At 37.9% G+C, this 115,343-nt stretch carries 118 protein-coding genes and 2 riboswitches; of the genes, 45 read left to right on the top strand and 73 right to left on the bottom strand.

Annotated features, from left to right (window positions below):
• Nucleotides 1-238 precede the first annotated feature (238 nt).
• Entirely contained in the window at nucleotides 239-670 is a 432-nt protein-coding gene (locus NIZ91_02650; GenBank protein USY55604.1) for a YfmQ family protein, read from the top strand.
• Nucleotides 671-741: 71 nt separating this feature from the next.
• Here NIZ91_02650 and NIZ91_02645 read toward each other — a convergent pair whose 3' ends face one another.
• The 3 genes from NIZ91_02645 to NIZ91_02635 form a co-directional block, all read right to left on the bottom strand.
• Nucleotides 742-1,365: a LysE family translocator gene (locus NIZ91_02645; protein USY55603.1), complete on the bottom strand. Its 624-nt coding sequence runs from the start codon at nucleotides 1,363-1,365 to the stop codon at nucleotides 742-744.
• A gap of 304 nt (nucleotides 1,366-1,669) precedes the next feature.
• Nucleotides 1,670-2,341, bottom strand: coding sequence for an NAD(P)H-dependent oxidoreductase (locus NIZ91_02640; protein ID USY55602.1), 672 nt, complete (start codon nucleotides 2,339-2,341; stop codon nucleotides 1,670-1,672).
• Nucleotides 2,342-2,476: 135 nt separating this feature from the next.
• Nucleotides 2,477-3,025: a TetR/AcrR family transcriptional regulator gene (locus NIZ91_02635; protein ID USY55601.1), complete on the bottom strand. Its 549-nt coding sequence runs from the start codon at nucleotides 3,023-3,025 to the stop codon at nucleotides 2,477-2,479.
• Nucleotides 3,026-3,116: 91 nt separating this feature from the next.
• Between NIZ91_02635 and NIZ91_02630 the strand changes: the two genes are divergently transcribed.
• From NIZ91_02630 to NIZ91_02605, 6 genes are all read left to right on the top strand, one after another.
• Complete coding sequence (locus NIZ91_02630; GenBank protein ID USY55600.1) at nucleotides 3,117-3,551, top strand: hypothetical protein; 435 nt, start codon at nucleotides 3,117-3,119, stop codon at nucleotides 3,549-3,551.
• A 729-nt stretch (nucleotides 3,552-4,280) separates the two neighbouring features.
• Nucleotides 4,281-4,961, top strand: coding sequence for a response regulator transcription factor (locus tag NIZ91_02625; protein ID USY55599.1), 681 nt, complete (start codon nucleotides 4,281-4,283; stop codon nucleotides 4,959-4,961).
• Nucleotides 4,958-6,337 (top strand): HAMP domain-containing histidine kinase, encoded by a 1,380-nt coding sequence (locus NIZ91_02620; GenBank protein ID USY55598.1) that lies wholly within the window; start codon nucleotides 4,958-4,960, stop codon nucleotides 6,335-6,337. The genes NIZ91_02625 and NIZ91_02620 overlap by 4 nt, the downstream gene beginning before the upstream one ends.
• A gap of 109 nt (nucleotides 6,338-6,446) precedes the next feature.
• Nucleotides 6,447-7,481 (top strand): ABC transporter permease, encoded by a 1,035-nt coding sequence (locus tag NIZ91_02615; GenBank protein ID USY55597.1) that lies wholly within the window; start codon nucleotides 6,447-6,449, stop codon nucleotides 7,479-7,481.
• Between the two features lies 1 nt (nucleotide 7,482).
• Nucleotides 7,483-8,163 carry an ABC transporter ATP-binding protein gene (locus tag NIZ91_02610; GenBank protein USY55596.1) on the top strand — a complete coding sequence of 227 codons (681 nt, stop codon included), beginning with the start codon at nucleotides 7,483-7,485 and terminating at the stop codon, nucleotides 8,161-8,163.
• 205 nt (nucleotides 8,164-8,368) lie between these two features.
• Complete coding sequence (locus tag NIZ91_02605; GenBank protein USY55595.1) at nucleotides 8,369-9,736, top strand: amino acid permease; 1,368 nt, start codon at nucleotides 8,369-8,371, stop codon at nucleotides 9,734-9,736.
• A gap of 64 nt (nucleotides 9,737-9,800) precedes the next feature.
• Here the strand turns inward: NIZ91_02605 and NIZ91_02600 are convergent, their stop codons facing one another.
• Nucleotides 9,801-10,472 carry a zinc ribbon domain-containing protein gene (locus tag NIZ91_02600; GenBank protein USY55594.1) on the bottom strand — a complete coding sequence of 224 codons (672 nt, stop codon included), beginning with the start codon at nucleotides 10,470-10,472 and terminating at the stop codon, nucleotides 9,801-9,803.
• Nucleotides 10,473-10,745: 273 nt separating this feature from the next.
• Nucleotides 10,746-10,922 carry a hypothetical protein gene (locus tag NIZ91_02595; protein USY55593.1) on the bottom strand — a complete coding sequence of 59 codons (177 nt, stop codon included), beginning with the start codon at nucleotides 10,920-10,922 and terminating at the stop codon, nucleotides 10,746-10,748.
• Nucleotides 10,923-11,104: 182 nt separating this feature from the next.
• Here NIZ91_02595 and NIZ91_02590 point away from each other — a divergent pair, with 182 nt between their 5' ends.
• From NIZ91_02590 to NIZ91_02565, 6 genes are read left to right on the top strand one after another with little or no spacing between them, the layout of a single operon-like run.
• Nucleotides 11,105-11,368 (top strand): hypothetical protein, encoded by a 264-nt coding sequence (locus NIZ91_02590; protein ID USY55592.1) that lies wholly within the window; start codon nucleotides 11,105-11,107, stop codon nucleotides 11,366-11,368.
• Between the two features lie 49 nt (nucleotides 11,369-11,417).
• Entirely contained in the window at nucleotides 11,418-11,705 is a 288-nt protein-coding gene (locus NIZ91_02585; GenBank protein ID USY55591.1) for a hypothetical protein, read from the top strand.
• A gap of 60 nt (nucleotides 11,706-11,765) precedes the next feature.
• The gene (locus NIZ91_02580; GenBank protein ID USY55590.1) at nucleotides 11,766-12,245 is read left to right on the top strand and encodes a hypothetical protein; all 480 of its coding nucleotides are present in this window, start codon (nucleotides 11,766-11,768) and stop codon (nucleotides 12,243-12,245) included.
• 44 nt (nucleotides 12,246-12,289) lie between these two features.
• The gene (locus NIZ91_02575) at nucleotides 12,290-12,610 is read left to right on the top strand and encodes a metalloregulator ArsR/SmtB family transcription factor (GenBank protein USY55589.1); all 321 of its coding nucleotides are present in this window, start codon (nucleotides 12,290-12,292) and stop codon (nucleotides 12,608-12,610) included.
• Between the two features lie 54 nt (nucleotides 12,611-12,664).
• Nucleotides 12,665-13,093: a DMT family transporter gene (locus NIZ91_02570; protein ID USY55588.1), complete on the top strand. Its 429-nt coding sequence runs from the start codon at nucleotides 12,665-12,667 to the stop codon at nucleotides 13,091-13,093.
• Between the two features lie 21 nt (nucleotides 13,094-13,114).
• Nucleotides 13,115-13,588 carry a DMT family transporter gene (locus tag NIZ91_02565; protein USY55587.1) on the top strand — a complete coding sequence of 158 codons (474 nt, stop codon included), beginning with the start codon at nucleotides 13,115-13,117 and terminating at the stop codon, nucleotides 13,586-13,588.
• A 38-nt stretch (nucleotides 13,589-13,626) separates the two neighbouring features.
• Here NIZ91_02565 and kynB read toward each other — a convergent pair whose 3' ends face one another.
• The 4 genes from kynB to kynU all read right to left on the bottom strand — a co-directional run bounded on the left by kynB (nucleotide 13,627) and on the right by kynU (nucleotide 17,920).
• Nucleotides 13,627-14,250 (bottom strand): arylformamidase, encoded by a 624-nt coding sequence (gene kynB, locus NIZ91_02560; protein USY55586.1) that lies wholly within the window; start codon nucleotides 14,248-14,250, stop codon nucleotides 13,627-13,629.
• A 25-nt stretch (nucleotides 14,251-14,275) separates the two neighbouring features.
• Nucleotides 14,276-15,130, bottom strand: a complete 855-nt coding sequence (kynA, locus tag NIZ91_02555) for a tryptophan 2,3-dioxygenase (GenBank protein ID USY55585.1) — start codon at nucleotides 15,128-15,130, stop codon at nucleotides 14,276-14,278.
• A gap of 12 nt (nucleotides 15,131-15,142) precedes the next feature.
• The gene (locus tag NIZ91_02550) at nucleotides 15,143-16,573 is read right to left on the bottom strand and encodes an amino acid permease (GenBank protein USY55584.1); all 1,431 of its coding nucleotides are present in this window, start codon (nucleotides 16,571-16,573) and stop codon (nucleotides 15,143-15,145) included.
• Between the two features lie 72 nt (nucleotides 16,574-16,645).
• The gene (kynU, locus tag NIZ91_02545; protein USY55583.1) at nucleotides 16,646-17,920 is read right to left on the bottom strand and encodes a kynureninase; all 1,275 of its coding nucleotides are present in this window, start codon (nucleotides 17,918-17,920) and stop codon (nucleotides 16,646-16,648) included.
• Between the two features lie 180 nt (nucleotides 17,921-18,100).
• Between kynU and NIZ91_02540 the strand changes: the two genes are divergently transcribed.
• Nucleotides 18,101-18,715: a TetR/AcrR family transcriptional regulator gene (locus NIZ91_02540; protein ID USY55582.1), complete on the top strand. Its 615-nt coding sequence runs from the start codon at nucleotides 18,101-18,103 to the stop codon at nucleotides 18,713-18,715.
• 25 nt (nucleotides 18,716-18,740) lie between these two features.
• Here the strand turns inward: NIZ91_02540 and NIZ91_02535 are convergent, their stop codons facing one another.
• The 6 genes from NIZ91_02535 to NIZ91_02510 form a co-directional block, all read right to left on the bottom strand.
• Nucleotides 18,741-19,481: an amino acid ABC transporter ATP-binding protein gene (locus tag NIZ91_02535; protein ID USY55581.1), complete on the bottom strand. Its 741-nt coding sequence runs from the start codon at nucleotides 19,479-19,481 to the stop codon at nucleotides 18,741-18,743.
• Between the two features lie 24 nt (nucleotides 19,482-19,505).
• Entirely contained in the window at nucleotides 19,506-20,234 is a 729-nt protein-coding gene (locus NIZ91_02530; protein ID USY55580.1) for an amino acid ABC transporter permease, read from the bottom strand.
• Between the two features lie 63 nt (nucleotides 20,235-20,297).
• On the bottom strand, nucleotides 20,298-21,134 hold the full coding sequence (locus NIZ91_02525) for a transporter substrate-binding domain-containing protein (protein USY55579.1): 837 nt from the start codon (nucleotides 21,132-21,134) through the stop codon (nucleotides 20,298-20,300).
• Nucleotides 21,135-21,242: 108 nt separating this feature from the next.
• A riboswitch (Lysine riboswitch) is annotated at nucleotides 21,243-21,427 on the bottom strand.
• Between the two features lie 143 nt (nucleotides 21,428-21,570).
• Complete coding sequence (locus tag NIZ91_02520) at nucleotides 21,571-22,446, bottom strand: YitT family protein (protein ID USY55578.1); 876 nt, start codon at nucleotides 22,444-22,446, stop codon at nucleotides 21,571-21,573.
• 192 nt (nucleotides 22,447-22,638) lie between these two features.
• Entirely contained in the window at nucleotides 22,639-22,770 is a 132-nt protein-coding gene (locus tag NIZ91_02515; GenBank protein USY55577.1) for a cyclic lactone autoinducer peptide, read from the bottom strand.
• Nucleotides 22,751-23,386, bottom strand: coding sequence for an accessory gene regulator B family protein (locus NIZ91_02510; GenBank protein ID USY55576.1), 636 nt, complete (start codon nucleotides 23,384-23,386; stop codon nucleotides 22,751-22,753). The genes NIZ91_02515 and NIZ91_02510 overlap by 20 nt, the downstream gene beginning before the upstream one ends.
• 248 nt (nucleotides 23,387-23,634) lie before the next feature.
• Between NIZ91_02510 and NIZ91_02505 the strand changes: the two genes are divergently transcribed.
• Together NIZ91_02505 and NIZ91_02500 are read left to right on the top strand one after the other, a co-directional pair.
• Nucleotides 23,635-23,970, top strand: a complete 336-nt coding sequence (locus NIZ91_02505; GenBank protein USY57073.1) for a PadR family transcriptional regulator — start codon at nucleotides 23,635-23,637, stop codon at nucleotides 23,968-23,970.
• Nucleotides 23,967-24,479 carry a DUF1129 domain-containing protein gene (locus NIZ91_02500; GenBank protein USY55575.1) on the top strand — a complete coding sequence of 171 codons (513 nt, stop codon included), beginning with the start codon at nucleotides 23,967-23,969 and terminating at the stop codon, nucleotides 24,477-24,479. Before NIZ91_02505 ends, NIZ91_02500 begins: the two co-directional genes overlap by 4 nt.
• Nucleotides 24,480-24,662: 183 nt before the next feature.
• Here NIZ91_02500 and NIZ91_02495 read toward each other — a convergent pair whose 3' ends face one another.
• From NIZ91_02495 to NIZ91_02460, 8 genes are all read right to left on the bottom strand, one after another.
• Complete coding sequence (locus tag NIZ91_02495; protein USY55574.1) at nucleotides 24,663-25,178, bottom strand: stage II sporulation protein M; 516 nt, start codon at nucleotides 25,176-25,178, stop codon at nucleotides 24,663-24,665.
• Between the two features lie 108 nt (nucleotides 25,179-25,286).
• Complete coding sequence (locus NIZ91_02490) at nucleotides 25,287-25,487, bottom strand: circular bacteriocin, circularin A/uberolysin family (protein ID USY55573.1); 201 nt, start codon at nucleotides 25,485-25,487, stop codon at nucleotides 25,287-25,289.
• Nucleotides 25,488-25,519: 32 nt separating this feature from the next.
• Nucleotides 25,520-25,720, bottom strand: coding sequence for a circular bacteriocin, circularin A/uberolysin family (locus NIZ91_02485; protein USY55572.1), 201 nt, complete (start codon nucleotides 25,718-25,720; stop codon nucleotides 25,520-25,522).
• A gap of 32 nt (nucleotides 25,721-25,752) precedes the next feature.
• Nucleotides 25,753-25,953: a circular bacteriocin, circularin A/uberolysin family gene (locus NIZ91_02480; protein ID USY55571.1), complete on the bottom strand. Its 201-nt coding sequence runs from the start codon at nucleotides 25,951-25,953 to the stop codon at nucleotides 25,753-25,755.
• Nucleotides 25,954-25,992: 39 nt separating this feature from the next.
• Nucleotides 25,993-26,193, bottom strand: coding sequence for an uberolysin/carnocyclin family circular bacteriocin (locus NIZ91_02475; GenBank protein ID USY55570.1), 201 nt, complete (start codon nucleotides 26,191-26,193; stop codon nucleotides 25,993-25,995).
• 31 nt (nucleotides 26,194-26,224) lie between these two features.
• Nucleotides 26,225-26,920, bottom strand: a complete 696-nt coding sequence (locus NIZ91_02470; protein USY55569.1) for a YIP1 family protein — start codon at nucleotides 26,918-26,920, stop codon at nucleotides 26,225-26,227.
• Between the two features lie 346 nt (nucleotides 26,921-27,266).
• Nucleotides 27,267-27,992 carry an ABC transporter ATP-binding protein gene (locus NIZ91_02465; GenBank protein USY55568.1) on the bottom strand — a complete coding sequence of 242 codons (726 nt, stop codon included), beginning with the start codon at nucleotides 27,990-27,992 and terminating at the stop codon, nucleotides 27,267-27,269.
• A gap of 14 nt (nucleotides 27,993-28,006) precedes the next feature.
• Nucleotides 28,007-29,794, bottom strand: a complete 1,788-nt coding sequence (locus tag NIZ91_02460) for a hypothetical protein (GenBank protein USY55567.1) — start codon at nucleotides 29,792-29,794, stop codon at nucleotides 28,007-28,009.
• Nucleotides 29,795-30,080: 286 nt separating this feature from the next.
• Here NIZ91_02460 and NIZ91_02455 point away from each other — a divergent pair, with 286 nt between their 5' ends.
• Both NIZ91_02455 and NIZ91_02450 read left to right on the top strand, forming a co-directional pair.
• Nucleotides 30,081-31,418 (top strand): GHKL domain-containing protein, encoded by a 1,338-nt coding sequence (locus NIZ91_02455; GenBank protein ID USY55566.1) that lies wholly within the window; start codon nucleotides 30,081-30,083, stop codon nucleotides 31,416-31,418.
• Nucleotides 31,419-31,431: 13 nt separating this feature from the next.
• On the top strand, nucleotides 31,432-32,193 hold the full coding sequence (locus tag NIZ91_02450) for a LytTR family DNA-binding domain-containing protein (protein ID USY55565.1): 762 nt from the start codon (nucleotides 31,432-31,434) through the stop codon (nucleotides 32,191-32,193).
• A gap of 75 nt (nucleotides 32,194-32,268) precedes the next feature.
• On the opposite strand, the gene lepB is transcribed toward NIZ91_02450, so the two are convergent.
• From lepB to NIZ91_02420, 6 genes are all read right to left on the bottom strand, one after another.
• Nucleotides 32,269-32,817 carry a signal peptidase I gene (lepB, locus tag NIZ91_02445; protein USY55564.1) on the bottom strand — a complete coding sequence of 183 codons (549 nt, stop codon included), beginning with the start codon at nucleotides 32,815-32,817 and terminating at the stop codon, nucleotides 32,269-32,271.
• Nucleotides 32,818-33,204: 387 nt separating this feature from the next.
• The gene (locus NIZ91_02440) at nucleotides 33,205-33,762 is read right to left on the bottom strand and encodes a L,D-transpeptidase (protein ID USY55563.1); all 558 of its coding nucleotides are present in this window, start codon (nucleotides 33,760-33,762) and stop codon (nucleotides 33,205-33,207) included.
• 330 nt (nucleotides 33,763-34,092) lie between these two features.
• Nucleotides 34,093-35,007, bottom strand: a complete 915-nt coding sequence (gene prpB / locus NIZ91_02435; protein USY55562.1) for a methylisocitrate lyase — start codon at nucleotides 35,005-35,007, stop codon at nucleotides 34,093-34,095.
• 16 nt (nucleotides 35,008-35,023) lie between these two features.
• Nucleotides 35,024-36,460 carry a bifunctional 2-methylcitrate dehydratase/aconitate hydratase gene (locus tag NIZ91_02430; GenBank protein ID USY55561.1) on the bottom strand — a complete coding sequence of 479 codons (1,437 nt, stop codon included), beginning with the start codon at nucleotides 36,458-36,460 and terminating at the stop codon, nucleotides 35,024-35,026.
• A gap of 95 nt (nucleotides 36,461-36,555) precedes the next feature.
• The gene (mmgD, locus tag NIZ91_02425; protein USY55560.1) at nucleotides 36,556-37,665 is read right to left on the bottom strand and encodes a citrate synthase; all 1,110 of its coding nucleotides are present in this window, start codon (nucleotides 37,663-37,665) and stop codon (nucleotides 36,556-36,558) included.
• Nucleotides 37,655-37,888 (bottom strand): hypothetical protein, encoded by a 234-nt coding sequence (locus NIZ91_02420; GenBank protein USY55559.1) that lies wholly within the window; start codon nucleotides 37,886-37,888, stop codon nucleotides 37,655-37,657. The genes mmgD and NIZ91_02420 overlap by 11 nt, the downstream gene beginning before the upstream one ends.
• A 163-nt stretch (nucleotides 37,889-38,051) precedes the next feature.
• Nucleotides 38,052-38,252, bottom strand: a riboswitch (cobalamin riboswitch).
• Between the two features lie 251 nt (nucleotides 38,253-38,503).
• Between NIZ91_02420 and NIZ91_02415 the strand changes: the two genes are divergently transcribed.
• Together NIZ91_02415 and NIZ91_02410 are read left to right on the top strand one after the other, a co-directional pair.
• Entirely contained in the window at nucleotides 38,504-38,725 is a 222-nt protein-coding gene (locus NIZ91_02415; protein USY55558.1) for a DUF3923 family protein, read from the top strand.
• 82 nt (nucleotides 38,726-38,807) lie between these two features.
• On the top strand, nucleotides 38,808-39,203 hold the full coding sequence (locus tag NIZ91_02410; GenBank protein ID USY55557.1) for a (deoxy)nucleoside triphosphate pyrophosphohydrolase: 396 nt from the start codon (nucleotides 38,808-38,810) through the stop codon (nucleotides 39,201-39,203).
• 19 nt (nucleotides 39,204-39,222) lie between these two features.
• Here NIZ91_02410 and NIZ91_02405 read toward each other — a convergent pair whose 3' ends face one another.
• Nucleotides 39,223-42,027 carry a DEAD/DEAH box helicase gene (locus NIZ91_02405; GenBank protein ID USY55556.1) on the bottom strand — a complete coding sequence of 935 codons (2,805 nt, stop codon included), beginning with the start codon at nucleotides 42,025-42,027 and terminating at the stop codon, nucleotides 39,223-39,225.
• A gap of 225 nt (nucleotides 42,028-42,252) precedes the next feature.
• On the opposite strand from NIZ91_02405, the gene NIZ91_02400 reads away from it, so the two are divergent.
• Nucleotides 42,253-43,062, top strand: a complete 810-nt coding sequence (locus NIZ91_02400) for a hypothetical protein (GenBank protein ID USY55555.1) — start codon at nucleotides 42,253-42,255, stop codon at nucleotides 43,060-43,062.
• A 42-nt stretch (nucleotides 43,063-43,104) separates the two neighbouring features.
• Here NIZ91_02400 and NIZ91_02395 read toward each other — a convergent pair whose 3' ends face one another.
• The gene (locus tag NIZ91_02395; GenBank protein ID USY55554.1) at nucleotides 43,105-43,587 is read right to left on the bottom strand and encodes a glutathione peroxidase; all 483 of its coding nucleotides are present in this window, start codon (nucleotides 43,585-43,587) and stop codon (nucleotides 43,105-43,107) included.
• Between the two features lie 274 nt (nucleotides 43,588-43,861).
• Between NIZ91_02395 and NIZ91_02390 the strand changes: the two genes are divergently transcribed.
• Complete coding sequence (locus NIZ91_02390) at nucleotides 43,862-44,860, top strand: tRNA-dihydrouridine synthase (protein ID USY55553.1); 999 nt, start codon at nucleotides 43,862-43,864, stop codon at nucleotides 44,858-44,860.
• 83 nt (nucleotides 44,861-44,943) lie between these two features.
• Here NIZ91_02390 and NIZ91_02385 read toward each other — a convergent pair whose 3' ends face one another.
• Complete coding sequence (locus NIZ91_02385) at nucleotides 44,944-45,831, bottom strand: hypothetical protein (GenBank protein USY55552.1); 888 nt, start codon at nucleotides 45,829-45,831, stop codon at nucleotides 44,944-44,946.
• A gap of 219 nt (nucleotides 45,832-46,050) precedes the next feature.
• On the opposite strand from NIZ91_02385, the gene NIZ91_02380 reads away from it, so the two are divergent.
• On the top strand, nucleotides 46,051-46,941 hold the full coding sequence (locus tag NIZ91_02380) for a DUF2202 domain-containing protein (GenBank protein ID USY55551.1): 891 nt from the start codon (nucleotides 46,051-46,053) through the stop codon (nucleotides 46,939-46,941).
• A 90-nt stretch (nucleotides 46,942-47,031) separates the two neighbouring features.
• Here NIZ91_02380 and NIZ91_02375 read toward each other — a convergent pair whose 3' ends face one another.
• Complete coding sequence (locus NIZ91_02375; GenBank protein ID USY55550.1) at nucleotides 47,032-47,649, bottom strand: TetR/AcrR family transcriptional regulator; 618 nt, start codon at nucleotides 47,647-47,649, stop codon at nucleotides 47,032-47,034.
• 171 nt (nucleotides 47,650-47,820) lie between these two features.
• Between NIZ91_02375 and NIZ91_02370 the strand changes: the two genes are divergently transcribed.
• Complete coding sequence (locus tag NIZ91_02370; GenBank protein USY55549.1) at nucleotides 47,821-49,005, top strand: DUF3533 domain-containing protein; 1,185 nt, start codon at nucleotides 47,821-47,823, stop codon at nucleotides 49,003-49,005.
• 52 nt (nucleotides 49,006-49,057) lie between these two features.
• Here the strand turns inward: NIZ91_02370 and NIZ91_02365 are convergent, their stop codons facing one another.
• The 3 genes from NIZ91_02365 to NIZ91_02355 all read right to left on the bottom strand — a co-directional run bounded on the left by NIZ91_02365 (nucleotide 49,058) and on the right by NIZ91_02355 (nucleotide 51,036).
• Nucleotides 49,058-49,843 carry a tyrosine-protein phosphatase gene (locus NIZ91_02365; protein ID USY55548.1) on the bottom strand — a complete coding sequence of 262 codons (786 nt, stop codon included), beginning with the start codon at nucleotides 49,841-49,843 and terminating at the stop codon, nucleotides 49,058-49,060.
• A gap of 157 nt (nucleotides 49,844-50,000) precedes the next feature.
• Nucleotides 50,001-50,327, bottom strand: coding sequence for a branched-chain amino acid transporter permease (locus NIZ91_02360; protein USY55547.1), 327 nt, complete (start codon nucleotides 50,325-50,327; stop codon nucleotides 50,001-50,003).
• 1 nt (nucleotide 50,328) lies between these two features.
• Entirely contained in the window at nucleotides 50,329-51,036 is a 708-nt protein-coding gene (locus NIZ91_02355) for an AzlC family ABC transporter permease (GenBank protein USY55546.1), read from the bottom strand.
• Nucleotides 51,037-51,193: 157 nt separating this feature from the next.
• Between NIZ91_02355 and NIZ91_02350 the strand changes: the two genes are divergently transcribed.
• The gene (locus NIZ91_02350; GenBank protein USY55545.1) at nucleotides 51,194-52,597 is read left to right on the top strand and encodes a PLP-dependent aminotransferase family protein; all 1,404 of its coding nucleotides are present in this window, start codon (nucleotides 51,194-51,196) and stop codon (nucleotides 52,595-52,597) included.
• Nucleotides 52,598-52,651: 54 nt separating this feature from the next.
• Here NIZ91_02350 and NIZ91_02345 read toward each other — a convergent pair whose 3' ends face one another.
• A complete protein-coding gene (locus NIZ91_02345; GenBank protein ID USY55544.1) occupies nucleotides 52,652-53,002 on the bottom strand; it encodes a hypothetical protein in 351 nt (116 codons plus the stop codon).
• A gap of 707 nt (nucleotides 53,003-53,709) precedes the next feature.
• Here NIZ91_02345 and NIZ91_02340 point away from each other — a divergent pair.
• From NIZ91_02340 to NIZ91_02330, 3 genes are all read left to right on the top strand, one after another.
• Nucleotides 53,710-53,985 (top strand): hypothetical protein, encoded by a 276-nt coding sequence (locus NIZ91_02340; protein USY55543.1) that lies wholly within the window; start codon nucleotides 53,710-53,712, stop codon nucleotides 53,983-53,985.
• Nucleotides 53,986-54,266: 281 nt separating this feature from the next.
• Nucleotides 54,267-54,518, top strand: coding sequence for a DNA-binding protein (locus NIZ91_02335; protein ID USY55542.1), 252 nt, complete (start codon nucleotides 54,267-54,269; stop codon nucleotides 54,516-54,518).
• Between the two features lie 60 nt (nucleotides 54,519-54,578).
• Nucleotides 54,579-54,974 (top strand): DUF2283 domain-containing protein, encoded by a 396-nt coding sequence (locus NIZ91_02330; GenBank protein ID USY55541.1) that lies wholly within the window; start codon nucleotides 54,579-54,581, stop codon nucleotides 54,972-54,974.
• A 47-nt stretch (nucleotides 54,975-55,021) separates the two neighbouring features.
• On the opposite strand, the gene csaA is transcribed toward NIZ91_02330, so the two are convergent.
• From csaA to NIZ91_02300, 6 genes are all read right to left on the bottom strand, one after another.
• Nucleotides 55,022-55,354, bottom strand: a complete 333-nt coding sequence (gene csaA, locus NIZ91_02325; GenBank protein USY55540.1) for a chaperone CsaA — start codon at nucleotides 55,352-55,354, stop codon at nucleotides 55,022-55,024.
• 21 nt (nucleotides 55,355-55,375) lie between these two features.
• Complete coding sequence (locus tag NIZ91_02320) at nucleotides 55,376-56,266, bottom strand: EamA family transporter (GenBank protein USY55539.1); 891 nt, start codon at nucleotides 56,264-56,266, stop codon at nucleotides 55,376-55,378.
• Nucleotides 56,267-56,359: 93 nt separating this feature from the next.
• Nucleotides 56,360-57,061, bottom strand: a complete 702-nt coding sequence (locus NIZ91_02315; protein ID USY55538.1) for an AraC family transcriptional regulator — start codon at nucleotides 57,059-57,061, stop codon at nucleotides 56,360-56,362.
• A 230-nt stretch (nucleotides 57,062-57,291) separates the two neighbouring features.
• Nucleotides 57,292-58,524: an amidohydrolase gene (locus NIZ91_02310; protein USY55537.1), complete on the bottom strand. Its 1,233-nt coding sequence runs from the start codon at nucleotides 58,522-58,524 to the stop codon at nucleotides 57,292-57,294.
• A 15-nt stretch (nucleotides 58,525-58,539) separates the two neighbouring features.
• Nucleotides 58,540-59,784: an amidohydrolase family protein gene (locus NIZ91_02305; GenBank protein ID USY55536.1), complete on the bottom strand. Its 1,245-nt coding sequence runs from the start codon at nucleotides 59,782-59,784 to the stop codon at nucleotides 58,540-58,542.
• A gap of 45 nt (nucleotides 59,785-59,829) precedes the next feature.
• Nucleotides 59,830-61,374, bottom strand: coding sequence for a glutathione ABC transporter substrate-binding protein (locus NIZ91_02300; protein USY57072.1), 1,545 nt, complete (start codon nucleotides 61,372-61,374; stop codon nucleotides 59,830-59,832).
• A gap of 222 nt (nucleotides 61,375-61,596) precedes the next feature.
• Here NIZ91_02300 and NIZ91_02295 point away from each other — a divergent pair, with 222 nt between their 5' ends.
• From NIZ91_02295 to NIZ91_02265, 7 genes are all read left to right on the top strand, one after another.
• Complete coding sequence (locus tag NIZ91_02295; protein USY55535.1) at nucleotides 61,597-62,502, top strand: ABC transporter permease subunit; 906 nt, start codon at nucleotides 61,597-61,599, stop codon at nucleotides 62,500-62,502.
• 12 nt (nucleotides 62,503-62,514) lie between these two features.
• Nucleotides 62,515-63,435 (top strand): ABC transporter permease, encoded by a 921-nt coding sequence (locus tag NIZ91_02290; protein USY55534.1) that lies wholly within the window; start codon nucleotides 62,515-62,517, stop codon nucleotides 63,433-63,435.
• Nucleotides 63,436-63,446: 11 nt separating this feature from the next.
• Entirely contained in the window at nucleotides 63,447-64,451 is a 1,005-nt protein-coding gene (locus NIZ91_02285) for an ABC transporter ATP-binding protein (protein USY55533.1), read from the top strand.
• Nucleotides 64,448-65,431, top strand: coding sequence for a dipeptide ABC transporter ATP-binding protein (locus NIZ91_02280; protein ID USY55532.1), 984 nt, complete (start codon nucleotides 64,448-64,450; stop codon nucleotides 65,429-65,431). The genes NIZ91_02285 and NIZ91_02280 overlap by 4 nt, the downstream gene beginning before the upstream one ends.
• Nucleotides 65,432-65,495: 64 nt before the next feature.
• Entirely contained in the window at nucleotides 65,496-66,254 is a 759-nt protein-coding gene (locus NIZ91_02275; GenBank protein ID USY55531.1) for a histidine kinase, read from the top strand.
• A gap of 13 nt (nucleotides 66,255-66,267) precedes the next feature.
• Nucleotides 66,268-66,966: a response regulator gene (locus tag NIZ91_02270; protein ID USY55530.1), complete on the top strand. Its 699-nt coding sequence runs from the start codon at nucleotides 66,268-66,270 to the stop codon at nucleotides 66,964-66,966.
• Nucleotides 66,963-68,267: a hypothetical protein gene (locus NIZ91_02265; protein ID USY55529.1), complete on the top strand. Its 1,305-nt coding sequence runs from the start codon at nucleotides 66,963-66,965 to the stop codon at nucleotides 68,265-68,267. The genes NIZ91_02270 and NIZ91_02265 overlap by 4 nt, the downstream gene beginning before the upstream one ends.
• Before the next feature lie 7 nt (nucleotides 68,268-68,274).
• Here NIZ91_02265 and NIZ91_02260 read toward each other — a convergent pair whose 3' ends face one another.
• The 6 genes from NIZ91_02260 to NIZ91_02235 all read right to left on the bottom strand — a co-directional run bounded on the left by NIZ91_02260 (nucleotide 68,275) and on the right by NIZ91_02235 (nucleotide 76,910).
• Nucleotides 68,275-69,414 carry a glycerate kinase gene (locus tag NIZ91_02260; GenBank protein USY55528.1) on the bottom strand — a complete coding sequence of 380 codons (1,140 nt, stop codon included), beginning with the start codon at nucleotides 69,412-69,414 and terminating at the stop codon, nucleotides 68,275-68,277.
• A gap of 25 nt (nucleotides 69,415-69,439) precedes the next feature.
• Nucleotides 69,440-70,714 carry a GntP family permease gene (locus tag NIZ91_02255; GenBank protein ID USY55527.1) on the bottom strand — a complete coding sequence of 425 codons (1,275 nt, stop codon included), beginning with the start codon at nucleotides 70,712-70,714 and terminating at the stop codon, nucleotides 69,440-69,442.
• A 119-nt stretch (nucleotides 70,715-70,833) separates the two neighbouring features.
• Nucleotides 70,834-71,937 (bottom strand): helix-turn-helix domain-containing protein, encoded by a 1,104-nt coding sequence (locus NIZ91_02250; protein USY55526.1) that lies wholly within the window; start codon nucleotides 71,935-71,937, stop codon nucleotides 70,834-70,836.
• A gap of 118 nt (nucleotides 71,938-72,055) precedes the next feature.
• Nucleotides 72,056-73,996, bottom strand: a complete 1,941-nt coding sequence (locus NIZ91_02245) for a family 16 glycosylhydrolase (protein USY55525.1) — start codon at nucleotides 73,994-73,996, stop codon at nucleotides 72,056-72,058.
• 528 nt (nucleotides 73,997-74,524) lie between these two features.
• Nucleotides 74,525-75,727, bottom strand: coding sequence for a hypothetical protein (locus NIZ91_02240; GenBank protein ID USY55524.1), 1,203 nt, complete (start codon nucleotides 75,725-75,727; stop codon nucleotides 74,525-74,527).
• Nucleotides 75,728-75,995: 268 nt separating this feature from the next.
• On the bottom strand, nucleotides 75,996-76,910 hold the full coding sequence (locus NIZ91_02235) for a LysR family transcriptional regulator (protein USY55523.1): 915 nt from the start codon (nucleotides 76,908-76,910) through the stop codon (nucleotides 75,996-75,998).
• A gap of 257 nt (nucleotides 76,911-77,167) precedes the next feature.
• On the opposite strand from NIZ91_02235, the gene NIZ91_02230 reads away from it, so the two are divergent.
• Entirely contained in the window at nucleotides 77,168-78,529 is a 1,362-nt protein-coding gene (locus NIZ91_02230; GenBank protein USY55522.1) for an aromatic acid/H+ symport family MFS transporter, read from the top strand.
• A gap of 147 nt (nucleotides 78,530-78,676) precedes the next feature.
• On the opposite strand, the gene NIZ91_02225 is transcribed toward NIZ91_02230, so the two are convergent.
• From NIZ91_02225 to NIZ91_02210, 4 genes are all read right to left on the bottom strand, one after another.
• Complete coding sequence (locus NIZ91_02225) at nucleotides 78,677-79,918, bottom strand: MFS transporter (GenBank protein USY55521.1); 1,242 nt, start codon at nucleotides 79,916-79,918, stop codon at nucleotides 78,677-78,679.
• A gap of 434 nt (nucleotides 79,919-80,352) precedes the next feature.
• Nucleotides 80,353-80,577, bottom strand: a complete 225-nt coding sequence (locus NIZ91_02220) for a helix-turn-helix transcriptional regulator (GenBank protein ID USY55520.1) — start codon at nucleotides 80,575-80,577, stop codon at nucleotides 80,353-80,355.
• A 10-nt stretch (nucleotides 80,578-80,587) separates the two neighbouring features.
• Nucleotides 80,588-81,073, bottom strand: a complete 486-nt coding sequence (locus NIZ91_02215) for a DUF2975 domain-containing protein (GenBank protein ID USY55519.1) — start codon at nucleotides 81,071-81,073, stop codon at nucleotides 80,588-80,590.
• A gap of 213 nt (nucleotides 81,074-81,286) precedes the next feature.
• Entirely contained in the window at nucleotides 81,287-82,606 is a 1,320-nt protein-coding gene (locus NIZ91_02210; GenBank protein ID USY55518.1) for a hemolysin family protein, read from the bottom strand.
• A 121-nt stretch (nucleotides 82,607-82,727) separates the two neighbouring features.
• Between NIZ91_02210 and NIZ91_02205 the strand changes: the two genes are divergently transcribed.
• A complete protein-coding gene (locus NIZ91_02205; GenBank protein USY55517.1) occupies nucleotides 82,728-83,030 on the top strand; it encodes a hypothetical protein in 303 nt (100 codons plus the stop codon).
• 15 nt (nucleotides 83,031-83,045) lie between these two features.
• On the opposite strand, the gene NIZ91_02200 is transcribed toward NIZ91_02205, so the two are convergent.
• The 8 genes from NIZ91_02200 to NIZ91_02165 all read right to left on the bottom strand — a co-directional run bounded on the left by NIZ91_02200 (nucleotide 83,046) and on the right by NIZ91_02165 (nucleotide 91,213).
• The gene (locus NIZ91_02200) at nucleotides 83,046-84,749 is read right to left on the bottom strand and encodes a YndJ family protein (protein ID USY55516.1); all 1,704 of its coding nucleotides are present in this window, start codon (nucleotides 84,747-84,749) and stop codon (nucleotides 83,046-83,048) included.
• Nucleotides 84,750-84,764: 15 nt separating this feature from the next.
• Entirely contained in the window at nucleotides 84,765-85,442 is a 678-nt protein-coding gene (locus tag NIZ91_02195; protein USY55515.1) for a DUF4166 domain-containing protein, read from the bottom strand.
• Entirely contained in the window at nucleotides 85,439-86,359 is a 921-nt protein-coding gene (locus tag NIZ91_02190) for a DoxX-like family protein (protein USY55514.1), read from the bottom strand. The genes NIZ91_02195 and NIZ91_02190 overlap by 4 nt, the downstream gene beginning before the upstream one ends.
• 154 nt (nucleotides 86,360-86,513) lie before the next feature.
• The gene (locus tag NIZ91_02185; GenBank protein ID USY55513.1) at nucleotides 86,514-87,044 is read right to left on the bottom strand and encodes a WGR domain-containing protein; all 531 of its coding nucleotides are present in this window, start codon (nucleotides 87,042-87,044) and stop codon (nucleotides 86,514-86,516) included.
• A 135-nt stretch (nucleotides 87,045-87,179) separates the two neighbouring features.
• Nucleotides 87,180-87,512 (bottom strand): YolD-like family protein, encoded by a 333-nt coding sequence (locus NIZ91_02180; GenBank protein USY55512.1) that lies wholly within the window; start codon nucleotides 87,510-87,512, stop codon nucleotides 87,180-87,182.
• 18 nt (nucleotides 87,513-87,530) lie between these two features.
• A complete protein-coding gene (locus NIZ91_02175; GenBank protein ID USY55511.1) occupies nucleotides 87,531-88,793 on the bottom strand; it encodes a Y-family DNA polymerase in 1,263 nt (420 codons plus the stop codon).
• A gap of 445 nt (nucleotides 88,794-89,238) precedes the next feature.
• A complete protein-coding gene (locus tag NIZ91_02170; protein USY55510.1) occupies nucleotides 89,239-89,805 on the bottom strand; it encodes a DUF4256 domain-containing protein in 567 nt (188 codons plus the stop codon).
• A 136-nt stretch (nucleotides 89,806-89,941) separates the two neighbouring features.
• A complete protein-coding gene (locus NIZ91_02165) occupies nucleotides 89,942-91,213 on the bottom strand; it encodes an MFS transporter (protein USY55509.1) in 1,272 nt (423 codons plus the stop codon).
• Nucleotides 91,214-91,348: 135 nt separating this feature from the next.
• Here NIZ91_02165 and NIZ91_02160 point away from each other — a divergent pair, with 135 nt between their 5' ends.
• A complete protein-coding gene (locus NIZ91_02160; GenBank protein USY55508.1) occupies nucleotides 91,349-91,561 on the top strand; it encodes a hypothetical protein in 213 nt (70 codons plus the stop codon).
• Nucleotides 91,562-91,622: 61 nt separating this feature from the next.
• Here NIZ91_02160 and rlmD read toward each other — a convergent pair whose 3' ends face one another.
• From rlmD to NIZ91_02135, 5 genes are all read right to left on the bottom strand, one after another.
• A complete protein-coding gene (rlmD, locus tag NIZ91_02155; protein ID USY55507.1) occupies nucleotides 91,623-93,017 on the bottom strand; it encodes a 23S rRNA (uracil(1939)-C(5))-methyltransferase RlmD in 1,395 nt (464 codons plus the stop codon).
• Between the two features lie 144 nt (nucleotides 93,018-93,161).
• Nucleotides 93,162-93,989, bottom strand: coding sequence for a delta-lactam-biosynthetic de-N-acetylase (gene pdaA, locus NIZ91_02150; GenBank protein USY55506.1), 828 nt, complete (start codon nucleotides 93,987-93,989; stop codon nucleotides 93,162-93,164).
• 78 nt (nucleotides 93,990-94,067) lie between these two features.
• A complete protein-coding gene (locus NIZ91_02145) occupies nucleotides 94,068-95,606 on the bottom strand; it encodes a fumarate hydratase (GenBank protein ID USY57071.1) in 1,539 nt (512 codons plus the stop codon).
• A 143-nt stretch (nucleotides 95,607-95,749) separates the two neighbouring features.
• Nucleotides 95,750-96,268, bottom strand: coding sequence for a bacillithiol transferase BstA (gene bstA, locus NIZ91_02140; GenBank protein ID USY55505.1), 519 nt, complete (start codon nucleotides 96,266-96,268; stop codon nucleotides 95,750-95,752).
• 250 nt (nucleotides 96,269-96,518) lie between these two features.
• On the bottom strand, nucleotides 96,519-96,710 hold the full coding sequence (locus NIZ91_02135) for an SE1561 family protein (protein ID USY55504.1): 192 nt from the start codon (nucleotides 96,708-96,710) through the stop codon (nucleotides 96,519-96,521).
• Between the two features lie 181 nt (nucleotides 96,711-96,891).
• Between NIZ91_02135 and yfkAB the strand changes: the two genes are divergently transcribed.
• Nucleotides 96,892-98,010 (top strand): radical SAM/CxCxxxxC motif protein YfkAB, encoded by a 1,119-nt coding sequence (yfkAB, locus tag NIZ91_02130; protein USY55503.1) that lies wholly within the window; start codon nucleotides 96,892-96,894, stop codon nucleotides 98,008-98,010.
• Between the two features lie 40 nt (nucleotides 98,011-98,050).
• Here the strand turns inward: yfkAB and NIZ91_02125 are convergent, their stop codons facing one another.
• Together NIZ91_02125 and cax are read right to left on the bottom strand one after the other, a co-directional pair.
• Nucleotides 98,051-98,863 (bottom strand): YfkD family protein, encoded by an 813-nt coding sequence (locus tag NIZ91_02125; GenBank protein ID USY55502.1) that lies wholly within the window; start codon nucleotides 98,861-98,863, stop codon nucleotides 98,051-98,053.
• 129 nt (nucleotides 98,864-98,992) lie between these two features.
• Nucleotides 98,993-100,045 (bottom strand): calcium/proton exchanger, encoded by a 1,053-nt coding sequence (gene cax / locus NIZ91_02120; GenBank protein USY55501.1) that lies wholly within the window; start codon nucleotides 100,043-100,045, stop codon nucleotides 98,993-98,995.
• A 202-nt stretch (nucleotides 100,046-100,247) separates the two neighbouring features.
• Here cax and NIZ91_02115 point away from each other — a divergent pair, with 202 nt between their 5' ends.
• Together NIZ91_02115 and amyS are read left to right on the top strand one after the other, a co-directional pair.
• Complete coding sequence (locus NIZ91_02115; GenBank protein USY55500.1) at nucleotides 100,248-100,658, top strand: pyridoxamine 5'-phosphate oxidase family protein; 411 nt, start codon at nucleotides 100,248-100,250, stop codon at nucleotides 100,656-100,658.
• A gap of 258 nt (nucleotides 100,659-100,916) precedes the next feature.
• Entirely contained in the window at nucleotides 100,917-102,419 is a 1,503-nt protein-coding gene (gene amyS, locus NIZ91_02110; protein ID USY57070.1) for an alpha-amylase, read from the top strand.
• A 46-nt stretch (nucleotides 102,420-102,465) separates the two neighbouring features.
• On the opposite strand, the gene NIZ91_02105 is transcribed toward amyS, so the two are convergent.
• Nucleotides 102,466-103,518 carry a galactose mutarotase gene (locus NIZ91_02105; GenBank protein USY55499.1) on the bottom strand — a complete coding sequence of 351 codons (1,053 nt, stop codon included), beginning with the start codon at nucleotides 103,516-103,518 and terminating at the stop codon, nucleotides 102,466-102,468.
• A gap of 160 nt (nucleotides 103,519-103,678) precedes the next feature.
• On the opposite strand from NIZ91_02105, the gene NIZ91_02100 reads away from it, so the two are divergent.
• From NIZ91_02100 to NIZ91_02085, 4 genes are all read left to right on the top strand, one after another.
• The gene (locus NIZ91_02100; protein ID USY55498.1) at nucleotides 103,679-104,275 is read left to right on the top strand and encodes a class I SAM-dependent methyltransferase; all 597 of its coding nucleotides are present in this window, start codon (nucleotides 103,679-103,681) and stop codon (nucleotides 104,273-104,275) included.
• Nucleotides 104,276-104,385: 110 nt separating this feature from the next.
• Nucleotides 104,386-105,795, top strand: coding sequence for a sigma 54-interacting transcriptional regulator (locus NIZ91_02095; GenBank protein ID USY57069.1), 1,410 nt, complete (start codon nucleotides 104,386-104,388; stop codon nucleotides 105,793-105,795).
• A gap of 157 nt (nucleotides 105,796-105,952) precedes the next feature.
• On the top strand, nucleotides 105,953-106,930 hold the full coding sequence (gene speB / locus NIZ91_02090; GenBank protein USY55497.1) for an agmatinase: 978 nt from the start codon (nucleotides 105,953-105,955) through the stop codon (nucleotides 106,928-106,930).
• Nucleotides 106,931-106,989: 59 nt separating this feature from the next.
• Nucleotides 106,990-108,402 (top strand): sodium:solute symporter, encoded by a 1,413-nt coding sequence (locus tag NIZ91_02085; GenBank protein USY55496.1) that lies wholly within the window; start codon nucleotides 106,990-106,992, stop codon nucleotides 108,400-108,402.
• Between the two features lie 99 nt (nucleotides 108,403-108,501).
• On the opposite strand, the gene NIZ91_02080 is transcribed toward NIZ91_02085, so the two are convergent.
• From NIZ91_02080 to NIZ91_02065, 4 genes are all read right to left on the bottom strand, one after another.
• Nucleotides 108,502-109,749 carry a helix-turn-helix transcriptional regulator gene (locus tag NIZ91_02080; GenBank protein ID USY55495.1) on the bottom strand — a complete coding sequence of 416 codons (1,248 nt, stop codon included), beginning with the start codon at nucleotides 109,747-109,749 and terminating at the stop codon, nucleotides 108,502-108,504.
• A gap of 90 nt (nucleotides 109,750-109,839) precedes the next feature.
• The gene (locus NIZ91_02075; protein ID USY55494.1) at nucleotides 109,840-114,006 is read right to left on the bottom strand and encodes a S8 family serine peptidase; all 4,167 of its coding nucleotides are present in this window, start codon (nucleotides 114,004-114,006) and stop codon (nucleotides 109,840-109,842) included.
• Nucleotides 114,007-114,374: 368 nt separating this feature from the next.
• Nucleotides 114,375-114,854 (bottom strand): hypothetical protein, encoded by a 480-nt coding sequence (locus tag NIZ91_02070; GenBank protein USY55493.1) that lies wholly within the window; start codon nucleotides 114,852-114,854, stop codon nucleotides 114,375-114,377.
• Complete coding sequence (locus NIZ91_02065) at nucleotides 114,854-115,231, bottom strand: phage shock protein B (protein ID USY55492.1); 378 nt, start codon at nucleotides 115,229-115,231, stop codon at nucleotides 114,854-114,856. The genes NIZ91_02070 and NIZ91_02065 overlap by 1 nt, the downstream gene beginning before the upstream one ends.
• Nucleotides 115,232-115,343 lie beyond the last annotated feature (112 nt).

Here is a 115,343-nt window from a genome sequence, read left to right as displayed (position 1 = left end):
AAATCTCTCCTCTTATGGTTATTTTTATATAAGTGCTTACTTAAAGTTATCTACTTTTATTAATGCAACTTTTACTACCTTACTCTCATTTTCTCGTTTTGTAAAATAATTAGCCTCTCGAAATAAATTAAAAATATTTTCTGATAAAAACCTTCACATAATAGACTAAATTTGTGCATTTATTCCGTGGTAAAATAAAGGATGCATTCTTACTTTTAATTATTGGAGATGACATAAGATGTTCTGGACAGTTATTGTTATTGTTGTTGTCAGCGCTCTTAAACTTTTAATTACATGCCTTCCTACCCCAGTCGTAGAGTGGCTTCACGGTAAATTTAAGCTACACCCTACCTTATCGATAGATTCAGCTGTTGTGAAGAGAAATGGCAGCACAATTGAAGGTGAAGAGAAAACACAAATTATTGAAGCCTTTAACAAAGCGACGTTTCTAGATCAGTACTACGTACACGATGGGAATCGAACTCACTATCTCAACCTTGAGCAAAATGAAACTCCCGTTATTATTCACAGTGTACACGGCAAGCATACCTTTGAACTGTTTATATACAGCTACAGCGATCATGTGGATGTAGTGAAAAAATTTAAAAAGAAAGTACTCGCTTATCGCATGCTTTCAGACGAATTTCAAACAAACATGTATGTATCATAAAAAACACCAAGGTGTATGTTCACCTTGGTGTTTTTGGTAGTAAAGAATAAATCAAATAGCGCGTAGTACATTCACTTTTCGCTCAGCGCAATCTTTAATCCAATCAGTGCAAATAGCGAGCCTTCAATCCAGTTAACGTTTCGTGAAACAGCTGGCCGTTTACGTAAGACTGTTCCTACTTTTCCAGCAAATAAACTGATTAATACAAAGACAAAAAGCGCTTGAACTAAAAACGTAATGCCATATACGAGCATTTGAAATGCTGCACTTCCATGGCTATCAGTAACAAACTGTGGTAAAAATGCCAGAAAAAACAGGGATACCTTTGGGTTCAAGATATTCATGATAATTCCTTTTTTGTAGAGTGCACCATAGCTTACTTGTTGAGTCTTCTCTACCTCTAAAGGAGAACTTTTTGCTGTAAATGCTTTATAAGCTAAATACAGTAAATAAGCGGCACCTGCATATTTAATGATAGAAAATGCAATAGACGATTGATATAAAAGTGCGCTTACGCCTAAAATCGTCGCTGAAATATGAACAATTAGACCTGTACATAAACCAAACGACGTCGCAATACCCGCATTTTTCCCATTAGAAATACTCTGAGCAAGCACAAATAAATTGTCTGGCCCTGGCATAATTGTAAGCAATAGAGCTGCTCCTAAAAAAGATAGCCAAATTAAGAAATCCATTGTCAAAACTCCTATGTATTATTTGCATTCAAACGACAATACTGCATTGAGCGTTCCTAGCTCAACATTGGGCATTCCACCACTATCAAAACAAGAGTTCGTTAGCGTACGCAGCTCTTTATTATTAAAGTAGGACTCTGAAAACACAAGTGATGCTCCTACGACAAGTACGACAGAAGAAATAACAGATAGCCTTTGAAGATTTGTTATTTTTTTAATAGTCCATCACCCTTTTTCTATATTTTAACATATATTCAAACAAAAAAAGCAGCATCTTATAATAGAAGCTGCTTTTTACTATGACTTATTTTACCCACTGCACTACATCGTCAAATTCTCTTCTTGTTTTCTCACGCTGTGGATTTTCAAGACGGTAACCAAATGCAACCATAACAGAGATATCGTATTGGCCATTCTCAAGAAGTCCTTGCTCTTTTAAAAGCTCATGCGTTTTTTCATAATTAAAGCCTTCAATTGGACAAGAATCAACACCAATTTGCGCTGCTGCTGTCATCATGTTTCCAAGTGCGATATACGTTTGCTTACTTGCCCAGTCAAACAGCGAACGGTCACTTTCAAATAAACGAGCGTCTTCTTCTTGGAACGCTCTGAATCGTGGTAAAACCGACTCTAACACATCTTCTGGCATCTCTTTAACCTTTTTTTGATGATTCATTGCGTATTCTGAGTCATAGCGTGCATCCGTACGCGCTAGAATGATAACAAAATGACTTGCTGTTGGCAGTTGTCCTTGCGCGCCCCATGAAACTTCTTTCAAGCGACGTTTTAGGTCTTCGTTCTCAATCACTAAAAACTTCCATGCCTCATAACCTAATGAACTTGGAGATAAACGCCCTGTTTCCATAATGAAACGAAAGTCTTCATCTGACACTTTCTTTGTCGAATCAAACTCTTTCGTTGCGTGACGAAAATGAAACGCATCTAGAATTTCTTGTTTCTTTGCTTCGTTGCTCATGATACATCCACCTTTCTTCTCTAATCAATTTCTATGTGTCATGGTAATGAATTTGATTACAGAATACAACTATTTAGCTTTTAATAATTGTCACTTCACCGACTTTACGATGAAGCTTAAACGAATTATTTATTTTTAACCCTTTATGAGTCGACCAATACCTTTAATTGATTTGTCAATCTGTTCATGGTAATCAAGCGCATCTAAAAAAACAAACCCTTCAATCATCACTAGCGTAAGAGCAGATAGCTCGTCTCGCTCCTCTTCACTATCCACCTTAATTTCTCGTGTAATACAGTCCAAAAATGTAGCACACATTTGATTTCCAACTGAGTAAAAAGGTTCTTCTTTTTTTGCTGCAATAGCAGCAAGCTCTAAGCATAGCTTAATGTAGGGTTTAATGCCCGGGTGTTTCATCATTTCGCGTAGATAAGGTAGTAAATCAACAAAATTTTTTTGCTCTGTGCGTGCACTATCCAATATTGTAATGAACTCATCAGTAATAGAATTTAAAGCTACTGTTAGTAGTTCTTCCTTATCCCTAAAATAGTGCATGAGCATGCGATCACTCGTGCTTGCAGCTTCTGCTAAATTTCGTAAAGTAGCTGTTTGCACCCCATTTTCAAGAATATATATTGATATATCTTGAACGATCTGATTTTTTCTTTTTTCTCCTTTTTTCATGCGATCAGTTCCTTCTTGTGTTTTTATGTAGTATATGCTACATTTTAATTATGTAGCAAACACTACATAATTATACTTGGAGGTTATGTACATGAGTCAGCCTGTTAAAAGCGTTACTTTTTCAAGAGATAAGCCGTATCTATTAACCCAAAAGCAAATATTTTTACTAACAGCTGTAGGTGTTATTTTTTGGTTTGTCGGTGCAATGTGTGTTAAGTTTGGTTCTGCTTTTGGTTTTTTCGGACCAACTGCTAGCATTTTCTCATTTGGAGCTGGAATTCTTATTTCTTGGCTATCTGTTAGGTTCATGGTTAAACTAGTTGGCTTATCCGCTCCACAAATTGTGCCCGGTGTTAGCTTTGGTCTAGCAGTTGCCACTTTTTTTGACGGGATTTTTATCACATGGGGGCCAACTTTGTACGGTTCTTCCTACGATGAAATTACACTTGGAGCTGCTTGGATTCTATGGGGAGCGTGCACGTTTCTTACAGCTGCTTTTGTTGAGGCTTGGCGCAGAGATATATAAATTCTTATAAAAAAAACCGTGTAGAAGTAATTCCAACTAAACTTTTACACGGTGTTCTTTAGTTTTCAGTGACAGGAATTCAACTTTCACTGCCAAACGTTGATGAATTAGTATTATTGCTTTCATTCTACGATAGCTCTGGATCTTACAAGAAGTTGCTTTATTCATGGCTACTAATACATTCAATTTGTTTTCCTTCCTTACATCTACAAAAACACCTAACATTCTGTGCACTTTTTTGTTGGAGAGAATAATTCTTACGTATCTCTCATCTCAACCTTTCAAATCTTATCTTTTGTTCCCTTGTTACATAGTGTTACCACAAAACAGAAGATTCTTGTAAAGGAGAATAACATATGCAGACAGAGTCGTCCTTAAAAAGGTTAAATCTATTTTATAGAGGAACATTTCAGTAGCTTAAGATTCTACTTCTACTTTCTCCTATGTTCACCCGCCTCTTTCAAGAGTACGTCGTTTCTTATCTAATCATTATGTTGTGTATCACATGCGGTAACCTCGTTATTGAATTGATTGCTACTTTAGAATTTGGTGACGAGCCAAAGCGATATTTTCCTCTTTTCTTAGCATTGAGCCTACCAGTTAACATTGGACTTCTTGTCATTTGGGGCATACGCTCTAAGTTATAGCCCTTCTTCTGCAGTTGAAAATTCCTTCCTCAAACGATATGTTTAAGACACAAGATTTTTCAAAAGAAAACGAGGAACTACTATGAAAAAAATTCTACTTGTCGATGATGATTTACATATTCTTAAGCTTGTAACTATTCACCTATCACAAGCTGGTTATGATGTGTTACAAGCGAAGCATGGAAGCGAAGCGCTAGAAAGGTTACAGAAGGAAAACGTTAATTTAGCAGTCGTTGATGTAATGATGCCTTTTGTAGATGGCTATACCCTGACGAGAGAAATTCGTCGCTTATACGATATTCCCGTTATTTTGCTCACTGCAAAGAGCCAGATTGAAGATAAAGAACAAGGCTTTTCAGCTGGAACAGATGATTATCTCGTAAAGCCGTTTGAACCAAAAGAGCTACTGTTTAGGATTCAAGCGCTCTTACGAAGATATGACAAGGAAGAAGATGCTTTCGTTATTAAGTTAGGACAGACAAGCATTAATAAGAAGAGCTACGAAGTCAAGGTGAGAACAAAAACACTGCTTTTACCCCTGCGAGAATTTGAGCTACTTGCTTTTCTCGCCACTAATTCGATGCGCGTTTTTTCCAGAGAAAATTTAATTGAACATGTATGGGGCCTTGATTATGAAGGAGACTCGAGAACTGTAGATGTTCACATTAAGCGTCTGCGGGAGCGCTTTGCCGGTTTGACAGACGACTTTCATATCAAAACGGTCCGTGGAGTTGGCTATTCGTTGGAGACAAAACAATCATGAAATCTCTTTATAGTAAATTTGTTGTTGTTACCGCTAGCATTATGGTGCTTAGCAGTGTATTAGCTTTTTTAGGTTCAAACCTTTACTACCAGCAAAAGCTAAAGCCATCAAACGATGCTAAGAATACAGAGATTGCTCTCGATATTGCTGAGTTCATCAATGAAAACCCAAATATTCAATTGACGAATTACCTTGAGAATATCGCTGAAGTAGGCTATCAAATTTATCTTGTTGATACAGATGAACGCGATCATTTTTTCGGAGCAGCATTCCGAGATACAGCATTAAAAAATGAAGTGAAAGCAAAGGTTTTAAATGGTGATATCTATCATGGAATGCGCCAGTTCCCCAAGCAAACGTTTGTAACAGGCTTTTTTGCAAATGAACTTACCAATACAATCGGTGTTCCAATTACGCATGACAGTAAGTCGTATGCCCTCTTTTTACGACCAGACATCAAGCTTTTGTTCAATGAAATGCATCTATTGCTAGCATGGCTATTGGCACTTACTATTTTACTTAGTATTATTCTTGTTTTATTTAGTACGAACTATTTGGTAAAACCGATTTCGAGCCTAACAGCAGCCACAAAAGTATTAGCGGCTGGAAACTTCCAGCCTAAGCTTCAAATGAAGCGAAACGATGAGCTTGGTGAACTCTCAAAAAGCTTTTTACAAATGGCTCAAAAGTTAGAACAGCTTGATGAGATGCGAAAAGAATTTATTTCAAATATCTCTCATGACATTCAATCTCCACTGTCCACTATTAAAGGGTATACCGGCCTTTTGGAACAAGAAAACTTAACAAACGATGAAAAAAGGCAATATATCTCCGTTATTAATAGTGAAATTACTCGATTATCGATTTTAACCCAACAGCTGTTGCTTCTTGCTTCCCTTGATCGAAACGAAGATATTATGAAGCCTCAACGCTTTCATATCGGAAAGCAAATTGAAGATTTAATTCAAACGCACCAATGGGCAATTCGTGAACGAGAATTGATGATTACTTATTCTCTTCCAGACATTACGATTGTAGGAGACCCTTCGCTGCTAAGCACGGTGTGGGATAACCTATTAACAAATGCGATGAAATATAATAAACCAGGTGGAACGATTGATGTTTCAATGAAAGTTGCTGATGATTATTTGATAGTCTCGTTCCAAGATACAGGAATTGGTTTAAGCACTTCACAGGAAAAGCGTATCTTTGATCGCTTTTATCGTGCTGATACCGCTCGTTCACAAACCGTAGAAGGAACTGGGCTTGGGCTTTCAATTGTTTCAACAATTGTGAAGCTTCATAACGGAGAAATTACGGTAGACAGTCAAGAAGGAAAAGGCACGTTATTTCAAATTGAACTTCCCATCTCCTGAAGCTACATCCCACTGGATGTGGCTTTTTTCATTTGTAACCTTCCGTTCATGGTCCATTCATAAAAGGCTTATACACTAAAAGTACGAAATCAAATTGGAGGAGATTTTGATGAACATCGCATGGAAAGAAATCAAAAAAAACAAAGCAAAATTTCTTATACTAGGTTCCATTATCTTTCTTGTAAGCTTTTTAACTTTTATTATTTCAGGCCTTGCAAATGGTCTATCGCAGGATAACGCAGCACTCATTAAAAATTTGCCTGACGGACAGTTCTACATGACGGAAGAAGCAGAAGAAACGTATAACCTCTCGTCAATTGACCGTTCTGTTCAGGAGAGTGTTCTAAAAGATTATAAAGGTGCTGTAGCTTTTTCAATTGGAATGGGTTTTGTAAATGATGAACGAGATAAACAACGTAGTGTTTCCTTTGTCACATCAACGGATTCAAAGCTATTTCCAAATCTAAATCAAGGTGAAGTTGTACTAGACGCTTCTTTGAAAAAAGAAGGAATCAAAGTTGGCGACACCCTTACTCACGACCAATATGATGGGACGTTTATGGTGAAAGGCTTTGTCGATGAAGCCAAATATAATCATACACCCGTTGCTTACATTAATGAGAGAGACTATCAAAGAATGTTTGCCACAAAAGAGATGCAGCTAATTTTCTTACCAAACATAGATGAAGCTCCATCTTTTAATGGTCTTCAATCTTTTTCAAACAAAGAATTTTTAAGTACCATCCCAAGCTACAGTGCTGAACAAATGTCATTGAATATGATCATTTGGTTTTTAATTATTATTAGCGGTATGCTGTTTGCCATTTTCTTTTATATGATGAACGTTCAAAAAATTGGACTGTACGGAATTCTAAAAGCAATTGGAATGAAAACGAGCAGGCTGTTTACCATCATGTGGACGCAAATGCTGATTATCACTGCTGCTTCTATTGTATTAGCCATTACATGTAGTCAGCTATTCAACCTAATAGCACCTGAAGGAATGCCGTTTAGCTTACCTGTTCTAACTACTCTTCAGCTTGCTGGTGTGTTTTTGACTATTGGCTTTATCGGCTCGACGTTATCTGGTATACAAATTAAAAAGATTGAACCTTTAAAAGCAATTCAGCAAGGAGAGATGTAAAATGACGACTTTTACAATAAAAGATGTAAAAAAATCGTTTCTAAGCGGCGAACAAACGGAAGATATTTTAAAAGGAATTAAGCTTTCATTAAAAGAAGGTGAAATTACGGCTCTTGTTGGTGCATCAGGTTCTGGAAAAAGCACGCTTCTCACAATTGCAGCTGGACTACAGTCCGCATCGAGCGGACACATTATATTTGAAGGAAATGACTTGGTAACCATGAAACCTGAACAAATACGGAAACTGCGTGCAAGCAAGTTTGGGTTTGTGTTTCAATTTGCTCACCTTGTGCCATTTTTGACGGTTGAAGAACAGCTTCTCTTAATGTTAGACGTAGCCGAAGTATCAATGTCAAAACGAGAAAAGAAGCAAGAAGTACAGCATATCTTAAAACTTGTAGAAATGGAGCATCGAAAGAGCGCATACCCTCCTTCTTTATCAGGAGGAGAAAAACAGCGCGTCGCAATTGCTCGAGCCATCATCCACAAACCAAAAGTATTATTTGCTGATGAACCAACGGCAAGCCTTGATTCAAAGCGTTCAAAAGACATCATGGTCCTTTTACAAAAGTTAACAGAGTCCCTAAAAATCACCACGCTCATCGTTACGCATGATGAAGAAATGCTTACCTATACAAATCGGGTGATTCGTATGAGCGATGGCATTATTATAAATAATTAAAAAAACAACCTTTTCACACCTAACACGGTGAAAAGGTTGTTTTTTTATTTTTTAGATGGTCTACCGATATACTCCATGATAAAAAATCTTTAAAATGCTAACCCTACATCCTATAGTGTTATTTTTTCAAAGTATGATACATAGTGTCCCATATTCAGTTACTGACTTGTTACGTTATACCAACTAGAAAGCGACGAAAGAAGGAATGCTTATGCCAGAGCAAGAATTAGCAAGAGGTTTAAAAAATAGACATGTCCAATTAATTGCTATTGGAGGTGCCATTGGTACGGGACTATTTCTGGGATCAGGAAAGTCCATTAACTTAGCGGGACCTTCTATTTTGTTTGCCTATATGATTACAGGACTAATTGGTTTTCTCATTATGCGCTCACTAGGTGAATTACTCTTAAGCAACCTTAATTATCACTCTTTTGTCGATTTTGTTCGTGATTATTTAGGAGACATGCTTGGGTTTATTACAGGTTGGACCTATTGGTTTTGCTGGATCTGTATCGCTATGGCTGATTTAACAGCTATTGGACTTTACACTCAATATTGGTTTCCATCCGTATCGCAGTGGATACCAGGCCTCATTGCGCTTGTGATTTTACTCATCATGAACCTAGCAACGGTCAAGCTATTTGGTGAAATGGAATTTTGGTTTGCATTAATTAAAATCATTGCCATACTCGCTTTAATTATTATAGGTACTTTTATGATTATTAAAGGTGCGTCCACACCAAATGGAACAGCTAGAGTGAGTAACTTATGGATTCACGGAGGCATGTTTCCAAATGGCATGAACGGTTTTATTCTCTCATTCCAAATGGTTGTATTTGCTTTTGTAGGAATTGAGCTTGTAGGATTAACGGCAGGAGAAACAGAGAATCCTGAGCGCAATATCCCACTTGCTATTAACAATATCCCTATTCGAATTTTACTTTTCTACATCGGTTCCCTTTTCGTCATCATGAGCATCTACCCTTGGAATGATGTAGACCCCTCTCAAAGCCCATTTGTGCAAGTGTTCGCTGCAATTGGCATCATTTCCGCTGCTACGATTGTTAACTTTGTCGTCTTAACATCAGCTGCTTCGGCAGGAAATAGTGCTGTATTCAGTACAAGCCGCATGGTTTATTCCCTGGCTAAAGACCAAGATGCACCAAGTTCTCTAGCAAAAATCAATGCGCGACAAGTGCCTGCAAACGGACTCTTTTTCTCAGCTGTGATCATTTTAATTGGAGTTATTTTAAATTACACCATGCCAGAAGGTGTATTTACTTTAATCACGAGTATTTCAACCGTATCATTCATTTATATATGGGGGATTATCGTTATTTGTCATATGAAATACAAAAAAGAACGTCCTGATTTAGCAAAAGAAAATCCGTTCAAAATGCCACTTTACCCCTATACTAACTATTTAGTTTTAATATTTTTAGCATTTATTTTAGTGGTATTAACTCTCGCTTCAGATACGCGTGTTGCACTATTTGTCACGCCTTTTTGGTTTATTTTGCTCGTTGTTCTCTATAAAGTTAAAAAAACAAAACAAGATTCTTTGAATGATTGACATAATGAACAAAAAGCACCTTCACCAAGAATGTAGAAAGTGAAGGTGCTTTACTTTATAAAACTTATTCGATGCCTAGCTTCTCAATTCGCTTGATTAATCGTTCTTTATATATACCAGAAGAAAAAGATGTTTGAGCTAAATAATCTTCTGCTTCGCTTTGGTATTCTTCTGCGTTTTCAAGTTCTTCCTCATTTCCGTTTTTAAAATACTCACCTGCTCCAATCATCAGTTCACTATGAATATGAAACGCCTTCAATAGTAGTTGGTGGTCATGTTCAAACATTTCTGGTGGCTTTACGCCTTTTAATTCTTTATAAATGTCTTCAAACTCACCTTGTGCTCTTTCAGCAGGCTTTGTTAACTGTTTAAACTCTGAATCCCATTCCGTGTTTGTGTCAATGGAGCTATTTTCAATTGAACGCGAAAACTGTTCTTGTATCGCTACATCCTTCACTAATAAATCGAGAGCGAGCTGCTCATATTCTGCTTCCGTGAGCTTTTTTGGAATCATTATGTAAATGATGACACCGATAATTAAAATAAGACCAGCAATAGTAAGTTGTTTATTATTCTTTCCCATACGTACCACTTCTTCTACACGCAGCGCTGACGTGTTCTGCTTTTTTTGTACAGGTTCACTCATCTTTTCACTTCGATCAATTACTGCACCGCACCCGCTACAAAACTGATCTTCTCTTCCCAGTGAACTTCCACAGTTTGTGCAAAATTTCATCCCTGCCCCTCCTACCTATTTTTTTATAACAAACTAGTAAAATTATACTATAAAATAAATAAAATTAGATAGACTAATTAACCTATACAATACGTTATTATGCTTTACTCTCCAATATTCCAACCTACTGTATACATCAACTCAATCTTTGTTTGATTGCAGCAAATGATTATCTTTAGGTTTTTTCTTTTATGTACTGCGTTTATATGGTGGTATTTTTGATTCATTTACATAGAAAAAGGTTGAGGAATTCCCTCAACCCTTTTTGTATTCTTATCCTGTAAAAAAGCTAATAACCCCTATCAGTACTAGGAATATTAAAATAATAGAAATAACCTGCACAATTCTAAGAACAAATCGCGAGCTAGAGTTATTGTTCCTTTGATCTAGCTTATTATTTAAATCATCTAACTTTCTTTCTATTTCACTTAGACGATCTTCTGTATTCATTTAACCCCTCCTCTACACACCAAACCCATTTACTATTATAGTATAAAATAGAATTTTTTAGTAATTCTATCTATAATAATTATCTATAAAAGACACCCTTCCAACAAATCCTATATTATGTTAAATTGGAATTAATATCCTTATTTACACATAGAGCTTTACTAATAGAAAAGGAGGATATTATGCTAAATTCATATACCTTTATCATTATGACTACTTTAGTGATTCTTATTTTTTCTTACCTTATTGGACGAAAGAAGGAATCGTTGCGATATGTCATTCCCCTTGCTGTAGCAGTGCTTAGCCTAGCAGGATTTATAATTAGCTTACTAGTTGGAGGATGGGAAGGGCTTGGTTATGGAGCGTTGAGCATCATGGTTTTTATAGCTGCTGTACTGTCTTTACTCATCATGACAATTGCTCAAGTGATGAAGCGTAGAAAATAGCTGTTCCACATGGAACTATTTTACTTTCTTTAAGGGGGAACGCTGTGCTATGGATATCGTTTTGGACTTTATTCTTGAAAACCTCTTTATGTTTATCATGATTTTATTTCTAGCATTCTTCATTAGTATTCTGATTAAGAAAAGAGTGCTGGTTCTCACTTTTTCAATTTTCACGCTTATAAGTATTCCGTTCATTTTCATTGCTTGCGGAGTTTTGTACTACCTTTCACATTGGCCTCTTCTCGTGTACTTTGGGTTTGTTGGTTTAATTAGCTTAATCTTTCTTGTTCAAGTTCTTTATAACTATAAAATGTGGAAAAAAGAAGAACAGAGTTAATTTTAAAATAGATTATTTAGGCAACACTAGAGATACCCTTACATAAAGAGGTGTCTCAACGTGAACTCATGGATGCAAAATATAGATTTATCAGCAAAAGGCGTTTGGTTTCCTATTGTAATAAGCGGCGCTTTGTTTCTTTATTCACTCATTATGCCTAAACGCGAAATTAACTGGGTTGATTATTATGTGACGTTCAGCTTTATCGGTTATATCGCATGGGTCATCAATTCTTTAGTTGGTCGAATGTTTGACTTAGTTGATTTAGGGGACAAAAACGTCACAGGAATTGGAGAATTTGTTAGCTATTCCATCATCCCTTCTGCTCTTGCCGTCATCTACGTTAATTATGCTACAGCCAAGAATCGCTGGTCGCTAGTAATACTTTTCACGGTCATTTCCACATTAATTGAGTGGGGAATGATTGCAGTGGATTACTTACATATCAAAAACTGGAGCTTTTTTGCTTTTTCAGTTATTTTATATTTTATTGTGTTTGCCTTTGTATTACCTTGGCATATGCGGTTTATAAAAAGATAAACTTAAAACTTTACATATCGAGAACTATCGATTAGTATAAGGCCATGGAAAATAAACTTGTAGATATTTTTAAGGTTTTGGGCAATGAAACTCGTTTAGAAATGTTGAAGTGGTTAAAAGATCCAATGGAGTATTTTGATAAGCCTACTGCGCACCTTTCAAAAACTATTAGTGAAAAGGGTGGTGTTTGTGTGGGAGATATTCAAGAACGCGCAAACTTATCACAATCCACTACTTCGCATTATCTCTCAATGCTTCAGCGCATTGGATTATTGGAATCAGAAAGACATGGAAAATGGACTTACTACCGCAGAAACGAAAAAAAGATTGCGGAGATTGCTGAAATCATAAAAAAAGAGCTGTAAGTTCTTTTTTTTGCTTTAACATATCTATAAATCTCGATATAAGGATGTGAAATCATGAAATTTTGGATTTATATTGTGGCTGTGTTAGCTGGAATGTCTCTTAGTATTGAAGGTGCCATTTACGGTGTGCTAGGTCAATCCGTTGGTAAACTAGAAAGCAGCTTTTATAACTTCGCAGTTGGTTCTGTAATCTTAGGAATCGTTGTGCTGTTTTTAGGAAAAGGATCACTTTCCTATACGGTAAAAGCACCGAAATGGCAGCTTACAGGCGGCGTATTTGGCGTTATTTATTTAACAATTTTAGTTATTGGCGTCCCGCTTCTCGGCGTTGGCTTAACAATGATTAGCGTAATTGTCGGACAAATGGCAATGAGTATGATTATTGAACATAAAGGCTGGTTAGGTAGTAGTAAAACACCTATTACAAAAGAAAAAGTAATGGCCGTTGCGTTGATGGCCATCGCTTTACTACTCGTTTTTTAATTAATTAAAGGAGGTTTTACGATGAGTTTTATCTTGCTCATTGCAGCTGTTATCGGTGGAGTATTACTTAGTGCTCAGTCTTCCGTAAACGGGGCGCTCAGTAGAAAAGCCGGTACGTATGAAAGCGCGTTTCTTACCTTTGCAACAGGTGCACTTGTTTTATTTTTACTCATTTTATTTTTTGGCAAAGGTGATGTATTAGCTCTTTTAGATGCGCCAAAATGGCAGCTAAGTGCGGTTTGGTTTGGGGTTGGCTATTTATTCTTAACTGTTTTAGCCGTTCCGAAAATTGGTGTTATTGCAGCCAATATTTCTACGGTTATTGGCCAACTAAGCGCAGGAATTATTATTGATCACTTTGGATTCTTTGGCGGTACACAAATTTCATTAGACTGGAAACGTGGGCTCGCTATTGTGCTAATGTTAATTGCTTTAAGATTAATCTATGTTGGAAACAAAAAGTCTGTTGAAAAAACAACTTCAAAAGTCGCATAGACGATAAAAGCCACTCTAAACGAGTGGCTTTTGTTAGATTATTTCTTTCTCAACACCGCGCGTACTGGGCTTCCGTCTGCTTCCGCTAGTGAAAGTGGTAAAGCGGCTAACTCATAGTCTCCTTCCTCAATAGTATCAAGCACAAGTCCTTCTAAAATATGAACGCTATGTGCCGCCAGTTCATGATGTGCAGCTAGCTCTTTGCTATCAAGCGGGTCCACTGAGGGTAGGTCGAGACCAAGCAAACGAACGCCTTGTTCTTCCAGATATTCGGCTACCCCTTTATCTACAGGTGGAATAGACGTTGGAAAGGTCTCGCGATTCGTCCACGCACCGGTCTTAATAAGCAGTCGCGTTACCCCAGCTAAGTCGATTTTTTTTAGATCTTCAACGCTTATGCTGGAAGGATTGTGAAGGTGCACAACTTTCGATTCTCCAATATAAAGGTTCACGTCTAAGTCCTTTACTTTTTTCCCTTCACTATCAAAATGAAAAGGAGCATCAATATGAGTACCTGTATGTACACTCATTGTAATTTCACCTACATTGACTGAACCAGACTCCTCTTTACTCCAGCTCACCCTGTAGGAAAACGGCGTATCGCCTGGCCAACACGCCACCTTGTTATTAAGCGGTTGTGAAACATCGATCCATTTATTCATTATCTAGCACCCTTTCTATCTATCCTTATAGCTTTGTACGTAGACTCCATAATTCCGGGAAGAAATGCTTATCAAGCGCACGTTTTAAATAGTTTACCCCTGAAGAACCTCCTGTTCCCGGCTTATTGCCGATAATTCGTTCAACGGTACTCATATGGCTAAAGCGCCATGTTTGCTGCTGATTACCAATATCAACAAGCTTTTCAGCTAATTCGTACAGGTCCCAATACTGATCAACATTTCGATATACCGTTAGCCATGCTTCTTCTACGCTTTCATTTGGTTCATATGGCTGTGACCAGTCACGCTGCAATGCTTCCTCATCTACTTTTAATCCTCTCTTTACAAGCGCTCGAATAGAAGCATCATAAATGCTAGGTTCATAAAGAGCCTGAGTCATCTTTTCGTAGAGTGCTTCGTCGTGTTTGTACACCGAAAGCGCATGAATGTTCTTATTACCAAGTGCAAATTCAATTAAACGATTTTGATACGACTGAAATCCTGATGATTGTCCAAGCTTATCGCGAAATTCCATGTATTCAGCTGGCGTCAACGTAGAAAGCACGCTCCATGACTGAATGAGCTGCTGCTGAATTCGTGACACGCGAGAAAGCATTTTAAACGAAGGTTCTAGATTGTTTTCACGAATGCAGGCAATCGCAGCCGAGAGCTCATGCAGAATAAGCTTCATCCACAGCTCGCTTGCTTGGTGAATAACAATAAACAGCATTTCATCATGGTGATCGGAGAGGCGATGCTGACTTGATAGTATGGAATCAAGCTGTAAGTAATCTCCGTATGACATTGCTTTTTCAAAGTTCGTCTGTAGGTTTTGTTCTAATTCTATCGCCGTTCTCTTCTTTTCGTTTGGCGTATTCATGTTATGTCCCCCTTATTGCATCTCTTTAAATTCATCTTTTACTATATTTCTAGGTGCACCTACGTCTACCTTCTTACGCTTTGCAATAAAATATGCAATTGTTAAAAATATAAGCCATGGAATACCAAATTGAAGCATAATCTTAAAGTCTGTGAACCATGTTGTAATCATAAGGATAAGTAGCAAAATAGCTCCTAAAATGGTTAAGTACGGAAAGCCCATCATTCGCACAGGGAGCACGCGCCCACCTGATTTCTCCCATTTTTTACGAAAAAACAGATGAGATATAAAAATCATAAACCAGGTAAACATCGCGCCAAACATGGAAATACCCATCATAAAGGCATAGGAAGACCCAGGAATAAAAGCGTTGACAGCCGCAGCTAAAAAGATGCCACCAGTTGAAATACCTAATGCCCAAACTGGTACGCTTTTCTTGCTGAGCTTCCCTAAAAATGCCGGAGCATTATTTGTTTTTGACAAAGAAAACAGCATGCGTGTCGACGCATACAGCTGGCTATTCATCGCAGAAAGAGCCGCTGTTAAAATAATAAAGTTCATAATGCCAGATGCCGCTGGAATATTTAAAATCTCCATCACTTTGACAAACGGGCTTTTGTCAACCTGGGCTTGTTGCCACGGGACAATCATCAGCATAATACCAATTGTTAAAACGTAAAACGTTGTTAAGCGAAATACTGTTGCTTTGAGTGCTTTTGGAACGGCCACATCAGGATCTTTTGCTTCTCCAGAAGTAACGGCAATCATTTCTGTTCCTAGAAAGCTAAAAAGCGAAATAAAAACGGCCACCCACATACCCCAAAAGCCGAACGGTAGAAAGCCTCCATCGTTGACAAGATTTTTCGTACCGATGGCTGAACTTGGCTCTGCACCAAATAATATGTATGAACCTAAGAGGATAAAGCCTACGATAGCGCTAATTTTAATCATTGAAAACCAATATTCAAACGTTGCAAACGTGTTTACGCTCGTTGCGTTAATATAAATTAAAACTCCAGCGAATATCACAATCCACACTACCCCTGGAACGGTTGGAAACCAATACTTCATGTATAATGCAATGGCGCTCACCTCTACTCCTACTGCCAGTACGTTAGCAATCCAATACGAATAGCGAACTAAAAAGCCTGCGAGCGGATGAACATACTTTTCAGAAATGGTACCAAACGATCCTGCTGTCGGGTGAGCAACGGTCATTTCTGCTAAGCATCCCATTAAAAGTAGTACAACAAATGCTCCTAACGCATAGCTAGCCAATACGCTTGGCCCAGCTGTTTGAATTGCAAGTCCACTTCCTAAAAATAAACCTGTACCAATTGCACAGCCCATTGAAATCATCGTCAGCTGGCTCGTTTTTAACTTTCGCTTCAACCCTTTATCTTGATTTTCATTCGTATGCAGGTGAGATTGATTGGTTTTCATAGGTCATCTCCTCTTAGATTGAACTTTTACCTATAGAAACTGCTTACTTCGTTCAAGTAAGCAGCTGTTAATTTACGCGACGACTTCGCGCTCGTTTTTAAATTGTTCGTAAAGCTTCTCACTCATGATTTTTTTCAATGCTTGAACTACTTCCCACACCTCGCTATAGGACGTATATAAAGCTACAGGTGCTAAGCGAATAATATTTGGCGCACGAAAGTCAGGAATAATTCCTTCTTTCTTTAACGCTTTACAAATACGTGCTGCTTCTTTATGTTCAAGACTCACGTGGCCACCTCGGCGTTTGTCATCCGTATGGCTGCCAAGAGTAAACCCGTATTCTTTTAACTCTGCGTTTAGTAAATCCATTAAGTACCGGTTAATACGAAGTGATTTTGTTCGAATGCGTTCAATGCCTGCTTCCTTAAACAGCTCAAGTGATCCGATTAGCGGTGCCAGACTGAGCACATGTGGCGTACCAATCTGATAAGCACCTGCTGTATGAGCCGGTGTTAGCGTATGCTCCATATCAAACTGCTTTTCTTTCGTTGAGCTGAACCAACCTGCTAAGCCTGGAAGAGTCCCAAAATGCTTTTTATTCACGTATAAACCACCAACAGCTCCTGGCCCACCGTTTAAATGTTTATAGTTGCACCAGTAAGCAAAATCAACGCCCCAGTCGCTAAACTGATGAGGAATTGCTCCAATGGAATGGCAGCCGTCAAATCCAATAATGATTCCGCGCTTATGAGCTTCCGTAGTCAAGCGTTCCATATCTAATACTTGACCGCTTCGATACAAGACAGTTGGCAAGACAATTAACGCTACCTCATCTGTCATCGCTTCAATGATATCCTCTTCCTCTAAAAAGCGACCATCGCGGCTTTTTACGCAAACTAAATGTTCATCGGGATCGTAGCCACGCGTACGCAGCTGACTTTGAAGCGCATAGATATCGGATGGAAACGTCAGCTCATCCGCTAAAATTTTCGTACGTGTTCCGCTTGGTTCGTAAAACGTTGAAACGAGTTGATGAAGGTTTACCGTTGTTGAACCTGTTACAATAACCTCTTCAGGAGAACCTCCTACAAGCGGCGCCATCATTTCACCAAGTTGTTCAGATAGTGAAAACCAAGGATATTTCCCTTGTGTCCAGCCGTCAATTCCCTGCTCTTTCCAATCTGTGATAACTTCCATCAGCGTTGTTTCAGCTCGCTTCGATAGAAGCCCTAGCGAATTTCCATCCATATAAATACTGCCTGGCTTGAGGTAAAATTCTTCTCGAAAAGCCGCTAATTTATCCTGCGCATCCAGCTTCTCTGCGCATTCTTTTGTTGAGTCAAACATCGTATTCTCCCCCTTTTAGCATTTGTAATCGCTATCTTAACAAAAGATTATCAAACAATATGACACAGTGTCAATATTATATTTCTGAAAATTATAAACATTTTCAGAAACTACCTCTTTTCCTTTTATCAGATTTTCTATATGCTAGAAATTAAAGAAAGCTGGGAGGGATCGTCCATCATGACAGAACATAACATAGAAGATAAGCGACATTTGCGTTCGATTAAAACGCGCCAAAAACTATTACACGCAGCCAAAGAAGTGTTTATGGAAGAAGGGTTTCAAAAAACAACCATTAAACAGGTTATTGAAAAAGCTGAAGTTGGCTACGGAACAGCGTACGTTCATTTTAAAGGAAAAGAAGAGCTATTAATCGTTCTCATGGACAGCGTCATGGCGGAATTCTATAAGATTGCAGAAACCTCCTTTTTTCCACAAACAAAAGAGGAAGCAACGGATATCATTCATAAACAAACAAATGCTTTTTTACATATGGCCGAGCATGAACGCAGCATGATGCAGGTATTCGAACAAGCAATTGGAATTGCTCCTGTCGTGTCCGAAAGCTGGAAAAACATTCGAAAGAAATTTATTCAGCGCATCTCACAAGATATCGCTTATGCTCAAAAGAAGGGGCTTGCTAGAGATGAATTAAATCATGAGTTAGTAGCAAGAGGCTGGTTTTTCACTAATGAAATGTATCTATGGGATATCGTTCGGCATGAATATGAAAGCTCCATTGAAGAAATTGCGCGGAACATTGCATCTGTTTACATTCGAGGGCTATATAAATAAGAAAAAGCCCCTACAAGGGCTTTTCTTATTTATCTTTTAACGTACGTTTTAAGAACTCACGCGTACGTTCTTGTGTTGGATTATTAAAGATTTGCTCAGGAGTACCTTCTTCTGCAATGACACCTTTATCCATAAAGACAATGCGATCTGATACCTCTTTAGCAAATTCCATTTCATGCGTTACAATAAGCATTGTTAGACCTGACTCGGCAAGTTCCTTCATAACCTTTAATACTTCTCCTACCATCTCAGGGTCTAAAGCTGATGTTGGTTCATCAAACAAAAGGACATCAGGCTTCATGGACAAAGCACGAGCAATGGCCACACGCTGCTTTTGACCACCTGAAAGCTGTCTTGGCTTTGCATTAATATATTGATCCATTCCAACGACCTTTAAATAGCCCAACGCTACCTTTTCAGCTTCTTCTTTTGAACGCTTTAATACTTTGACTTGTCCTACCACGCAGTTATTTAAAACATTATGGTTATCAAATAGGTTGAACTGTTGAAAAACCATTCCTAGGTTTTTGCGGTAATCAAAAAGATTATGACGGTCATCTAAAATGTTTTCGCCTTTGTAAATAATCTGTCCACCGTTTGGCTGTTCTAATAAATTGATACAGCGAAGAAGCGTTGACTTCCCTGATCCTGAAGAACCAATAATCGTCACGACTTCTCCTTTGTTAACAGAGAAATTAATATCCTTTAATACTTCATGACTTCCATAAGCTTTGTTTAAATGCTGAATATCAATTACTTGTTCCATTTTCTTATACCTCCTTACCCTTCATTATCGATTTTGGTCCGTTTTAATCATCGTGTAGCTATCGGGTCCGTCTAATTTACGCTCAAAGTAACGCAGAATCTGTGATACGGCAAACGTCATGACGAAGTAAATCATACAAGCAACAAAGAATGATTCAAAATATCTAAAGTTGTTTCCTGCGACTGATTTCGTAACAAAGTATAGCTCAGACACAGAAATAACGTTCAATACTGACGTATCTTTAATATTAATCACAAACTGGTTACCCGTTGCTGGTAAGATGTTACGAATAACTTGAGGCAAAACAACATTCATCATTGTTTGATAATGATTCATCCCAATGGCTTTAGCTGCCTCGAACTGTCCCTTATCAACTGAAATAATACCCCCTCGTACAATCTCAGCCATATATGCTCCCGTATTAATTGATACAACAATCACCGCTGCTAACATCACGTTCATATCAAACCCAAATGCAAGCGCTGAACCATAGTAAATAACCATTGCTTGCACGATCATTGGCGTACCTCGGAAAAATTCAATGTATACAGATAAAACGAAATTCGTTACCTTCAACCCTGCTTTTTTCAGCCCGCTCTTTGGCGTTGGAACAGTGCGGACAATACCGGCAACCAACCCAATAATCGCTCCAATAACGGTACCTGTTAGCGCAATTAGCAGCGTCATCCCAGCTCCGCGTAGGAACATTGGCCAGTTTTCTGAGATGATTGTGATAATCCATTCAAAACTCATCGTTCTTCCTCCTTTACCTCATTACAAAACCGACTGCAGTATACAGCCGGTTTTATGTCATCATTATTTTGCTGCTGGTTGATTTTTGATTGCCGTATCCATAATGCTAGTGCGCTCGTCTTCTGAAATGCCTTTTAAGGCTTTATTAATTTCTTCTTTTAGTTCACTGTCTTTTTTAAGACCTACCGCTACAGCTGTATCATCAGCTGATGTTTTAAAGCCATCTTTGAACTCAACCATTGCAAAATTATCGTTTGCTGCTGAAGCACTTACTGCTTCAGGTCGCTCTGATACATAACCATCAATAACTCCTGACTCTAACGCTACGCGCATTGCTGGGAAATTATCCATTGCTGTTTCTTTTGATACACCTTTAATTTGATCAATTACTGAATAGTGGAACGTGTTTAATTGAGCCGTAACTTTTGCACCTTTGAAATCTGCAATTTTTGTAGCTCCCTCATACTTACCACCTTTTTTCACAACCATTACTAAGTTTGAATTATAGTAGTTATCAGAGAAATCGATTGTTTCTTTTCGCTCTGAGGTTGGTGACATTCCTGCAACAATCGCATCAATCTTACCTGATGTTAAGGCTGGTACAAGTCCATCCCACTCAGTTTTTACAATTACTAGCTCTTTGCCTAATCCATCAGCAATTTTCTTGGCCATTTCAACATCGTAGCCGCCTGCATACTGTGAGCTGCCTTTAATTTTAACCGCGCCATTTGAATCGTCGTTCTGAGTCCAGTTAAATGGTGGATAGCCCGCTTCTAAACCTACCGTAAACGTATCAGCATCTCCTGAACCTGATGCTGACTCACTGCTTTGCCCACAGCCTGCTAATAAAACGACTGCTGAAAGCAATAATGTTAAGAAAAACCCTGCTTTTCTTTTCATAATTTGTTTCCCCCTTATATCTTTTTAAGCTTTGAAGACAATAAAAAAACGACCCGAGATATACTCAGGTCGTTTCGTTCATCGTTCCCTAAAGTCCTCTCTTTTAAAAGATGAGATAGCACAACTCAATAAGCTGGTAAACTTATCGAGACAGTCCTGCAGTTCTTCACTACAGACCCAGCAAGCAATCGTTGAGAACAATTTACTCACTTCGGCGATATTTCCTTCTCCCTAGCTTCAACGTCTCTCAAACTCTACTAAAGACTGTTAAATACCGCGCCTCTACCTCACTTGACTAAAAGTGAGGTCTTATTAAATTTGTTTCAAGTCTACATCTTTCTTCCTAATCTGTCAATCTGGTTTTTATTGGATAGGTTGTTGGATAATCCTTCCACCTCTAGATAATACCAATTTTATACAGAATAAAAAGATTAATTTAATGAATGTTGGTTTTTCTAAAGTTTCCACCCTTTACTTCGGCAACGTCATATACGCGCACAAATGCGTTCGGATCAATCTCGTTGATAATTTCCTTCATCTTACTTTCCTCTAAACGGTTAATGACGCACGTAATTTCTTTGAACTTCTCATGAGAATATCCGCCGTATACTTCTTTATATGTAGCGCTTCGACCAAGTCGATCACGAATCGTTTTAACCATTAAGACAGGCTCACTTGTAATAATTTCAAACGCTTTTGAACCGCTTAGTCCTACTTCAACGACATGAATGACCTTTGAAGCAATGAAGTAAGCAATTGCAGAAAGGATAGCTCCTTGTAAGCCAAACACAAAAGAAACCACGATAAAAACAAACATATTTAAAAATAAAATAAGGTCACTTGTTCCAAACGGGGACTTTCGTGAAAGGAGAACAGCAAGCATATCAATACCGTCCAATGCGCCTCCGTTACGCAGTGCTAAACCCATTCCAAAACCAAGGATTACACCACCTACAACGGTTACTAAAAGCGTATCTCCTTCGATAATTGCTGGAGTATGATGCATAAGAGTTGTACTAATTGCTAGAGAAGCAATACCGATGATTGAAAAGATAGCGAAGCTTTTTCCAATTTGTTTATATCCTAACCAAATGAACGGAAGGTTGATAATAGCGATTAACACACCTAGTGGAACTCCAAAAAGCTGTGAACCAACGATGCTAAGTCCCGTTACGCCCCCATCAGATACGCTATTTGGAATTAATACTGTTTCTAACCCATAACCTGCGATAATGCCACCAATGATGACTAAAAGGCCTCGAAACAGCAGCTTTTTTTTACTCGATTTTCGATGCTGTTTTAACGCATTCATGTAATTCCTCACTTCTAATGTTTTTTGACACACATAATTTTATCATAAAATCATCTTCATTTATAAGATTAAGGTATCTCTAACAGATAATACGCATAACAAACGTAAATAGCCAGTTATCGGTTTAGTACCGAAAACTGGCTATTTAACTACTTTAAAAATGGAAATAATTTTAAAAAAATCATTGTAAACTTATTGTAGTTCTTCGTCTTCATCTTCAGGAAGTTCAGGTTCATACAATCCTAGAAAACAACTTGTTGTAAAGGTAGCTTGTGTCATAAATAAACCTGTAGCAGCAACAAAATTATAAAGATACTTTTTCATTTAAATCAATCTCCTTCTTTATTAAAATTTTATCTATTGAGTGTATGATAAATACTCCAATAGGTGTAATCGTAAATGTTTGATAAACCAGTACTTGCATGATGACAATTGCATATGCCTTGGGAATAAATAAACTTATAATCATCAGAAATAGTGCAATTAAAATAGAGGTCCATTTATTTTTTTGTTTCTGCGAATTACTAAAAGCTGCTTCTTTCTTAAATAAAATGGGTGCATATCGCCAAACAAAGAAAATGACTATTGGATAAGCAATGATCTGCCAATAAATAATATCAAGCATAGGTGAGAGATACTTAGAAGTAAAAGAAATGGTGAAGATAAGCATAACGCTTGCAATTAAACAGTGATGAAATTTAGAGAAATGTGCTCCTCCGGAAAACATTCGAAACATGGATAGAGACAGTAAGCAAAGTAATGTGAGAAAAAATAGATCAAATAGAGAGCCCAATAGTAAAACAATGAAAACCTGATAAAGTAAAATAATCATCATTTCTAAACCATAGCGAATTTTTCCGCTTACTTTTCTAAAGCTACTTTCGTGAGCAATAACTTCATTGGTTATTGCTTGAGCTAAGTCTTTTGGTCCCCAATTCACACTTACTCCTCCAAACAAACTATAATTTACAATCGTTATATTAGCACAAAAATACTATTAAGTTAAATTAATACAGTTAAATTAAAACGCAAAAACTCCCCTAAAAATTCTTATTTTGGAATTTATAGTACATTTTTAAACCTTTATACGTCATGCTAGTATTTTAGATTTAGTATTTATAAGATAATTTTTATAACCCATCTATATTGCTCAACTATAGTTCAGAAAGGCTGGTGAAAGTACTGTCTATTTATAGTCAGATGATTAAAGGCTTATTAGAAGGTAGTATTCTATCTCTTATTAAGCAAAATGAAATATATGGATATGAATTAATTGAGAAGTTGAGAAAAGGTGGATTTAACAAAGTAAGTGAAGGAACCATTTATCCTCTATTGCTGAGATTACAGAAAGAAAAGCTTATTTCTGCCTACTTTATTGAATCCAAAACAGGACCAAGGCGAAAGTATTACAAAATAACACCAGAAGGTCTAGAATTTTTACAAGGCTTTGAAGATGAATGGGTAAAATTAGAAAAATCAGTAAATTATTTTCTAAAACATAGAGAGGAGCACTCACGAGTATGACTTATCAAGAGGTTGAAAGATTAAAGCTTAGATTAACTAAGTACAATAAGCAACAGTTTGAAGAGTTTTGTCTATATTTATCTAGCAGCGATTTAGACACGAAAAAACGTAACGAAATTAGAGATGAAATACTTGATCACCTTTTAGAGGGAGAGAAACAAGGAAAAGACTTTCACGACTTATTTGGTCAAAACCCCAGAGAATATACACAAAAAATTGTAGAACAGCTACCAAAAAGCTCTTTAAAAGAAAAAATAACCTTTGGGCTTAGTATTCTACTCATATCAACTATTATTATCTTTAGCCGTTCACATAACGATTCATCTTTATTTGTTGATTTAACTTTATTTTCCATATTAAGTAGCGTTGTCATCCTAGGTTTTTTTAAATTGAATAAGCGTTTTGCCTTTACAAGCTCTATCATGAGCATTCTAATTTTAACTCTCATTATTCAGGTTGCAGGTGTATTATATTACTTTTTAAAAATCCTTTTTATCAACATTAGCTAAAACAGTCTCGATGGTAGTAGCATTCATTTTATTCTGTTTTAGAGACTACATAACAATGGCTAAGCAACAACACAAGAGCCATATTAACCTACAGAAGAAATTCCTAATACTAGTAACAGATGATTGGTTATCTTCTCTTCACTTTTTAAAGGACTTCTTAATGAAACCACTAAGTCACGCCTATTAAATATACTTAGGCGTGACAAATCCTTCAATAAGGCCTGCTATTAAAAGTAACACAACAATAATACCTACTGTTGATAGATTCCTTTTCCAGTTCTTTTTTTGAAAATAAAATTTAAAACCAACGAATCCTATGTAACCGGCTAATAATAAAGCTGGAATCTCAAAAATTCCATGTGGCAATATGCTTATACATAATTCCCAGACGCTTGTGCCATTTAAATACTGACTCGCTATTACACCCCCAAGCCAAAATCCATTGATTACTAATACTAAAAAAGTAGAAAGCCCAAAACAAAGAATTCCGGAAAGTAACATAAGCACCACTTTAAAATTTTGAATAAAAAAGAATGTTGCTCCTGAAATCCCTTCTCGTTTCGCATAATAATTATTGTTGTTACTAATAGCTTCGTTCACATCTGCACTTAAAACCAAACCTAGTCCAAAAATTAAGCTTAAGAAAAAACATCCAACAGAAAATAGAAATAAATATCTATCTTTTAATAATTTTTCCATTTTTACCACCTTAAGATTTTTTTTATGTAAGAATTTTGATATAATAAATTAAGGGAAACGACCGACATCGTTCCCCTCCCTACAATTTAATTTGTAGTTGCAATTGTATTAGTAGGCAACTGCAGTTTTCTTAGCGCCTTTTTTCAATAATGATTTAGCTGTTAAGATTAGTGCTGATGTTAATCCAAAGCTAGCAAACATTGAGATTAAAGCTAGAACTGTGCTGCCTGCTTCAATTGCTGTTACAATTACGTTTGCCCAGTATTCAGAAATTCCTAATGCTCCTGCGATATATGCTACTACTTCCATGTTTTCCACCTCATTTTAAGATTTTTAATTTATTAGTAAGCTACTGCTGTTTTCTTAGCGCCTTTTTTCAATAATGATTTAGCTGTTAAGATTAGTGCTGATGTTAATCCAAAGCTAGCAAACATTGAGATCAAAGCTAGAACTGTGCTGCCTGCTTCAATTGCTGTTACGATTACGTTTGCCCAGTATTCAGAAATTCCTAATGCTCCTGCGATATATGCTACTACTTCCATGTTTTCCACCTCATTTTAAGATTTTTAATTTATTAGTAAGCTACTGCTGTTTTCTTAGCGCCTTTTTTCAATAATGATTTAGCTGTTAAGATTAGTGCTGATGTTAATCCAAAGCTAGCAAACATTGAGATCAAAGCTAGAACTGTGCTGCCTGCTTCAATTGCTGTTACGATTACGTTTGCCCAGTATTCAGAAATTCCTAATGCTCCTGCGATATATGCTACTACTTCCATGTTTTTCACCTCCTTTAAATAAAATTCATTCTTTTCTTATTAGTAAGCAATTGTTTTTTGCTTACCAATTTGTTTGATTAACTTTCTCAATGTACTAATTAAGGTTCCAGTTAATCCAAAGCTTCCAAATGCAGCCAATAACTGTGTTACTGTATCTCCAGCCATGATGGCATTCACAATCAAAGTAGCCCAATACTCGGAGATTCCTAATGCTCCGACTAAATTAGCGATTACGTCCACCCTCTCACCTCCTTCAATCAGTGCATTTTTCTTAATTTAAAAAGCTCAATAGCATAGAAGAAATGGTAAGAAATACTAGCCACGTAGAGAACACAAGGGTCATGCTTTTTTTCTTACTAAACCCAATACATACGCTAGCACCTAAGGCAATGATGAAATAACTCCAAATGCTGAATATTTCAAGACTAGAGAAGAAATTAAGGATAAAAACCGAATCAGTCAAAGATTGTATCGTAAAACCTAAGCTTGTAATTGGCATTTCCATAGTGTTTTCATTAATAAATAATAGGTTAATTGCTTTCCCAATAATAAGGGGGATTTGCGCAACCATCACGATATGAAAAAGCCCTTTAAACGTTACTCGAACCTGTGCAAATGATAAGATAATTTTATAAATTAAAGTAGAAATTAAGACGGTAAACAAAAATTGAAATATTCCTACTAAAGTGGTTCCAATTACCATAATCATTTGACTTTTTCCATTTTGCAGTTCTTTTGGCAACATGGATCCAATTTCATTATTCGTTAATAAGTGTTGAGAAAGTAAATATGTAATAATTCCATATAAAACTAAAATAATGAAGATATTAACCCCCAGTTTTCTTTGCACTTTTAGCTGACTAAAGAATTTAACTGGGCTAAATAGTGCGCTAACTAGACTAATGGGGTTGTTAGTCGAGAGTGATACAGATTGTTTATTTTCCATTACTTCAGATTGATTCACCATGGTACTTTCTCATCCTCCTGTTTGTTGGTTGCTTCCTGAATAAATAGTACAATAAAAACCTAAACAATAAACATTTTTTGGATATTATGGTCGTTTTTTGTATTTTCAGGGGTTATTTTGCTAATATTAGTGACTAAAATAAAAAGACTAAATCCCTAGTTTTTTAAGGACTTAGTCTTTTTTTCATTTTTTTCTTCTAACAAATTCATATGTTGTAATCGAAAAAACAATAATTATAATCAAGGAGATAACCATAATGTCCTTTACCTCTCCTTGATAAATAGCTAATATAAGTGGCGGTGAAGCGAATAGTAAAAACACGATAGTAGCCAGTATAAAGAATTTTTTAGTCATGCGAAGTGCCTCCTGACGTACTTAACATTGAAATAAAGTAGTCTTCTAAGCTTTCATTTTTTGTGAAAACACTTGATATATCTCTTTCTATTTTTAAGATCTTTCCTTCGTTAATGAAGACCAAAGAGTCACAAAATGTTTGTGCCACTTCTAGCTGATGGGTAGAGAGCAAAATAGAGTTACCTATTGATGCATAATCTTTTAAAATGGATTTTATTTTTTTCATATTAATTGGATCAATCCCAGATATGAATTCATCTAACAGTAAGACGCTAGGCTTATTCAGCAGGCTGCCCATCAAAGCTAACTTTTTTTTATTACCTAATGATAAATTTTTAATTTTCTTATCGATTTCTTTCTCTAGATGATAGTAAACAATTTGTTTCTCTACTTCCTCTTTTGATAGATTTAAATCAGTTAATTCCATAATAAACTTTATATATTCTCGACCTGTTAATTCGTCGTATAAATACGGATGATCAGGTATAAAAGTGACTTCTTTCTTCATTTTCTCTATGCTTTCACTATGCAAAAGCACCTTTCCCTCATCCGGTGTGAGAAGTCCCATTGCAATTTTTAACGTTGTGGTTTTACCCGCTCCATTCTGCCCAAGAAATGCCGTTATTTTCCCTTTTTCAATATCAAATGAGATATGGTCTAATATGCGTTTGGTTTCAAACGATTTACTGACGTTTTGAAAGCGTAAAGAGTAGTTCATACAATCACTTCTCTCTATAAGTTTATTTGTTCAAAGCTTGATTTTTTAACTAATAGTTTGGAAACGAGCCACAGCGCTGTTCCAACAAATAAAAGAAGAATTATTCCAATCATGCCCCACTGAATGACAAGATAGCTTGAAGTCCCAATACTATCCACTAGAAACAAAGCCGTAGGAAGCATCAATAATGGAACCATTAACCCAACGGTCCCAAAGCGGATGACATCGGCGACAATTTTCTTATCTGGATAATCGTCTAACTGTTCGATATTTTCGTAATTAAAATGCGGTCTAAGTACTCCAGGCAAGAACATTAATAAAGCAAAGAAGAAAAAGCTAATAATATGCAATAACAAAGTCATGATACTTAATATGAGCGACATTTGATTAACAAAAAAGAATACGATATCTGCGATGATAAACAAAGGTAAACTTGTCAAAGCGAATAGATGAAACCGATATTTAAACACATCCCATAATGATTTTCCATTTAACAAATAAGTAATGACTTGCTTCCCTTCTCCGTCCACAGAAAACATACCATTTAACTCGGAGAAAATTGAATATACGTAGAAATAAGTTAAGAAAAACAAATAAAATGACATGATTAAAAAGTAAATCTCTTCACTTGGATTAAGGCTTTGCAGGAGGCCTGTAATCACTCCCCAAATTACCCAAAATAAAAATGATCCTAAAACAATCGGAAACCGATAGCGCAAATAATTCGTTCGATAATGATGCTTGGCTAAAATAGTTGTATAAGATGTGCCAGGAATAACTTTAGCTAAAAAAGTATTGAAAGCCTCTATTCTTTTAAACGGATAATATGGAGTTCTTCTATGATGATTCATTTTTGATAAAATGAATAAAAGAACAATCAATGCTACAAAGAACATTGCTAGCTTCATTAAGGCATGGAGTTGAAGACCATTAAACAAAATGTCTGAAAACACGTTATAAGGCATATAAGGATGTAAGAAGATTTTTGATAGCGGTGCTAAAATAGAAAAAATAACGTCTACTCCATCATTAATCCATTCATTGTAAAGTGCATAATTGACATTATTGCTCGTTAAAGGAAATTTCTTAATCCACGGAGAGGTCACTTTTCCAACAAAAAAAGCTGTATATACAATCAAAAGGCGAACAGTTAGATTCGTTAACAATCTCAAAAAGAAATTCCATTTATAGTGCTGTAGTTTAATATAATTGTTATGCAATATTGAAACAAGCAAAGTCAGCAGCAAATAGCTACCTAACGTTAAAATTAGTAAGCTAGCAAGATAAACTTTATTTACACCTGTAACAACGCCTAAAGCTACTAAAATTGGAATATAGTTAAAGATAAAATCCTTCGTGTCCCATACAATTGATTCTAAATAGATATAGATGTTTGCTTTTCTTTGCTTGATCTTTAACGTAATCATTAACCATTCTTGATCTTTCGATTGTATTTGCCATTTAGAAGAACTTACTCCCGAAATAAAGGCAAAAATCATAATTAGACAAAATAAAATTGACCAAAGAATCTCCCCATTTTGTTGTATGGAAGACAACATCTTTAAAATTAAATTAAGCACTAGACTTTGCTTCGCTTCACCAGTCGTTAACTGTTCGTTAAGAACTATGTATTTTAAAAGAAAATACGTTCCGAAAAAAATGAAGCATGAATGAATTATATTTTGAATAAAAAATAAGACCCAGAGGCTTCTTCCAACTGATAAATCTCTAAAGATTTTAATATAGTTCCATTGATTCTTCCATCGAATAAAAAGCTTCCATTTCAGCCATTTGCTTATCATTTTTTTCACCCCTCCACTATATTGCATTACAATATAGTAACTCAGAAAACTTCTTACAATAATTTAAAATAAACATACATATATGTCTACATCTTCTGCTTATCTAGGCACTTTTTCGTCTTAACAGGGTCAAAACACGGTCTGTTAAAATTATCAAATTAACCAAGTATTGTTATTTTTAGAAATAATTATTGTAATTAACATATTAAAAAAATGCAATATATGCTATTTTATATATCGTAAAGGGTTGTTAGCATAATAAAAATAGGAGGTAAAAAGAATTAAAATGAACTTCTTCGTTGAACTAGCAGGCACCTTTTTAGAAGTTTTTTCATTAATGTTTTTCTTAATTGCCTTTTTAGGTATTAAATTTTCCAAGGTAAGAGCACAGTTCATAGCAGCCAACTCAATCGGAGTAGCATCAATTATGCTATTGAAGTTAACGACCAACTTTTCACACGCCATTACTTTTTTATGCAGCTTTCTCATTTTATTCATCTTAGGAAGCTTAATTTTCAAGATTAGCTTTTCTGCTGCGTTTATTTCAGTAGTACTCGGTTTATGTATTTTATTATTAGGAGAATTGATAGCACTCCTTTTTTTAGGAAATACCTTTGATGTCATAAGCTTATTGGAAACTCAGTCCTTTAAGAAAATGTTCATTGCGTTACCTCATATTCTATTAATTAATTTCATTAGCTTTCTATTTATTAAATACAAATTATCTTTCATTCCTTTAACTATTATTTACAAAGATCAGAATGAATTCTTTTATAAGCAACATGGGCCAAGGTATATCATCTTAACTTGCTTCACTATGGTACTTATCATTGTTGTAGCATTTACGATTTCGTATAATTTATTTTATTTACAACAAACGAATTCATCTATTTTATTCATTACGGTTGTATCTATCATTTATCTGCTATTCTTTTCACAAATTGTGCTTAAGCATGAATCTGAACGATTAGAGAAACTGTTAGAAAAGCAGCATGAGGTGGAAATTAAGCGATACTTTCAAGTTATTAAATCTCAGCGGCATGATTTTATTCATCACCTTCATACACTATATGGATTAATTGCCCAGCAAAAGTTTCAGGATACTGAAGCATATATAGAGGAAGTCATTGAAGATGTGAGAAAAGTAAATGAAGTCATTCCTATTCATCACCCAGCCGTTTCGGCTTTACTATTAACTTTAAAGCAGCAAGCACATACCAAAAATATTCAGATGTCCGTAATCGCAAAAGATAATTTAGCCCACATTCCCTGCAAAGTAACCGATATTAATCGCATACTAGGAAATTTAATTTCAAATGCGATGGATGCACTAACGCATAATAAAAAACAAAACAGATGGATTGAGGTTTTAATTGAGGCTGAACATTCATCCAACGAATACATATTTACAGTAACAAACAGTGGAGAAATAGACCCTAATGTTGCTTCAAAGTTATTTAACAATCAATTTACAACTAAGTCAAATGATCATGAAGGTATTGGCTTAATTGCTACTAAGCGGATTATCGAGAAATATGAAGGCATGATTTACCTAGAAACAACTAGTAATACTACGGCTTTTATTGCTAGACTTCCAGCTATGAAAAAGAACAAAGCGATTTAAAGGAGAGAGACAGATGGATAAATATAATGTTTTAACCGTAGATGATCAGATCCATTGCACGGATATGTTAAAAAATTTATTAACACAATATCCATTTATCGAAAACATTTATAGTTATTCAGATCCCAGAGACGCACTAGCATTTCTACAAACATCAGCGGTTGATTTAGTTTTCTTAGATATCGACATGCCTCACATCAATGGTTTAAAGTTAGCGGAAACCATTAAACAGCAATTTCCTAATATTTTATTGATTTTTGTAACAGGTCACTCTGACTATGCTCTACATGGGTACGAATTATATCCTATCGACTTTTTATTAAAGCCTGTAAGCCCGTTACGACTTGAAAAAGCCTTGGTTCAGTTTCGTAACCAGCGCTCAAACAGAACGGTTTCTCAAGAACTTAATCTTGATAGTACACAAGAGCAAGCGACAAAGAAAATCACGGTAAGAGACAAAAGCTCCATTCACTTTATTACAATCAATGAAATTAATTTTGTTGAAAAACGAGGCCGAAAATGTATTATTAGCGTAAAGGATAACAAAGAGATTGAATGCAGCAATACACTGAACGAACTGGAAAAAATGTTAAGCAAACATCATTTTTTCAGACCACACCAATCATTCTTAATTCCTTTATCAAAGGTCGCTGAAATTAAGCCTGATGAATACATGCGCTCTTATTTAATCGAGCTTGAAAATGTCAATGCAGAAATTCGAGTTAGCAAAAACAAGTATAGTGAATTGCGACATGCCATTAATTCATATCTATAAGCGTGCTATATATCTTAGTGAAACAAAAATATCCCTTTTTATAAGGGATATTTTTGTTAGTTAAACAATCGTTTTCTACTCTTTTGAATCAGAACCGATAACCTCTAGCTTCTCTAAAGGCCAGTATGCAAGCTCTGCTTTTCCAACCACCTGATCGTACGGAACCGTGCCAAGCATCGGCGACCTGCTGTCTAGGCTGTTGCGGCGGTTATCCCCCATCACAAATAGCTGTCCGTTTGGTACAACTGTCTCACCTGTATACTCTTCAAGCTTAAAGTCTTCTGTAAGAGGTTGTCCCAATAAACCTTTCTTATATTCGTCCAAATAAGGCTCTTCGTATGCTTTTCCGTTAATATAAAGCGTATCATCTTTATATTCAATATGATCACCAGGCAGTCCAATGACGCGCTTTATGTAATCTTTATTCTTTGTCACGTGAAACACAACAATATCAAACCGATCAACACCTCCTAGCTTATTGACAATCATGCGTTCTTCGCTTTCTAGCGTTGGCATCATCGACGCGCCGTCTACAATGATTGGAACAAACACAAAGTTTCGTACCAAAAAGACAATGGCAACTGCAATTAGAATGGATTTACCCCAAGCTACTATTTCTTTCACTCGCTACACCTCTATTCAACATTTCCTTTTCCTACTTCTAGTTTGTTCACCATTTTATCCATTTAGACCTCTTTTACACTCTATCTTATTTTATTATACTTGATGTAAACGCCATATTTTGTTTATGTAAAATAAGTAAATAGCGATTAGAAAATGTGTTTATGAAGGGATATTGGGTGCTAACTACTGTCATGTATCTATTATTTATAATCAGTTCGGGCTTTTTCTATCTATATTCATTTAATAAAAGCGGATTTACTTACTTTGCCATCAGCACTTTTATTCTGATGATGTTGAGCATAATTAATTATAAAGTCAATTATAAACAAAGAAGAAAACCGCCTGTGCACTAAGAGACTGGCGGTTTTCTTTAAATCATTTCATTTATCACTTGGTGCTGTAGCCTTTAAAATCATATCCGTACACAGCCGTTAATTCTTCAAAGCTTTTATACGAATACGTAATGGCCACTGGCGTACCTACTTTTACTTTATCAAAAAGTTTGGTTACATCCGCATTATGCATACGAACGCAGCCTAAGCTCACGTATTTTCCGATGCTGCTTGGATTGTTATTTCCATGAATTGCATATGTATCTCCGTACGTTCCGTTGGCATTTAAGCCAATCCATCTATTCCCTAATGGATTACGAGGATCTCCACCAGGAATTTTCCCTTTATAATAAGGGCGATTTTTTATTTTATTTACTACCTTAAAAAAACCAACCGGAGTATTTTCCCACGACTTTCCGGTCGCAACAGATTTCACCATCTCTAAACTTCCATCTTGATAATAAGCTAGCTTATTATAGTATTTGTTGATAATAATTAAATCTTGATTTGCTGTGCTTTTACTAGCAGCTTCTGCTTTATTTGTTGGAAGTCCACTTAATAAAACCACGAGTAATGCTAAAACAGTAATCCCCTTTGTTAACACTTTTTTCATTGTAACTGCTCCCCTTTTTTCTGTTTATAGGCAAGTAGCAAACAGACCTTTTTCTCTATAATTTACTATATTTTTAATATATAACAATAAAGGTAAAAAATATAGATTAATACATAATTAACCATTAAAATTTTGTCAAAAAATCATTAAAAAAGTCGAGAAGTTGCTCAATTTATGGGCAACTCCTCGACCTTTTTTACTATTTATATACAAATTTTCTGTTTTATTTCTTATCTAAATGATTTAACTGCTATATCTGGTCTACTAGAATAAGAACAGTAATTAGTTCAGGTTGCAGCAAGCTCACACTATTCTAACTTCCTTATCCGCTTACGACTTATGCTTTTCTGTAAGAATGGTTTGAGCTAAGTTCTTGTCCAAATGTTCAAAATCATAGTACGAGATAATATCATATAGCTCGCTTCTTGTCTGCATATCTCTTGTTGCTTCTTTTTGAGTACCCGTCGCCTTGATTAGCTCAAATATCCTCTCGTACGCTTTTGCTGCTACGCGAAGTGACGAGACTGGGTAAATGACCATTTGAAAACCCATATTACTAAATTCTGTTGCTGTATAGTACGGTGTTTTCCCAAACTCTGTCATGTTAGCTAAAAGAGGAGCTTGAATTTGCTTTTTGAACGCTCGAAATTCTTCTTCGGAACCCAGTGCTTCAGGGAAAATAGCATCAGCTCCTGCTTCCACATATGCAGCTGCTCGTTTGATAGCTTCCTCCAAACCTTCGCTACTGCGAGCATCCGTCCGAGCTACAATAATTAAAGACGGAGCAACTTCTTTAATTGCTCTAATCTTTTGCACCATTTCTTCTATTGTTACAAGCTGTTTTCCATTGAGATGACCGCATTTTTTGGGAAGCTGCTGATCTTCAATTTGAACGGCAGCTACGTTTGCTTCAACCATTTCTCTAGCGGTACGGGCAGCATTTAAAACGCCACCAAAGCCTGTATCAATATCAACTAGCACAGGCAAGTTTGTAGCTCTTATCAAATCCTTCGCTCGGTCGGCTAACTCAGTAGATGTCACGATTCCTAAGTCGGGCAGCCCCCGACTTGCAGTGTAGGCCGCGCCTGATAGATAAAGTGCTGAAAAACCCGCTTGCTTAGCCACAAGTGCGGCCATAGCATCGTGCGCACCCGGAAGTTGAAGGATTTCTGGTGCATCCATAAGCCGTTGAAACGTAGCAGCTAGCTCCTTCTGAGATAACGGCTGATTGACAATCCACGTCATGTAAGCCCCTCCTTATTTAGATTAAAAACAATTGAACAAACTCGTTTACGCTCATGTTTTCAAGCTCCTCTTGGTTATAGCAAACTCCTTCGATTCGCTTTTGCTGCTTAAGAGGAAAACGCGTTTTGATGTTAGTCGAGAATTTTTCTTTAACCTTTGGAATGGCTTCATCTCTTCTAAAACGGTGGCCTAGCGGATACTCACACTCTACTTCTTCTGTTTGGGTACCATCTTTAAAATGAATCTGTACGGCATTTGCAATCGATCTCTTTTTAGGATCCAAGTAGTCTTCGCTATACTGTTTATTTTCAACAACCTTCATCTTGCTGCGCAGCTCGTCAATTCGCGGATCAGCTGCAACTTCGTTTTCATAATCTTCGGCAGCAATTGTTCCTTTAAGAAGACCAATTGCCGTAATATACTGCAAGCAATGATCTCGGTCCGCTGGATTATGAAGCGGCCCTTCTTTATCAATAATGCGAATCGCAGACTCATGCGTTGTAATTGTAATCGACGCAATATCGTTTAATCGATTCACGACTTCTCCGTGCAGTTTAACTGCGCACTCCGCGGCCGTTTGAGCGTGAAACTCTGCCGGGTAAGACACTTTAAACAGCACGTGCTCCATGACATAGGAATCAAGCGGGCGGCCAAGCGTTACCTGTTTCTTATTAAATAATACGTCTTGGAAACCCCAATTAGGTGCAGAAAGCGCAGTCGGATAGCCCATTTCTCCTTTTACTGCCATCATAGCCAGCTGTACGCCTCTGCTCGTGGCGTCTCCCGCAGCCCACGACTTTCTCGAACCGGTATTCGGCGCATGTCTGTAGGTACGTAAGCTCACCGTATCAATCCACGCGTTGGACAAAGCATTAATAATTTCTTCACGCGTTCCTCCAAGCATTTTAGTAACAACTGCAGTCGTAGCAATCTTCACAAACATCACGTGATCTAACCCAACTCGGTTTAAGCTGTTCTCTAACGCCAGTACGCCTTGAATTTCGTGTGCTTTAATCATCATTTCAAGTACATCACGAACAACCAGCGGCTCTTTCCCTTCTGCTATACGTACGCGGCTAATGTAGTCAGCCGTCGCTAAAATACCTCCAAGATTATCAGAAGGATGTCCCCATTCTGCCGCTAGCCACGTATCGTTATAATCCAGCCAGCGGATGATGCAGCCAATGTTGAACGCAGCTCGAATTGGATCTAACTCAAATGACGTGCCCGGCACCCGGCTGCCATTTGGAACAACCGTCCCTGGAACAACTGGGCCGAGAAGCTTTGTGCACTCTGGATAACTAAGCGCCAGCATCCCGCACCCAAGCGTATCAAGCAACACATAACGAGCGGTTTGGAACGCTTCTAAACTCTTAATCTCTTTATGAAGAACATAATCTGCAATTTCCTCTAACAAAACATCCGCTTTGACTTGCTCATTCGTTTTCAACATGTGCATCTTTCCTTTCTACTCAAATTTATTTATGATAGAAATGGGTATTCGCCAAAATATCCATTCGGTGAGCGGCCGTGAACAACCCCAAATTGTTAAAAGCGGCGCTCGCCCACATACTGTACGCGCGGTCTAAAAAGTCGATTATGTTCATGTTGCTCAATAACGTGCGCACACAATCCGACCGTTCTAGCACTAAAAAAGATTGGTGTATAAAGTGAAATAGGAATACCAAGCATCCAATAAACAGGTGCTGCGTAGTAATCTAAGTTTGGATAAAGACCTTTTTCACGCTTCATAAGTTCCTCGCCCGCCTCGCACATGCGATAAAGACGATCATCTCTTTGCAGGTCGCATAGCTGTTTGAGAGACTCTTTCATCATTAAAGCGCGCGGATCAATCTTGTTCATATACACGCGATGTCCAAATCCCATGATACGCTCTTTTTTATAAAGCTTAGCGGCCAGCAGCTCTTCAAATTTATCCACAGTACCAGCTTCTAAAAGCATTTCCATTACCGCTTCATTAGCTCCTCCATGCAGGTTTCCTTTTAAAGAAGCAACCGCTCCTGTCAACGCTCCGTATAAATCAGACTGAGTAGAAGAAATGACTCTCGCCGTAAACGTTGAGTTTGGCATCTCATGCTCACTGTATAAAACAAGTGAACGATCAAAGATTTGCTCTTCCAGAGACGATGGCTTCTTTCCGGTGATCATATAAAAGAAATTTGCGCTATACGATAACTCTTTAAGGGGACGAATAGGTTCTTTCTTCTCAATTAACCGGTAGCTGTTGGCCACAATCGCAGGCACTTTACCTAACAACTTGTAAGCACGGCTTTTATTTACTGATAGCGAGCGGTCATCAAGCCTCGTATCAAAGCCAGAAAGAAACGAAATTCCTGTTCGCAATCCATCCATTGGATGCGTGCCGTTAGGGAGTAAGCGGAAGACATCCAACAGTTCATCTGGAATGTCATACGTTCCTTTTAAAAATTCTTCCACTAATTTCTTCTCGTTATTATTGGGGAGCCTTTCTTCTAGTAAAAGATAGATCATATCAAGATAGCTCTTTGATTTTGATAGCTCAATCAAGTCATATCCTTGAATAATAATTTTCCCTTGCTGGGTATCGAGAAATGAAATTTTTGTTTCAGTAGCTACAACCCCTTCAAGTCCTGGAAAAAACCTCGCTTCAGTCTCCATATCTCTTTTCCTCCATTCCAAATATCTCTTCACCTACTATTTTGTAAGCCTTTTCAATATTGTGTAAAAAAAGAGCCTTCTTTTCAGCATCCCCCCTCTCGTCTACCACGCAATCTCTTAACTCCTGATAATAGTCTGAAAGTGTACAAGGGTTCTCTGCCACTACGTTATTCATAATGCTCGCTTTAAAGTAATTCACAAAATACTCAACTGATCCATCCACAGCTGCTCACCTCCATCACGCGTACCCTGTAAAAAAACAATAAAAAAACAACTTCTCAAAGAAGTTGTTAAGCTGCGAGACAATACTCAAATAAACATGTATTTAAATCATTTTTAAAACATGTTTGTCACTTCGCACTTAACACCCCCTATCCGCGTAGGTATTGATGCATGCTAAAACAGGCAGGTCTCCTGGCTTATGATCATCACTCTTCGAACCTTCCCATCTTCATTTCCATGAAAACAGTGGCGTTTTTCGAATCGCTCCCAAATACAGTTGCGGGACAGCGCCGGACTCCAACCGAACTTCCCTTTTAAGCAGATAAAAGATACCTTTCACCTACACCTGTTTCTACACCGATATTAAATTCACTTTAAACATATCAAATTTTATAAATTTTTACAATTTTTATTTTCATTTCACTTAGCTAACACTGTACAACACTTCATTTTTCAAAGCACTTATCTTATAAATCCATTTATAACCTCTCTGGCAAAAGCATAAATAAAATATAGAAAGATTGTTTTTGTTAATTATTGGATAATAAATCCTGTATAATAAAGGAAAAACTTAAAAGTAAATTTGCTTTATGCCAAAGATGAAAGGAGCGATTTCATGAAAAAACGATGGATTTCCTGGTGGATTACAAACTGTTTTTGGGCCATGCTATTTGTTTTAGGCACTATTATGGTATGGACGCGAAAAGTGGACGGAGCGGGTGCCATTCAAACCCCTGAGATTAAACTATTATCCTTTATTGTGTTAGTGCTTGCCTTTGTCATTCCGCTTGTGATTCAAGTTGTATGGCTTGTTGTTAATGTAAGAACGAGTAAATGAAACCTACCTATCAATTCCGATCTTATAATCTCCTACTCTCCTATGTTATGATGAAACAAAACAGCTGTAAGGAGAATGAACCGTGAAGAAAAAAATAAAGGTCGTTGCGGCCGTTATTGAAAATGATCAAAATGAAGTGCTATGTGCTCTTCGCTCAAACGACATGTCTCTACCGAACATGTGGGAATTTCCTGGTGGAAAAGTAGAAGAAGGCGAAGACATCTACTCTGCGATTGTGAGAGAAATTGAAGAAGAGCTGCACTGTAAAATCAAAGCAACCGAATTACATAACGAGCATACGCATGAATACGATACGTTTATCATTGAGCTTATTGCCATTAAAGCTGAAATTGCTGAAGGTACACCGCAGCCTACTGAGCATGCGAAGCTTGTTTGGTTAAACAAAGAAAATCTTCATTCACTTGTCTGGGCACCAGCTGATGTTCCGGCGGTTGAATTGTTAGTAGAAAAGAAATAGCCTTCTCATGATGAGAAGGCTATACTCTTTCCGTAAACTCTGTATACAAAAGTGCTGGAATTTCATTTTCTAATTCTAAAATGACCGTAATTGGCTTTTCTCCGTGGTACTCAACCGTATTTCCTTTTCCGATATAAATAAACGGCTCAGTTTTTTCATCAATTTTACGATACTTTCGTACAAACAGATGCAGATGAATACCTCTATCTTTGTTAAAAATGATATTCTTTCCTCGCTCAGATTTTTGGGTCGTACTGTTTGGCGTTTGCCAGTGGAACGTGCGCTTGTCGATAAACTTATCCTGATAGTTAATGCTTTCTTTAATGTCTTCTTCCTTATGAAGATCAATAAACAAGAAGAATTCTTTCTCACTTGTTAATAAGCCAGAACCACGAAACGAGCTGTGCGTTTTCCGATAGTTTGATAGTAAAGCTGGGTCCATCATCGTGTACTGTTCATACAGCTTTAAGTGCGGTACGCCGTAATCTCGTTTACCAAACTCTTTTTCGTAGCGAAAAATACCATAATCAATCGCATCTTTAATAAACGGCTTAAACTGATCGTTATGTAAAACATTCACAAAGCGCTCCGTTTTCACCGCTTCTTCTCCGTTGAAATCAAGTAGCTTCAACTTAGAACGAAGCTGACCACTATCATAGTACGCTTGATTTAACACTTCAAACGCATGCCTTACCGTATCTTCCTCCACGTTCTCTACGTATTTCAAGATTTCCTTATTAGCTTGCTTCAGTGAAACTTTGTCATGACCTAGTAAATATTTCAAAATCACAAACTCGTATACCCGCTTGATTGGTAGCTTACTAGACAATTCCTTAAGGGCACTTTCAAAGTCTTCGTGAAGCAACAAAGTTTTCAGCTGGTCGTCTTTTTCGGTTTTTGCTACAAACTGAAGATATGATTTTTCTTTATTAATAAATTTCACTGGGTCAGGCGCTCCGTCGAACTTTAAATAGTCCATGAGATAATACGGAATCATGCCTTGATTTAATTTTTTGAACTCGTTGTACTCTTCTCTCAGGTACTTCAGCGAATTGAAGTTTTCACGGTCAATTTGCGCTAAAATTCTGTCTCGTGAAATCTCATCCATTTGAATATGCGTAGCACCTGGAATACTTGGGAATCCCGTTGCTATAGCTACCTTTAAGCTTTCCTTATCGTAATAGCGGCTGCCGTTTAAGGAAAGGGCAATTAAAAAGACCTTGCTGTGATTTCCGATAAAATCAAGCACTGTTAGGAATGATTTGCTTTCGTGCTTGCGCAAACCACGTCCCAGCTGCTGGATGAAGACAATTGGTGAATTTGTTGGACGAAGCATTAATACAGAGTTCACCGATGGAATGTCCACACCTTCATTGAAAATATCTACTGAAAAGATGACTTCTAATTCATCTCTATCATCTTCTAATCGTTTAATACACGCTTGACGCTGAAGGATGGAATGGCCGCCATGTAACACTTCACTTTTGTAGCCACGCTTATTAAACTGTGCTGCCATATACTCAGCGTGCTCAATACTAGCGCAAAAGCCAAGCGTTTTACGAGTTAAACCGTCGTGACCATAAAACTCCATGTTTTCAATAATAAAATCAACGCGCTCATTTACTTTTAACCGTTTGGTTACCTCGGCTATATCATCAATGTCAATACCACTTAAATCAACATCTTCAATATCCGTAATACCAAAATAGTGAAACGGTACGACTAACTGATCTTCTAGCGCTTCGTGAAGACGAACTTCAATACCTACGTTGTTATCAAACAAATCAAATACGCTCATGCTGTCGCTTCGCTCTGGCGTTGCCGTCATGCCTAGCGTAAATGCTGGCGTAAAATAGTCCATTACTCGCTGATAAGAAGGACTTGTCGCATGGTGCGCTTCATCATAGATAATATAATCAAACGAATCTCGTTCAAACGTACTATAGTGCTTCGTTAACGTTTGAATCGTCGCAAACAAGTAGTCTGCTTCTTGATTTTTCGAGCTTCCTGTCAAAAAGCCAAACGTCACTCCCTCGTTCACAAGCAGCGTTTCAAACGTTTCTTTTGCTTTTTGGAGTATCTCTTCTCGGTGTACAATAAACAAAAGGCGCTTTGGCTTCACTTTTTGCACGTCGAATGCTGACATATACGTCTTACCTGTACCCGTTGCCGCAATGACTAAAGCTTTCGTTTCACCAAAGCTGCGCAAGCGCTCTAAATTTCCCATCGCGCGCTGTTGCATCTTATTTGGCTTGATGTATTCACTCTGTTCAAAAATCATCTGAGGCTTGTACGCTGCTTCCTTTAGCGCAGCCAAAAACTTTCCGTACTCCTCGAGAAATTCGCTCGTGGCGTCGTTGCTAATGTCCCACAAATGCTCGTATTCCTTTAGTACATCTTGAATGAAAGGCGTTTTGCTCTTTGATACAACCTCTACATTCCACTCAATATTGCTTTTCAGCGCGCTTTGCGTTATATTTGCAGATCCAATAATCACCTTGTAGTCGCTCTCATACTCAAAAATATAAACCTTCGTATGAAACCCTTTTTCTTCTACCGAGCTAAATACCTTAAGATCAATATTATCAAAGCTTTTAATCTTCTCTAACGCCTTCACTTCCGTAAAATTCAAATACGTCGACGTAATAATACGCCCTTCTACACCACGATTAGCCGTTTCCTTCAAAGGGTCTAAAAGCAGCTGCAGCCCGCTAAAATTAATAAAAGCTACGCTAAAATAAAAGCTCTTACACTCTTTCAAAGAAGTCACAAGCTCATGTAGAAGATTCGTGTTTTTTGAGTTTACTAGTAATCGATTGTTCATGTAGTCCACCGCTCCACCTTTTTCCATTAAACTGTTACTTTTAGTTTAGGGGTTTGGACGGGGTGGATCAAGGGGTTTTTGGTAAACAGTAAGAGTTAAAGTATCTATCTTATAAACTATCATCAACCTCTTTACCCTCAAACAACTTCCCACAATTTGTTAATCCTATGCTAAAATCATTCTAAATGTTTTAATGCATTTCATACATGGAAACGAGGAAACAAAATGATAAAAGCGAAATGGCTACTGATTTTTCTGTTCGTAATGGACTTAGGACTAACATCTATGCATCTATCAGGCTATTTTTTGCTCTTTTTAAAACCCACAGGTTATCTCATTCCTTTAGTCATCAATATCATCGTGCTGTTTTTTGTTAACAAAAAGCTGTGGGTTGGTTTAGGACTAATCGTTGGAATTCCGGCCTTATTTATACATGGGTTTATGGTCTTGTTCATGGATTATGACTATACAAAGATTGATTCTCCCAGTCACAAACAATCTCTTGTAATTGAGTATCGTCACGTTACTCTAGGTGAGACAACGTATTTTTATCACTTTTATAAAACACGATTTGGAGTAATTGGTAAGCTTCTCGACAATCAATCGGTGGAATTTATGGTGAGAGGACCCGAATATCCTGTTGAAGAAGGAGCTAAGGCAGCATTAGGAGCCCATAATCCAACATGGGTTTCCAAAGATATTGTCCGGTTTAACTCATGGAAAGGAGCAAAAGATGTGTATTTAGCCTCTTCTTCATCGTCAGTCAGTACAAAAGAAATAGAGAATTTCATACTGAAAGCAAAAAGCAACAGTGACGGAGAGACAATAACCATTAACGGGATGGATTTCATCACCCGGTATGATAAAAAAGCCGGTCAGCGTTGGATTGATGTTGTAAGCGATGGTGACGAAGGGCCAATACCCAGACAGCAGTGCTCCCGGATTGTACGCAACGAAGAACGCGGATATTATATGTTAGAGGAATGTACGCATCAGTGGGAGTATGAGCTATATCCTCTTACGGACGGACAGTAATATTTTAGGAGCTTAGATACCTAAGCTCCTTTTAATCTTTCTCTACAGCGCTAACTGCTTCACAATTTCTTTCTCAATCTTTTTCGGCTCCACAGTTGGCGCATAGCGCTCTAAGACACGGCCTTTCTTATCAACAAGAAACTTTGTAAAGTTCCACTTGATGTTTTTAGATAGGAGACCCTTTTTTTGATTCTTTAAAAACGTAAACAGCGGGTCTTCATTCTCTCCGTTCACATCAACCTTCGCAAACATCGGGAAAGTTACGCCGTAATTCAGCTGGCAGAACTGCGTTGTTTCATTAATATTATCGAACTCTTGGTTGTTAAATTGACCGCATGGAAAACCTAAGATTTCTAAGCCTTGTTCGTTGTATTTGTCATATAGCTCTTGTAGTTCTTTAAACTGACCTGCCAAACCGCAGTGACTAGCCGTGTTCACAATGAGCACTACTTTGCCTTCATACTTCTTTAATGCTTGTTCTTCGCCATTTGTCTTTTTTACCGTCAAGTCGTACAAAGTCTCCACATTCGCTTCCCCCTTTATAAAAATTGTGCGCTATTTAATTTTATAAAATATTTATAGGGAATTCAATCATTTTCCTTTTCATCAGAACCACAAAACGATTTAAATAACAATTTCCAGCACAACAAGATACCCCGTTCCCTTGCACTTTTTATTTAATACTATTAAAGTATATAGTGTTGAATTTCTTCTATAGTAGAAATCAGCTCTCTAACAATCATTTCACTTTTTAATTTCGGGAACACGTTTCCCTTTAAGGAAAGGGTTTAGATATAAAATGAAAGATAATTTTTGGCATGAGCTGCCTCGTCCGTTCTTTATTTTGGCGCCAATGGAAGCCGTAACGGACGTTGTTTTCCGTCACGTGGTGACAGAAGCAGCTCGACCTGATGTGTTTTTTACAGAGTTTACGAATACGGAAAGCTACTGCCATCCGAAAGGAAAAGATAGCGTAAAAGGACGTCTAACGTTCACTGAAGATGAGCAGCCAATCGTTGCGCATATTTGGGGAGACAAGCCTGAATACTTCCGTCAAATGAGTATCGGCATGGCTGAAATGGGCTTCCGCGGCATCGATATTAATATGGGCTGTCCTGTACAAAACGTTGCAGGAAACGGAAAAGGATCTGGCTTAATTCGTCGTCCAGACGTTGCGGCAGAGATTATCCAAGCGGCTAAAGCTGGCGGACTTCCTGTCAGCGTAAAAACGCGCCTTGGCTATACAAAAGTCGACGAGTGGTACGACTGGTTAAAGCATATTTTAGAACAAGATATCGTTAACCTATCTATCCACCTTCGTACGAAAAAAGAAATGAGTGACGTGGACGCACACTGGGAGCTGATCCCAGAAATCAAAAAACTTCGTGATGAAATTGCGCCTCATACGCTTCTTACGATTAACGGTGACATTGCTGACCGTCAACAAGGCTTGGAGCTTGCGGAGAAGTACGGTATTGATGGAGTTATGATTGGACGCGGAATCTTCCATAATCCATTCGCGTTCGAAAAAGAAAAGAAAGAGCATACAAGCGAAGAGCTATTAGACCTTCTTCGTTTGCAGCTAGATCTTCACGATAAATATTCGAAAGAATTAGAGCCACGTCCATTTAAACCGCTTCGTCGCTTCTTCAAAATCTACGTTCGTGGATTCCGAGGTGCAAGTGAGTTACGAAACTTACTGATGAGCACAGAAACAACTGATGAAGTACGCGATCTGCTTGATGAGTTCAAAGATCGAACTGGCATGAAAGAAGACGAAGGTTTTTCCATTAAGTAATCTTTGCTTTACTTAAAAAGTGTCAACACAAAAAGCTGAGCCTACATGAGGTTCAGCTTTTGTTTTTGATAAATCAAATTTGCTTATTCACCAAAGCCGTCTTCCGTTAACGCATAGTTAATGCGCGCGAATAAATTGTTCGTTTCTTGTCTAGCTTGAGCATATACCTTTTCAAATTCCGCTTTATTTTCAGCAGGATTCTCAAATTTACCTACCTGTCCCCACATTGCTTGAACCATTTTCATGTTTTCAAAAAGCTCATAGTCTAGCGGAGTTTGCGGAGCCGGTACAAAAACAAGCGGTGCACCTAATTTTTCTAGCTCTTCTTGTCCTACTACAAACGCCGGGTGATCATATAAGTCACGGTCCATCGTAGTTTTAATATCATTCATTGTCGGTCCGACTAAATAAAGCATCTGCATCATGCCTCGCTCTAAGTTCGTCGCTTGTTCCCATGACCTATATTCAGAAGGATCCGTGCCTTTAAGCTGCGTTGGCTGATTGGCTAAAATTAATTTATAGATTTGATCCCTTTCGGCTTGATTTTGAAGCTGATATGCTTGTTGGCTTTCTGGATTAATAAACACATCACTGTAGTTTGTGATGTTTGAAATCTTTGAAGATGACGTACTGCTGACAATTGTTCGGATTGGCTCTTCCGTTAAGCTAAAGTAAATCCTTCCCGTCTCGTCCATATAGTTTTCAACTAGTTCTTGTTCTGTAAGATCTTTTTCGTAATATGGTGAATCAATTGAAACCGTTGGGATTCGAAGCTGGTCCATCTCTTCTTGGGATAGTTCCACTTTTGAGGTTTCTTCTTTTGAATTTTCCTTTTCAGCTTCTTTTTCTATTTTTTCTTCATTCTTTTGCTCTTCCGCAGCCGCTGTTTCTTTCGCTTGTTCTGCACTCTCGTCTTTACCGCAAGCTGCTAGTAGTAAGCTTGCAGCTGTTACAAGTAACCATTTCTTCATCTTGTTCGCCTCACTCGTCCGTTTTTTCTTAACTTAAAAAGTATATCATTCATAAATTGAAAATTATGGATGATATGTAAAAACAGGAAAAAGGCATTAAGCATTAGAAAAAAACATCATACGAATTAACTAATCATTACGTCTTAGAACATAGTCATGCACACTAGCCCGCTTTACATACATAAAATGTATGAATTGCAAATACAAGGAGGACAATCTATGTATTCATACTTTCATGATTTTTATCGAAACACCTCAGATACAAAGCTTTTAAGCGATATTCAAAAAGCTATCAATGCAGAGTATAGTGCTATTTCGTGCTACGAAAAGTTAGCTAACCTAGCACCGACAAAAGAAGAGCGCAACAAAATACGTGAAATTCAAAAAGATGAAAAACGACACCTTGAAGAGTTCACCAGAATTTATATAGCGTTAGCTGGAAGACAGCCCTCTTATCAAATCACTGAACAATGTCCCAACAATTATAAAGATGGCATTGAGTTTGCGTTTAAAGACGAGCAAGAAGCTGTGGATTCTTACTTAGATATTTCAGACAAAGCGCAAGACCTTACGATAAAAGATCGTTTTCGACGAGCAGCCTCAGATGAGCAGAATCACGCCGTATGGTTCTTATATTTTATGAAAAACCCAAAGCCCTCTTCGTCTCAAAGGCAGCTTGATAATTACGGTGCTAAAGGGGCATTAAATGCACCATCGCTATCGTTATCAGAAATGCTGACATATGCACTTCAAGACGAGTACCTAGCTCAGTCTAGATATAATAACGTTATTCAAACGTTTGGGCCCGTACGAACATTCGTTCAAATCAAGGAAGCGGAACTACGCCATATTGATGCACTACTGCCACTATTTGATCGCTACCAAGCACCGATTCCTGATGATACTTCTCAAGACCTTGTCAAAACTCCAGCAAACCTCAAAGCTGCATATTCAGCAGGTGTTCAAGCAGAGATTGATAATATTAAGATGTACGAACGCTTTTTAACATACGATATTCCAAGTGATGCACGAACGGTCTTTTCACAGCTACGAAACGCATCTGTCAATCATTTAGCTGCTTTTGAAAGAGGGGTTGCATCTTTCGGCTAACCGATTAAACATCTTTTAAAAAAAGGCTAAACTAACAGCAGTTTAGCTTTTTTGAGATGAAGATCCTTCTTAGATAGACCTTCTGGCACCTTATTTTTTCAAACCAGCAGCAAAAAAAGGACCGTTAAAAGTAATGATTGAAAAGATTTTAGCCATTTCTTCTGGCGATTCTTTTCGGCCGCTATTAAGCCACTGTTGGATTACTCCAATATGCGCAGAAGCTATGTAAGAAGCCAAGTAGTCTCCTGGAACAAGAAAATTTTCTTTCCGAACAAAGTCAAAGGCTTCATTTTCAAAGATTTCTTTCCACATAAACTTTTTTAACCTCGTCTGAAAAGATAAATCTCCGTTTGGACCTAATAACGCTCTCATGAAACTACTGTTTTTGTTTAGATATTCAAAGATTACGATTGCAATGGTAGACGGAACTGCTATTGGTGAATCTTTCTCTAGAGAAGCAACAACGCTTGGGAAGTTCTCTTTTACAATAGTTGAAAGCTCTAGCATTACTTCATCTTCACATTTCTTCATTAAATCAAATTTATCCTCATAATGCGCATAGAATGTGCCTCGATTGATGTTGGCTCTCGTTGTGATATCTTTCACTGAAATAGCGTCGAACCCTTTTTCCTCAATCAATTCAATGAATGCATTTTTGATAGATTCTCTTGTCCGAACAATTCGTAAGTCCAAATGCTGATTTTTCATCGTATGTCCCCCTTTATTTTATCCAACAGATTGCTAAGTAGTGTCCCGTAACCAACACATCCTTGAATTTTGATTATTGATGACGCCTCATACAAAGTATAGAATTCGAATAGAATCATAATAAACAACAGGTTGTTCATTATTTTATCAAAAGTGTAAGGAGGAAGAAACATGTTTAAGAACAAACTGCTCTTATTTTCACCTCTTATTGTGTTTGGCATTATCTTTATTTTTTTACAAACATTATATCCATCCGTTCAGCCTGAACTTAAGAACTTACCGATCGCGATTGTGAACGCAGATGAAGGAATTCAGCTCCCTAATCAACCCGAGGTAAATATGGGACAGAAAGTTGTAGACATGGTGATAAAAAGCTCAAAAGCTACAGCTGAAAGTGAACCGGCTGTGAAGTGGATTGTTGAAGAAAATGAAAATGATATGCAAAAAGGATTGGAAAATCGAGACTATTACGCAGCACTCGTCATTCCTAAAGACTTCAGCGCAAAGCAAGCTTCTTTCAAGACACCTGCCCCGGAAACAGCTAAATTAGAGGTTTTTATTAATCAAGGGATGAACACGATGGCATCCACAGCTGCAGGACAAATAGTAAACAATGTAGTTGATCAGATAAACACAACTGTACGCACTCAGCTCATTACTGAATTAGAAAAACAAGGGGCAACGTTAACGCCAAAGCAAGTTGAACTGTTCGCGAACCCGATTGGTAAAACGATGAAAAATGTTCACGAAACCGGCAAAAATAGCGCAAACGGCAATTCTCCAATCTCTTTGTTTCAACCCTTATGGATTGCTTGCCTAGCAAGTGCCGCTATTCTTTTCATCGCAACTCGTAAATTAAAGGCTAGAAACCGTAAAGATGTTGTAAAAGCTAAATTAATCCAACTATTCATGGGCGCTTTCATAGCACTTGTAATTGGATTTAGCTTAACCTGGTTAGCTGCTCACATGGTTGGTTTCCATATTCCACAGTTTACAGACGCAGCCTTATTCTTAACGATTACGTCCTTTAGTTTCATTTTAATGATTTCGGCCGTTCTTTCACTAGTAGGCATAAAAGGAATACCCTTATTTGCCCTAATGCTTTTCTTTGGAGCACCTTTGCTTTCACTGCCTCCAGAAATGATGTCTTCTTTTTACAGAGACTGGATTTATTCATGGTTGCCAATGCGATTCATGATTGAAGGGTTACGAGATCTCTTCTTTTTTGGAAAGAGCATCACGTGGGATGGTCCACTATCCATACTTGTATGGATTGGAATCATCAGCGGAATTGTGATCCTAATTTCTGCGTTTAAGCCACAAGCCGTCAACGAAAAAGTAGAGCTTGAACAGTAATAGAAATCACAAGAAGCCGAACTCAAATGGAGTTCGGCTTCTTTTTGCTTTGTTATTGGCCTTCGCTGGATGAAAGAAACTTTCTTTTCAGCTCTTCTAAACAACTTCTCGGAATATCGCACCCTTCTTTTAAATACGTTTCAATATCTCCGTACTGCTTCATGATTTTTTGATAAACATCTTCCAAGTACTCACGACGCACTTCCAGAACGGGCCTGATTTGCTCAGGGGAAATTCGAAATAAGCTCATCCATCGAATAAACGACTCAGTTCTTTTCATTTTTTCTGCAATTAACTCATTTGACTTTAAGTATTCAGCTATTACTGTTTCATATGAAACGCCCAAATATAGTTGAATAATAGCCGCAATAAACCCGGTTCGATCCTTACCACCCGTACAATGAATAAGAGCAGGTATCCGACTTGTATGAGATAAGAAGCAAATAATTTCTTTTATTTCGTCATGACAGCCAAAAGCCATGTGCTCATACATATCTCTCATGATTTTTTCGAAATCAACGCTAGTCGACTTGCTCACAAGAAACTTAAAAAACTCAAGATGGGTAAACTCTTGGCTCTTGTCATGGATAGATACCGATAATAGCTCCATACCAGGGCCTGGTCCCACTCGACTAACCTTTGATTTTTGTTCAGATGGCATTCTTAAATCACAAAGTGCTTTAATATTCAGCTGACGAAAGGTCTCAATATCTTGTTTCGTTAGCTTTGATAGATCTTCTGAGCGAAACAAAACTCCTTCTTTAAGCTTTTCGCCATTCTCTGTCATCACTCCGCCAACATCTCGAAAGTTAAATAGCTTTTCAAATTTATGGTTCATATTCTTTCTCCATTGTTTGTAATAGTTGCTTTTCTCTATTCTACGACAGCGCACAAAAATGCTGAACTATTAATTAATTTATCTTTTTATTTATCTCTACCATAATGAACAAAAAGTGGAGCCTCATATCAAAAAAATGACACAAAACTGGCGCCTTTCAAAACACCAGCTGAATCAATCCCATATATAAAAGCGTTCCTCCTCCAATCGAAAGCAGCATGCTTCCTCTCCATGCATGAAGCAGTACCACAAAGCCAACTGCTAGCATTTCAGGTAACCCATGACTTCCTGAAATAAAGCTGATATCCTTTAACGAATACACAACCAACAATCCGATGACCGCTGCCGGTAGAACAACTCCGAGATACTGAACATACTTAGGGGTTGGCTTATTGGCTGGAAAAAGTAAAAATGGTAAAAAGCGCGTAATCATCGTTCCGAGAACAACCATTATAATCATGATAACTTGCTGGGTAATAGTCATATTACATTGTCACCTCTGCTTTTTGAACAGGCTTGCGAATGAGCGTTAATACCGCTAGTATCAAAATCATAGCTGGAATAATAAAGCTATTTGGGCCAAAAACAAACAGGCTTACGCTCGAAAAACCAATTCCGATCAGTGCGCTGTGGTACTGCTTGCCTTTTTTCCATTGCTCCATAAAAATGACGACAAACAGCGCGGTCATGACGAATTCAATTCCTTCCGTGCTGAACGTAATAAACGAGCCAAAGATACTGCCAAGTGCTGAGCCGAGTACCCAGTAGCAGTGATTCAACAGCGTAATAAAAAAGAAAAACCAGCCTTTATCAATTCCTTTAGGTACATCCGTTGCCTGACTGATGGAGAATGATTCGTCGCAAAGACCATAGATTAAGTAGCCTTTCTTTCTCCCAACGCCGCTGTATTTTTCTAATAGAGAAAGCCCATAAAATAAGTGTCTAGCATTAACCATAAGCGTAAGTACTAATGCACTGACTGGATTAAACGTCGCCAGCAACAGCCCCCCTGCAACAAACTCCATTGATCCTGCGAAGATAAATAAACTCATGAGAATTGGATATATGGGATGAAACCCTAGGGAGTTCATATAGATGCCGTACGCCCCTCCTAAAAACAAAAAGCCTGCAAAAATCGGCAGAGTGTGCGGGAATGCTGCGCGAAGTGCGCGTATTTTTTCTTGATGGCTCATTGATTTCACATCCTTGCTTGAGTAACTTATTTTAGTTTTAACACACCCAATCCATACAAAAAATAAAAGAATTGTATGGATTACAATTCTCTCCGGCACGATGGTTTGGGCTATACTAAAATAAGAATTACCAAACGTCTGAACTGGAGGTGGCGTCATGCCTGTAAACTCATTTGAACATTATCCCATGTCATGGAAGCCTGATCGCTCGTCGTTAAAGCGTCCTTACTACCAATCCTTAGCTCACTTACTCGAAGAAGATATCACCAACGGCTTTTTAGCTCCAGGAACAAAGCTACCTCCACAGCGTGAGCTAGCTGATTTTCTTGATCTAAACTTCACAACGATTACAAGAGCTTATAAAATTTGTGAAATGAAAGGCCTGATTTATGCCGTAACGGGAAGCGGTACGTTCATTTCTCCAAACGCCACTCGCTCTATTACGATTTCAGCAGATAGGCTCACGTGCAACATTGATCTTGGATTTGTAGCTTCATTTGAACGAACGAGCCCTTATTTAAAGGAAGTGCTCTCAACCGTAATGGAAAAGCGCTACTTCGACCAGCTTTTAAACTACAACGATCCTACTGGAATTCCCCATCAGAAGATGGCCGCCGTGAACTGGATGGAAAACCTCGGCGTGAACGCTTCCCCCGAACAGGTTTCCATCGTATCTGGCGCTCAAAATGCGCTGGCCATCAGCTTAACCGCCTTGTTTGAGCCTGGTCAAAAAATAGCTACGGATTTATATACGTACTCAAACTTTATTGAAATTGCCAAGATGTATCATATTCAGCTTGTTCCTATTGCTGGTGATGAATGCGGAATGTCTCCAGCAGAACTTGAAAAACAATGTAGCCACACCTCTATTCACGGCGTATTTCTCATGCCTTCGTGCTGTAACCCAACGACCGTGATGATGACAGACCATCGTAAAAAAGCACTGGCATCCGTTATCAAAAAACATGATTTAATTATCATTGAAGATGATATCTACGCTTTTTTCACAGCAGGAGTAGTCACCGATTATAAACAGCCCATGTTTAACTTACTTCCTGAACAAACCGTGTACATCTGCAGCACTTCAAAAGCGCTTTACTCAGGCCTTCGCGTTGCTTATATGGTATACGGTGAGCGTTTTAAAGAGAAGATTTTGCGCGCTATTTTTAATATCAACGTCAAAACGTCATCCTTAAACGCTGAAATCGTGACGGAGCTTATCTTATCTGGAAAAGCTCATGACATTATCTCGAAGAAAAAACAGCTTGTTCAAGAAGCCAACGATCTTTATTTTGAATACTTTCCAGCTCGCAAACACTACGAGCATCCGCTGAGCTTTTTCCGCTGGCTGTCAATTAACCCTTATCATAATGCACTTCAGCTTGAAGCAGATCTTCACGAGCGTGGAATTCGTATTTATCACTCCGATCGTTTCTTAAGTGGACAGACTACGCCTAATAAATACCTGCGCGTCGCTCTTTCTTCCACTAATTCGCTGGAAGAGCTGCAAGTTGGACTTCGCGTATTGAAAGAATATCTAGAGGAAAAAGAGCTTTTATAGCAATAAAAAAAGAGTTGAAATGAACCTCAACTCTTTTTTCTCTTACTCTGCGTTTTAAAAGGCATACTGAAACAATCCGTAGTAAAGCGGACCTATCGTGATAATTCCTGTTCCAATAAATAGTGCTGCTTGTACAGGAGTGGATAACTCTTCAAGTTCCTCGTGCTTTATACCTTTAACGAAGGTAAACGTAATGTCCCAAGTCAACCCTCCAACGAAAACCATCTTCCAAATAAGAGGCGTGAATAAATCAGTTCCTGTGACATATCCAAACAGCCCAAGCCATGTCACAATTGAAATAAGAAAATCGGTTACGTACGCAACAGTCTTTTTTCCTTGAATTAAAAAGCCAACTAGCGCAGTTCCTAAAATCCCTAAATAAATATACCAAAATATCTCAATCATCGTTTCGTTCCTTTTTAATTTACTATTTTCTTAGCTATTATATATGTTTTAATACGTTTGAAAAGTCATTTTTTAAAAGCTTCTCCTTTATGTATGACCTTTCTATAAATCGTTTTTAGCCAAATATAAAGAACTAACTCACTGACAATAAAAACTACGATACTGATAAAGGTAGTAAAGAAGAATTCAAAAATCAGCAAGCTATAAAAAGCATGTGGAAACCACCAGGCTCCCACGTTCATTAAAAACAATAAAAAATGGCTAAATAAAGACACTCCCTGAGCTTCTCCTATTGTTCGATTTGTTCTTAAGATTATATATCTGCCTATTAAAAAACTAATAATAAATGAAAAAGCCATGAACATAAAATAGATGGAACTAGAAAGCAAAGCTTCTTGTGGTGAATACATCATTCTTCCTCCTTTTCACGAAAATAATATTACCATATTTTAATATAAAAGGTATTTAATGTTATAATAGTGTTGTATTAAAGATATGTAAAGGTGGTCTTATACGTGTTCAGTCGTAAAATAACTTACCAATTGCTTATTGCTTTTACAGGCATAATCTATATATTGTATAACATTTTTTTACAGCCTATCATCAGTGCAGTAGTTGATTCATATATAATTTTCCCTACTACTCTGTGTTTATTTTTATTCTTTGCCTATATGTATTTTAAGGTCGAGAAAAGGTAGGAGAAACATATGAAAGAGAGTCATGTACCTAAACGAAAAGAAACATATAAAATTAAGAGAACGTCGCCTTACCTCCGAGACGTGTTTGGTTTAGGGATTGGCTGGATTAGTTTTAATCTGCTCCCTGACCAATGGAAAATAAATTGGGTCTACCTCACAGGAGTCCTCATGATTTATTACATTGCCGTGAAGTTTGAAAACGTAAAACTTCCGCTAAGCGTAAAATGGCTAATTAGCGGTTGTTTATACACCATTGGACTACTTCTATTGATAAAAGATTTTTAATAATGATAGCTGAGAGGATGAGAAAATGAACTGGAAGAAGTATGCTATCCTTGTACCCACCTTTTTACTAATTGGAGCTCTTCTATTATTTTATTTGCCATTGAGTCAACTTCAGTATGTTATGCTCGTTCCCCTCTTATTTTGGATACTATACCACTTGTGGACTTACAAAGAAAAAGGTAGATAGAAAAAAGAAACATACAAAAAGAGGCCGTTTATATTAAACTGGATTATATTCAGAGTACAGAAAGTGTCGATAAATTTTTAGGAGGTTAAAAATCATGGATATCAGCTTTTTTTGGTTTGCAATAGGACTAGCTGCTCTTGGTTACTTTATTGGAGATGGTTTGAAAAATTTTGGTAAACCAAAAGAGAAAACAACCTACCTTTATTTAATTAAGGAGCGTGATCTTCACTATCACTTTAGCTTAACGGAAGAAGAAATGCAGGAGCTACTAAATAAATACCCAGATGCTCCTAAAATTGAGCTGAAAGGCAAGACGTATTATCCATATCATCAATTTGTTGAGTGAGTTTCATCAGCCGATCTTTATACCAATAATAAACACAGAGAATAGATGGGAGAAATAGACATGGACGCTAGAATTACATATGATACTGACGCAAAGTTAGCTTACCTTTATCTCTTCCCCGCTTCGGCTTCTTATCAAATTCAAGAAACGGAAGAATTAGAAGTAAATCCTAGTTTACTGCTTGATATTGATAGTGAGGGCCGAATTGTTGGCATTGAGCTTTTTGGAATGCTTGCAGAGAAGATAGCGCCACTTTCTGGTGCTGAGCATATCTATACAATGCATGATGAGATGTTCTCATTTTGCCTATCATCTCAAGAGGTTCATGCAACATTTGTTTTTAACGGAATTAAATTTTGCTTTGCAGACGCTGATTATCAAGACTTCGTCGGCTTTGACATAATTGATTCAAATCTATATGAGCGACCGCTATTGATGCAGCTCGTTAAGCCATAAAAGAAAGCTGTAAAAAGACAAGCTACCTTCAGCTTGTCTTTTCTTATTCATGAAATCTTCGTTCCATTTGGCAACTTTTCATCCGGCTGTAGCAGCACCACGTCTCCTTCTCCTGGAACGCCACCTAAAACGAGCACTTCTGATTTAAATCCTGCAATTCGCATTGGCGGAAAGTTTACAACCGCGACGACCTGACGATTCAGAAGCTCAGTTGGCTTATAGCGATGCGTAATTTGCGCAGATGACTGCTTCACTCCGATCTCTTCTCCAAAATCAACTTCAAGCTTAATCGCCGGCTTTTTGGCCTCTGGAAACGGTTTGGCGTCAAGAATTGTACCAACGCGTAAATCTAATTTTAAAAAGTCTTCAATGTTTGCCATTTAGCTTGAACCACCTTTTTATTATTTTTCGATTGTGACCATTTCAGATTTTCTGCTTACATCACGTGTTGACCAAATCAGGATGCCAATTCCTATTAACAACAAGCTAATTCCGCTCCAAGACGCCATCGTCAGCTTTTCTCCTACAACTAAAACGCCAAGCATCGTTGCAGTTAGCGGCTCTGCTAACGCTAGAGTAACTGCGGTTGAAGATGAAACGTGTGCAAGCCCTTTGGCAAATAGAAAATAAGCAATCCCTGTGGCCATAACGCCAAGCTGGAGGCTTACACCAATACCTCTCAAGCTTACAAACCACGACATATCAAATAAAAATAGGAGCGGTGATAAAAAAAGCGCGCTTAAAATAAAGACAACCGCAACGGCTGATAGTGACGAATACTTTTCCACTAACCCTCTGCTTGCAAGGGTGTAGCAAGCAAAGGATAGGCCTGCTCCAAGCGCCATGAAAATTCCCGTTATATTTAGGCTTGCCGATTCTTTGTTCAGAAATAACAGCACGCAGCCTAAGATAGATAAAAACGTAGAGCACCACCAGATGATGCTTGGCCGCTTGTTTGAATAAAACCATTCAATAAGCCCAGATAAAACAGGTGCACTCCCGATGGCCACGACCGTGCCAATCGCAACGCCTGTAATTGAAACTGCTGAAAAGAATAGCGGTTGATAGCACGCCATACTAAGAGCCGCTACAAGAGTAGCTTTTAGTGGCCATCCTTTAAAACGTAAGTCTTTTCTCATTAGCAGAAGAAGTAATAGAAACCCACCTCCTACCGCAAGCCTTGTTGCGCCAATAGCAATTGGATGTGCTGAGTCCGGGGCTAGCGCCTGAGTAGTACCAGTTGTACCCCATAGAATACCGGCTAGTAAAATAAAAAAAGGAGCTGCTTTCACATTGGCTCACCTCAATAAAAAAGATAAAAAGAACGATTACTCTTATAATAAAGAATCCACTATCCATTTTCTTTACCAAGTTTAATCTTCTTTTTATCTATTATTAAGAATTCGATATTTTTGTGGCGACATGCTTTCATGGCTGACAAACCATCTTGTAAAGGAAGAAGAGTTCGCAAAGCCGATCTCTTCGCTAATTTGGGACATCGACCGTGTCGTTGATATCAGCAGGCGCTTTGCTTCATTCAAACGAAGCTCCGATAAATAATCCTTTACGCTCTTTCCCGTTTGCTTTTTAAACCATGTCGAATAATAAACGGGATGATAATGCTCGATTGCCGCGAGGGTTTCTAGCTTGATTGGATCCTTAAAGTGCTGATGAATATAGTCAATTGAAGGGGGATTAGACGTTTGGAGCTTTTTAGTTACATATCTCGTTAAATCAACTAAAGCAGACTGATCAACAGGATATTTCGCTTCTTCTAACAATAAATACCGAATAGCTGACCATTGACTGTCAAGCGTCATATACATGCTGCTTGTACCCCTTGGCAGATACTGAGTTGGAATATCTAAGATTAAAAATTCGTTTCGATCTCTAGAGCGATAATTATGATTCACTCCCGGAGGTAGGTAAAAGCATTGATTAGGGCTAAGCGTTACTTCTTGAAACGCCATTTCCATATCAAGAGAGCCTTGAAGTGGAAAAAGAAACTGTCCAAAATCATGCTGATGGAGCGTGAATTCTTTCGAGTATGATCTTTTTTCACACGTTAACTCGTTTACTTTATCCATACGGCTCTCTCCTTTACGTTAAGTTGAGTCTATTATAAGCTTAAATTTATATTTAAAAAAGAACTAACTACCAACAAAATTACTGCTCTTTAGTATTCTCCTATGGGTTTTAATCTCCATTAAAAAGAACACATCCATATGTTCTACACGGATGAACATGTGGATGTGCCTTCACTAAAATCCTTTTATCCTAGCAAGTTTTGAATTAGAGAACTATTGTCCATTGGTAATTAAACATGTAAAACTGCTTTTTCCAACTCTCCAAATACAAACTCACCTCTACTCATAACTGCAAGACGTTGCTTTCTTCTAGCAACTACTTCAGCCGAAGAAGTAGCGTTTACAAAAATAAAACTAGCATCATCTTGCTTTTTAGGCCATTGATACGTTCCGTCCTTGGCTAAAGGCGTTATCCCTCCGGTAACCCACTTTAAGCTATCTCTCAACGATACTTCATCAATTCTTTTGGTAATTTGACAATACTTTTGTACTTTTTCAATCAAATCTCCATGTCCTAAAGGACTCCATGAGTCATAAAAACCATCACAACCAAAATGAACTGATACACCACGCTCGTCTAATAATTCAATTGGCGGCAGGGATTTTGTTAGTGGAATAGTAGACATAATTGCCACATTGTTTTTCATTAAGCGATTTGCTAAATTTTGTTGTTGTAATGTAGGAATTTCTCCTATACAAAATGCATGACTGATAGCAGATGCCCTCTTCCATTTTGTTTCTTCAACAATATCTAACCATTTGTTAATTGTATAAACTCCCACATCACCTCCATCATGAAGATGAATATCCACCTCAGCATCAAATTCCGCTGCAATAGCCATGGTTTCATATAATGATTTTTCAATATTTTGGTCAATGCCAGATGGATCCAATCCGCCTACGACTGTGGCCCCACTTCTCATTGCTTCTCTCATTAATGCTGGTACAGAACCATTAAATAATCCATGTTGTGGAAAAGCAACAATATCTGCAGTAACAGCACCTTTGTATTCCTCTAGCGCAGCGACTACTCCCTCTAAATTTTTAAGGCCTATATAAGGATCAATATTGACGTGAGTTCGAATATGTGTGGCCCCATGTGACAAAATTTCTTCAATCATTGCTGTTGCTCTTTGTTTAGTAGTAGGTGCAAGATCCTTTAATTCTTCTGCTTCATATTGAAGTCTTTCCTTTAGATTTTTAACAGGTTTAGATGCTTTCCATTCTAACGAAAGATATGTCTTATCTAAGTGATTATGCATTTCCTTAAACGTTGGAATAGCTAGATATTCTTTAGCATCGTATACTTCTTCAGCAGTTTCAGGGATAGGCATAGTATGATGAAGGTGTTCTGCAATCTTTCCATCTTTTATCCCTATATGATAAAAACCTGTTTTTGTCTCAATACGTTCACCATCAATTATGTTACCGATTTCTAATTTCACATTTTTTATCCACTTCATACTATCATTCCTCTCTTATTTAGTTGTTGCAACTTCAAATTGGTGAGTATTTATTTCTCTACCACTTTTATAAACAGAATGAATTTTTGTACGACGAGCAATTGCTTCTGCTGAACAGCTTGCTTCTGTGAATAAAAAGTCTGCTTTATCTCCTACTTTAGGCCAAACTTGGTTTCCTTCATCGTCTAAGGGAGTGATTCCTCCAGATGCATACTTCCATACTCGATTAATAGAATATTCGTCAATTAACCTAAATCTCTCTGCTAAAATATTAAGTTTTTCTAAAGTATCCCCTGTTCCAAAAGGTGACCAATGATCGGTTAAACTATCATGACCTACCGATACTTTTATACCGAATTTATCTAATGTTGGAATAGGAATTGTAGGACGATTAATTGGAACTGTTGTTGTTATATCAATCTCATTCTTTCTTAACAATGTCATAATCTCTGTTAAACTGTCTCCCTCTAAATCCCCAAGACCAATTGCATGACTCATTGTTACTTTCCCTTGCATATTTGCTTCTTCTGTAAGCTTAGCAAGCTTCTCAAATGTAAAGGCTCCTAATGTATTTGGATCATGAAGGTGAATGTCAATTCCAGCATTATTTTCTACAGCTATATCCATTGTCGTCCACAATGATTTATCGAGGTCTCTATCCACAGTGGCAGGATCAACCCCACCAACAATCGTAGCTCCATTTCTCATTGCTTCCTTTACTAATTCCACTGAATTACTTTTTAACAGCCCGTGCTGTGGAAAAGCAACAATATCGTATGTTAAATAATCTTTATACTTTTCTAAGGCTTTAATTGTAATCTCTAAGTGTTTTAATTTTGAAGTGGGTTCAATGTTACAATGTGTACGTATATGCGTGTGACCATTGCTCAGCAATAATTCAATCATCTTTTCTGCCCTTTCTTGCGCGAACGGCAGCTGCTGTGGAAGTAACTGCTTTTCTTCTTCAATTCTTGTAAAAATTCCTTTTGTAATTGGTGTACAAGCTTTCCAAGGGCCACCATAATAAGTCTTATCAATATGGATATGCATTTCACGGAACGAAGGCATTAACAATTTACCTTTCATATCAGTGACTGTATAGGAAGTTGAGTTAAGTTCTGTGTCATCTTCTGTAATATGAACAATCGAATCCCCTTCAACCTTTACATGTACAAGCTTAGTTTCTGTCCCTACTACTGTCCCTCTATCTTTTTTAAAGCCGCTTTCAACTCTTACATTTCTCAGCCAAAAATTTCTCATTAAATTTCCCCCATCCATATTTTCAATTTAAAAATATTAATACACTTATTCAATTATTGCTTGATTAACCATTAAATAGTTTACTGGGCTCAACCAAAAGTCTTTTACTTGGTTACTGTAGACTGCTAAATGTTCATAGTTTCGAATTGGAACATAAACAGCATCTTTAATTTCAATAGAAGCAACTTCTTCATATAGCTGTTTTCTTGTTTCTGAGTTAGGTTCTTTACGTGCTTTAACAATTAGTTCATCTACTTTTTTATTGTCATAGTAGAAGTGATTACCCGGAGATCCATGAGAATTAGAATGAAATAGATTGTATTGATTGTAGTCACCATCACCCGTAGCATTTCCCCATCCACCTACAAAAAGATCATGGTCTCCTTTGTTAATAGCGTTGATATATGTTCCATATTCCATAACTTGAATATTAACTTTTACTCCTATTCCCTTTAGCTGTGATTGAACGACTTCAGCTAAATTTACACGTTCTTTCTTATCATTTGTAATTAAGGTAAGTTCCAGCTTATTATCCAAATCTTCTTCTTCGAGCAGTTTTTTAGCTTTAGCTGGATTATAGCTATATGGCTTCGTAGCTTGACTATAGCCAAACACTTTAGGACTCATCGATGAGTTAGCTAACGTTCCAACCCCGTTATATACACCGTCAATGATGGCTTCTCTCTTTATTGCCATTGAGAGAGCTTTTCTTACTTTTGCATTATCAAAAGGCTCTTTAGCCGTGTTAAAGCCAATGTATTCTACTGCTAATCCGTCTGTACGATAGAGGTTTAACGCATCCGAACTTTCTATACGTTCAATTTCTGTAACAGGCACTTGGTCATTAATATGAGCTTCACCAGTTTCGACCATAGCAAGACGTGTAGAATCTTCAGGGACAACTAAAAACTCGATACCATCAATAATTGGTTTTTCTCCAGAATAGCTATCATTTTTTACAAGTTTAATTGATTGTCCAGATTTCCAAGACTCAAACTTAAATGGACCTGTTCCTATTGGTGTAGTTGTTAAGCTTTTCGGGTTTTCATCAATCACCTTTGGACTTATGATACTTCCTTCATTGCTAGCTAATATTGACAATAAAGGCGCATAGGGGGCATCTAAAACGAATTGGATTTTGTAATCATCTATAACTTTAATTTCCTTAATCATACCTAACTTTTCTCGCTGGGGAGACTTTGTATCAGGATCTAGCAATCTATCAAATGTCTTTTTTACAGCTTCTGCGTTAAAGGTAGTTCCATCATGAAATGTAACGTTTTTCTTTAAATTAAATTCCCAGGTTACATTGTCAACCTGCTTCCAACTCTCAGCTAATCCTGGAATGATTTTCATATCTTTATCAAATCCCACAAGCGTTTCGTAAACTTTTTGATAAATAATATTAGCAGAAGAGATATCCGTAATGAAATGAGGGTCAAGATTTGTAGCATCGGTAGCTCTTACTACTTTTAATGTACCCCCTTCTCTTCCTTCAGTGGTTTGAGTCGATGGTTGACTTTCAGTAGTTCCAGTAGAACAAGCTTGTAATAATAACACTGCAAATATAAAGCTTAAAACAATAAACATTTGTTTCCTTATGCTTTTTTTCACTCCTTATCTCCCACCTTTTCGAAATTATAATTTCAACTGTCTATTTGCATTATAAAAAAGAACTAAGAGAATTTTTTATAATATCTTTACCTATTTTTTAATTATTTTGACTTTTTTAACAAATTGTCTTTTTTTCCTTATGTACTTCCTCTATCTTTGAACTAATCAATTGAATTTGTTTTAAAAGGAGGAAATAAAATGAGCTCACCGCTAAAGATGCAAGAAAACGTTTCTATAATCAAACCCACTAAGCCTAAGCTTTTTTGGTCAAAATCCCTTGAATTTTGGGGAGATTTTTCTAAAAACAAAGGAGCTGTTATAGGTGGAATTATTATTTTATTTTATCTTTTAATGGCACTACTAGCTCCCATCTTATCTATACATGATCCTTATCAAATCGATTTAAGTAAAAAATTGCAAGGCCCTAGCCTAGAACATTGGATGGGAACTGATGATAAAGGGAGAGATATTTTAGCTCGTATTCTTTACGGCTCTCGACTCTCAATGGGGGTTGGTTTTGCAGCGGTAGCTTTTGGCGCATTCTTTGGTATTATCATGGGTTTATTAGCAGGATACTTTGGCGGTTGGCTTGATACTTTAATTAGTAGAATACTTGACATCATGCTTGCTTTCCCTGGCATTCTACTAGCTTTAGCTATTATTAGCGCCCTGGGTCCAAGCCTTATTAATGTAACGTTTGCTGTTGGAATTTTTTCTATCCCCTTATTTGCAAGGATTGTCAGAGGATCTACTTTAGAAACAAAAGAACTTGAGTATATTGATGCTATTCGATGCTTAGGTGCTAGCGACCGTACAATTATTTTCAAGCATATCTTGCCAAATATATTATCACCAATTATTATCCAAGGAAGCTTGCGCTTAGCAACAGCTATTTTATCTGCAGCTGGCTTATCTTTTTTAGGCTTAGGAGCTCAGCCCCCCTCACCAGAATGGGGCACAATGCTTTCTAGCGGCAGGGATTTTCTTTTTAGCGCTCCCTATATTGCTATATTTCCAGGGCTAGCTATATCAACATTAGTTCTTGGCTTTAATCTGTTTGGTGATGGCTTAAGAGATGCGTTAGACCCTAAATTAAAATCTTAAGGAGGACGTTACATGATTTTCTATATTTTCCGGAGACTCATAGAAGTTATACCTGTTATCTTTGGTGTAACCTTAGTCGTATTTTTAATTATGCAAATGGTCCCTGGTGACCCAGCCGTTATTTTAGCAGGAGAAGGAGCTTCCAAAGAAACAGTAGCGCAGCTGAGAACCGACCTTGGATTAGATAAACCACTTTATGTACAATACAGCGACTATATTCTCAGCTTGCTTCAAGGAGATATGGGCAATTCCTTAAAGAATAATCAACCTGTTCTTCAAGAGATTATGACAAGGCTTCCAATTACAATTGAATTAGCTTTCTATAGCATTGTAATTACAATTGTTTTAGGAATGACTGCAGGTATTATCTCGGCTATCAAGCCTTATTCTTTAACTGATATTGGAGTTATGGTAATTGCTTTATTAGGAATTTCTTTACCTAGCTTTTGGTTAGGTTTGCTATTAATTTATGTATTCTCCATTAAACTTCAATTGCTACCAGTTTCAGGGTGGGATAGCATTTTGCATATCCTACTACCAGCTTTAACACTGGGATTAGGTGGAGCAGCAATTGTAGCTAGAATGACCAGGTCTAGCATGTTAGAAGTCATACGCCAAGATTATATAAGAACCGCTCGCGCTAAAGGGTTAAGAGGGTCCGTTATTATTTATAAGCATGCTTTACGTAATGCTCTCATTCCCGTAATCACCGTAGTCGGACTACAATTTGGAGCTTTGTTGGGAGGGACAGTTTTAGTTGAGTCGGTATTTGCTATTAATGGGCTTGGTCGAATGATCGTAGATGCAATAAGAACCCGAGACCTACCTGTAGTACAAGGTGGCGTTCTTGTAGCTTCTTTAGTATTCGTATTTGTAAACCTGTTAGTCGATATCTCGTATCGCTTCTTTAATAAGCGAATCGATTTGAAATAGGAGTGAGCTAAATGACACAGAACGTTATCTTAGAAATTAAAAACCTGCATACACATTTCTTTTCCAAAAAAGGTATTACAAAAGCCGTCGATGGGATAGACCTTACTCTACATGAAGGAGAAACATTAGGTATAGTTGGGGAATCAGGGTGTGGAAAAAGCATGACCTCCCTTTCCATTTTACGCCTCGTACCTACACCACCGGGAAAAATTGTTGAAGGTTCTATTAAGCTTAAAGGGAAAGATATTTTAACAATGTCTGAAGAAGAACTTCGCCATGTTCGTGGCAATCAAATCTCAATGATCTTTCAAGAACCTATGACTTCTCTTAACCCGGTAATTCCTGTCGGAGAACAAATAGCTGAGTCATTACGTCTACATCAACGGCTTGGAAGAAAAGAAGCCTGGAAAAAAGCAATTGAAATGCTTGAACTAGTAGGAATTCCCTCACCTATTGAACGGGCAAAACAAGAGCCTTTTCAATTAAGCGGTGGGATGCGTCAACGTGTAATGATTGCAATGGCTTTGTCATGCAGCCCTGAAATTCTAATTGCGGACGAGCCAACTACAGCTTTAGATGTAACTATTCAGGCTCAAATCTTAGAATTGATGAAAAAACTCCAAAAAGATTTAAAGATGGGAATTATCTTTATTACGCATGACCTTGGTGTAGTAGCAGAGCTGTGTGACAAGGTAGCTGTGATGTATGCAGGAAAAGTCGTTGAGTATAGTAATACGGAGCAGTTATTTTCCAATCCAAAACATCCTTATACTAAAGGACTTATTGCCTCTTTGCCTAAACTTGAAGAAGAACAAGTAGAGCTTGAAACAATGCCTGGAACTGTTCCTTCACCTTATAACTTGCCAAAAGGTTGCAGCTTTGCACCTCGCTGCTATTTCGCAACACAAGAGTGTCAAAACCAGAAACCTCCGCTATACACTTTAGAAGATAATAGCCAAATTAGATGTTTCTTATTTCAAGATAGTGTAAAGAAAAGTGAGGTAGATATCAAATGAATGTATCATCTCCTATCAAAAAGCAAGCAATATTAGAAGTAACCGGGTTAAAACAGTATTTTACACTAAAAAACGGATTGCCATTTAAGCCTCCTCAACAAATTAAAGCTGTTGATGATATTAGTTTTTCATTATTTGAAGGGGAAACATTGAGTATTGTAGGAGAGTCAGGATGTGGAAAATCTACAACCGGGAGAGCTATCCTTCAACTTGATAAACCGACAGCTGGAAGCATTAACTATAAAGGGCTTGATCTAAGCACATTATCAAAGAAAGAACTTCGAAAAATTCGCGGGGAACTTCAAATTATTTTCCAAGATCCCTTTGCATCTTTAAACCCTAGGCAAACAGTAAGAAAAATTTTGACAGAAGCTATGATAATTCAAAAAGTTGTACCATTCGAACAACACGAAAAAAGACTAAAAGAACTATTAGATTACGTTGGGCTTCCATTAACCTCTCTAGATCGTCTGCCACATGAGTTTAGCGGTGGTCAAAGACAGAGGATTGGCATTGCGCGCGCATTAGCTGTAAATCCTAAAGTAATTATTTGTGACGAAGCCGTTTCAGCTTTAGATGTTTCTATTCAAGCTCAAATTCTAAATTTATTAAAAAGTTTACAAAAAGAGCTCAAACTTACTTATTTATTTATTTCTCATGATTTAAGCGTAGTTAAACACATATCCGATCGCGTGATTGTTATGTATTTAGGAGAGATTGTTGAGATAGCTACAAAAGCTGAGCTGTTTGATAACCCGTCTCACCCCTATACTAAAGCGTTACTTTCCGCTATACCAAGTGCTAATGCTCAAAAACGGGCACAACGAATTTTATTAAAAGGAGATATCCCTTCACCATTACATCCTCCTGAAGGATGTAAATTTCATACTAGGTGTCCAGCTGCAACGGATCAATGTAAATTAGTTGCCCCTCCTATGATTGGTGGAGAGAATCATTTAACAAAATGTCATTATGTATAAACCTATTTTCATAATAATCATTTTCTATTAAAATAAAGATATCTCTTCTTACAGGAGCCTATACATGTTTACATTAGAATCATTTTCTTTCTATATTATGCTATCAGTACTAGCCCCTATTATCGGGGCTTTTAGTTTACTATTTTTATTTATTTTTGAAAAAAGGCTAGATCAATTACAGAAAGAAAAGAAAGAGCTACTATTAAAGCAAGAGCTTCAGCTTGCAAAGTATAACCAATTGAACCAGCAGATTCAACCCCATTTCTTTTTTAATACGCTCAATGTGATTCTTAGTCTTGCGCGTTTAAACAAGAAAGAGGAACTTATTACTTCTATTGAAATACTCTCTAAATATTTCAAGCTTAAATACACAACTGTTGATCCTCTAATTTCACTAGAACAAGAAATTACATATACTCAGTACTATTTATCAATTCAACACTTACGTTTTAGAAATCGAGTAGAATATGTTTGGAATATTGAAGAGAATTGTTTACCTTTTCAAATTCCGCCTTTCTTATTACAAACACTTGTTGAAAACGCTTTTAAACATGGTATTGAAAAGAATCCTGGCCCAGGAAAGCTAATTATTACACTGAAAGAAGAAAGAGACCAAGTTTTTTTAAAAGTATGGAATAGTGTAGCTACTTCAAGCACAAATTCTGAGTCAAAAGAAGGGTTAGGCTTAGAAAACATTGAGAAAAGATTACAAATGTTATTTCCTCTTGATACCGTCTTTATACATTTATATGCTGAAAATCAAGGTGTTAGTGTTCAAGTCCTATGGCCGAAAGTAAAAGATAGACACCATTTTACACTATGAGGGAGGAGTTTCAATGCACATATTATTAGTTGATGACGAGCCACTTGAACTAGAGCAATTAGAATATATCATCAATGAAAATTTTTCATACTGGAATATTCATAAAGCCGCAGATGCTTCTCAAGCTATGAAAATTTTAAAGTACTACCCTGTTAATCTCGTCTTGCTAGATATTCAACTGCCTGGAAAATCTGGCATTGAACTTGGTAGAGAAATTAAGACACAGTATAAGCTCGATATTATTATGGTAACCGCTTTTCAATCTTTTGATTATGCAAAGGATTCGCTGAGATTAGGTGCAAAAGATTATATTACAAAACCAATCATAGAGGAAGAACTTATTAAAGTATTAAACCCTTACAGGTATTCAACTATTCAATCACATATTATTCATCAAACATTAGCCATTATTCATAATCAATATGCTACAAAACTTTCATTGTCTAGTGTTGCTCAACAAATTCATGTCAATAGTACATATCTTAGTCGGAAATTCCATGATGAAATGAATATTGGTTTTTCCGAATACTTAAATAACTTCAGAATCAAACAAGCAGAAATATTGCTTATACAAGACGATGAAAAATCTATTTTATGTATAGCAGAAGAATGTGGGTTTAGCAGTCAACATTACTTCAGTTCGTTATTTAAAAAGCAGCTTGGCTGTACTCCAACAGAATATAGAGCAAAGTTGAAGGTTAAAATGCAATGAATACTTCAAGTTATTCCGTTTATATACAAGGTATTGTTAAATTCGGACTTGCTTATGGAGTCGTATCCTTGCTATCTAGATGGATTAACAGCAATACGATTTTATCAGCACCCGAAACTCTTGTGAAATATGGATTACTAGGAGGGATAGGTTATGCCGTTATGGGAGCAATCGCTTTATTTCTATTCGGACTCATTGCTCCTTCTATACAAAAGCGCTTCCCAAACGCATTGACCATTGGGGATATTCTTTATGAAAGATTAGATAGAAGGTCATACTGGTTTGCGATGCTAGTTTTAGTTATTACCAGCTTTGATTATCTTCTTATTCAAGTTTTGAGTATTGGAATCATAGTACATTTACTGCTAAAGATCCCATCATATATAGGTTTGCTTATATTTTTACTATATTGTTATGTATTATTTGGATTAGGTGGTATGAAGCGAATACATAAATTCAAGGCGATTCACATTTCGATTGTTTTCGCTGCTATTATTTTAATACCTGTTTATTTCTTTATTAAAGAAGGTATTTACCCAGTTTATGATGGCCTGACTCTTTATCATCCATACTTATTATATTTTAAAGATACTTATATCTTGTTATTTGTACTAACTGGACTCATTGTATCAATTGGACAATTACTAATAGACCGATCAACTTGGCAAAGAATTTACGTTATTGAACCTTCCAAGATTAGGTCTTCCTTCTTTATGACAGGAATCATTTGGTCTGCTATTCCATTAGCATTCACATCAATTACTCTTATTACCATACATAATCAAGGTTTTGAAGGTGTCAACTCTATTCTTAACCAATTAGTCGAGAAAGTGGACTCTGCCTTTCTTATTATATTATTTATCGGGTGCTGCTTTAGCATTATTGCTTCTACTACTGGTGCAGAATTGCATGCCACATCTATTATGATTGTCCGAAACATACTTGCTGTTTATTTTAACTGGGACAGTAAACAACAGCTAAAGAAAACTTACTTAGCAGCAGGAGCACTTTGTCTAGCTTTATTTTTCACTTCAATTGCGTTATCTCCTACTCTAGTATCAATTATCTTCTTTTTCGGTAAAATATATGCTGCTGCAATTCCGACAATGCTGGTGGTTATCTTTTATAAAAAAACAGTTCCTAAATACCTTCCCTATTGTTCACTAGCTGGTGGATTATTTAGCAATATTCCTATTTACGGTGTTTCTAATTTGACGGCTATTTGGATTAGCTTTGGCCTTTCTAGTTTTTTTATAGTATGCTATTTGGCAATAAATCAAATAGGCAAAAAACCTGAATGATTAAAATTCAGGTTTTTTTATTAATTATAAAAACAGCTGCCACGTTCTTTGCGGCTCTTTCCACATACTCGCTGGCATTCGCAAAAGCATTTTCCAGCGTTGTTACTCCTGGCACAATGCTAAATAATGCATCGATACCATGTTCATAAACAACCTGGCTGTCAGCTCCAACGTTGCCAGCAATTCCAATGACAGGAACGCCATATTTTTTGGCCGCTTTGGCAACGCCAATGGGAGTTTTGCCGTAAATGGTTTGCCCATCAATTTTTCCTTCTCCCGTGATGACTACATCAGCATCACGCACGGCTTCTAGTAAACTTGTTGCCTCAATGACGATGTCGACGCCCCTTTTTAATTCCGCTTGTAAGAAAGCAAGCAGCCCTGCGCCTAATCCCCCTGCTGCACCAGCTCCTGGTACGTCATCAATCTTTTGACCAAGATCTCGTTCAAGAACGGCTGCGTAATGTCTTAAATTTTGATCTAACAGCGCAACCATCTCTGGTGTTGCTCCTTTTTGTGGACCGAAGATGGCAGATGCTCCTCGCTCTCCGGTAAGAGGATTATCAACATCACACGCTACTTCAATTTTGACGTGCTGAAGACGCGAATCTAACGTTGCTAGATTAATAAAAGCTAAGTTTCCGAGTGCTCCTCCACCATCTAGAATTTCGTTTCCTTCTGCATCTAGTAACTGTGCACCAAGCGCTTTGGCCATTCCAGCGCCTCCATCGTTTGTGGCACTTCCACCAATCCCGATAATAATATGGTTTACGCCGTAATCTAGCGCTGCTGAAATGAGCTCACCTGTACCTTTTGTTGTTGTCATAAGCGGATTTCGATTAGCTGGGGGTACGAGATGCAGTCCTGATGCGGCTGCCATTTCAATGACGGCCGTCTTCTTCGTTCCCAAAATGCCAAAGAAAGCTTCAACCGGTTCGCCTAAAGGACCCGTAACCTTTTTTAAAATAATTTCTCCATCCGTTGCGTCAACCAGTGACTGAACCGTTCCTTCTCCTCCATCAGCCATCGGTATTTTCACATAATTTGCTTGTGGCAATACTTGTTTAAAACCTTTTTCAACTGCTTCAGCCACTTCTAAAGCTGATAAGCTTTCTTTAAATGAATCCGGAGCAATGACAATCTTCATTACACTCTCTCCCTACACTTTAATATTAGCTAAATAGCTTGAACACACCGTAAATGAGCGTTGATAAAATGGCTAGCGTTAAACCAACTGCTGATTCGTATGGAATAAGCTTAAGGCGTTCTTTAATTTCCATATGAACGCTTCCCCCCGTCGCGTGGAAAAAGCTACCGTGCGGTAAGTGATCTAAAACCGTCGCACCTGCGTGTACCATAGCTGCTCCGGCAAGCGCTGAAACGCCCATCTCTAAAATTGTGGAGCTAAACACCTGGCTGGCCACAGCTGTGCCTGCAGTTGTTGAAGCCGTTGCAGCAGACATGAAAATTCCTGATGCTGGCGCCAGCACGTAGCCTGGTAAACCAAGCGCACTTAATCCTTCAATCAATACATCTTTCAAACCTGAGTTAGCGATGATTCCAGCAAGCGTACCCGTTCCTAGAAGCATAATGGCCACACCCGTCATTTTCCCTAATCCTGAAACAGCATAGTCATTTAGCTTTTTGCCTCTTCCCATCACAAGCGCACCGACAATTCCTCCAGCCGGCAACGCAATCATTGGATCAATACTAATGTCAAACAGCGGTCGCAGTGATAGTAAAACAATCGTCACAAGCGGCGCTATAATAGCTGGTAAAAACGCTGGTAGCTTATCTGCATTGTTTACTTCTATTTCGGTAAGCTGTACAGGAGACCCTTTTTTCACAAGCTTTTTGGCAATGATATATGTCACAAAAATTCCAAAAGCTGCTGGGATAATGCCCGCTGCCATAATGGATGTGAGCGGCACATTAAAAGCATCTGAAGCTGCGATAGCATTGGGATTTGGCGACATAATGTTCCCAGCTTTCCCGCCTCCAATCATTGCTAATAAAATCGCTGGTTTTGACAGCTTGGCTTTTTGAGCAATTGCAAGTGCAATTGGTGCCACCGTAATAACCGCTACGTCAACAAATACACCAACCGTAGTTAAAATCATTGTTGCAAGCGCCAGCGCAAGCAAAGCTCTCGCTTCCCCTAGTTTTTTTACAATTGTTTCTGCAATAACAGCAGCTGCTCCTGATTCGATGAGCACACCTGCTAATATACCTGCAGCTAATATTCTCAGTACTGCTGGAATAATTCCTTGCGCTCCTTCCATCATGAGCGCCACGGTATTCGTTATATCCACTCCTCCTACTAGACCACCAATTAAAGCACCGGCAATCATTCCATAGGCAGGAGATACTTTCTTTAAGATCAATACAATTGCAACAACAAGCGCAACCACTGCGCCTAACGCGCTTACTTCAATAGTAGCATCCATTTCCCGTTCCCCCTTGAATGTTATACACTAATTGTAAGCGTTTTCTAAACTGACTACATTGTTCATGAAACCAAAAAAAGGCCTGTCTTTCGCAAGCCTTTTTGTGCATCGGAACAACTTTATTGAATTTTATACTGTAGGATTGCTACGTACAGCTCAACCAAGTCACTGAGTTTGCGGGGATCTTTATTTGTTAGCTCCGAAATGCGTTCCAATCGGTACCGCAGCGTATTCCGGTGGATAAAAAGCCTGCTTGCTGCTTTGTTTACATCACCATTTTCTTCAACATATACGCTTAAAGTTTCTAACAAATCGCCTTTTTCGTCATAGTCTTTTAACACTTCAAGTGATTGACTTAGCTCGCCTTTTACTCCAAATTCTTTCGCTTTAGCTAAAAAAACAGCTAGTTTATAATGTTCATAGCGATAAAGTGATTGATCAGGGTGTAATTTTTCACCTACTTCTAACGTATAGAGCGCTTCTTGATAAGATGTAGCGATTCCTTCCACTGAAGGCAAGAACCTTCCAATTGCCATCTTGCCTTCTAGCTGATTACGTTGAATCCAGCTCTTGATTTTGTTAAAAGCACCGTCTTCTTGTTCCTTCGTTATATCAATTCTTTTCAGCACTACAATATGAGTTGGTTGAACAACATACAAGTCATCGTTTTCGAGCTTTCCTCGCAGCCACTTATAGCCATTTGAATGATTTTCCGCTTTTAAGATTATTGCTATACGTGGGAGGTCCAACTGAATCCCTAAACGCTCTACTCGTTCAAAGTAAAAGGAATCTAACGTTTCCGTGCCGTGAAGCAATTGACTCGTTAATTCCTCTTTCAGTCGCTCGTCCCATTGAATTTCATCTATTAATACTGCCTGCTGTAGAATCATTTCAGCAGCCATTTTCACAAGCTCACCGTAGTTCCTCACTTCCTCTGGTTCACCTGTAATACCAATCACACCAACAACCCTATCATGAAAGGTAATGGGCAAATTAATTCCTGCTTTTACTCCTTGAAAATGCGTTAAATCAGAACTCGTAATTTCAAAGCCTTTTTGTGTTTCGATTACTCGCACAGCACCTTCATGAATAGAATCAATTCGATGATGATCCCCTGAGCCGATAATTACGCCTTTTTCATTCATCACGTTGATGTTGCGATGAATAATATTCTTCGTTCGATTTACAATTTCTTGAGCTAAAGAATGATTTAAAAACCTCATGCACTCCACCTCTTCATTCTCATGAATGCCTTTTCAATCTATCGTTAACTATAGCATCATTAAATAAAAAAAAGAAAGCCTGCTTATACCTAGGCTTTCTTTTAATTGAAGAGTCCTCTTAACGTAAATGAATGTTGTCAATTGTTATACTCTTTTTTACATCTCCTAAGTAAAAGACAAGCTGAGCATTTTTATCGTCATGAGGTAGCTGTAAATTTTTAAAAGCGAAGTGATATTTCTGTATTCTGGAAGATACTTTTACTTTCTGCTTCTCATACACGTTTCCATCTTCGTCTGTCAGCGCAACAAACATATCACCTTTTGGTTGAATACTTGCATCAAAGCTTAATTCATACCCTTGTCCTGCATTCAGGAAAATACCTTTTTGAAGTAACTTCAAATCATCTGCATATTTGCTGCTTGTTTTCACATCAATATGAAGCTGGCGTTCATTAGGGTCAACGGTTGCTAAAGCATTTATTTTTCTCGCTTGTACAACGTGCCAATAGCTCATTCCATCTGCTTCTCCCACGCTAAATGTACCGTTGTATACTCGATTTCCATCACTTAAAGGAACCTTTGGAATATCGTCATTAAACGGAATTCCTTCAACCTCTACAAGCTTTGCGTTTCCAATCCATACAGGCTGGTCGTTTGTTCCAAGATTAAACTCAACGCGCGCTGCATTATCGGATTCTTTTTTCATTTGGAACAAAACTTCATAGCTTTGTACTTGGTTTGTCAGCTGAGCATTTAAAGCTGGTGAATATCCTGCGTATCCAACTGATGCTCCTCCTGTTACTTGTACCTTCATGCTTCTAGCTACTTCCGTTTTAGCATCAAACGTTAGCTTATAAAAGCGGCCTTTCGCTAGTGACACAATAGACTGAGGCTGCACCGAGTAAAGCTGACCTCCAGGACGAAGTATATTTACCTTTAAAAAGCGGCTATTGTTTAATTCTTCTACTGATAAAACTGCATCTCCATCCGGCTCTTTATGAAGGGACCAGTTAGCAGTACCTTCAATTCCCATGCCAGGGTCACCTGCTTTTGTTTCTGTAAACTGATTGTTATAAACTAAGTTTCCGTCTGCTTGAGGAAGCTTAGCACCTGACAAATATTCTTCTTTTGGAATGACTGGAGGAGTTGGCTCACGGTACTCTCTGCCCGTTAACTCATAGACTCTTACATAGTCAATTTTCATTTCTTTTGGGAACTGGGTCTCTGCCGTTGGATTCCCATCAAAATTCCCACCAACTGCTAGATTCATAATGAGATGAAATTCTTCGTCAAACGGCGCTGGATAAGCATTGGTATCTGGCTGTCCATCACTTTGACTGTACCAATCGTTTTGCACGCTATAGAGCTCACCGTCCACGTACCATCGGATTTCACCAGGCTCCCATTCAACGGCATATGTGTGGAAATCTTCAATTGTGCTTCCATCTTTAAATGTGTATTCTTCACCGCTATACGTATTGTTTGGCCACTGCTGACCATAGTGAATGGTGCCCGCAATAGTATTTGGCCTGCTACCCCAGCCTTCCATAATATCAATTTCACCCGAAGCTGCCCAGCCTCCGTAACGATTATGCTCCGGAAGCATCCAAACGGCAGGCCAATAGCCTTTACCTGTTGGGGCGCTAGCACGGATTTCAAACTTCCCGTATTTCTTGCTGAACAACCCTTTCGTCTTTACACGAGCAGATGTGTAGTCAAAGCCTTGGTAGCTTTCTTTATGAGCTTGAATGACAAGATTACCACCTTCTTCTCGAACATTTTTTGAACGATTGGTGTAATACTGGAGCTCATTGTTCCCCCACCCAGGTATGCCCACAGAAGCACCGTTTGTTAAATCAAACGTCCATTTCGTAGGATCAATCTTTCCATCGTCAAACTCGTCTCCCCACACTTGAGTCCACATTGGCTTATTTTTTTCTTTTTGCCCTTTAGCTTGTTCTTCCTCTTCGGCATGACCAACCGGGGTAAACAAATAACTAATTAACGCTGCTGATAATATGGAGCCGAAAACCTTTCGTTTTAAAGAAGGACTTTCCATTTATGATTTCCTCTCTTCTATTAAAATATAGTAATCGCTTACATTTTAATTAACATTTCTATTACCTATAAAGTTCTACGTATGTGGTCCCTACTCTCTGGTTAATCTTAGTGATTGAGATAAAATAAGCTTATATTTTTCTAAAAATTCAGATATAAAATAGTATAAAAAATCGCTATGTCCATGGATTTCTTACATTAGACATGCTTGTCTCCACTTTATCGAAAGCGCTTTCGATAAAGTCATTATAGCCTAGTCCATTTTGGTACGCAACAGCAAAATGATAAGAAAATTGTATTGTTTTAACCGAAACGATGCTAGATAGCATAGAGAAAAATAAAAAATGGGAATTTAATATAAGTAGTTTGAGAGGATAAAAATGTGGTTCATTTAGATAGATGTAATCTTGCCTTCTATTTTCGTGTGATAGTTAGCTACCACACGAAAATAGAATTAACCGTAAAGAATATATGATCTATTACTATAGGCAAATGCTAACGCATTCTTCTAGTTATACAAATAGACATTTTACAATGGACTGATGCTTTCAATCATTGTTCCTTGCGAGGTTTTTACTCCTGTCAGTAACACTTTTGTACCAGGAGCAAATTTCTCTTTATGATGTGCCAAATAGTCTGATAGCTTGAACGTTGTTGGCTGATTGTTTACGTAAACTTGAACCGTATTCCAATTCACCATTTCAAAATAATCAGCTTCAATAGATACTGTTTGATCGCCCGTATCAGGACTTACAACTTCTACAATATCACGAATTTGATTTTGTCCATTTGGACTTGCTACATAACGAACAACCAGTGCTGTTCCTGCTTCATACTGGCGAATCTCGTTTTGTAAATCGATGTCGCTTTTAACATGAAACGCTTTCATCTGTCCTTGAACGTCAAGTTCAATACAATGAGCATCGACTAAACCAGTTACAACTCCAAGAACTTCTAAAATTTGCTCCTGCCTTACGTTATTTTCAACAGGTATTGACGAATTACTTTGTTCTTGCTGCACAGGCGCCACTTTTTCTTCTTGTAAGGATTCTTGCTCTTCCTGAATTGGAGCACTTTGATCCTCTTCTAAAGCTTCTTCTTCTTTAGACTCCACTTTTTGAACAGGTGCTGGCTCTTTCTCTACTTGTAAAGCAGCTTCCTCTTGAATTGGTGGCTCTTCAACTGGCACTATACTCTCTTCAAATTCTGTTTGTAGCTCTTCTGTTGGTAACTCTTGTACGGGTGTTTGTACGTTCATTTCTTCTTCTACGGGCGAAGGTACAGGCTCTTGTTCCTGATAGCTTAACGGTACTGGTACTACTTTTACTGCAGGCTCCACTGGATCTTGCTTAATTGTGACTTCTTTCACTGTATCTTGTTCTTTTGCACTAGACGCGGCAGTGATTTCTTGTGCTAGCACCTGCTCGTCCGGCTTAGGAGAATGGACTACCCTTTGCTCTAGTGGTTGGTTTGCTTGATTATAAGAAAATGGTATCTCCTTTTCTGGCAGGTTTACTACCTTTTTAGGGTTCATGCTAGGCTTCTGATCTTGAGCACTTTTTTGTACTTGTGCGACTGTTGCCTCTGTCTGTTCGCTGTTTAACGCGTTTGAGACGCTGCATCCAGTAATTGTTGTTACAATGGCTAACCCTGTTCCACCAATTTTGATAAGCTTCTTTCTCTCTTTTGCTTTTTGCTTAGAAAATTTTTCAACTCTTGTAATTCTATCCATTTAATTACAACCTTTCATTAATTTTCTGCTTTTTTAATTTATATTAGATTGAGAATTATGAATAGAGCGAAAGAGAAATACAGTTCTAAGGATTTAATGTTTTTCTAAAGATTAGTTATTAATCCCCAAAAACCGACAAAGTTCTACAAGTATCATTGAACTATAAAAAGGGAATTTATGAGAAACTAAGAACAAACGCGGTTACCCTAGCTGAACTTTCCTCTTACAAGAAAACAAACAAAAAAACTAGAAGCCAATCGCTTCTAGTTCATTTTTGGTGATACTTTTCAATTACTTTATGAAGCTCTTCTAAATAAATTCGAGCCATGCGACTAAGTTGAGTTTTGTTGTGAACAACCCATCCTACTCTAATGAACTCACCTTCATCAAGCGGTACCGATACAATATTTGATCCATTTAAATCTTCACTTACAATACCTGTTGAAATGGTGTAGCCGTTTAAGCCAATAAGCAAATTAAATAACGTTGCTCGGTCACTGACTTGAATGCTTTGTTTACTTGGAATCGTGCTGAAAATTTCTTCAGCATAGTAAAACGAGTTAAATTCTCCTTGCTCAAAGCTCAACCGTGGGTATTCTTCTAAATCTTTAAGCGTCACGGATTTCTTTTTAGCAAGCTGATTTTGGACACTCACAAAGATATGAGGAGTAGCTTGAAACAGCTCATGAAACTCCAACCCTTGTTCTTTCAAAAGCTGCAGCATTACTTTTTCATTAAACGAGCTAACGTATAAAATGCCAATTTCGCTTTTTAAGCTCTTTACGTCTTCAATGATTTCATAGGTTCTCGTTTCTCTCATCGTAAACTGGTATTTGTCTTGCCCGTACTTTTTAATCATATCCACAAACGCATTGACGGCAAACGCATAGTGCTGAGTGGAAATGGAAAGCAGCTGTGGAGAAGGCGCTGCATTTAAGTATCTGTGTTCTAACAACTCTGCTTGTTCAACAACCTGCCTTGCATACCCTAGAAACTCAGCTCCGTCTGAGGAAAGGGCAATACCCGTTGAAGTACGGGTGAAAATCGTAATTCCAACTTCTTTTTCTAACTCTTTTATTGCTTTTGACAAGCTTGGCTGTGAGATGTAGAGCCTGCGAGCTGCTTCATTAATCGACCCACACCTCACAACTTCAATAACATATTTGAGCTGCTGTAATTTCATAATTAAATAAATGCGACTCCTTTTTGTTTGAAATTTTCTGTATAATATCCGTTTGTATTTTAACTTCAAATGGTTAAAAGTTCAAATCGATAGTCGTTTTTTATTTGTTATATCTTTTGGCTATATCAATTGATGCGTTTTATCAGTTACACTATACCTCTTTAGTCATGGTAGGATACATACAATAAAATAAATTGTTGGGTTTTCTAAGGATATTTAAAAGCAACTTAAACGAAAAAAATTTCAGGAGGAATTTTATGCGCGTTGTTCAAACTTCTCAAGTTATTGCTGAAAGTACATTTAATAAGTTTCACTTACTCGTGTTTCTATGGTGCTTTTATGCCATTGCGTTTGACGGCTTTGATATTGCACTTTACGGAATAGGTTTACCACTTATGATGGAGGATTACGGACTAAGCGTCGTAGAAGCAGGAGCGATTGGCAGCTATACGCTTGTGGGTATGATGCTTGGTTCTTTCCTACTCGGCTCTCTGGCAGACGTAATTGGTCGAAAAAAGATTTTAGCGATTTGCATGGCTATATTCAGCATTTTTTCTCTTTTAGCAGGGCTTGCACCAAACCCACTTACCTTTACCATTATGAGGTTCATCGCAGCGCTAGGAATGGGTGGCCTAATGCCAGCTGTCATTGCAGTTATGACTGAATACTCACCTAAAAAAAATCGTGCTCTCACCGTTGCTACCATGTACTGCGGCTACTCAATTGGAGCAATACTAGCTTCACTTATTGGGATGTACTTAATGGAAAGCTTAGGATGGCGTTTTTTATATTGGCTAGGGATTATCCCGCTGCTCACCCTACCACTATTTTTGAAGCAGTTTCCAGAATCGCTATCATTTTACATTCTGCGAAACCAGGGTGATAAAATTGCGAACATTCTTAATAGAGTTAGCCCTAGAGGAAATTATCAATCTACCGATGATTTTGAATATGAAACCGTGAAAGAAAAAGCAAAAGGAGTTCCTGTTAAAAAGCTTTTTTCTGACAAACGAGGTGTTAGCACAGTATGTTTTTGGCTTATTGTCTCGAGCTGCCTCCTTATGATTTACGGCCTAAACACATGGCTACCTAAAATTATGCAAGGCTCCGGTTATGGTATTACATCAAGCTTGTCCTTCAGCCTTGTTTTAGGAATAGGTCAAATCGGAGGTTCTTTATTAGGCGGGTATTTCGTTGATCGCATCGGTCACCGAAAAGTTCTTTTATACATGTTTTTACTCGGTTCACTTTGTTTTGTTGCGCTAAGCCTCACATCTCAGCAGCTTTTATTATACGTGTTAATTGCGATTAGCGGTGCGTGTACAGCTGGAACTCAAAACTTAGTAAATCCTTATGTTTCAGGGTTCTACCCACCGGAAATTCGCACAACCGGGTTAAGTGTAACAGTAGGCATTGGGCGAGTAGGTTCTATTTTAGCTCCTGTAATTATCGGCTTCTTATTAACAACCAGCTTAGCTCCTCAGCAAGCATTTATGGCTTTTGCCGTTCCTAGTATCATCGGATGTATCGCTCTTTTATTTGTTCAAGAGCGCCATGGACATGCAGAAGAGAGAATAACCGCACCTGCGCATTTTAAAGTATCAAAGGTTTCAAGCTGAATAGTACATGGTGAGGAGCAAAGCACAAAAACAAACATTCACAGGGCATCTGTTCGCACAGTTCCTTATCTTAAACCAATAAAAGAAGAAAAACGAGATCATATAAAATGATCTCGTTTTTGCTGTTTACCTTCTATTCTCTCACTATTAAGCATTGAGCGTATTTTTTTCAGATTCAATTAGCACTTTATTTTGCCCTAAGAAAATTGCAAGAACAACGATAAAGATACCTGTTCCAACTAAAAGCCATTCTACGCTAACAAAGTCTGCAAGAGGTCCAAAAACCAGCATTCCAAGCGGCATCATAGAAGTAGAAATCATGCCCATCACCCCAAATACACGCCCTAAATACTCTTCTTCTACCTTTTCTTGCAATAATACGGTAGCTGGCGTATTAAAAATAGGCATAGCGACTCCAAAAAGGCCCATAAATCCTAAATACAGCCAAAAGATAGGAACTAAACCAAGGGCTAACGTACAAACGCCCATGATTATGCTTGCTAGGCCCAACGTTTTAATACGATTTTGGAAGCCACCCCAAGCTGCAATAACCCCTCCACCTATCATCATTCCAACTGAAAATGCAATTTCGATTGCAGTCAGTCGCCACACATCATCACCAAAGCTTCGCGTAACCTGAAGCGGAGTTAAAAATGCAGCTGGTGCCATTAGTACAAAGAACACCGCAAAGAATAAGAAAAATTGCTTTAAGAAAGCATGATTATTCACGTAGCGAATTCCTTGTTTAAAATCACTGAAATAGCTTACTTCCTGTTTCCCAACAGCTTTTTTATGCACAGAAACTTTCACGAAAGTAAGCAGCGTCAAGATAGCAAGTGCTGCTGTAACTACATCAATGAAAAAAATAACCTCAAGCGACATTGTAGTAAGTAAAGCAGCGCTAATCATTGGTGATATAAACATAATGATTGCCTGGATACTTCCATTTGCTCCGTTTACTTTGGTCAGCTTATCTTTTGGCACAATTTGTGGCAAAATGGCCCCAACAGCAGGTGTTTGAATCCCTGCTCCAAATGCACGGACTGCTGCCATCACAAACAGAAGCCAAATACTATCAAATCCCATTAAAAAGAGAATTGCTAGAACAAGTGTTGCAGTGGCAATTAAACCGTCCGCGAGCATAATGAGGACTTTTCGATTGTAGCGATCCGCCCAAACCCCAGCAACGGGCGATAAAATAAAGGTCGGAATAAATCCACAGATAATATACAACGTCATCATGAAGCCCGACTGTGTGGTTAACGTAATGTGCCACATGATAGCATACTGCACAAGGGACGATCCAAACAGTGAAATTGTCTGGCTACTAAGAAAAAGAATAATATTCTTTAACCAGTTCTCTTGTAAATGGTTTTCTGCACTATTCATATTTAACAGCTCATTTCTATTCAATTTTTATCTCATTTACCTACTAACTCCGTCCATGCACTCCTATTTTGAGACAACAAAAAAGAGAGGAATATTCTCCTCTCTTCTTAAAATAACCGTAAAATATAGGGTTTTCTTAAAAATAGACAGACCAATCCCGTTGCTCTGAGCGCAGGCAGAGCTTCCAATTATTCAATTAGCGAATGAACATTGGTAAACGTAATCTCATTGATGCTGTCAACAGAAAAACCCCCATTTCTTATTAGATACTATTATCATAGCAAAAAGACCTGTTTGATACAATTACCTTTTTACTTGGAATTAACAACCTTTTAGAATCAATATGCGTTAAGTGAGCGTTTCATTCATCAAAAAGAACAAACCTTTACCGTTTCGACTAAACAAGATGGCGGGCTCACAAAAATAATTATTTTCTATGTGTCTAACATATCCTCATCATTTTGATACTCTAGGATATCACCTGGCTGACAGTCTAAAGCTTTACATATAGCTTCTAACGTTGAGAAACGTACCGCTTTGGCTTTACCATTCTTTAAAATAGAAAGGTTTGCCATTGTAATTCCTACCTTCTCTGACAGTTCAGTTACGCTCATTTTCCGCTTGGCTAACATCACATCGATATTAATAATAATAGCCATATTCTTCACCTCAAATTGTTAAATCGTTTTCTGATTTGATATTGATTGCTTCTTTTAAAATCCTTTGAAGAACCGCGGCGAACACAGAAATAACAATGGAAGCAAATGGAACAATTAAGCCGACCAAAATGACTCCCGGAGCATCGTCCTTTTCCGCAAAGAGATAGAAAAATGGTAACACAAAAAGATGTAGCATACTAACCGCAACGGCACAATATTTAATTTTCTTTAATGCTTCTACAGATAATTCAGAGAAAGCCTTATTTTTGTCAATATAGCGTAAAAGCTTGAAAGCTTGATATAAAGCAAAATAAAAAGGTATGGCTGAAGCATAAAACGCAACGGAAACGAAATACTTCATATACGCAAATTCAGGAAGTAATTTTTCAGTAACACCAGCCAACTCTGGAACTAAAAATATACATAAGAGGAGAACAGGTATTCCAATCAAAATCACAGCTACCTTTAAAAATAGTGTTGATAATCCTTGTTTCATATAAAGCACCTCACTTAATTTATTATTTACAATATGATAGTAACTCAAAATTTATTGTTTTTCAATAAATATTTTATCTTATTCATGATTTTATTATTGTTAAATCACAAAAGGCTTTTGTTCATTCATCTGCTTTTTTCCTATGCTAATAAAAATAAGCAGCCCATATTTGTATAATATGGGCTGCTTTTCATACTATTTTATATACCATTGCTACATTTCGCCTAATGAACTTTCTTCAACTCTTGAAACCATCACCTTGTCTACACGAAACTGATCCATATCAACCACTTCCAATAACAAATCCCCTACGCGAACTTCATCTTTTACTTTAGGAATTTCTCCCTTTTGGCTGGTGATAAAACCACCAAGAGTATGAAAATTTTTATTGCTCGTTAGGTTTTCGACACCTTCAAGGTCGAAGTACCTGACAAATGTGTCGATTGGTATCAGCCCATCTGCAAGCCAAGAATTTTCGTTACGCTGGACGATTTGAAGCTCTGTTTCGTGCTCTTCTGGCATCTCACCAATAATATGTTCAAACACGTCGTGAAGAGTAACTAATCCTTCCACCCCGCCATATTCATCGATTACAATTGCTTCGTGGTGTGCGGATTTTTTCAACATTTCCATCGCTTGAAAAGCTTTCATTGATTCAGGAAGAATGATTGTTTGACGTATACATTCTGTCAAGTCAAAGTGTTCATCAGACACTAGCTTTGCAAACATGTCTTTCGCATGAACAATTCCTTTAAAATCATCAAGCGTTCCCTCTCCTACAGGAAACCTAGAATATGAATTTTCTTTCATAATCCTAATGTTTTCCTCTAATGGATCTTCTAAATCAAGCCATACGAGCTGAGGGCGTGGTGTTAAAATATCGCCTAATCGCTTATCTCCTAAGTAAAAGATTTGTTCCACAAGATCTTGTTCAATGGATTCAACAACTCCGCTATATACGCCTTGTTCAATCAGCTGAGTAATCTCTTCTTCCGTTACATCTGGCTCATCATTTGGCTTTACTCTCAGCACTTTTAGTACAAACTCTGTTGATTTACTTAAGATAAAGATAAGAGGTTTACCAATTTTTGAGAAGTAATACATTGGCTTTGCCACAATCGATGCCGTTTTTTCTGGATTGTTTAATCCAATTCGCTTTGGGACCAGTTCCCCAATAATTAACGACAAGTATGTAGACAGACCTACCACAATGATAAAGCTTAACTGATAGCTAAACGCAGCCAAAGCATCAATTTGGTCTACATAGCCTGATAGCTGCCGGGCAATTGTGGCTCCTCCAAATGCCCCTGTTATTACACCAATTAACGTAATTCCAATTTGAATGGTTGATAACAGCTGGTTTGGATCCTCAGCAAGCTTTAATGCATATGCAGCTCTGCGGTCACCTTGTTCTTTTAATTTTTCAAGTCGATTCTTTTTAGACGTTACAATTGCAATTTCGGTCATCGCAAAGAGTCCATTTGCGACAATAAGGATTAAAACAATAACAATCGAAACCCAAATACTATTCAAGAGGTTTTCACCGGCCTTTAACGTAATAATATACAGTTAACTTACCCGCTTGAACAATAAGTAATACCATTATTTTTCATTGATGGTAAAATCAATATAAATTAATTTTAAAGGAGCTTCTATGCGCTGGTTTACGTTTTTAGGACTTTTTATTTTAAGTTGGTTCCTTTATTTCGTACAGGATCTCGTACTTGAAGATTATCTTAAAGGTTCCATTTCGCTAACTCTTATCGTTGCTATTATCATTAAAGTAATTATCTTTTTCCTATTATTTAATTTGGCGAGCAAGCTGTTTGACAAGTACCAAAAGAAAACGAGTACTAAGGTGTTGTTAATAGTTACTGCTTTTTTTATCGTTTTTGTTATTATAGCTATAGCAGATAACTTATGGTACGAGTATTATGGCGATTGGTTGATCAAATAAAAAAAGCGTGAAGGTTTATGCTAGACCTTCACGCTTTTTTATGGTGTAATCAATTGAAAGAAACGGAATTCCAAAAATCCACATTTTATGACTAGCTTTGATTTGATGTAAGCCTGTCTCTGGCCATACTGTAAAATGCTCATTTATTGGTAAGCGAATTGTAAACCACTTTGTTACGTAGTAAATCCCTTCATCACCTTTATCAGCTGACTGTTTTAGACTAGTTAAAATAAAGCCTCTTTCTCTCTGCTTATCCTGTGGATTTTCAAAGCGCAGCACGCCGGTCATTTGGCCAGACGGTAGAGGAAGCGCAATATTTAAGTACTTTTTCTCCTGATATTCATGGGATGAATACGCAGCGACAAAAACAGCTTTATTCGTTTCTCTTGATGTTCGAATCCAAGCTCGAACTTTCTGCCTTCCATCTTGCTTACTGCTAATTCCAACAATTCTGCTATCCACAACTAGCTCTTCCGTTTCATGATTAAGCGGTAGGTTAATTTGCTCAATACTTGAGCTAAATTGCTTATAGATTCTGGATAGAAAACCAAATCCTTTATGCCAATATGTTTTAGAATGAAGCTCATATTCAAGAGTTTGTTCATAAAAATGTCGAACAGTAGGATGAACAGACTGAGCATTGAAACCTCTTTGCTGAAATTCACCTAAGTTATCTACTAGCCCTTCATAGTGGTTATGCTTTCTATCTTTTGATTCGTACTGCTGAAAGAAATCAGCGCCAATTTTCCACCTTCCAAAAAGATTGCTAGTAGGCATTGCGTATGGGTTGAATACCATACTTGGACGAATAAAAGACCAGCCGATGACCCCTAGAAAGACAAATCCAAATGCATTCCCAATCCCATGAAGCGACACCATATTTGGAATTGAAATGAGCTCGACGTGTAGTACGCGTGATAAGCCATAATACCCTGCCAGTAGCATGGTCAACAAAAGTGTCCCCGATGATAAGACAAGAAAAACATACGCAATTGTGCTTTTGGTTAAGGTTCGTATCCTTACTACTGTAAAATAGGCATATAGCCACAGACAAATGACAAACACTACAACAAACACGAATTCAACCAATCGAGAAAACGTAATGCCAACCGCAATACCCATCGAGCTTACCATAATACCAATTGCTGCTATGTGATACATAACTGGTAGTTTCTCACCTCGTTGCCTCAGTAACCTTCCAACAAAACCTATAAAGATTGGCGTAATCAGAGCCGAAAAGTGAAAGTGGATAGCGGTCAATAGCGTAATTGTTGGTCCAAATGACACCACGTCGATGCCAAATTGAAACGTTGAAAACCAAGCTCCTCCAAGCAGGAGATACATTAACCCAATATCAATACTTACTTCTTCAATTAAATAAAGGCCTCTTGCCAAAAGCCTTGATGCACCATATAAAAACACCATTGCTGTCCATATTAACCAACCAAGCGATAATAACCCTGCTGTTATTCCTGTGGAAAAAAAGAATGACAAACAAGCTAACAGGGCGGCTATTGGATATAGATATACGCTGAATATGTACGTTTTAAACGTATCGCCGTTGCGATTTCTTGTTTCAATAACGTTTAAGATAAGCGGTACAATGACGAGCATGGCAAATAGTAAAAGCCGCTCAATTTGATTAACTTCAAGAGCTAGAAAGAAACTTAGCCACATAATAAATCCGATAAGTGCTTGTATGGATGTGAACTTTCTCATAACTCAGCTTTCCTCCTAAACCGCTGTTACTACTGCTTCACGCCTTGGTTTTGCGTAGGCGGGAGGATCTTCACAAGTCACGTACTCAATCGTGAACGTTCCTTTATAGCCAAATACTGTGCCAAAGCTTCCGTTCGTTACTGCCACATGAATGTGAAAGCACTCGTTTTCTTCGTCATACCACTCAATTGCTTCCGCTGTACCTGAAAAAACGGCCGGTATCTTTAGATTTAAACCTTTTTTCGAAAACGTAAGCGGTCCTGAAAGTAAACGAATCCCGCCGTTTTCCAACACGGAAATATCAATATCCGTGACAAAGTCTTGGTCGATACCTAGATAATCTACAATTCCTTTCTTCTTCGAACTATAGATCATTGTGGCATCAAAATTGCGTACTGGGTCAAATTGAAATTTCCGAATCCAAGCCATGCACTCCTGACCTTGTGCGTTTCGATACGCGTAATTCTCTAACGTAAATGGGATATTTCTCCCTCTTTCTGAAAATGTAATGTTCTTCTGTGCACCTAGATGAAGAAAAGGTTTCATATAAACTTTTCCGCCCCATATTTCTTCCATCACTCCAGTACAGATAATAGATGTTCTAGCCTCGCTCGTTAAGCCAAATTTCTTCTGAAGTTCTGGGTGAAGCCGACTGTAAGCTTCTCCAAGTGCTCGTTCATAAATTGAAATCATTGTTTTCCCCTTTTTGTCGTTCGTTTTCTTTTGCAACTTGACGCGCTTGGTAAATCGCGTAAGTTCAAAAGCGCCATTGCTGAGTAGCCAATCATTGCAAGCGTTAAGGTGGCTGGATTGAAAGGTGCTGCAAAGATACTACCTCCACTCATTACTGCGCCAACACCTAAGCTAATTAACGCGACAATATTTATCAAATGAAGCCATTTGCTTCGGCTAAATATTAAAAAAAGCAAGCCGAAGGTAATTTGTCCAGCTCCTAGTCCGTATAAAAAAAGTTCTTCTTTTCCTTGAAGTAAACCTGTTCCTTTTAATAACGCCAGCTCGCCTGCTTCTTGATATAAAACTTTAGGAACAAGCCCTTGGTAAATCCAGATAAAAGCAAGGATACCACTTAAAATGATTTGAAACAGGGTTTTCATTATCGAAATACGCGGTGGAATTTCCTTTTCAATCCATAACCGTAGACAGTCAAAACTCCAAGCTGTCGCCCAACCCATCAGCGGTTTAAAAAGGACATCTAGCACTCTGCCCAAAAAACTAAAGCGAGTCTTATAGTCATACTGAGTTAAAAACTGGATGCCTCGATCAGTTTTTATATACTTCCAGTAGCCACTACCTTCTTTAATTAGCGAAATTGGGTGGTCTGCCCAAAATTTTAGTGAGGAAATGCGCTCGTCATCTTTTTCAATCGTTTTTACGCTCTCTCCCGTTCCTTTTATGCTAATTCCAAACCCAATATTCGTTTGGTACAGAAACTGCTGAGGCGCTTCTTCTTTTTCTTTCGGTAAATATTCAATATTTGAAAATCGCAAATCCCACTGCTGGTGTAGCTCAGGTTTTTGCGTATATTCCCAAAGCTTCTCCATTTCACAATCAATTACTATTTCCACATAAATTGGCTTTGATTTCGCCATACAATGCTCCTCTTTTTAATAAATTGTCTTATTTAGTAGTTCAGTATGTTCATAGAAAGTCCTTTTTGATAAAACTAGAAAAAGAAGAGTAACTACTACTCTTCTAAATTTATTTATGTAAGGAGTAACAAAATGCCTTTTATCAATAACGATGTTAAATTAATTCAAACTCTGCTCCTTTTGGATAAAGCGCTACGTATTCATCGCTGTCATCATCTAAATAGGCAATCTTTGCGCCTTCAAGCACGTTGTTCTTTTCAAGATCTTGGATAATAGTTTGAGTGGCTTTCTCGGGGTCAATCACATAGTTTACAATATTCGCTGTGCCACTTCCAATGTCTCCACCATCGCAGAAGCCATTACCTGTCCACCCTAAGCATTCATTCATTAAATCCTCAACGTGATGTCTCTTATCAAGTACTTCTTCCATTTCCCCATCTTCATAGCTATACTGTACAACCAGCTCGATAAGCTCATCTTCATCTATGTAATCATAGCCTTCATCAACTTTTGCTTCTGCTAGGCCTTCCATTAACTTTTCTGCATTGTGAAGTCGCGATAGTTTCTTTTCTTGAGTCTCGCCTGCATCTCCAACTCGTCCATAGTGAATCAATAACGTTTTCTCATCTTCCCAGACTTCCCAATAAAGGAGCTCACCGTTTACTTCTTTCAGCATTTTGATCACAATCATTACCCCCTATGACTTTTGTTAAGTAAATTATACTATGTATTTGGAAATTTTTTTTACTATTTTTTCTGATTACAAACTAAAATAGTCACTGTTACTTTACAAAATATGAGGTTGTTAAGTGACCGTGCTTCACACAAACCGTACATCAATCAGCTCACTTAATCTCATTTTACGTTTGGCTCCTAATGCATCGTCAATAAAAACAAAAAGGGCCCTCAATGAATCGACAAACTGAATGAATCCTGTTTCCGTTATATAATGCCCTTGCTTGTAGTATGTAAGATAAACTTTTCGATTTGCATGTAATGCTTCAATTAAAGTAAAGTTCATGTGCTCTATTTGATCTTCGGCTAACACTGGCTGTGAAACTTCTAATTGTTTATTAATTATGTTTTGTATACCTATATACTGCTGTGGCATCGTTGCAAATGGTCGCCATTTTTTCATTCCTCTATTTTGCATAAAATCCCCTCTTTCTTATCATGCTTTATGCCCCCCAATGAGGCCATTTCGATAGTGAGCTGTTGAGTGATCGAGATGGCTTGAAGCTCGTAGAATACTGTTCTTTCCGTAGCGTAGTCGAATATCATCAACCGTTTTGGAAAGCGCATAGGCTCTTTCACGCTGATCACTATCTTCAAATAAGCTCATTTGCTCTTCTCTTTGAATGCTTGTTTTTGATAGCGAAATACCAATCGATCGAATAGGCATTCCACTATCAAATGTATGTAAGATTGTTAAACAATATGGAAAGATATCTTGGGTCAAGTTTGACGCCCGCATCATTTTCTTTTGCTTGGAAAATCCTCCTTTTTGCTTACTGTAGCCAATGGATAAATGAACAGTTTGAGCCACCACTTGGTGCATACGCAATCGAAAACAGACGTCATCTAACAGCTCCAATAGCAAAAGTTCCACTTCTTTTCGACTCGTATAGTCTTGAAATAAAATTTGACTCTTTCCAAAAGAACGAGAGCTTGGAACATACACGTCAGAAATACGGCTAAAATCAATTCCGTTAGCATGTTGGTAAAGCTCTTCTCCCATAACACCAAACTCTTTTTTCAACATCTCTTTGGAAGAAAGCGCAAGCTCTTTTATAGTCGTAATGCCTAAACGGTGTAATCGTTTTTCCGTAGCCGATGAAATCCCCCAGAAGTTTTTCAATGGATGAATTGACCATAGTTTAATAGGAACGTCCTCATAGCGCCAATGAGCAACGCCCGATGAGCTGTTCTTCGCTTCATGGTCCAAACTGATTTTAGCTAATAAGAGGTTGGGGCCTATTCCTGCAGTGGCTGTTAGCCTCGTCTTTTGGTAGATTTCATCACGTATTCGATGGGCTAATTCTTCAGGAGTTTTGGCAAATAAATGTAGAGAAGCTGTCACATCAATAAACAATTCATCAATGCTGTATGCATGAAAATCTTCAGGCGCTACATACTGTAGTACCAAGCTTGAAATATAGTTAGAAGCCTTGATATAGCGCTTCATAGATGGGTTCACCACATAAACGTCTTTTCTTTTAGGAATGTCAAACAGCCGACTGCCGGTTTTGATTCCTTCTTTCTTTAACAAGGGCGTGGCTGCTAAAACAACTGAGCCAGGCCGCTTCGTGTCTCCCACAACAGCAAGTTTTACTTTCAATGGATTCAATCCCCTAATAACGCAAGAAACCGATGCAAAAAATGCTTTCATATCAATACAAATAATGACTCTGTTCGGTAACTGACCATAATCCATGAAAATAACTCCTTAAAAGAAAAAGTGAGGAACATTCGTTCTCATTATATACGAACATTTGTTCTTTAATCAATAAATTTTTAATAAAATTTTTGATTTTGAACTATCTCAAACGGAAATGAAGCTGATTTCAGACTTAACAAAGCCGGATGGCAGAATCACTGGTCAAGCCCCAGCTGTTTATGAAAAGGTTTAGCTTTCATATAGTAAAAAGAGCAGAATTGACTCTGCTCTTTTTACTATTTTCTATTCATTCCCCTCTTTTAAATCCCCCCAATTGGGGCAAGTTCAATTTCTTTATGCTCCCAAACTCACCCTTTCTCCGTATACTTATTAGACACAGAAACATTGCTTTTGGCTTGTTTTTTAAAACAAAAAAGAAACATAATAAAAAACCCTAAATTCTCTCTCTAACTCAAAGAATTTAGGGTTAAATAAATATTGTTTAAACCTTTAATAGGCCTCGAAAGCCCCTGGAAGAATAGTAAGAATCCGCTCCGTTATGGTAGACAAAGACTGTGTCGTAGCGACGATCACAAAAGATAGCTCCACCACGCTTTCTAATAGGGGCTGGTGTTTGTACCCAACTCGATGTTTTATTATCGAAGCTTCCAAACTCCTGTAGATATCGATATTGTTCTTCCGTTAAAAGGTCAATTCCCATATCCGTAGCCATATCAATAGCCGTATTTTCAGGCTTGTGCTTCTTTCTTGATTCCAGCGCTTCACGATCGTAACAAACGCTTCGACGTCCTTTTGGACTTTCTACTGAACAATCATAGAACGTGTATACATCCGTTTCTGTATCATAATCAATTACATCTGGCTCGCCGCCAGTTCGCTCCATTTCATGAAGGGACCAGAGTTTTTCAGGATTTGTTTTGAGCTTTGCTTCTACTTTGCTCCATTCAAGCTCTGGATGACGATTTATATTTTTTTCAAAACGTTCTCTCAATACTGTAATAATTTCTTCACTCTGTTCAGGTGACAACTGCTTTTCGTTATTTGTCATATTAAAGCCTCCTTGGCAACTCTCGAAATAGCTTCATAAAAAATAAAGGTAAAGACGAACATATTTATTATACTAGCTTATTTTTCTAACCGGTAAGAAGGTTTCCTTCCCAAATATTATTTTTTCACAAATGCATTTACTGTTTACTTCTTCTCTGCCACACTACAACTGGAATCAATAACAACGAAAGCATCCCCCCAACTAGTGATAACGTGGGAAAGCTTGAACCTGCTACAATCACTCCTGATAAAGCTCCACCTGCAGCTCCTGATAAGGCAATGGAAACATCAACCGTTCCCTGCACTTTCGCTCGTGTAGAGATGCTCGTAGAGTCCACAATTAGTGCCGTACCGCTTATTAAGCCAAAATTCCACCCTAATCCAAGTAAAACAAGGGCAAGGACTAATAAAAACATGGATTCTCCTGGTGCTAGTGCTGCGATTAATCCAGCTAACAGCAAGGTAGCTCCAGAAGCAATCGCCATCGGAACGCGTCCAAGCTTATCGACAAGGATTCCAGTAAACAGTGACGGAAGGTACATAGCACCAATATGAAAGCCAATTACTAATCCAACGGCTCCTAAGGCGTGGCCGTGGTGAGTCATATGAACAGGTGTCATCGTCATGATGGCAACCATCACGATTTGAGTAATGACCATAATTGTGGCACCAATTACAATTCCTCTTTTATCTTCTTTCATCGCTGCTGAAGCCGTAGCCTCCTTTTTATCATGTTGCTTCATCATTTCTATTTCTCTTGCTATGACTAATGGCTCTGGACGAAGAAAGATAAAAAGGAAGATTCCAGCTAAAAGATAAGCAGCTGCTCCTAACATGAACGGACCTGTAAGAGATGGAAACCCGATTGACTGGGCAAATTCTCCCGTCACGCCTACTAAGTTAGGACCCGCTACGGCACCGAATGTCGTAAACACCATTGTCGTACTAATCGCTGTGGCTCGCTGCTTGCTGTTGGCTAAGTCTGTGCCCGCATAGCGAGCCTGCAGATTTGTAGCTGTGCCTGCTCCGTATATTAGCAACGAAGCAAATAACAGTACAATACTGTTTAGAATAGCTGCCAATATGATCCCAACTGCACCGATACCACCAAAGAAAAAACCAGTTGATAGCCCAATACGCCGTCCATATCGTTGTGAAAGTCTGCCCACTAGCAGCGCAGCTCCAGCCGATCCAAAAGTTAACAGCGCAGAAGGAACTCCTGCATAAGCTTCTGTTCCGAGCATCTGCTGGGCAATAAGTGCACCAACCGTCACTCCTGCAGCGAGCCCTGCACCACCAAGTATTTGTGAGATACTAACAATGAATAAAATACGTTTATAGAGCGCTTGTTGCTTTTCTTCCGAAAGCACGTAGCTATGTATTTCTTTTGCAGTACTTGTGTTTGTCATCACCGAACCGCCTCTCCAAGAATATGGTCCCTTACATAATTAAAAACCAAATAATTACTCTTTCTATGATACTATATCTTTACAAAATAAAAGCAGCTCATTTACTACTAAAAAATAATCAACGGAGGTATTACAGTGGAATTCTCAAAACCTGAATTAGTTGAAGCAAAACGTCAAATTGATTCAACTTTACATAAGCTCAGAGAAACCGTCAAAACGCTAGAAGCAAAAGAAATTCCCAGTAGGTACAAATCGCAAATCACTTTAGCTAGGCGACGTATAGATGCATTTGAAATTTCTGTATTCCTTATTGAAAGAGAACTAATGGAACTTGATGAGGAAAGTTAAAGAGACAAAAAAACCCAAAAATCGCACATAACCACGCGAGGTTTGGGTCTTTAGTACATTCTTATTTATGCATACTTTTCAACTTCAATGTCGTCACAGACTCAACGTGAGCCGTATGAGGGAACATATCGACTGGCTGTACGTTTTTTACTTTGTAGTACTTTGAAAGAATTTGGACGTCTTTTGCAAGAGTCGATGGGTTACAAGATACGTAAACAACTTTCTTCGGCTTCACTTGTAAAATTGCTTTTAAAAGCTTTTCATCACAGCCCGTACGCGGTGGATCCACGACGATAACGTCCGGCTTCCAGCCTTCACTTACCCATTTTGGTAACCACTGCTCGGCTGGCCCTGTTACATATGTGGCATTTTCAAAGCCGTGATCTTTCGCATTTTTACGCGCATCCACAATTGATTCTTCAATGGTATCCATTCCGCGGATTTCTTTGGCGTCATCCGCTAACCATAAACCAATCGTTCCAACACCACAGTAAGCATCAACGATTTTTTCTTCTCCTGTTAGCGCCGCTGCTTTTTTCACTTCGTCATAAAGCTTAACGGTTTGCTGAGGATTTAATTGGAAGAAAGCGCGAGCTGATAGTTCAAATGAGATATCTCCTAACGTTTCTTGAATGACTGGCTTGCCTGCTAGCGTAAACGTTTCATCACCAAAGATTAGCGACGTTTTTTGACCGTTTACGTTTTGAACAACAGATTTCACTTCCGGTAGACAACGTTTGATTTCCTCTAATAGTAAGTCTTTACGCGGAATATCTTTTTGTGCCGTAATTAAAACAAGCTGCACTTCACCTGTTTCAAATCCAACGCGCGTCACAAGTGTACGAACAACCCCACCGCGCTTTTTCTCGTCGTACACAGGAATTTTTAAATCTTGTAAAATACGCTTCATTTCTTTTGTCACATGATTTGTCGCGCGATGTTGAATCGGACAGTTTTCAATGTCAATTAAGCGGTGTGAATTGATTCCATATAGGCCGGCAATGACTTTTTGCTTGTCCATTCCAACCTGAAACTGTGACTTGTTTCGATAACGCCACGGATCTTCCATACCAATTGTTGATTTGATTTTTGACTCAACGTTTTTCAATGAGCTATGACGTTCAAAGGCTTGTGAGACAATGTCACGCTTTGAATCAAGCTGGCCTTCATACGACAAGTGCTGAAGCTGGCAGCCTCCACACTGCTCATAGATGGGACAGGGAGGGTTAACGCGCTGTGGTGATTTTTTGCGAATACGCTTAATACGACCTTCCGCAAAGTTACGCTGTACGTTCGTTGCTTCAACAACTACTTCTTCATCTGGCAACGCACCAGGAACAAAGACAACTTGGCGTTTGAAGTATCCAACTCCTTCACCGTTAATACCAAGACGCTTAATAGTAAGCGGAAAGGTTTGTCCTTTTTGAACCTTCATTTCTTGTTTAGGTTTATTCATTCTAACAACTCCGATTATAGTTTCTGTTTCTATTTATGCACGGTTTTACCTTTTCATAAAACCGATGATGTTTTTCTTAAAAAAGAACCAAGGCATATTATAACACTTTCACGACAAAAAAACCGACAAGGATTCTTGTCGATTTTAAGGAGTTTTTTGCTCTGTCATATCGGTAGGTTCTTTTTTCTCAATTGGAGCTACTTTTTCACGCTCAAACACAAGATCATCAATGCTTTTGAACGTATATCCTTCTTCTTGAAGATCGTGAATTGCTTTATCAAGCGCCTCTGCATTATCCTTTGAAACGGTATGAAGAAGTAAGATAGCACCCGGGTGGATTTGAGCCATAATGTTGTCATAAGAATAGCGCCAGCCTTTTTGTGCATTTGTCATCCAATCCACAAATGCCAGTGACCAAAAAACGTTAATATAGCCTTCCTCTTGTGATAAAGCTAGCGTACGTTCACTAAAGACGCCACGGGGTGAGCGAATATATTGCATATCGTCTCGTCCGGTAATGTCTTTGTATTTATCTTCTACTTTTTGCAGCTCTTCTTTAAAACGCTTATCGTTTACTTGCGTTAAGTCCGGATGGTGCCAAGAGTGATTTCCAACAATATGGCCTTCTCGTACCATTCGTTTAATCAGCTTTGGCTGGTCTTTTAGATAATGCCCTGTCACAAAGAACGTTGCCGGTACTTTACGCTTTTTCAACACGTCAAGAACGTCTGCTGTGTAGCCATTTTCATAGCCGTTGTCAAACGTAAGATAAATTTCTTTTTTGGTTGTATCACCAAGGTAAAAAGCTTCGTATTTCTTTAATAGCTTTTCATGAGAAGCTCCTGCATCAGCCGGCTTGTGATTTTTACTTTTTTGAAACCCCCAGCTAATTGGTTTATTTGAATAGGTTTGTGCTGAAACTGGAATCGTTACGCCTACTAAAACAACGAGGAAAAGGATGAATCTACGCATAACGTGCTCCTTTCCAAAGGTCAGTTTATGCTTAGTATTCATCCTTTTCGTTTACGTATGCTCGCTACTTTTTACCAATTACTTAAACACAGGCTCTTTAAATTGCTCCAGCTTTTCAAGCGATGATTTATCAACGTCGGCATGTAAGCTATTCCCATGAGAGTCCATCGTTACAACTGCTGTGAACCCTTCAACTTTTAAATGCCACATTGCTTCAGGAATACCGAACTGCATTAAATCAACACCTTCAACGCTCTTAATGCAATCTGCGTAGTACTGCGCTGCGCCGCCAATTGCGTTTAGATAGACGCCTCCGTGTTCTTGTAGAGCTGCTAGGGTTTTTGGCCCCATTCCGCCTTTACCGATAACAGCACGAATACCAAACTTCTTCATAATATCACCTTGGTAAGGCTCTTCACGAATACTTGTGGTTGGTCCTGCTGCAGCTACTTTCCAGTTGCCCGCATCATCTTTTAACATAACTGGACCACAGTGATAAATAATTTGGCCGTTTAAGTCAACCGGAGCGTCATTCGTTGTTAAGTGTTTGTGGATTGCGTCACGGCCTGTATACATCATGCCGTTAATCGTTACCACGTCACCTACTTTTAATTCGCGAATTTGCTCTTCTGTGATTGGTGCTTGCAGAACAACTTCTCGTGTTTTATTCGCTACTTTATCTTCTTCTTTCTCCGCTTGTTCAGAGAAGTCAATTTCTTCGCCTTCTTGGTATAACCATTCTGTTACGTCACCTGTCGCTGCATCAATTTTAATGCCAAGGCGACGGTATGCCCAACAGTTATAAGCTACCGATACGAAGAAACTTGCTGGAATACGATTAATAACGCCAACTTTACACCCAAGAAGCGTTGTTTCGCCACCAAAGCCCATTGTACCAATGCCAAGCTTATTAGCATTTTCCATCACGTACTCCTCAAGTTCTTTTAGCTGCTCATTTGGATTTTCATCATCTAAGCTTCTGAAAAGCTGTTCCTTTGCTAGCTCATAGCCTGTTGTACGGTCGCCACCGATGCCTACGCCGATGACGCCGGCGCTACAGCCTTGGCCTTGGGCTTGGTATACAGAGTGCATTACGCACTTTCGAATACCGTCTAAGTCACGACCAGCACGGCCTAGACCTTCAAGCTCACATGGCAAGCTGTACTGAATATTTTTGTTTTCACAGCCGCCGCCTTTTAAAATGAGGCGCGCGTCAATATAATCATTTTCCCACTGTTCAAACTTAATAACCGGAGTTCCTGCACCTAAGTTATCACCGCTGTTTGCTCCTGTTAACGAGTCAACGGAGTTTGGGCGCAGCTTTCCGTCTTTTGTTGCCTCTTCAATTGCCCAATAGATCGCTTTTTTAATTTCAATTTGGTTCACGCCAACTGGAGTTTTAATTTTAAATGTCGGCATCCCCGTATCCTGACAGATTGGTGAGATGTTTTCATCCGCCATTTTAATATTGTTTGTGATTGTTGCAAGTGACATCGCTGCACGCGTACCCGCATTTTCTTTTGCTTTTGCCGCTGCAATAGCACGTCGCACATCCTTTGGTAGCTTCGTGGATGTTTCAACAATTAGATCGTACATACTCTTTTTTAAAGCTTCAATCATTGTAGATCTCCTCCCGTGTCCCCTAAATAAATGTAAGCGTTTTTTTATTTGTAGAAGAGCCGGCCGTTTCCGTTCTTCATTTCACTTTTATTATACTCTCTTGTCTTATAATCTGAAAGGTTTTCCTTGGAATTAGCTGACTACCAGTTCTTATGTTTTCTCAGCGTTGTAATGTGTGCAATATGATGTTTTCCATGCCACGCATAGGTTCCAATTACTTCTGCAATGGTCATTGTGCCGTTATCAGGATGTCGAATGGTTCTTTTTAATTCACCTTCTGTCAAAGATTGAAGCAGCGTGACTAAACGTTTATGTAAAGACGATAAGAGTCCAATGGATACCTCAATTGATAGACCACTATCTGATAAGAGTGCCCACGCTTTTTCGTCGTATGGACGTATTGTAGGGTTATTCTCTGTCAAACCAAGCTTTATGCGCATATAAGCATTTAAATGAGAATCAGCCATGTGATGTACCACTTGTTGCAACGTCCAACCGCCTTCTCGATAAGGTGTAGCTAACTGGGCTTTTGTAAGCCCTTCTACCGCTCTTTTCAATTGAGTAGGTGCTTCATCAATTTCTACAATCCAGTTCTTAATTTGTTCATTTGTTATAGGCTGCTGAATTGTTAATACTCCAATTGGATATTGGTTAAACATAAGTTTCTCCCCCTGACCATTAATCAAACTATGTAAGTATACTCATTCTTTAACATCGTCAAATATCTCGTTCATTCCAATTCTGTATACGCTCTAGAGATAGTGCTCGAAGTTCATGTTCACATACTCTCAATCATTTTTATCTTCTACTCATATCTTCCACTTTTTAGCATAGCGAATTAATAATGAAATATAAAGATTTTAGCTCCATAAAGAAAGCGAAAAGACTCTTTGGCCTTTTCGCTTTCTCTTACTTATTATCGTCGCTCTTTTTAAATTGCTCACACTTTAATTCAAGGTCATCAATCATTGTGATTAAACGGTCAATATCTTCAAGCTCTGTTGTTTCAGGTTCAATTGAGTCAAGCACCTGCATAAACATATTTAAACGTTCTTTTAGATAGCGAACTTGTGATTCTGAATCATGTACTGCATTTCCCATACTTGTCTACACCTTCTCATGATAAATTTAAATGCGCTTTTCTACTTGGTAAAAGAACTAATTTCTTTTATCGTAACGAATGATTTTGCATTTGACAACTAAAAGCATTGGATTTCATAATAGTCACTAGTGTCCTTTTTAAGCTAGGTAACACGTTGAATGAAAAAAAGGAGTTTTTGTGATGACCACTTTACAAAAGATCACGCCGTCTTATGACCCGTGGGAAGCTTATTTAGATATAAAAGATTACGGAAAGCCAACTTTAACAAACGTCGAGTTCACAACAACAACGTTGTGTAACATGCGCTGTGAACACTGTGCGGTTGGCTACACACTTCAGCCAAAAGATCCGAATGCTTTACCTCTTGATTTGATTTTAAAGCGTTTGGATGAAGTACCGACTCTTCGCGCTCTAAGCATTACAGGGGGCGAGCCGATGATGTCTTTAAAATCTGTCAAAAATTACGTAGTGCCTCTTTTAAAGTATGCGCATGAACGTGGCATTCGTACACAGATTAATTCAAATTTAACGCTTGATTTAGCACGTTATGAACTTATTATTCCATACCTTGATGTTTTACATATTTCACACAACTGGGGAACGATGGATGATTTTGTTGAAGCTGGCTTTGCGATGATGGACCGAAAACCAACATACGAGCAGCGCGCTAAATATTTTGATCGCATGATTGAAAATAGCCGTGCGCTCGTAAAAGCTGGCGTAACGGTATCAGCTGAAACAATGCTCAACAAACGTACGCTTCCTCATATGGAAAAAATTCATCGTCAAATCGTTGATGAAATGCTTTGTCAGAGACATGAGGTGCACCCTATGTACCCAAGTGACTTTGCAAGCGCACTTGAAACATTGTCATTACAAGACATGCGCAGCGCCATTCACCACTTGCTCGATATCCGTGATGAAAACGTGTGGATGCTTTTTGGTACGCTGCCGTTCTATGCGTGTAATGATAACGAAGAAGACCAAGCGTTGTTAAAGCGTTTATACAGCAGCAAAAACGTAACGGTTCGGAACGATCCAGACGGCCGTTCTCGCTTAAACGTGAACATTTTTGATGGCGATATTATCGTGACCGACTTTGGCGATACGCCTCCGCTTGGTAACATTCAAGATACAAAGCTACAGAGTGCTTTTGACACATGGCAGCAATCATCAATTTCAAAAGAACTTAGCTGTCACTGCTCAGCCGTTTCCTGTCTTGGACCAAACATTTTGGTAAAAAACAGCTACTATCAAGGTACGGATTTTTCAACGCGCAAAGCATTGATTACGAAATAAGTAAAACCTCTCCAGTAGGCTGGAGAGGTTTTCTTTTTGATTAACGAGGCTGATCGTAAGCACCAAAGCTTAATGACACGTAATCCTGTACCGGAATCCAAGCACCAATTCCTTGTGACGTTACGTTTTTAACGACAATCATGCGCTTGCTGCCTTTCATGGTTAAATACACTTCACCATACGTTACTTTTCCTTTTTCATGAACGGCCGGTGTATATGCGTATAGATACCCAACCTTTTTAGGTGCAATATTGTATACCTGATCTTTCTTGGTACCGGCACCGATAATCGTTTGGAATGATAACGTTAGGTTTGTTTTCTTTGAAGCGGTTAAAAGCATCATTTGCTTCACGTGGTCCGCTTCGTTAATACGAGACGTTAAACCGCCTTTTACAATGCTTTGTGATTCTTGATTATAGTGCATTTGCTGCTGAGACTTCCCTGAACGATTATCATAATGATTTGTGTTCACTTTTTGATACTGCCAATTCACACTTGTTGCTTCAGATTCATAGTTAAGCGGCCATTGGCCAAGATAAATTGTTGCTCGAAAACCAATTGCCCACGGTGTCTTTGAAATGGATGTTTCATTTAAGATACGAATTAAATCTGGATTTTGAATTGGCACATTGGACGTTTCAAGTAATTCTTGAGACAGTTCACTTGGCTGTAGATAAGGCGTATCTTGACTCGTATTTGGATTTGTATTTTCCTTTGCAATATGAAGCGTAGAGCTAGGAATTTGAACAGCCGTACTTGGTGTTTTTGTCTCCTTGTTTTTCGCTTCTGTTGTATGCAAACCTGAAAATGACAAGAAAATAGCGAACGTTACGATAGATAATTGACGTAGCATATAAGAGCTCCTTTCAACCTCATAAATAGATGTACGCATAGTTTTTTCAAAGGAATAGCTCTTTATCCTGTTTTAACCAAAGGAAATTATAACCAAAAAAGCCGAGCGCTTCTTCTGCTCGGCTTTTCCTTAAATTAAATAAAATCCAATTCCCATAATGATGTATGCCCCTAATAAAATTGCACCTTCAAACCAGTTCGTATCTCCGTCATTTGAGATGGCCACAGTAACAAAGACTGCTGTTACCATAGCAATAAGCTCTGGCCACGTAAAGACCAGCGGCATTTGCTCCTCAAACAGTAAAGAGATTAACACCAATACAGGGGCCACAAACATAGCTACCTGAAGGGTAGAGCCAATCGCAATCTCAACGGCTACACCCATTTTATTTTTCACAGCCATAATGATGGCAGATGCGTGCTCCGCTGCGTTTCCGACAATGGCCACGATAATAACCCCGATGAACAGCTCACTCCAGCCAAACCGAAGCGCAACGGTTTCAATTGTATGTACTAAACTTTCTGCCACATAAGCAACAGCGACGGTCGCAAGCAGTAGAACAAGAATTGCTCTGCCTTTTGACCATTCTGGCTCTTCATGTTCTTCCACCTGTTCGCTCTTATGCTGATACACCCCGCGATGAGTCACCAACTTAAAGAGTAATGCCGCTAAGTATAGAAGGATTAACGTAATGGATACACCAACGCTTAGGACTATCGTTTTTTGATCATTCATTCCTTGAGAAAATACTTCTGGAATAACAAATGCTACGATTACAGCGAAAATCAATAGACCAGAGTTATGACGCGCATCGTATACGTTGAACTCCTGACGCTTAAATTTCAATCCGCCAATAAAGAAAGATAAGCCGCCAACAAGAAGCAGATTGCCTAAAACAGAACCTGTTAATGAAGCCAACACAACGCCTATCAATCCAGCTTTTAATGCGAAAATAGAAATGATAAGTTCAACGGCATTACCAAACGTTGCGTTTAATAAACCTCCAATTCGCGGTCCTGCGACAACAGCGAGACTTTCTGTGGCGCGACCCATATAAGCCGCTAAAGCTATAATGGTTAAGCAAAACACTGCAAACATGAGAACCTGCGACCAGTGCAGAAGATTCCCAATCACCGATAGCGGAACACCAATGAGTACCATTATAAAAAACACTCGATTCATTCATATGCACCTACTTCTCTAAGTTAAATCCATTCACTCTACAAGCTTCGTCTTTCTAACGCCTGTTTATTCATTACCCTTGTTACCCTTTTATTTTAAAAAAATAAACTTTTTATGAACAAAATAAATTCTTCTTTAAGAAAATGTTTAAAAAAAGCCCAAACTAGCAAAAGTAAGAAAGATGAAAAAAGGAGTTGAGCATATGTCAGATGTAAAACAAAAAGTACTGTCCATTTTAGATAACTATAAGATTGGTACGCTTGCTACAATCCAAAATAACAAACCCTATTCTCGCTTTATGATGTTTTCTCACGATGACCTTGTACTTTACACAGCAACAAACAAAAACGCACATAAGGTTGATGACATTCAATCTAATCCATACGTTCATATTCTCCTCGGCTACGACGGCCAAGGCTGGAATGATCCGTATGTTGAAATTGAAGCCAAAGCTCTAATTGAAGACAACAAAGAGTTAAAAGAAAGATTTTGGAACGATCATTTAAAAGAATGGATTAACAGCCCAGACGATCCAAACTACGTACTTCTTCAGCTAACACCTGAAAACATTCGCTATTTTGAAAAAGCAGGTAGTGAACCAGAAGAGTTGTAATCCTTTAAGAAGCTCAAACAAGAAATTTCTTGTTTGAGCTTTTTTATGCTTGTAGCTTTATATATAGTCGATAAAGCTGATGAATTTTTCTTTTTTTTAAAATTAGATAACCTTCTTTCTTTTTTTTTTGAAAAAAAAGAAGGATTTTTTATTGTTCATCTCTAATTTCTCTTTTGGTAACGCTTACATAAAAGTGAAGGGGATGGAAATGTGAGAACAAAATGGTCAAGAAGATGGTTTAGTTTACTTCTCGCTTTATTGATTTTTGTGCCAACGGTTGCACCGAATCATAAAGCGGAAGCAGCAGCTCAAAACGGAACGATGATGCAATACTTTGAATGGTACGTGCCTAATGATGGCCAACACTGGAACCGATTGCGCAACGATGCAGCATACTTAAAAAGCGTAGGTGTTTCGGCTGTGTGGACACCTCCTGCTTATAAAGGTACAAGCCAAAATGATGTTGGATACGGGGCTTATGATCTCTATGATTTAGGGGAATTCAATCAAAAAGGAACGGTTCGAACAAAGTATGGAACAAAAGCAGAATTAAAATCAGCGGTTAGTACTCTCAAAACAAACGGCATTCAAGTGTATGGAGATGTCGTTATGAATCATAAAGGTGGCGCTGACTATACCGAAAACGTGACAGCGGTTGAAGTAAACCCTTCTAACCGAAATCAGGAAACTTCAGGTGAATATACCATCCAAGCATGGACTGGCTTTAACTTTCCAGGTCGCGGGACTACACACAGTCCCTTTAAATGGCAGTGGTATCATTTTGACGGAACGGACTGGGATCAATCACGAAATGCCAGCCGCATTTTTAAATTCCGTGGAACAGGAAAAGCATGGGACTGGGAAGTATCGAGTGAAAACGGCAACTATGATTATTTAATGTATGCTGACCTTGATTTTGATCATCCAGATGTTGCGAACGAAATGAAGAATTGGGGCGTATGGTATGCAAACGAAGTTGGCTTAGACGGCTTTCGCTTAGACGCAGTAAAACATATTAAGCATTCTTACCTAGGCGATTGGGTCAATCATGTTCGTACGAAAACCGGAAAAGAAATGTTTACAGTGGCGGAATACTGGCAAAACGATGTGAATGCCATTAACAACTATCTAGCAAAGGTAAACTATAACCATTCTGTCTTTGACGCACCTCTTCACTATAATTTCCACTATGCGTCTCAGTCTGGCGGGAATTATGATATGAGAAACTTATTAAACGGAACGGTTGTGGCTGCGCACCCAACAAAGGCCGTAACGTTAGTTGAAAATCATGATTCACAACCAGGTCAATCCCTAGAATCTGTTGTACAACCTTGGTTTAAACCGCTAGCTTACGCATTTATCTTAACAAGAGCAGAAGGTTATCCAAGCGTATTTTACGGTGATATGTACGGCACGAAAGGAAACAGTTCATATGAGATCCCAGCTTTAAAAACAAAGATAGAGCCTCTATTAAAAGCTCGTAAAGATTACGCTTACGGTACACAGCACAACTACATGGACCATTGGGACGTAATTGGATGGACGCGAGAAGGAGACAGCACAAAAGCAAAATCTGGTCTCGCAACTCTTGTCACAGATGGACCTGGCGGGTCTAAATGGATGTATGTTGGAAAGCAAAATGCCGGTGAGGTTTGGTACGATATCACAGGTAATCGCACAGATAAGATTACGATTAATGCAGATGGATGGGGGAATTTCCAAGTAAACGGTGGATCTGTATCTGTTTACGTTCAGCAATAAAAAGAAGCTCTGCGGTGAACGATTATCCCGCAGAGCTTTTTACTAGTTAACTCTCAACTGTTCCGAATTGATATGTCGTATTTGCAGAGTACACTTTGTTTTTTTCTAATACAATGGATGGAAATTCTGGATGGTGAATAGCGTTTGGTAAATTCTGCGTCTCTAGACACAAGCCAAGGTACTCACGACTTCTCACATCGCGAATCATTCCTGTATTTTCAAGCATATTCGCCGTATATAACACGACGCATGGCTGGTCTGTTTCTACAATAAGCTTACGCCCACTATCATGATCAACCACCGTTATTTCTTCATTTTGATTCTCGTTCAGTAAAAACGGGTGATCGTAACCATTGCCAACCTTCACATTTTGAGGATGCTGAGATTCTACACCGGCTCGAACCTTCTTCCCTTTTCTAAGATCAAACGCAGTGTCCGTTACGTTTATTTTTTCACCTGTAGGAAGCATAAAATCGTTAAGTTCTAAAAAAGCATCACTCTTCATTATTAATTCATGTTCTAAAACGTCTCTTTTGACGTTCCCACTTAAGTTAAAGTACGTATGGTTCGTCATATTCAGTAGCGTATCTTGGTCTGAAATTCCATGATATGACACTTTAAGCTTGTTTTCATTCGTAAGCGTATACATTACGCTGACTTTTAAATTACCCGGATAGCCATTTTCACCGTCTGGGCTGTTATATGTAAACGTAACGCTTACCTCATCCTGATTTTCTTTCACTTCAGCATTCCAAATGACGTGGCTAAACGCTTTGTCTCCACCATGAAGATGCTTCTCCCCTTCATTTTTTGAAAGCTCATATGTTTTATTATCAATTTCAACTTTAGCTGGATGAATTCTTCCTGCTACCCGTCCGACAATTGCCCCGAAGTAAGCCGTGTTATGAAGATAGTCTTCTACCGAATCATAACCTAGTACCACGTTTTCAACCTTTCCAGCTTGATCTGGCACCTGAATTTTAGTAATGATGCCTCCTAAGCTAATACACGTTACGGACATATTGTTATCATTGGTCATCGTGTATGCCATCACTTCTTGACCGTGTAGTTCTCCAAACAAGCGTTGTGTAATGTTCATCTGCTTCCCCTCTGTTTCGTTAGTATATGTAATGCGTAAGTATAATTGAAAGTATATCATTGGTTTTTAGCGCCTGCTAGTTTGACCAAAGCGGATACATGTATTGCCCCTTATTCTTTTGCTATAATACAATCTAACGTTATAAAAGATGGAGGTAAATATGGAAAATAACCCATTTGAACAAATGGCCAAAGGATATGATACCGAGGATCGAATAGAATTATCTAAGGTTATTGTTAAAGAGGTAAAAACTCAGTTAAAAGATAGTCAATCAAAATCATTACTGGACTACGGAAGCGGAACGGGACTTGTCAGCTTAGAACTAACGGATTTAGTCGATTCCGTTTTATTAGTAGACTCCTCTGAGCAAATGCTCGATATTGCAAAAGGTAAAATTGCCTATAACGATATTCAAAATGCCAAAACGCTCTGTGCAGACTTCACAAAGAAAGTACCTACTGTTAAAGCAGATATTGTTTTAATGTCACTTGTTCTTCTTCACATTCCAGAAACTAAGCAAGTGTTGCAACAATTATTCACTCTTTTAAATGACAATGGCAAGCTCATTATTGTGGATTTTGATAAAAATTCTAAAATTAGTCATCCAAAAGTTCATAATGGCTTCTCTCACAGCGAACTAAAAGAATTGTTGCTGGAAGTTGGATTTGCATCAACGACAATTCACACTTTTCATTACGGTGAACGTATTTTCATGAACCAAGATGCTTCAATGTTTTTATCCACCAGTCTAAAGTAATAAGTTCACTTCTTTCAAAGACATTGCCATTTCCCTAAAAAGATATATAAAATAGTTTAATAAACTGAAAATTCTATATAAAAACCATTCCACAAAGGGGTATGTGAATGATGTCTGAACACTATGAAAGCTTAATGATGGAAATGGAAGCTATTTTAGATGCTTCAAATGATAATATAGTGATAGCTGATAGCGATGGAATTATTTTAAAAGCAAGTAAAAACTGTAAAGAAATCTATGGATACGACTCTAACTCTATTATCGGAAAATCTGCTTACGAACTTGAAAAACAGCAGGTATTCTCACCTTCTGTTACGCTGGCCGTTATAAAGAAAAAGAAGAAAGTTCAGCTGATGCAAAGAAACAAAGACGGTGGATTAATCATGGCAACTGGCATCCCAATCTTTAATAAAAAAGGAATCCTGTATCGAATTGTTAGCTTCTCTCATGATTTAACAGAGCTTAAACGATTAAAAGAAGATTATGAACATCTTCAACAGCAACTTAAGCAATACGAAGTTGAGATTCAACAGCTCAAAGAAAAAGAAATAATTCGAAATGGCATGGTAATTAAAAGTAAGAACATGCAGCACGTTTGGGAACTTACTGAGCGAGTAGCTGCAAGTGATGCTAATGTCGTTCTTTTAGGAGAATCCGGTGTAGGAAAAACTGTCTTTGCTCGCGCTTTGCATCAAAACAGTGAGCGAAAAGCTTGTCCTTTTATTGAAGTTAACTGCGGTGCTATTCCAAGCTCTTTATTTGAATCTGAAATGTTTGGTTATGAGAGCGGTGCTTTTACTGGTGCTAACCATAGAGGCCGTAAAGGGTTAATCGAACAAGCTGATAAAGGTACTCTCTTTTTAGACGAAGTTGGCGAACTTCCACTTGATATTCAAACTAAGTTGCTAAAAGTACTCCAAGAAAAACAAATTACACGTCTTGGAGGAGGAAAGACAAAAAAGATTGATTTTCGTTTAGTCGTAGCTACCAATCAAGACCTAAAAGCAAAAGTTAAAAACGGTACGTTCCGAGAAGATCTATTTTATCGCCTATACGTGATTCCTATTACCATCCCACCTCTTCGAGAACGCAAAGAAGATATTTATAGCTTACTAAAAATGTTTTTAGATCGTTTTAATGAGCAGTATTATGTTCAAAAGTCATTTAATCCTAAAGCCATTGATTATTTAAGTGGTTATGACTGGCCAGGGAATGTACGGGAATTGGAAAACTTCGTTGAACGGCTCGTAGTCACTTCTCCTACTGATATCATTCATGTAAATGAAGATTTCTCGTATGGTATTCACACATCTGAAACACCTGTTCAGCATAAAAATTCGATTTACCTAAACCAAGACCTAACATTAAAAGAGGCCTTAGCTGAAGTAGAAAAGCACTTTTTACTAAAAGCTGCCAAGGAAAATAAAACTACATACGATATAGCTAAAGAGCTTGAAATGAGTCAAGCAACTGTTGTTAGACGCTTACACAAATATCAAATTAATTCAAAAATGAATTAAAATTACCGTAAAAAATTCATTTTTGAATCAAATCAACCTTATGGATTAAGCATCAAGATGCTGTTCATAAGGTTTTTTTAAGGTTTTTAAACTTGGCACAGTATTTGCAATATAAAAAAGAAAGGACAATCTATTTAATTAAAGGAGCGATTTACTGATGGCTAAGTATGAACCAAAAAACTCATTTGAATCTCCTCGCTTTTGTGGACCACGTACGTTTATGCGTTTACCTTATATTGAACAGCTTGATTATGATATGGACTTTGTCATTACGGGTATTCCGTTTGATTCAGGTCAATCATTTAGAACTGGAGCCCGCTTCGGTCCTCAAGCAGTAAGAGACTTTTCTATTTTACTTCGTCCGTATAACGTAGAACAAAACATTAATATTTTTGATTATGTCTCTGGTATCGACTACGGTGATATTAATGTCGTTCCGGGATATATTGAGGAGACATACGTAAATATCGAAGAAGCAATTACAGAGATTGTTAATAAAGATATTATTCCTATTTCAATTGGCGGTGATCACTCAGTTACGCTTGGAGAATTACGAGCAATTGCTAAAAAGCATGGTCCTGTAGCTCTTTTACAATTCGATGCTCACTCTGATACATGGGATACTTACTTTGATAAAAAATATAATCATGGTACTGTATTTCGCCGCGCTATTGAAGAAGGTCTAATAGACGTCTCCCGTTCCATGCAAATCGGAATGCGGGGCGGCTTGTATGGACCTGAAGATTTAGAAGATGCGCGTAATTTAGGGTTAGACGTGTACTCTACAAATGATTATAAAAAACACGGTGTAGAAGCCATGCTTAAAAAGATTCACACTCGTGTACAGGAAGGCCCTGTTTTCTTAACGTTTGATATTGACTTTCTTGATCCTTCATTTGCGCCAGGAACAGGAACCCCAGAGGTTTCAGGCGCCTCGATTGATGATGCATTGGCATTTGTAAGAGGGCTTGAAGGCTTATCTTTTGTAGGTTTTGATTTAGTAGAAGTACTTCCAGCCTACGATCATGGAGACATTACAGCAGCAGCTGCTGCTAACATTCTTTATGAATTTGTGACGCTTGTGGCATTAGCGAAAAAAACCAAAACAAAAAAAGAGCTTCAATCCGTAGAATAATAGAATTCTTAATTCCAAGGAGAGAGTTTCTTCTCTCCTTCTACTAAAGGAGCGAATCGATGAATACAGTTGATGGTTTGGTTATTATTATTTACTTTTTACTGTTAATCTTTGTTGGTATTTTAGGCTCTCGACGAGCAAAAACGTCTGAAGATTATATCGTAGCAGGCAGAAACCTAGGGTTTACCATGTATCTTGCATGTTTAGCAGCCGTGATTTTAGGAGGAGCATCCACAATAGGAACAGCTAGGCTTGGCTATGAATTTGGGTTATCAGGACTGTGGCTAGTTGCCATGCTTGGTTTAGGAATAGTCGTCATGGGAATCTTTTTTTCAAAGAAGATTTTTTCGTTAAAAGTGTTAACAATTAGTCAAATGCTAACAGAGCGCTATAATGCACAAACAGGTGTTATTAGCGCATTAGTAGCGGCTATTTATGCAATGATGGTATCAGTAACTCAAGTAATTGGAATGGGAACAGTGCTCCACGTTCTTCTTGGATGGAATCTCACGTTTTCAATGATAATTGGAGGAACTATTGCTCTTTCTTATACTATTCTTGGGGGCATGTGGTCCGTTACAATGACCGATATTGTTCAATTCATTATTATGACAATTGGGATTTTTGCTATTATGTTACCAATGAGTCTTTCCAAAGCTGGCGGCTGGAGCAATTTGCAAACAGAGCTCCCTACTTCTTATTTTGGTATTAGTAGCATTGGCGGAATGGAAATTTTTCAATACTTTCTACTATTCTGCTTAGGAATGGTGGTGGCACAGGACATTTGGCAACGGTTGTTTACTGCAAGAACATTAAAAGTAGCACGTTTAGGGACTTTAGGAGCTGGTATTTATAGTTTATTTTACGCAATTGCTATTAGCATTATTGGTATGTGTGCTTTTGTAGCCATCCCTGCTTTAAACGATCCACAAACAGCTTTTACAAGTATGGCTCTTGAAACATTACCAACAGGTATTTTAGGCATTGTACTTGCTAGCGTATTATCTGCGTTAATGTCAACTTCATCAGGAACACTACTTGCCTCTTCTACTTTAATTGTCAATGACATTATCAAGCCCCTTGTCCCATCTATGAGTGAAAAAATATTTTTAAAAGCATCTCGCTTTACGACCTTAGCTGTCGGTGTTGTGACCATGATCTTTGCCGTATGGATTCAAGACGTTCTTGTCGCATTAGATGTGGCGTACGCAGTGCTATCTGGTTCATTGTTCTTTCCAATTGTATTTGGCTTCTTCTGGAGAAAGGCAACGTCCAAAGCTGCTTTCTTCTCTATTCTATTAAGCGCAGCAGTCATCTTAATCGGACTGGTTGTTCAAGGTATTACAGCCACCGAACCTATCGTTTACGGACTGATTACGAGCTTTATTTCTTTTGTTACTATTTCACTTACTAGTAAACAAACTCAAATCTCTACTAATCCTAAGCTACCAAAAAAACAGTCTGTTTCTTAAACAAAAAGATAAAATCTACCGGACAGTAGAAGGTAAGCTGATGAAAAGGCTTACCTTTTTATTTGTAGAAGTAACATATAGCTAATTTTATGTATAGTTTTAATGGTGATCATAAAAGCTTGTTTTTGAACCGATATAAGAATGAGCTATTTTCATTGCCTTCTTTAAATCTCCCTTTTCAGAGTAGTAGTAAAAAAGCTTTCTTTCATAGTGCTCAACAAGAATAAAATAACCTATTTTTTGATAATAGGGTAATATAGTTTCTTCAATTAGTGTATAGTAGTTCTCATTATCGTCCTTGATTTCATATATAACCATTTGAAAATCCATCCATTGAGGTGAATTTATTTTTTTCGCTCCTTTGAACCCTTTTTCTGCTAAAGTTAACAATGTAGTCACCGGAGTTAATTTCCCTCTATACGAAGCATTAATATATTGGTAAAGCGTTGTTAAATACTGTGGAGAAGATTGATCCATCAGTGCCAATGCATCATTAAAATACCCTACCGATTCGGAATACAGCTTTCTTCTATAACATTCAAAGCCAAAATTATGGTAAACCTTTGCTTTATATGCTGGCGAGCGCACTGAATCACATAATTTTAGTAGTTGTTCATATTTCTCTTTTGTTTCTTCAAAATGATGGAGTTCTTTTGCATTAAGTTGAACAATGAGCATTAATTCTGTATCAATAATACGTAGAATATTTAACGTTCGCTGAAAAAAACTTAATGCTTTTTTTCCATAATAATAAGCAGTGATATTAGAATGGACTGAATGGTAAGCAAGTGCTAGATGGTAAAAATATTCCTCGTTATTATAGTGCTCTATATCAATTTTGGTAAGATGCTCAATGCAATGACGAAATTCACCCATTTGAAAATAATAAATACCTATAATATGTTTTAGCATATTACGCGTATAGCCCGACAAAATTCCTTCCTGCCTTTGAATTTCTTTTATAAGTTGGTTAGCTGTATTTAGGTCTTGATTAAACAAAAAGTATCTAACAGAAAGCAATTGATAGATTTGTTGAAATTCAGGCATTTTAATAAGCGGTTCTTTTTCTAGCTCCTCCCTATAGGTTTTGGACTCTGCGCCATGCTGCATGACAATAGCTTGTTCCCATTGTTGCAATTTTTTAGACAAGCGGTGATAGCGATTAGTTTCTGCTTGAAGGTTAATTTTCAGCCTTTGAGCTAGCATACCTGTAATCTCTTTTGAATACTCTGTAAGTCCTCTTTCAATCTTGCTTAAGTGAGTAACTGAACAAATACCTTCACATAGTTGAGCTTGCGTTAAACCGCTTTTTTCTCGATAAAATTTTATAATTTTTTCTTCAACCATAATCAACCTCACTTAAAGTGTTTTCCTATATTATAGCAAGCATAAAAAAAAAGCGAAGGAAATCTCCAACGCTTTCTTTCAAATTTATCGTTAATTTTTAGGTGTTAAACCTACTTCTTTTAGATAATATGCAAGATCCTTTTTACCAATTGTTTCTTTTGGATTATTGCCTTTTCCAGCCAATTGACCTTTTGTGAGGAAATTTTGTTCAATTAACCGAATATCGGTTTCATTGACTGTGTTATCTTGATTCAGATCTGCTTTTCCTCCTTGTTTACCGTAGTCTTCAACTGCTTCTTTTACATCACGAATGTCAATAACTTCGTCTCCAGTTACATCACCTACTAGGTTTTTACCTGGGTTTTGTCTCCAATAAATACCGCGATATTCTCCTTCTTCTTCAATGCTTCCCATCACGTGCATAGATTGTGTGAGGTGTCCAGGAACTTTTGCATAAATTTTATATGCGTCTTTATCTGCTGGGACAATGAATTCATAACCCCCGCGTTTATCTAATTTAGCTTCAAATACTTCATCCTTACTATTCTTGGCATAAATGTTAGCATTAATCTTTGTAAAATCATATTTATTATTACTGTATCCTTCTGGAGTTAAAAATGCTTCCGGCGCGAAGTTACCAGTAAACCTACTATGTGTTGAAATAACCTCCATGTTTTTGAAACTATAAGCTGGAATACTGATATCTTCTGTCTTCCCTGCTTTTTTATAAGACAGGTTTGTAAGTTGTGCACCAGTATTTTTAGAAACCTCTGTGTCGTTTATTAATTTAAACGTTACATCCAGGAAAGGCGTATCTCCGCTAATACCATTAAATCCATCTTTCACCAAAGAAGCCCCCACCTGAACAGAAGATTCAGACACCTTTGGCTCATCAAGCTTAACCTCAGCTCCATATTTGTTGGCTAATTCTTGAAACTCCTTGTTAACTTTTACTTCTTTGAACTGTAATACATAGTTATTATCTATTTTCAGTGAGCCAGCCATAAACTCTTTTACATTATTAAGGCTTACAGTCAATGTTGCCTCATCGTTTAATTGCACTTTTTCTTTATTAAAGTAACCTCCTGCATACTCCGTCCCTTCATTCATAAAGATATAACGAGGTGAGTAATGATAATCAGCGGCTGTTGCCATATCCCATGGGAACAAGCGTAGTTCATAAGGTTTTTTCTCATATTCTTCTGGTAGAACTCCAAACTTTGTCTCACCATTATCTTCAATTTGCAAAAATCCTCTAATAAATGGTGGGCCACTTTCGTAGTAAGCAACTGAATTTGTTTTTTGAGTATACTTAAAGCCTCTTTGTTTCAGTAAGTCGACGGTATTATCTTTGACTGTTCCATGTACCCAAAGCCCATAGTACCCATCTTCTTCAGATAACATATCTTTCGTAACCTCAATTGGCCCTGGTTCAAGAGCTAAATCTATCTTTGGTGGTGTATTATCTATTACTCCCACACTTTCTTTGCTATATGTTTTTCCATCTTTATCTCTACCAATAAATTCAATGACATATTCACCTTCTGGAACTTTTTGAATATAATCGCCAATTGGTTGCTTTTTGTCACCAGTGAATGGATAGACAAGGCCTCTATGCCCAAAATAAATTAAGTATTCTTTATCAGGAATCGCACCTTTTCCATCGTAGCTACCAATTACTCCAACTGCTTGGCCAGTTTTTTTATCTCTCATTACAATATCGAAATGCTCCATTGGACTATTCAACTTAAATACAATGTGAGTTCCTGGCGTGTAATATTGATGAAAAGGTGTATTATTTGTAACGGACGGTACAAGAGGTTCCGCTACGGCAATACCTTTTTCAACAACTCGTATAGCAAATGGAATTTGGTAATGATCTTTCTCATCTTTTTCATTTACAATATGAATATATCCTTCGTAGCGTCCAGGCTTTGCATCACTTGGAACCGTAATTTCAGCAGAAATCTCTTGAGTACTTTCTGGGTCAAGATGCAATTGTTGAGGTACGTTAACTTTTATCTTATTGGTTATGCCATCTTGTATCCCTGTCCCAGCTTTATGGTACTCCACATTAACTTGAAACGACTTCGCTTCTCTTCCTTTATTTATTATTTTGATGAGGCGGTTTTCATTAATAGGACTTCCTGTTAAGTAATGACTTTCATAGTTAATCGAACCTGTTAAATTATCGATTTCTACATACTCACCGTTTTGGATGTCGTCAGTGCGATTTAATACTTTAAAAGATATATCAGAATGAACCGCTTGATATGCGTCAATACGTCCAGCCCCTACTTCGTGAACAGAATAATTGCTCTTTAGGTCTTCTGCCGTATTCATAAGCATAGCTTTCATTTCAAACGGATCAACATTTGGATTTTTTTGTAAAATAAGTGCTGCTACACCCGCTACGTGTGGCGTAGCCATTGAAGTACCGTTTAAGCGAGCATAAGCAGTTGTAAAATCCTCACCGTCTTGTGGGTGATTCATAAATTCTGGATACGTAGAAAAAATGGATACTCCTGGCGCAACGATGTCTGGCTTAATATCATCGTTACTATTAACAGGGCCTCTAGAGCTAAAACTTGCTAAAGAGTCTCCTCCTGTTTTCACACTAGATAGAGTATTAAATGTAATAGATTCTTCATTCTTTAATTGTTCTCCATCTGTTTTTGTAAGCTGAAATGTTGGAATATATTTCGTACTTTCACCCATATAAGAGGGAATGTCACCCTCTTCATTATTATAAATAATGACGGCTGTTGCTCCTGCTTTCTTAGCATTTTGTATTTTTGCTTCAAATGTAAGCTCGCCGCGCTGAATAAGCGCTATCTTTCCATTTAAATCTTTACCATTAAAGTCTTCTGGTTTTCCTAATCCAACTGACGCAATAGGATAGGTACGTCCTTCAAATTCTCTTAAACTGTCATTAAAATGTTTTCCTAACAGCTTCATTGATTCAATTGTTTTATTACCTGCCGTTACTGAAAAAGTTGGGATGGAAATAGCTGCATCACTAGCTCCTACGGTAATTCCAAATGCACTTGTCCCCGGCGAATTAACCGTCTTTTCAGATGGTCCCGTATTTCCAGCTGCTACTACGGATACAACACCTGATAGCATCGCATTGTTAATTGCAACAGATGTAGGATACAGCGGATCGTTTACATTTGCCCCTAGCGATAAATTGATGACATCCATTCCATCTGCCACAGCTTTATCGATACCTGCTAAAACTCCTTCAGTTGCACCAGAACCATAGGGACCAAGTACTTTATAAGCATATAATTCAACATCTGGCGCTACGCCTTTTACTGCGTAATCTACCTTATTATCTTTTTGAGCCGCAATTGTACCGGATACGTGAGTACCATGAGACGTATAATATGCATTTCCTGAAGCATTAAATTCAGGAGAGCTCGTTGCTTTCCAATCTTTATGCGTTGTTTCCATCGGATCGGCATCATTGTTAATAAAATCCCATCCCTTTACAGAAGACGGGTTTACACCTTTTCCATCGCTTCCTTCTGCTGATCGATATCCTTTATATGAATCCGATAAATCTGGATGTGTGTAGTCAATGCCTGTATCCAGCACTCCCACTTTAATACCTTGACCTGTAATTCCTTCATCATGAAGCTTATCTACTCCAATTTGTGGAATGCTGTCAATCATTTTAGGAGTAGCTTTCTCCCCTTTTGACTTAGGAAGTTCAAGTTGAATTTGAACATTGCTCCAAATTCTTTTTACTTCTCCAGAATTCAATAATTCTTCAACTGCCGTTCCAGGAAGGCTCATTGCTACACCATTAAAGGCATTTTTATACTCATGCTTCACGTTAATCTTACTTGGATCGTATACCGCCTTTTTTTTCTTAGTTTTTAATTGATCTATATACGTTTTGAATTCTTTATGTGACTGTTCAACTCTTTGTTTTGCAGTACCTAAAGAGATTTTCTTTTGATTAAGCATTTGTTTTTTCACTTCTACTTTTGCTGGATCTTGCTTAAACTCAACGATAATCTCAACGTTTTCTGGGGTTGTAGTATTAATATCGGGTGAAATAATAAAGCCAGGTCCAATTTCAAGTTGTTGTAAAGCTTCTCTTTGTTCTTTTGATAAATTATTTAGTACTTGTTCCGCTTCACTCATCGTGATACTTGGCTCTTTTGCTAAAGCAGCGTAAGGTGTAGAGGTAGAAATTATCACACCAGCTACTAAAGCACATTTTAGCAAATGTTTTTTTGCTTTCATTTGAATCCCCCTTATATGAAAAATATAGTTTATAAATCGAATCTATATTTATCGTAACGGGATTAAGGAGAAGAAGTAAATTGGGGTAATAAAACGGGAATAAAGAACCTATTGATGGCAAATAATAACCTTAAAGTTATGAAAATATATGCTAAGAACTCTCACAAAGAGAGTTGTATGTTACATAATATGTTTTGATATCTAGTAAAAAACCCCAATTGCTTCTTTTAGTACAAAGAAGGTACAATTTATATAGAAGTTACTTCCAGACCACTACAATAGCCTACTATTGTGAGTGAAACAGCCAAGCCCTTCAATCAACCATAACAAGAAAACTCTCTTAAGTTTTACTTAAGAGAGTTTTCTTGTTACCCTTTAAAAATCACAGCAATCATTTCATCTTCGGTCATGCTGCTATCAACTTCAAACGTGCCTGGACGAAGTTTGTTTTCCACACCTTGACCTTCTACCTTTTTGTAGAACTCAAAGCCGCTTTTTACGATTTTAGCTTTTTCAAGAACCTCACCAACATCAACTGCCGTCATACCAGATGACACGTTGATAATTGTGCGATAAACTGGTTCTTCTTTTGGCTGCTCTTCTTTTTCTTCTTTCGATTCTTTTTGAGCTTCCTGTGCTGCTTCTGCTTGCGCATCAGCTAACTGCTTGTCCAGTTCTTCTTGTGTTTGAACCACAAAACCTTTGTCTTCTAACTGGGTTTGCATCTCTTCTTCTGATAACTCTTTAGAAGTTGAGGTTGAAGATGGCTCAAGCAAGTACACAATGCCCGTTGCGGTTGCTGCAACGAGTAAACCCATAGCAAAGCTGCGTAGCGTATTCGGTGTCATTATGCCATCATGCTCCCTTCATCTTTCTTCTTTGTGTAAGGAGCCAGCATTTGTTCCACTTCTTGTTGCGTATAGCCTTTCATTCGTCCTGCAATGCTTTCAGATGAATAACCGCGCTTATGCATGTCAATCATATTGCGAAGATCTTTACGCTCAGGTGATTCTAGACCTAATACACCTGATTTTTCTGCTGTAATCGCCGCATCAATTTCAAGAGTACGAATACGGTCATTCAATTCATTCATTTCTTGTCCAATGGTCAGCGTCAACTGTTCTAGCTGCTGATCTGTATGAGTTTGTGCTTGTTTTGTTTTTCTGAAAGATAGAATAAGCAATACAATAGCTATTCCTAGTAAACTAACTATAAGTAATCCCATGGTAAATCCTCCCTTATTTGTATATCGATTATCTCATTCATACTGAATTATACATTGATAAACTCAGCATTTCGAATCAAAGCCCTAAAACTAGCCGATAGTCCTATCATCA

The organism is Bacillus sp. 1780r2a1, from assembly GCA_024134725.1.
Taxonomy (GTDB): domain Bacteria; phylum Bacillota; class Bacilli; order Bacillales; family Bacillaceae_H; genus Priestia; species Priestia aryabhattai_A.
The sequence above is the reverse complement of the archived record's forward strand: the minus strand, read 5'-3'. Positions and strand labels throughout refer to the sequence as shown.

Excerpts from the sequence above, each read along its gene's own strand:
- NIZ91_02515 (USY55577.1), bottom strand. The coding sequence starts at position 22,770 with ATGAAAAAGTATCTTTATAATTTTGTTGCTGCTACAGGTTTATTTATG.
- NIZ91_02375 (USY55550.1), bottom strand. The coding sequence starts at position 47,649 with ATGAAAAATCAGCATTTGGACTTACGAATTGTTCGGACAAGAGAATCT.
- NIZ91_02380 (USY55551.1), top strand. The coding sequence starts at position 46,051 with ATGTATTCATACTTTCATGATTTTTATCGAAACACCTCAGATACAAAG.
- NIZ91_02105 (USY55499.1), bottom strand. The coding sequence starts at position 103,518 with ATGAACATTACACAACGCTTGTTTGGAGAACTACACGGTCAAGAAGTG.
- NIZ91_02200 (USY55516.1), bottom strand. The coding sequence starts at position 84,749 with ATGAGAAAGTTCACATCCATACAAGCACTTATCGGATTTATTATGTGG.
- NIZ91_02535 (USY55581.1), bottom strand. The coding sequence starts at position 19,481 with ATGGAACAAGTAATTGATATTCAGCATTTAAACAAAGCTTATGGAAGT.
- kynB (USY55586.1), bottom strand. The coding sequence starts at position 14,250 with ATGAATAAATGGATCGATGTTTCACAACCGCTTAATAACAAGGTGGCG.
- NIZ91_02385 (USY55552.1), bottom strand. The coding sequence starts at position 45,831 with ATGAAGAAATGGTTACTTGTAACAGCTGCAAGCTTACTACTAGCAGCT.
- NIZ91_02350 (USY55545.1), top strand. The coding sequence starts at position 51,194 with ATGCCTGTAAACTCATTTGAACATTATCCCATGTCATGGAAGCCTGAT.
- cax (USY55501.1), bottom strand. The coding sequence starts at position 100,045 with ATGAATCGAGTGTTTTTTATAATGGTACTCATTGGTGTTCCGCTATCG.
- NIZ91_02500 (USY55575.1), top strand. The coding sequence starts at position 23,967 with ATGACTTATCAAGAGGTTGAAAGATTAAAGCTTAGATTAACTAAGTAC.
- NIZ91_02125 (USY55502.1), bottom strand. The coding sequence starts at position 98,863 with ATGCTACGTCAATTATCTATCGTAACGTTCGCTATTTTCTTGTCATTT.
- NIZ91_02340 (USY55543.1), top strand. The coding sequence starts at position 53,710 with ATGAAAGAGAGTCATGTACCTAAACGAAAAGAAACATATAAAATTAAG.
- prpB (USY55562.1), bottom strand. The coding sequence starts at position 35,007 with ATGACGTGGATTGTCAATCAGCCGTTATCTCAGAAGGAGCTAGCTGCT.
- NIZ91_02615 (USY55597.1), top strand. The coding sequence starts at position 6,447 with ATGAACATCGCATGGAAAGAAATCAAAAAAAACAAAGCAAAATTTCTT.
- NIZ91_02570 (USY55588.1), top strand. The coding sequence starts at position 12,665 with ATGAAATTTTGGATTTATATTGTGGCTGTGTTAGCTGGAATGTCTCTT.
- speB (USY55497.1), top strand. The coding sequence starts at position 105,953 with ATGGCTAAGTATGAACCAAAAAACTCATTTGAATCTCCTCGCTTTTGT.
- NIZ91_02455 (USY55566.1), top strand. The coding sequence starts at position 30,081 with ATGAACTTCTTCGTTGAACTAGCAGGCACCTTTTTAGAAGTTTTTTCA.
- NIZ91_02640 (USY55602.1), bottom strand. The coding sequence starts at position 2,341 with ATGAGCAACGAAGCAAAGAAACAAGAAATTCTAGATGCGTTTCATTTT.
- NIZ91_02065 (USY55492.1), bottom strand. The coding sequence starts at position 115,231 with ATGGGATTACTTATAGTTAGTTTACTAGGAATAGCTATTGTATTGCTT.
- NIZ91_02245 (USY55525.1), bottom strand. The coding sequence starts at position 73,996 with ATGGAAAGTCCTTCTTTAAAACGAAAGGTTTTCGGCTCCATATTATCA.
- NIZ91_02075 (USY55494.1), bottom strand. The coding sequence starts at position 114,006 with ATGAAAGCAAAAAAACATTTGCTAAAATGTGCTTTAGTAGCTGGTGTG.
- NIZ91_02405 (USY55556.1), bottom strand. The coding sequence starts at position 42,027 with ATGAACAATCGATTACTAGTAAACTCAAAAAACACGAATCTTCTACAT.
- NIZ91_02335 (USY55542.1), top strand. The coding sequence starts at position 54,267 with ATGGATATCAGCTTTTTTTGGTTTGCAATAGGACTAGCTGCTCTTGGT.
- mmgD (USY55560.1), bottom strand. The coding sequence starts at position 37,665 with ATGGAGACTGAAGCGAGGTTTTTTCCAGGACTTGAAGGGGTTGTAGCT.
- NIZ91_02305 (USY55536.1), bottom strand. The coding sequence starts at position 59,784 with ATGAGAAATTTTTGGCTGAGAAATGTAAGAGTTGAAAGCGGCTTTAAA.
- NIZ91_02450 (USY55565.1), top strand. The coding sequence starts at position 31,432 with ATGGATAAATATAATGTTTTAACCGTAGATGATCAGATCCATTGCACG.
- NIZ91_02525 (USY55579.1), bottom strand. The coding sequence starts at position 21,134 with ATGAAAAGAAAAGCAGGGTTTTTCTTAACATTATTGCTTTCAGCAGTC.
- NIZ91_02295 (USY55535.1), top strand. The coding sequence starts at position 61,597 with ATGAGCTCACCGCTAAAGATGCAAGAAAACGTTTCTATAATCAAACCC.
- NIZ91_02315 (USY55538.1), bottom strand. The coding sequence starts at position 57,061 with ATGGATAAAGTAAACGAGTTAACGTGTGAAAAAAGATCATACTCGAAA.
- bstA (USY55505.1), bottom strand. The coding sequence starts at position 96,268 with ATGTTTAACCAATATCCAATTGGAGTATTAACAATTCAGCAGCCTATA.
- NIZ91_02645 (USY55603.1), bottom strand. The coding sequence starts at position 1,365 with ATGGATTTCTTAATTTGGCTATCTTTTTTAGGAGCAGCTCTATTGCTT.
- NIZ91_02460 (USY55567.1), bottom strand. The coding sequence starts at position 29,794 with ATGATAAGCAAATGGCTGAAATGGAAGCTTTTTATTCGATGGAAGAAT.
- NIZ91_02630 (USY55600.1), top strand. The coding sequence starts at position 3,117 with ATGAGTCAGCCTGTTAAAAGCGTTACTTTTTCAAGAGATAAGCCGTAT.
- NIZ91_02170 (USY55510.1), bottom strand. The coding sequence starts at position 89,805 with ATGACAAATAACGAAAAGCAGTTGTCACCTGAACAGAGTGAAGAAATT.
- NIZ91_02345 (USY55544.1), bottom strand. The coding sequence starts at position 53,002 with ATGATTGAGATATTTTGGTATATTTATTTAGGGATTTTAGGAACTGCG.
- NIZ91_02470 (USY55569.1), bottom strand. The coding sequence starts at position 26,920 with ATGGTGAATCAATCTGAAGTAATGGAAAATAAACAATCTGTATCACTC.
- NIZ91_02480 (USY55571.1), bottom strand. The coding sequence starts at position 25,953 with ATGGAAGTAGTAGCATATATCGCAGGAGCATTAGGAATTTCTGAATAC.
- NIZ91_02265 (USY55529.1), top strand. The coding sequence starts at position 66,963 with ATGAATACTTCAAGTTATTCCGTTTATATACAAGGTATTGTTAAATTC.
- NIZ91_02390 (USY55553.1), top strand. The coding sequence starts at position 43,862 with ATGAAAGATAATTTTTGGCATGAGCTGCCTCGTCCGTTCTTTATTTTG.
- NIZ91_02310 (USY55537.1), bottom strand. The coding sequence starts at position 58,524 with ATGAAGTGGATAAAAAATGTGAAATTAGAAATCGGTAACATAATTGAT.
- NIZ91_02135 (USY55504.1), bottom strand. The coding sequence starts at position 96,710 with ATGGGAAATGCAGTACATGATTCAGAATCACAAGTTCGCTATCTAAAA.
- NIZ91_02195 (USY55515.1), bottom strand. The coding sequence starts at position 85,442 with ATGATTTCAATTTATGAACGAGCACTTGGAGAAGCTTACAGTCGGCTT.
- NIZ91_02620 (USY55598.1), top strand. The coding sequence starts at position 4,958 with ATGAAATCTCTTTATAGTAAATTTGTTGTTGTTACCGCTAGCATTATG.
- NIZ91_02080 (USY55495.1), bottom strand. The coding sequence starts at position 109,749 with ATGGTTGAAGAAAAAATTATAAAATTTTATCGAGAAAAAAGCGGTTTA.
- NIZ91_02530 (USY55580.1), bottom strand. The coding sequence starts at position 20,234 with ATGAGTTTTGAATGGATTATCACAATCATCTCAGAAAACTGGCCAATG.
- NIZ91_02360 (USY55547.1), bottom strand. The coding sequence starts at position 50,327 with ATGACTATTACCCAGCAAGTTATCATGATTATAATGGTTGTTCTCGGA.
- NIZ91_02540 (USY55582.1), top strand. The coding sequence starts at position 18,101 with ATGACAGAACATAACATAGAAGATAAGCGACATTTGCGTTCGATTAAA.
- NIZ91_02095 (USY57069.1), top strand. The coding sequence starts at position 104,386 with ATGTCTGAACACTATGAAAGCTTAATGATGGAAATGGAAGCTATTTTA.
- NIZ91_02215 (USY55519.1), bottom strand. The coding sequence starts at position 81,073 with ATGAAACAAGGATTATCAACACTATTTTTAAAGGTAGCTGTGATTTTG.
- kynA (USY55585.1), bottom strand. The coding sequence starts at position 15,130 with ATGAATACGCCAAACGAAAAGAAGAGAACGGCGATAGAATTAGAACAA.
- NIZ91_02490 (USY55573.1), bottom strand. The coding sequence starts at position 25,487 with ATGGAAGTAGTAGCATATATCGCAGGAGCATTAGGAATTTCTGAATAC.
- kynU (USY55583.1), bottom strand. The coding sequence starts at position 17,920 with ATGTTTGACTCAACAAAAGAATGCGCAGAGAAGCTGGATGCGCAGGAT.
- NIZ91_02290 (USY55534.1), top strand. The coding sequence starts at position 62,515 with ATGATTTTCTATATTTTCCGGAGACTCATAGAAGTTATACCTGTTATC.
- NIZ91_02365 (USY55548.1), bottom strand. The coding sequence starts at position 49,843 with ATGAACCATAAATTTGAAAAGCTATTTAACTTTCGAGATGTTGGCGGA.
- NIZ91_02330 (USY55541.1), top strand. The coding sequence starts at position 54,579 with ATGGACGCTAGAATTACATATGATACTGACGCAAAGTTAGCTTACCTT.
- csaA (USY55540.1), bottom strand. The coding sequence starts at position 55,354 with ATGGCAAACATTGAAGACTTTTTAAAATTAGATTTACGCGTTGGTACA.
- NIZ91_02400 (USY55555.1), top strand. The coding sequence starts at position 42,253 with ATGATAAAAGCGAAATGGCTACTGATTTTTCTGTTCGTAATGGACTTA.
- NIZ91_02465 (USY55568.1), bottom strand. The coding sequence starts at position 27,992 with ATGAACTACTCTTTACGCTTTCAAAACGTCAGTAAATCGTTTGAAACC.
- NIZ91_02415 (USY55558.1), top strand. The coding sequence starts at position 38,504 with ATGAAAAAACGATGGATTTCCTGGTGGATTACAAACTGTTTTTGGGCC.
- NIZ91_02575 (USY55589.1), top strand. The coding sequence starts at position 12,290 with ATGGAAAATAAACTTGTAGATATTTTTAAGGTTTTGGGCAATGAAACT.
- NIZ91_02235 (USY55523.1), bottom strand. The coding sequence starts at position 76,910 with ATGAAATTACAGCAGCTCAAATATGTTATTGAAGTTGTGAGGTGTGGG.
- NIZ91_02280 (USY55532.1), top strand. The coding sequence starts at position 64,448 with ATGAATGTATCATCTCCTATCAAAAAGCAAGCAATATTAGAAGTAACC.
- NIZ91_02610 (USY55596.1), top strand. The coding sequence starts at position 7,483 with ATGACGACTTTTACAATAAAAGATGTAAAAAAATCGTTTCTAAGCGGC.
- NIZ91_02180 (USY55512.1), bottom strand. The coding sequence starts at position 87,512 with ATGCAAAATAGAGGAATGAAAAAATGGCGACCATTTGCAACGATGCCA.
- NIZ91_02635 (USY55601.1), bottom strand. The coding sequence starts at position 3,025 with ATGAAAAAAGGAGAAAAAAGAAAAAATCAGATCGTTCAAGATATATCA.
- NIZ91_02230 (USY55522.1), top strand. The coding sequence starts at position 77,168 with ATGCGCGTTGTTCAAACTTCTCAAGTTATTGCTGAAAGTACATTTAAT.
- NIZ91_02565 (USY55587.1), top strand. The coding sequence starts at position 13,115 with ATGAGTTTTATCTTGCTCATTGCAGCTGTTATCGGTGGAGTATTACTT.
- NIZ91_02225 (USY55521.1), bottom strand. The coding sequence starts at position 79,918 with ATGAATAGTGCAGAAAACCATTTACAAGAGAACTGGTTAAAGAATATT.
- NIZ91_02100 (USY55498.1), top strand. The coding sequence starts at position 103,679 with ATGGAAAATAACCCATTTGAACAAATGGCCAAAGGATATGATACCGAG.
- NIZ91_02205 (USY55517.1), top strand. The coding sequence starts at position 82,728 with ATGCGCTGGTTTACGTTTTTAGGACTTTTTATTTTAAGTTGGTTCCTT.
- pdaA (USY55506.1), bottom strand. The coding sequence starts at position 93,989 with ATGCGTAGATTCATCCTTTTCCTCGTTGTTTTAGTAGGCGTAACGATT.
- NIZ91_02270 (USY55530.1), top strand. The coding sequence starts at position 66,268 with ATGCACATATTATTAGTTGATGACGAGCCACTTGAACTAGAGCAATTA.
- rlmD (USY55507.1), bottom strand. The coding sequence starts at position 93,017 with ATGAATAAACCTAAACAAGAAATGAAGGTTCAAAAAGGACAAACCTTT.
- NIZ91_02085 (USY55496.1), top strand. The coding sequence starts at position 106,990 with ATGAATACAGTTGATGGTTTGGTTATTATTATTTACTTTTTACTGTTA.
- NIZ91_02190 (USY55514.1), bottom strand. The coding sequence starts at position 86,359 with ATGGCGAAATCAAAGCCAATTTATGTGGAAATAGTAATTGATTGTGAA.
- NIZ91_02600 (USY55594.1), bottom strand. The coding sequence starts at position 10,472 with ATGAAATTTTGCACAAACTGTGGAAGTTCACTGGGAAGAGAAGATCAG.
- NIZ91_02255 (USY55527.1), bottom strand. The coding sequence starts at position 70,714 with ATGGATGCTACTATTGAAGTAAGCGCGTTAGGCGCAGTGGTTGCGCTT.
- NIZ91_02430 (USY55561.1), bottom strand. The coding sequence starts at position 36,460 with ATGTTGAAAACGAATGAGCAAGTCAAAGCGGATGTTTTGTTAGAGGAA.
- NIZ91_02650 (USY55604.1), top strand. The coding sequence starts at position 239 with ATGTTCTGGACAGTTATTGTTATTGTTGTTGTCAGCGCTCTTAAACTT.
- NIZ91_02275 (USY55531.1), top strand. The coding sequence starts at position 65,496 with ATGTTTACATTAGAATCATTTTCTTTCTATATTATGCTATCAGTACTA.
- NIZ91_02240 (USY55524.1), bottom strand. The coding sequence starts at position 75,727 with ATGGATAGAATTACAAGAGTTGAAAAATTTTCTAAGCAAAAAGCAAAA.
- NIZ91_02520 (USY55578.1), bottom strand. The coding sequence starts at position 22,446 with ATGAATGCGTTAAAACAGCATCGAAAATCGAGTAAAAAAAAGCTGCTG.
- yfkAB (USY55503.1), top strand. The coding sequence starts at position 96,892 with ATGACCACTTTACAAAAGATCACGCCGTCTTATGACCCGTGGGAAGCT.
- NIZ91_02590 (USY55592.1), top strand. The coding sequence starts at position 11,105 with ATGCTAAATTCATATACCTTTATCATTATGACTACTTTAGTGATTCTT.
- NIZ91_02300 (USY57072.1), bottom strand. The coding sequence starts at position 61,374 with ATGTTTATTGTTTTAAGCTTTATATTTGCAGTGTTATTATTACAAGCT.
- NIZ91_02250 (USY55526.1), bottom strand. The coding sequence starts at position 71,937 with ATGAGGTTTTTAAATCATTCTTTAGCTCAAGAAATTGTAAATCGAACG.
- NIZ91_02495 (USY55574.1), bottom strand. The coding sequence starts at position 25,178 with ATGGAAAAATTATTAAAAGATAGATATTTATTTCTATTTTCTGTTGGA.
- NIZ91_02605 (USY55595.1), top strand. The coding sequence starts at position 8,369 with ATGCTTATGCCAGAGCAAGAATTAGCAAGAGGTTTAAAAAATAGACAT.
- NIZ91_02070 (USY55493.1), bottom strand. The coding sequence starts at position 114,854 with ATGACACCGAATACGCTACGCAGCTTTGCTATGGGTTTACTCGTTGCA.
- NIZ91_02595 (USY55593.1), bottom strand. The coding sequence starts at position 10,922 with ATGAATACAGAAGATCGTCTAAGTGAAATAGAAAGAAAGTTAGATGAT.
- NIZ91_02220 (USY55520.1), bottom strand. The coding sequence starts at position 80,577 with ATGGCTATTATTATTAATATCGATGTGATGTTAGCCAAGCGGAAAATG.
- NIZ91_02485 (USY55572.1), bottom strand. The coding sequence starts at position 25,720 with ATGGAAGTAGTAGCATATATCGCAGGAGCATTAGGAATTTCTGAATAC.
- NIZ91_02165 (USY55509.1), bottom strand. The coding sequence starts at position 91,213 with ATGACAAACACAAGTACTGCAAAAGAAATACATAGCTACGTGCTTTCG.
- NIZ91_02625 (USY55599.1), top strand. The coding sequence starts at position 4,281 with ATGAAAAAAATTCTACTTGTCGATGATGATTTACATATTCTTAAGCTT.
- NIZ91_02355 (USY55546.1), bottom strand. The coding sequence starts at position 51,036 with ATGAGCCATCAAGAAAAAATACGCGCACTTCGCGCAGCATTCCCGCAC.
- NIZ91_02115 (USY55500.1), top strand. The coding sequence starts at position 100,248 with ATGTCAGATGTAAAACAAAAAGTACTGTCCATTTTAGATAACTATAAG.
- NIZ91_02550 (USY55584.1), bottom strand. The coding sequence starts at position 16,573 with ATGAAAACCAATCAATCTCACCTGCATACGAATGAAAATCAAGATAAA.
- NIZ91_02440 (USY55563.1), bottom strand. The coding sequence starts at position 33,762 with ATGAAAAAAGTGTTAACAAAGGGGATTACTGTTTTAGCATTACTCGTG.
- NIZ91_02175 (USY55511.1), bottom strand. The coding sequence starts at position 88,793 with ATGGATTATGGTCAGTTACCGAACAGAGTCATTATTTGTATTGATATG.
- NIZ91_02285 (USY55533.1), top strand. The coding sequence starts at position 63,447 with ATGACACAGAACGTTATCTTAGAAATTAAAAACCTGCATACACATTTC.
- NIZ91_02260 (USY55528.1), bottom strand. The coding sequence starts at position 69,414 with ATGAAGATTGTCATTGCTCCGGATTCATTTAAAGAAAGCTTATCAGCT.
- NIZ91_02585 (USY55591.1), top strand. The coding sequence starts at position 11,418 with ATGGATATCGTTTTGGACTTTATTCTTGAAAACCTCTTTATGTTTATC.
- NIZ91_02370 (USY55549.1), top strand. The coding sequence starts at position 47,821 with ATGTTTAAGAACAAACTGCTCTTATTTTCACCTCTTATTGTGTTTGGC.